Annotated in this window: 111 protein-coding genes, 3 tRNA genes and 1 riboswitch (2 of these 115 cut by a window edge); of the genes, 31 read left to right on the top strand and 83 right to left on the bottom strand. The window is 37.9% G+C overall.

Features of this window, described 5'->3' with window-relative positions; translation table 11 throughout:
* Positions 1 to 57 carry the start of an STAS domain-containing protein gene (locus tag MMB68_RS12370; protein WP_264409153.1) on the bottom strand. It extends 795 nt beyond the left edge of the window, so 57 of the gene's 852 nt are visible here — the first part of the coding sequence; the start codon lies at positions 55 to 57; the stop codon falls past the left edge of the window.
* A gap of 234 nt (positions 58 to 291) precedes the next feature.
* Here MMB68_RS12370 and MMB68_RS12365 point away from each other — a divergent pair, with 234 nt between their 5' ends.
* Positions 292 to 798, top strand: a complete 507-nt coding sequence (locus MMB68_RS12365) for a PCYCGC motif-containing (lipo)protein (protein ID WP_013083117.1) — start codon at positions 292 to 294, stop codon at positions 796 to 798.
* 149 nt (positions 799 to 947) lie between these two features.
* Here MMB68_RS12365 and MMB68_RS12360 read toward each other — a convergent pair whose 3' ends face one another.
* Complete coding sequence (locus tag MMB68_RS12360) at positions 948 to 1,925, bottom strand: ring-cleaving dioxygenase (protein WP_277548896.1); 978 nt, start codon at positions 1,923 to 1,925, stop codon at positions 948 to 950.
* Between the two features lie 246 nt (positions 1,926 to 2,171).
* On the bottom strand, positions 2,172 to 2,732 hold the full coding sequence (locus tag MMB68_RS12355) for a maltose acetyltransferase domain-containing protein (protein WP_277548895.1): 561 nt from the start codon (positions 2,730 to 2,732) through the stop codon (positions 2,172 to 2,174).
* Between the two features lie 599 nt (positions 2,733 to 3,331).
* Between MMB68_RS12355 and MMB68_RS12350 the strand changes: the two genes are divergently transcribed.
* Entirely contained in the window at positions 3,332 to 3,868 is a 537-nt protein-coding gene (locus tag MMB68_RS12350; RefSeq protein ID WP_221783117.1) for a PIN domain-containing protein, read from the top strand.
* 82 nt (positions 3,869 to 3,950) lie between these two features.
* Here MMB68_RS12350 and MMB68_RS12345 read toward each other — a convergent pair whose 3' ends face one another.
* A complete protein-coding gene (locus tag MMB68_RS12345) occupies positions 3,951 to 4,196 on the bottom strand; it encodes a hypothetical protein (RefSeq protein WP_221783116.1) in 246 nt (81 codons plus the stop codon).
* Positions 4,197 to 4,240: 44 nt separating this feature from the next.
* Positions 4,241 to 5,134, bottom strand: coding sequence for a helix-turn-helix domain-containing protein (locus tag MMB68_RS12340; RefSeq protein ID WP_221783115.1), 894 nt, complete (start codon positions 5,132 to 5,134; stop codon positions 4,241 to 4,243).
* A gap of 399 nt (positions 5,135 to 5,533) precedes the next feature.
* Here MMB68_RS12340 and MMB68_RS12335 point away from each other — a divergent pair, with 399 nt between their 5' ends.
* Positions 5,534 to 5,668: a hypothetical protein gene (locus tag MMB68_RS12335; protein ID WP_277548894.1), complete on the top strand. Its 135-nt coding sequence runs from the start codon at positions 5,534 to 5,536 to the stop codon at positions 5,666 to 5,668.
* A 30-nt stretch (positions 5,669 to 5,698) separates the two neighbouring features.
* Here the strand turns inward: MMB68_RS12335 and MMB68_RS12330 are convergent, their stop codons facing one another.
* The 3 genes from MMB68_RS12330 to MMB68_RS12320 form a co-directional block, all read right to left on the bottom strand.
* Positions 5,699 to 5,938: a hypothetical protein gene (locus tag MMB68_RS12330; protein WP_277548893.1), complete on the bottom strand. Its 240-nt coding sequence runs from the start codon at positions 5,936 to 5,938 to the stop codon at positions 5,699 to 5,701.
* A 601-nt stretch (positions 5,939 to 6,539) separates the two neighbouring features.
* Positions 6,540 to 7,424 (bottom strand): excalibur calcium-binding domain-containing protein, encoded by an 885-nt coding sequence (locus tag MMB68_RS12325; protein WP_269870637.1) that lies wholly within the window; start codon positions 7,422 to 7,424, stop codon positions 6,540 to 6,542.
* A gap of 470 nt (positions 7,425 to 7,894) precedes the next feature.
* The gene (locus MMB68_RS12320) at positions 7,895 to 8,827 is read right to left on the bottom strand and encodes an alpha/beta hydrolase (protein WP_269870636.1); all 933 of its coding nucleotides are present in this window, start codon (positions 8,825 to 8,827) and stop codon (positions 7,895 to 7,897) included.
* A 200-nt stretch (positions 8,828 to 9,027) separates the two neighbouring features.
* On the opposite strand from MMB68_RS12320, the gene MMB68_RS12315 reads away from it, so the two are divergent.
* Complete coding sequence (locus MMB68_RS12315; RefSeq protein ID WP_025752355.1) at positions 9,028 to 9,303, top strand: hypothetical protein; 276 nt, start codon at positions 9,028 to 9,030, stop codon at positions 9,301 to 9,303.
* Between the two features lie 33 nt (positions 9,304 to 9,336).
* Here MMB68_RS12315 and MMB68_RS12310 read toward each other — a convergent pair whose 3' ends face one another.
* The 3 genes from MMB68_RS12310 to MMB68_RS12300 all read right to left on the bottom strand — a co-directional run bounded on the left by MMB68_RS12310 (position 9,337) and on the right by MMB68_RS12300 (position 11,565).
* Positions 9,337 to 10,185 (bottom strand): YihY/virulence factor BrkB family protein, encoded by an 849-nt coding sequence (locus MMB68_RS12310; protein ID WP_043982400.1) that lies wholly within the window; start codon positions 10,183 to 10,185, stop codon positions 9,337 to 9,339.
* 189 nt (positions 10,186 to 10,374) lie between these two features.
* Positions 10,375 to 10,578 carry an alpha/beta-type small acid-soluble spore protein gene (locus MMB68_RS12305; protein ID WP_013056997.1) on the bottom strand — a complete coding sequence of 68 codons (204 nt, stop codon included), beginning with the start codon at positions 10,576 to 10,578 and terminating at the stop codon, positions 10,375 to 10,377.
* A 126-nt stretch (positions 10,579 to 10,704) separates the two neighbouring features.
* Positions 10,705 to 11,565, bottom strand: coding sequence for a dimethylarginine dimethylaminohydrolase family protein (locus MMB68_RS12300; protein ID WP_144645032.1), 861 nt, complete (start codon positions 11,563 to 11,565; stop codon positions 10,705 to 10,707).
* A 207-nt stretch (positions 11,566 to 11,772) separates the two neighbouring features.
* Here MMB68_RS12300 and MMB68_RS12295 point away from each other — a divergent pair, with 207 nt between their 5' ends.
* Positions 11,773 to 13,944, top strand: a complete 2,172-nt coding sequence (locus MMB68_RS12295; protein WP_277548888.1) for an MMPL family transporter — start codon at positions 11,773 to 11,775, stop codon at positions 13,942 to 13,944.
* A 44-nt stretch (positions 13,945 to 13,988) separates the two neighbouring features.
* On the opposite strand, the gene MMB68_RS12290 is transcribed toward MMB68_RS12295, so the two are convergent.
* Positions 13,989 to 14,288 (bottom strand): YxcD family protein, encoded by a 300-nt coding sequence (locus tag MMB68_RS12290; RefSeq protein WP_013056994.1) that lies wholly within the window; start codon positions 14,286 to 14,288, stop codon positions 13,989 to 13,991.
* Positions 14,276 to 14,731: a hypothetical protein gene (locus tag MMB68_RS12285; RefSeq protein ID WP_013056993.1), complete on the bottom strand. Its 456-nt coding sequence runs from the start codon at positions 14,729 to 14,731 to the stop codon at positions 14,276 to 14,278. The genes MMB68_RS12290 and MMB68_RS12285 overlap by 13 nt, the downstream gene beginning before the upstream one ends.
* A gap of 572 nt (positions 14,732 to 15,303) precedes the next feature.
* On the opposite strand from MMB68_RS12285, the gene MMB68_RS12280 reads away from it, so the two are divergent.
* Positions 15,304 to 15,909: an RraA family protein gene (locus MMB68_RS12280; RefSeq protein ID WP_221783101.1), complete on the top strand. Its 606-nt coding sequence runs from the start codon at positions 15,304 to 15,306 to the stop codon at positions 15,907 to 15,909.
* Positions 15,910 to 15,931: 22 nt separating this feature from the next.
* On the opposite strand, the gene MMB68_RS12275 is transcribed toward MMB68_RS12280, so the two are convergent.
* The 5 genes from MMB68_RS12275 to proC form a co-directional block, all read right to left on the bottom strand.
* Complete coding sequence (locus MMB68_RS12275) at positions 15,932 to 16,294, bottom strand: VOC family protein (protein ID WP_013056991.1); 363 nt, start codon at positions 16,292 to 16,294, stop codon at positions 15,932 to 15,934.
* 39 nt (positions 16,295 to 16,333) lie between these two features.
* Entirely contained in the window at positions 16,334 to 16,531 is a 198-nt protein-coding gene (locus tag MMB68_RS12270) for a cold-shock protein (protein WP_013056990.1), read from the bottom strand.
* Positions 16,532 to 16,884: 353 nt separating this feature from the next.
* Positions 16,885 to 18,147 (bottom strand): glutamate-5-semialdehyde dehydrogenase, encoded by a 1,263-nt coding sequence (locus MMB68_RS12265; protein ID WP_221783099.1) that lies wholly within the window; start codon positions 18,145 to 18,147, stop codon positions 16,885 to 16,887.
* A 114-nt stretch (positions 18,148 to 18,261) separates the two neighbouring features.
* A complete protein-coding gene (gene proB, locus MMB68_RS12260) occupies positions 18,262 to 19,368 on the bottom strand; it encodes a glutamate 5-kinase (protein WP_013056988.1) in 1,107 nt (368 codons plus the stop codon).
* Between the two features lie 87 nt (positions 19,369 to 19,455).
* Complete coding sequence (gene proC / locus MMB68_RS12255; RefSeq protein ID WP_013056987.1) at positions 19,456 to 20,298, bottom strand: pyrroline-5-carboxylate reductase; 843 nt, start codon at positions 20,296 to 20,298, stop codon at positions 19,456 to 19,458.
* A 449-nt stretch (positions 20,299 to 20,747) separates the two neighbouring features.
* Between proC and MMB68_RS12250 the strand changes: the two genes are divergently transcribed.
* Entirely contained in the window at positions 20,748 to 24,308 is a 3,561-nt protein-coding gene (locus MMB68_RS12250; RefSeq protein ID WP_221783095.1) for a CheR family methyltransferase, read from the top strand.
* Here MMB68_RS12250 and MMB68_RS12245 read toward each other — a convergent pair.
* Genes MMB68_RS12245 through MMB68_RS12235 form a run of 3 tightly spaced genes read right to left on the bottom strand, consistent with a single transcriptional unit; the run spans position 24,305 to position 28,157 of the window.
* Positions 24,305 to 24,925, bottom strand: a complete 621-nt coding sequence (locus tag MMB68_RS12245) for a hypothetical protein (RefSeq protein WP_221783093.1) — start codon at positions 24,923 to 24,925, stop codon at positions 24,305 to 24,307. The genes MMB68_RS12250 and MMB68_RS12245 overlap by 4 nt on opposite strands.
* Positions 24,922 to 25,599, bottom strand: coding sequence for a cobalamin B12-binding domain-containing protein (locus MMB68_RS12240; RefSeq protein WP_264409243.1), 678 nt, complete (start codon positions 25,597 to 25,599; stop codon positions 24,922 to 24,924). Before MMB68_RS12240 ends, MMB68_RS12245 begins: the two co-directional genes overlap by 4 nt.
* A gap of 23 nt (positions 25,600 to 25,622) precedes the next feature.
* Entirely contained in the window at positions 25,623 to 28,157 is a 2,535-nt protein-coding gene (locus MMB68_RS12235) for an AAA domain-containing protein (RefSeq protein ID WP_277447860.1), read from the bottom strand.
* Between the two features lie 291 nt (positions 28,158 to 28,448).
* Between MMB68_RS12235 and MMB68_RS12230 the strand changes: the two genes are divergently transcribed.
* Complete coding sequence (locus tag MMB68_RS12230) at positions 28,449 to 29,486, top strand: LysM peptidoglycan-binding and 3D domain-containing protein (RefSeq protein ID WP_153253668.1); 1,038 nt, start codon at positions 28,449 to 28,451, stop codon at positions 29,484 to 29,486.
* A 20-nt stretch (positions 29,487 to 29,506) separates the two neighbouring features.
* On the opposite strand, the gene MMB68_RS12225 is transcribed toward MMB68_RS12230, so the two are convergent.
* The 4 genes from MMB68_RS12225 to MMB68_RS12210 all read right to left on the bottom strand — a co-directional run bounded on the left by MMB68_RS12225 (position 29,507) and on the right by MMB68_RS12210 (position 31,680).
* Entirely contained in the window at positions 29,507 to 29,983 is a 477-nt protein-coding gene (locus MMB68_RS12225) for a GNAT family N-acetyltransferase (protein ID WP_221783086.1), read from the bottom strand.
* Between the two features lie 2 nt (positions 29,984 to 29,985).
* Positions 29,986 to 30,192 carry a zinc ribbon domain-containing protein gene (locus tag MMB68_RS12220; protein ID WP_221783084.1) on the bottom strand — a complete coding sequence of 69 codons (207 nt, stop codon included), beginning with the start codon at positions 30,190 to 30,192 and terminating at the stop codon, positions 29,986 to 29,988.
* 165 nt (positions 30,193 to 30,357) lie between these two features.
* Entirely contained in the window at positions 30,358 to 31,179 is an 822-nt protein-coding gene (locus tag MMB68_RS12215; protein ID WP_221783082.1) for an MBL fold metallo-hydrolase, read from the bottom strand.
* Positions 31,180 to 31,470: 291 nt separating this feature from the next.
* Positions 31,471 to 31,680 (bottom strand): cold-inducible protein YdjO-related protein, encoded by a 210-nt coding sequence (locus MMB68_RS12210; RefSeq protein ID WP_221783080.1) that lies wholly within the window; start codon positions 31,678 to 31,680, stop codon positions 31,471 to 31,473.
* Positions 31,681 to 31,824: 144 nt separating this feature from the next.
* On the opposite strand from MMB68_RS12210, the gene MMB68_RS12205 reads away from it, so the two are divergent.
* A complete protein-coding gene (locus MMB68_RS12205; protein WP_221783079.1) occupies positions 31,825 to 32,274 on the top strand; it encodes a MarR family winged helix-turn-helix transcriptional regulator in 450 nt (149 codons plus the stop codon).
* A gap of 61 nt (positions 32,275 to 32,335) precedes the next feature.
* On the opposite strand, the gene MMB68_RS12200 is transcribed toward MMB68_RS12205, so the two are convergent.
* Entirely contained in the window at positions 32,336 to 32,755 is a 420-nt protein-coding gene (locus tag MMB68_RS12200; RefSeq protein ID WP_060745685.1) for an organic hydroperoxide resistance protein, read from the bottom strand.
* 156 nt (positions 32,756 to 32,911) lie between these two features.
* Positions 32,912 to 34,120 carry a DNA polymerase IV gene (locus MMB68_RS12195; RefSeq protein ID WP_221783077.1) on the bottom strand — a complete coding sequence of 403 codons (1,209 nt, stop codon included), beginning with the start codon at positions 34,118 to 34,120 and terminating at the stop codon, positions 32,912 to 32,914.
* A 164-nt stretch (positions 34,121 to 34,284) separates the two neighbouring features.
* Between MMB68_RS12195 and MMB68_RS12190 the strand changes: the two genes are divergently transcribed.
* Positions 34,285 to 34,863, top strand: a complete 579-nt coding sequence (locus MMB68_RS12190) for a DedA family protein (protein ID WP_014460178.1) — start codon at positions 34,285 to 34,287, stop codon at positions 34,861 to 34,863.
* Between the two features lie 48 nt (positions 34,864 to 34,911).
* Here MMB68_RS12190 and MMB68_RS12185 read toward each other — a convergent pair whose 3' ends face one another.
* From MMB68_RS12185 to MMB68_RS12170, 4 genes are read right to left on the bottom strand one after another with little or no spacing between them, the layout of a single operon-like run.
* The gene (locus tag MMB68_RS12185; RefSeq protein ID WP_028413409.1) at positions 34,912 to 35,391 is read right to left on the bottom strand and encodes an RNA polymerase sigma factor; all 480 of its coding nucleotides are present in this window, start codon (positions 35,389 to 35,391) and stop codon (positions 34,912 to 34,914) included.
* A 16-nt stretch (positions 35,392 to 35,407) separates the two neighbouring features.
* Positions 35,408 to 37,417 (bottom strand): DUF6449 domain-containing protein, encoded by a 2,010-nt coding sequence (locus tag MMB68_RS12180; RefSeq protein WP_277548886.1) that lies wholly within the window; start codon positions 37,415 to 37,417, stop codon positions 35,408 to 35,410.
* Complete coding sequence (locus tag MMB68_RS12175) at positions 37,392 to 38,291, bottom strand: ABC transporter ATP-binding protein (protein ID WP_048020984.1); 900 nt, start codon at positions 38,289 to 38,291, stop codon at positions 37,392 to 37,394. Before MMB68_RS12175 ends, MMB68_RS12180 begins: the two co-directional genes overlap by 26 nt.
* Positions 38,284 to 38,673 carry a GntR family transcriptional regulator gene (locus MMB68_RS12170; protein WP_013083081.1) on the bottom strand — a complete coding sequence of 130 codons (390 nt, stop codon included), beginning with the start codon at positions 38,671 to 38,673 and terminating at the stop codon, positions 38,284 to 38,286. The genes MMB68_RS12175 and MMB68_RS12170 overlap by 8 nt, the downstream gene beginning before the upstream one ends.
* A gap of 344 nt (positions 38,674 to 39,017) precedes the next feature.
* Here MMB68_RS12170 and MMB68_RS12165 point away from each other — a divergent pair, with 344 nt between their 5' ends.
* Positions 39,018 to 39,890 (top strand): selenium metabolism-associated LysR family transcriptional regulator, encoded by an 873-nt coding sequence (locus tag MMB68_RS12165; RefSeq protein WP_014460182.1) that lies wholly within the window; start codon positions 39,018 to 39,020, stop codon positions 39,888 to 39,890.
* Positions 39,891 to 40,113: 223 nt separating this feature from the next.
* Here the strand turns inward: MMB68_RS12165 and MMB68_RS12160 are convergent, their stop codons facing one another.
* From MMB68_RS12160 to MMB68_RS12150, 3 genes are all read right to left on the bottom strand, one after another.
* On the bottom strand, positions 40,114 to 41,313 hold the full coding sequence (locus MMB68_RS12160; RefSeq protein WP_221783073.1) for an MFS transporter: 1,200 nt from the start codon (positions 41,311 to 41,313) through the stop codon (positions 40,114 to 40,116).
* A gap of 226 nt (positions 41,314 to 41,539) precedes the next feature.
* Entirely contained in the window at positions 41,540 to 41,917 is a 378-nt protein-coding gene (locus tag MMB68_RS12155) for a PH domain-containing protein (RefSeq protein ID WP_014460184.1), read from the bottom strand.
* Between the two features lie 64 nt (positions 41,918 to 41,981).
* The gene (locus MMB68_RS12150) at positions 41,982 to 44,129 is read right to left on the bottom strand and encodes a YhgE/Pip domain-containing protein (RefSeq protein WP_277548885.1); all 2,148 of its coding nucleotides are present in this window, start codon (positions 44,127 to 44,129) and stop codon (positions 41,982 to 41,984) included.
* A gap of 110 nt (positions 44,130 to 44,239) precedes the next feature.
* Between MMB68_RS12150 and MMB68_RS12145 the strand changes: the two genes are divergently transcribed.
* Entirely contained in the window at positions 44,240 to 45,415 is a 1,176-nt protein-coding gene (locus tag MMB68_RS12145) for an alanyl-tRNA editing protein (protein WP_221783067.1), read from the top strand.
* 41 nt (positions 45,416 to 45,456) lie between these two features.
* Here MMB68_RS12145 and MMB68_RS12140 read toward each other — a convergent pair whose 3' ends face one another.
* The 7 genes from MMB68_RS12140 to recQ form a co-directional block, all read right to left on the bottom strand.
* Positions 45,457 to 46,377, bottom strand: coding sequence for a 1,4-dihydroxy-2-naphthoate polyprenyltransferase (locus MMB68_RS12140; protein WP_029321653.1), 921 nt, complete (start codon positions 46,375 to 46,377; stop codon positions 45,457 to 45,459).
* A 545-nt stretch (positions 46,378 to 46,922) separates the two neighbouring features.
* Positions 46,923 to 49,538 (bottom strand): helicase-related protein, encoded by a 2,616-nt coding sequence (locus tag MMB68_RS12135; protein WP_277548884.1) that lies wholly within the window; start codon positions 49,536 to 49,538, stop codon positions 46,923 to 46,925.
* A gap of 219 nt (positions 49,539 to 49,757) precedes the next feature.
* Positions 49,758 to 51,119 (bottom strand): purine-cytosine permease family protein, encoded by a 1,362-nt coding sequence (locus MMB68_RS12130; protein ID WP_277548883.1) that lies wholly within the window; start codon positions 51,117 to 51,119, stop codon positions 49,758 to 49,760.
* Between the two features lie 20 nt (positions 51,120 to 51,139).
* The gene (locus tag MMB68_RS12125; RefSeq protein ID WP_277548882.1) at positions 51,140 to 52,588 is read right to left on the bottom strand and encodes an aldehyde dehydrogenase family protein; all 1,449 of its coding nucleotides are present in this window, start codon (positions 52,586 to 52,588) and stop codon (positions 51,140 to 51,142) included.
* 82 nt (positions 52,589 to 52,670) lie between these two features.
* Positions 52,671 to 53,654 carry an agmatinase gene (gene speB, locus MMB68_RS12120; protein WP_221783064.1) on the bottom strand — a complete coding sequence of 328 codons (984 nt, stop codon included), beginning with the start codon at positions 53,652 to 53,654 and terminating at the stop codon, positions 52,671 to 52,673.
* Between the two features lie 217 nt (positions 53,655 to 53,871).
* The gene (locus MMB68_RS12115) at positions 53,872 to 55,248 is read right to left on the bottom strand and encodes a sigma-54 interaction domain-containing protein (protein WP_221783062.1); all 1,377 of its coding nucleotides are present in this window, start codon (positions 55,246 to 55,248) and stop codon (positions 53,872 to 53,874) included.
* A gap of 115 nt (positions 55,249 to 55,363) precedes the next feature.
* Entirely contained in the window at positions 55,364 to 57,499 is a 2,136-nt protein-coding gene (recQ, locus tag MMB68_RS12110; RefSeq protein WP_277548880.1) for a DNA helicase RecQ, read from the bottom strand.
* A gap of 268 nt (positions 57,500 to 57,767) precedes the next feature.
* Here recQ and MMB68_RS12105 point away from each other — a divergent pair, with 268 nt between their 5' ends.
* From MMB68_RS12105 to MMB68_RS12085, 5 genes are all read left to right on the top strand, one after another.
* The gene (locus tag MMB68_RS12105; protein ID WP_221783058.1) at positions 57,768 to 58,187 is read left to right on the top strand and encodes a hypothetical protein; all 420 of its coding nucleotides are present in this window, start codon (positions 57,768 to 57,770) and stop codon (positions 58,185 to 58,187) included.
* Positions 58,188 to 58,523: 336 nt separating this feature from the next.
* A complete protein-coding gene (locus tag MMB68_RS12100; protein WP_013056955.1) occupies positions 58,524 to 58,850 on the top strand; it encodes a YflT domain-containing protein in 327 nt (108 codons plus the stop codon).
* 120 nt (positions 58,851 to 58,970) lie between these two features.
* A complete protein-coding gene (locus MMB68_RS12095; RefSeq protein ID WP_098432744.1) occupies positions 58,971 to 59,228 on the top strand; it encodes a hypothetical protein in 258 nt (85 codons plus the stop codon).
* A 275-nt stretch (positions 59,229 to 59,503) separates the two neighbouring features.
* Positions 59,504 to 60,052 carry a DUF3231 family protein gene (locus MMB68_RS12090; RefSeq protein WP_097812442.1) on the top strand — a complete coding sequence of 183 codons (549 nt, stop codon included), beginning with the start codon at positions 59,504 to 59,506 and terminating at the stop codon, positions 60,050 to 60,052.
* A gap of 67 nt (positions 60,053 to 60,119) precedes the next feature.
* On the top strand, positions 60,120 to 60,413 hold the full coding sequence (locus tag MMB68_RS12085; protein WP_025752303.1) for a hypothetical protein: 294 nt from the start codon (positions 60,120 to 60,122) through the stop codon (positions 60,411 to 60,413).
* A 26-nt stretch (positions 60,414 to 60,439) separates the two neighbouring features.
* On the opposite strand, the gene MMB68_RS12080 is transcribed toward MMB68_RS12085, so the two are convergent.
* The gene (locus MMB68_RS12080; RefSeq protein WP_221783057.1) at positions 60,440 to 62,617 is read right to left on the bottom strand and encodes an FUSC family protein; all 2,178 of its coding nucleotides are present in this window, start codon (positions 62,615 to 62,617) and stop codon (positions 60,440 to 60,442) included.
* 188 nt (positions 62,618 to 62,805) lie between these two features.
* Positions 62,806 to 63,621: a hypothetical protein gene (locus MMB68_RS12075; RefSeq protein ID WP_221783055.1), complete on the bottom strand. Its 816-nt coding sequence runs from the start codon at positions 63,619 to 63,621 to the stop codon at positions 62,806 to 62,808.
* A 178-nt stretch (positions 63,622 to 63,799) separates the two neighbouring features.
* Between MMB68_RS12075 and MMB68_RS12070 the strand changes: the two genes are divergently transcribed.
* Entirely contained in the window at positions 63,800 to 64,738 is a 939-nt protein-coding gene (locus MMB68_RS12070) for a VanW family protein (protein ID WP_221783053.1), read from the top strand.
* A 73-nt stretch (positions 64,739 to 64,811) separates the two neighbouring features.
* On the opposite strand, the gene MMB68_RS12065 is transcribed toward MMB68_RS12070, so the two are convergent.
* From MMB68_RS12065 to MMB68_RS12055, 3 genes are all read right to left on the bottom strand, one after another.
* Positions 64,812 to 64,934 carry a YjcZ family sporulation protein gene (locus MMB68_RS12065; RefSeq protein ID WP_013056948.1) on the bottom strand — a complete coding sequence of 41 codons (123 nt, stop codon included), beginning with the start codon at positions 64,932 to 64,934 and terminating at the stop codon, positions 64,812 to 64,814.
* Between the two features lie 188 nt (positions 64,935 to 65,122).
* Positions 65,123 to 65,635, bottom strand: coding sequence for a GNAT family N-acetyltransferase (locus tag MMB68_RS12060; protein ID WP_277548879.1), 513 nt, complete (start codon positions 65,633 to 65,635; stop codon positions 65,123 to 65,125).
* Positions 65,636 to 65,717: 82 nt separating this feature from the next.
* Positions 65,718 to 65,942, bottom strand: a complete 225-nt coding sequence (locus tag MMB68_RS12055; protein ID WP_221783049.1) for a YczF family membrane protein — start codon at positions 65,940 to 65,942, stop codon at positions 65,718 to 65,720.
* 146 nt (positions 65,943 to 66,088) lie between these two features.
* Here MMB68_RS12055 and MMB68_RS12050 point away from each other — a divergent pair, with 146 nt between their 5' ends.
* Genes MMB68_RS12050 through MMB68_RS12040 form a run of 3 tightly spaced genes read left to right on the top strand, consistent with a single transcriptional unit; the run spans position 66,089 to position 70,045 of the window.
* Positions 66,089 to 67,711, top strand: a complete 1,623-nt coding sequence (locus MMB68_RS12050) for a spore germination protein (RefSeq protein ID WP_221812854.1) — start codon at positions 66,089 to 66,091, stop codon at positions 67,709 to 67,711.
* Complete coding sequence (locus MMB68_RS12045; protein WP_221783429.1) at positions 67,701 to 68,924, top strand: Ger(x)C family spore germination protein; 1,224 nt, start codon at positions 67,701 to 67,703, stop codon at positions 68,922 to 68,924. The genes MMB68_RS12050 and MMB68_RS12045 overlap by 11 nt, the downstream gene beginning before the upstream one ends.
* A gap of 20 nt (positions 68,925 to 68,944) precedes the next feature.
* Complete coding sequence (locus tag MMB68_RS12040; protein ID WP_221783045.1) at positions 68,945 to 70,045, top strand: GerAB/ArcD/ProY family transporter; 1,101 nt, start codon at positions 68,945 to 68,947, stop codon at positions 70,043 to 70,045.
* A 198-nt stretch (positions 70,046 to 70,243) separates the two neighbouring features.
* Here the strand turns inward: MMB68_RS12040 and MMB68_RS12035 are convergent, their stop codons facing one another.
* The 6 genes from MMB68_RS12035 to MMB68_RS12010 all read right to left on the bottom strand — a co-directional run bounded on the left by MMB68_RS12035 (position 70,244) and on the right by MMB68_RS12010 (position 74,326).
* Positions 70,244 to 71,644, bottom strand: a complete 1,401-nt coding sequence (locus MMB68_RS12035; protein WP_277548878.1) for a Na+/H+ antiporter NhaC family protein — start codon at positions 71,642 to 71,644, stop codon at positions 70,244 to 70,246.
* Positions 71,645 to 71,858: 214 nt separating this feature from the next.
* A tRNA-Gly gene (locus MMB68_RS12030) sits at positions 71,859 to 71,930 on the bottom strand.
* A gap of 19 nt (positions 71,931 to 71,949) precedes the next feature.
* Positions 71,950 to 72,031 (bottom strand) — tRNA-Leu (locus tag MMB68_RS12025).
* A 26-nt stretch (positions 72,032 to 72,057) separates the two neighbouring features.
* Positions 72,058 to 72,131 (bottom strand) — tRNA-Trp (locus MMB68_RS12020).
* A 221-nt stretch (positions 72,132 to 72,352) separates the two neighbouring features.
* The gene (locus MMB68_RS12015) at positions 72,353 to 73,747 is read right to left on the bottom strand and encodes a phospholipase D-like domain-containing protein (protein WP_221783428.1); all 1,395 of its coding nucleotides are present in this window, start codon (positions 73,745 to 73,747) and stop codon (positions 72,353 to 72,355) included.
* Positions 73,748 to 74,056: 309 nt separating this feature from the next.
* A complete protein-coding gene (locus tag MMB68_RS12010) occupies positions 74,057 to 74,326 on the bottom strand; it encodes a hypothetical protein (RefSeq protein WP_014460213.1) in 270 nt (89 codons plus the stop codon).
* Positions 74,327 to 74,830: 504 nt separating this feature from the next.
* On the opposite strand from MMB68_RS12010, the gene MMB68_RS12005 reads away from it, so the two are divergent.
* From MMB68_RS12005 to MMB68_RS11995, 3 genes are all read left to right on the top strand, one after another.
* The gene (locus tag MMB68_RS12005) at positions 74,831 to 75,952 is read left to right on the top strand and encodes a GerAB/ArcD/ProY family transporter (protein ID WP_269871279.1); all 1,122 of its coding nucleotides are present in this window, start codon (positions 74,831 to 74,833) and stop codon (positions 75,950 to 75,952) included.
* Positions 75,953 to 76,048: 96 nt separating this feature from the next.
* A complete protein-coding gene (locus MMB68_RS12000; RefSeq protein ID WP_221783039.1) occupies positions 76,049 to 76,282 on the top strand; it encodes a hypothetical protein in 234 nt (77 codons plus the stop codon).
* Between the two features lie 25 nt (positions 76,283 to 76,307).
* Positions 76,308 to 77,441: a GerAB/ArcD/ProY family transporter gene (locus MMB68_RS11995; RefSeq protein ID WP_221783037.1), complete on the top strand. Its 1,134-nt coding sequence runs from the start codon at positions 76,308 to 76,310 to the stop codon at positions 77,439 to 77,441.
* 26 nt (positions 77,442 to 77,467) lie between these two features.
* On the opposite strand, the gene MMB68_RS11990 is transcribed toward MMB68_RS11995, so the two are convergent.
* The 9 genes from MMB68_RS11990 to MMB68_RS11950 form a co-directional block, all read right to left on the bottom strand.
* A complete protein-coding gene (locus tag MMB68_RS11990) occupies positions 77,468 to 78,802 on the bottom strand; it encodes an FAD-dependent oxidoreductase (RefSeq protein WP_277548877.1) in 1,335 nt (444 codons plus the stop codon).
* Positions 78,803 to 79,043: 241 nt separating this feature from the next.
* Positions 79,044 to 79,481 carry a YrvL family regulatory protein gene (locus MMB68_RS11985; RefSeq protein WP_277548876.1) on the bottom strand — a complete coding sequence of 146 codons (438 nt, stop codon included), beginning with the start codon at positions 79,479 to 79,481 and terminating at the stop codon, positions 79,044 to 79,046.
* Positions 79,482 to 79,564: 83 nt separating this feature from the next.
* The gene (locus MMB68_RS11980) at positions 79,565 to 81,646 is read right to left on the bottom strand and encodes a DNA topoisomerase III (protein WP_277548875.1); all 2,082 of its coding nucleotides are present in this window, start codon (positions 81,644 to 81,646) and stop codon (positions 79,565 to 79,567) included.
* A gap of 127 nt (positions 81,647 to 81,773) precedes the next feature.
* Positions 81,774 to 83,429 (bottom strand): DUF2339 domain-containing protein, encoded by a 1,656-nt coding sequence (locus MMB68_RS11975; RefSeq protein ID WP_277548874.1) that lies wholly within the window; start codon positions 83,427 to 83,429, stop codon positions 81,774 to 81,776.
* A gap of 174 nt (positions 83,430 to 83,603) precedes the next feature.
* Positions 83,604 to 83,840, bottom strand: a complete 237-nt coding sequence (locus MMB68_RS11970) for a hypothetical protein (RefSeq protein WP_013056931.1) — start codon at positions 83,838 to 83,840, stop codon at positions 83,604 to 83,606.
* A gap of 101 nt (positions 83,841 to 83,941) precedes the next feature.
* Positions 83,942 to 84,385, bottom strand: coding sequence for a hypothetical protein (locus MMB68_RS11965; protein WP_221783028.1), 444 nt, complete (start codon positions 84,383 to 84,385; stop codon positions 83,942 to 83,944).
* A gap of 153 nt (positions 84,386 to 84,538) precedes the next feature.
* Positions 84,539 to 85,567, bottom strand: a complete 1,029-nt coding sequence (gene splB / locus MMB68_RS11960; RefSeq protein WP_221783427.1) for a spore photoproduct lyase — start codon at positions 85,565 to 85,567, stop codon at positions 84,539 to 84,541.
* 251 nt (positions 85,568 to 85,818) lie between these two features.
* Positions 85,819 to 86,067 (bottom strand): transcriptional regulator SplA domain-containing protein, encoded by a 249-nt coding sequence (locus tag MMB68_RS11955; protein WP_016764006.1) that lies wholly within the window; start codon positions 86,065 to 86,067, stop codon positions 85,819 to 85,821.
* A gap of 85 nt (positions 86,068 to 86,152) precedes the next feature.
* Positions 86,153 to 87,112, bottom strand: a complete 960-nt coding sequence (locus tag MMB68_RS11950) for a LacI family DNA-binding transcriptional regulator (protein ID WP_221783026.1) — start codon at positions 87,110 to 87,112, stop codon at positions 86,153 to 86,155.
* A gap of 124 nt (positions 87,113 to 87,236) precedes the next feature.
* Here MMB68_RS11950 and MMB68_RS11945 point away from each other — a divergent pair, with 124 nt between their 5' ends.
* Entirely contained in the window at positions 87,237 to 87,365 is a 129-nt protein-coding gene (locus tag MMB68_RS11945) for a hypothetical protein (RefSeq protein ID WP_277548873.1), read from the top strand.
* A 36-nt stretch (positions 87,366 to 87,401) separates the two neighbouring features.
* On the opposite strand, the gene MMB68_RS11940 is transcribed toward MMB68_RS11945, so the two are convergent.
* The 4 genes from MMB68_RS11940 to MMB68_RS11925 form a co-directional block, all read right to left on the bottom strand.
* Positions 87,402 to 87,575: a hypothetical protein gene (locus MMB68_RS11940; protein WP_264409143.1), complete on the bottom strand. Its 174-nt coding sequence runs from the start codon at positions 87,573 to 87,575 to the stop codon at positions 87,402 to 87,404.
* A gap of 130 nt (positions 87,576 to 87,705) precedes the next feature.
* On the bottom strand, positions 87,706 to 89,016 hold the full coding sequence (locus MMB68_RS11935; RefSeq protein WP_128820727.1) for a Na+/H+ antiporter NhaC family protein: 1,311 nt from the start codon (positions 89,014 to 89,016) through the stop codon (positions 87,706 to 87,708).
* Between the two features lie 84 nt (positions 89,017 to 89,100).
* Positions 89,101 to 89,207, bottom strand: a riboswitch (SAM riboswitch).
* Positions 89,208 to 89,308: 101 nt separating this feature from the next.
* The gene (locus tag MMB68_RS11930; RefSeq protein WP_221812855.1) at positions 89,309 to 90,076 is read right to left on the bottom strand and encodes an ABC transporter permease; all 768 of its coding nucleotides are present in this window, start codon (positions 90,074 to 90,076) and stop codon (positions 89,309 to 89,311) included.
* On the bottom strand, positions 90,069 to 90,980 hold the full coding sequence (locus MMB68_RS11925; protein ID WP_221783426.1) for an ABC transporter ATP-binding protein: 912 nt from the start codon (positions 90,978 to 90,980) through the stop codon (positions 90,069 to 90,071). The genes MMB68_RS11930 and MMB68_RS11925 overlap by 8 nt, the downstream gene beginning before the upstream one ends.
* A 170-nt stretch (positions 90,981 to 91,150) precedes the next feature.
* Between MMB68_RS11925 and MMB68_RS11920 the strand changes: the two genes are divergently transcribed.
* Positions 91,151 to 91,591, top strand: a complete 441-nt coding sequence (locus tag MMB68_RS11920; RefSeq protein WP_221783020.1) for a YtoQ family protein — start codon at positions 91,151 to 91,153, stop codon at positions 91,589 to 91,591.
* 136 nt (positions 91,592 to 91,727) lie between these two features.
* Here MMB68_RS11920 and MMB68_RS11915 read toward each other — a convergent pair whose 3' ends face one another.
* The 3 genes from MMB68_RS11915 to MMB68_RS11905 are packed head-to-tail and all read right to left on the bottom strand — an operon-like array spanning position 91,728 to position 95,631.
* Positions 91,728 to 92,939 (bottom strand): Ger(x)C family spore germination protein, encoded by a 1,212-nt coding sequence (locus MMB68_RS11915; protein WP_221783018.1) that lies wholly within the window; start codon positions 92,937 to 92,939, stop codon positions 91,728 to 91,730.
* Positions 92,923 to 94,050, bottom strand: a complete 1,128-nt coding sequence (locus MMB68_RS11910; RefSeq protein ID WP_269871284.1) for a spore germination protein — start codon at positions 94,048 to 94,050, stop codon at positions 92,923 to 92,925. Before MMB68_RS11910 ends, MMB68_RS11915 begins: the two co-directional genes overlap by 17 nt.
* A gap of 3 nt (positions 94,051 to 94,053) precedes the next feature.
* The gene (locus MMB68_RS11905) at positions 94,054 to 95,631 is read right to left on the bottom strand and encodes a spore germination protein (RefSeq protein WP_277548872.1); all 1,578 of its coding nucleotides are present in this window, start codon (positions 95,629 to 95,631) and stop codon (positions 94,054 to 94,056) included.
* A gap of 504 nt (positions 95,632 to 96,135) precedes the next feature.
* Between MMB68_RS11905 and MMB68_RS11900 the strand changes: the two genes are divergently transcribed.
* Positions 96,136 to 97,755, top strand: coding sequence for an ABC-F family ATP-binding cassette domain-containing protein (locus MMB68_RS11900; RefSeq protein ID WP_013083037.1), 1,620 nt, complete (start codon positions 96,136 to 96,138; stop codon positions 97,753 to 97,755).
* A gap of 35 nt (positions 97,756 to 97,790) precedes the next feature.
* Here the strand turns inward: MMB68_RS11900 and MMB68_RS11895 are convergent, their stop codons facing one another.
* The 5 genes from MMB68_RS11895 to MMB68_RS11875 form a co-directional block, all read right to left on the bottom strand.
* Entirely contained in the window at positions 97,791 to 98,675 is an 885-nt protein-coding gene (locus tag MMB68_RS11895) for a DMT family transporter (protein WP_221783015.1), read from the bottom strand.
* Positions 98,676 to 98,739: 64 nt separating this feature from the next.
* On the bottom strand, positions 98,740 to 99,456 hold the full coding sequence (locus tag MMB68_RS11890) for a helix-turn-helix transcriptional regulator (RefSeq protein ID WP_221783014.1): 717 nt from the start codon (positions 99,454 to 99,456) through the stop codon (positions 98,740 to 98,742).
* Positions 99,457 to 99,483: 27 nt separating this feature from the next.
* Entirely contained in the window at positions 99,484 to 100,113 is a 630-nt protein-coding gene (locus MMB68_RS11885) for an alpha/beta family hydrolase (RefSeq protein ID WP_221783012.1), read from the bottom strand.
* Positions 100,114 to 100,172: 59 nt separating this feature from the next.
* The gene (locus tag MMB68_RS11880; protein ID WP_221783010.1) at positions 100,173 to 101,183 is read right to left on the bottom strand and encodes an LLM class flavin-dependent oxidoreductase; all 1,011 of its coding nucleotides are present in this window, start codon (positions 101,181 to 101,183) and stop codon (positions 100,173 to 100,175) included.
* A gap of 130 nt (positions 101,184 to 101,313) precedes the next feature.
* Positions 101,314 to 102,531, bottom strand: a complete 1,218-nt coding sequence (locus MMB68_RS11875; protein ID WP_013083032.1) for an MFS transporter — start codon at positions 102,529 to 102,531, stop codon at positions 101,314 to 101,316.
* A 141-nt stretch (positions 102,532 to 102,672) separates the two neighbouring features.
* On the opposite strand from MMB68_RS11875, the gene MMB68_RS11870 reads away from it, so the two are divergent.
* Positions 102,673 to 102,954, top strand: a complete 282-nt coding sequence (locus MMB68_RS11870) for an acylphosphatase (protein WP_153255291.1) — start codon at positions 102,673 to 102,675, stop codon at positions 102,952 to 102,954.
* Positions 102,955 to 103,037: 83 nt separating this feature from the next.
* The gene (locus MMB68_RS11865; protein ID WP_025752250.1) at positions 103,038 to 103,814 is read left to right on the top strand and encodes a 3-hydroxybutyrate dehydrogenase; all 777 of its coding nucleotides are present in this window, start codon (positions 103,038 to 103,040) and stop codon (positions 103,812 to 103,814) included.
* 37 nt (positions 103,815 to 103,851) lie between these two features.
* Here the strand turns inward: MMB68_RS11865 and MMB68_RS11860 are convergent, their stop codons facing one another.
* From MMB68_RS11860 to MMB68_RS11825, 8 genes are all read right to left on the bottom strand, one after another.
* Positions 103,852 to 106,263: a S8 family serine peptidase gene (locus MMB68_RS11860; protein ID WP_277548871.1), complete on the bottom strand. Its 2,412-nt coding sequence runs from the start codon at positions 106,261 to 106,263 to the stop codon at positions 103,852 to 103,854.
* Between the two features lie 739 nt (positions 106,264 to 107,002).
* The gene (locus tag MMB68_RS11855; RefSeq protein ID WP_013056909.1) at positions 107,003 to 107,440 is read right to left on the bottom strand and encodes a S1 domain-containing RNA-binding protein; all 438 of its coding nucleotides are present in this window, start codon (positions 107,438 to 107,440) and stop codon (positions 107,003 to 107,005) included.
* A 181-nt stretch (positions 107,441 to 107,621) separates the two neighbouring features.
* The gene (gene nadE / locus MMB68_RS11850) at positions 107,622 to 108,443 is read right to left on the bottom strand and encodes an ammonia-dependent NAD(+) synthetase (RefSeq protein ID WP_277548870.1); all 822 of its coding nucleotides are present in this window, start codon (positions 108,441 to 108,443) and stop codon (positions 107,622 to 107,624) included.
* Between the two features lie 34 nt (positions 108,444 to 108,477).
* Positions 108,478 to 109,158 carry a nicotinate (nicotinamide) nucleotide adenylyltransferase gene (gene nadD, locus MMB68_RS11845; protein WP_014460242.1) on the bottom strand — a complete coding sequence of 227 codons (681 nt, stop codon included), beginning with the start codon at positions 109,156 to 109,158 and terminating at the stop codon, positions 108,478 to 108,480.
* A 15-nt stretch (positions 109,159 to 109,173) separates the two neighbouring features.
* Positions 109,174 to 110,643, bottom strand: a complete 1,470-nt coding sequence (locus tag MMB68_RS11840; RefSeq protein ID WP_277548868.1) for a nicotinate phosphoribosyltransferase — start codon at positions 110,641 to 110,643, stop codon at positions 109,174 to 109,176.
* Positions 110,644 to 110,666: 23 nt separating this feature from the next.
* Positions 110,667 to 111,215, bottom strand: coding sequence for a cysteine hydrolase family protein (locus MMB68_RS11835; RefSeq protein ID WP_221783003.1), 549 nt, complete (start codon positions 111,213 to 111,215; stop codon positions 110,667 to 110,669).
* 72 nt (positions 111,216 to 111,287) lie between these two features.
* Entirely contained in the window at positions 111,288 to 112,064 is a 777-nt protein-coding gene (locus tag MMB68_RS11830) for an NUDIX domain-containing protein (RefSeq protein ID WP_277548866.1), read from the bottom strand.
* Positions 112,065 to 112,286: 222 nt separating this feature from the next.
* Positions 112,287 to 112,682, bottom strand: coding sequence for a CDI toxin immunity protein (locus MMB68_RS11825; RefSeq protein WP_221782999.1), 396 nt, complete (start codon positions 112,680 to 112,682; stop codon positions 112,287 to 112,289).
* A gap of 330 nt (positions 112,683 to 113,012) precedes the next feature.
* On the opposite strand from MMB68_RS11825, the gene MMB68_RS11820 reads away from it, so the two are divergent.
* Positions 113,013 to 114,101, top strand: a complete 1,089-nt coding sequence (locus tag MMB68_RS11820; RefSeq protein WP_221782997.1) for an FAD-dependent monooxygenase — start codon at positions 113,013 to 113,015, stop codon at positions 114,099 to 114,101.
* A gap of 104 nt (positions 114,102 to 114,205) precedes the next feature.
* On the opposite strand, the gene MMB68_RS11815 is transcribed toward MMB68_RS11820, so the two are convergent.
* Together MMB68_RS11815 and MMB68_RS11810 are read right to left on the bottom strand one after the other, a co-directional pair.
* Entirely contained in the window at positions 114,206 to 114,541 is a 336-nt protein-coding gene (locus MMB68_RS11815; RefSeq protein ID WP_013056901.1) for a helix-turn-helix domain-containing protein, read from the bottom strand.
* 203 nt (positions 114,542 to 114,744) lie between these two features.
* Positions 114,745 to 114,870: an anti-repressor SinI family protein gene (locus tag MMB68_RS11810; RefSeq protein WP_221782995.1), complete on the bottom strand. Its 126-nt coding sequence runs from the start codon at positions 114,868 to 114,870 to the stop codon at positions 114,745 to 114,747.
* Positions 114,871 to 115,102: 232 nt separating this feature from the next.
* Between MMB68_RS11810 and MMB68_RS11805 the strand changes: the two genes are divergently transcribed.
* Positions 115,103 to 115,343: the beginning of an alpha/beta hydrolase gene (locus MMB68_RS11805; RefSeq protein ID WP_264409130.1), read on the top strand. It continues 1,313 nt past the right edge of the window; the window shows 241 of its 1,554 coding nt (coding positions 1–241); the start codon lies at positions 115,103 to 115,105; its stop codon lies off the right edge, out of view.

The following is a 115,343-nucleotide window of genomic DNA, read 5'->3' as shown; positions in this document are numbered from 1 at the left end:
GATAGAGGCTGAATTATCTAAAATATATTCAAAAAGACGTTGATTTTGTTCACTCACTACTGTTTAACCTCCGTTCACTTTCTCCTTCTGTCCAATTACTTACAAAACGCACCTTATGATAAATTCATGCTTCATATTTTTTCCTCGTCCATCTCTATCATACACGATAACCGCTCTGCATACTTATAGAGAATTAGATATAAACAAGCAGGTATTTGATTATCTACATAGATAAACTGCCGTGTATGATGCAACTATCATTTATTTTTACATGAAAGGATGTTAATTATATTGAAAAAATCAATTATTTTGTTGGGGATTCTCGCTACAAGTATTGGATTATCCGCTTGTTCAAATAATACAACAACTTCTTCTGCTACAAACTCTTCTGCACATTCAGGTCATGAACATCATAAAGCTGCAGTTGCTGATATTCGCGAAGAGACTCCAGGAGCAGATGTTTTACCACAGTTTTTGAAGAACCAGCCTAAAGATATGAAACTAGTTTATCTATCCGTTGCTAAAAATCGTGAACTACTTGAAAAAATCCCTTGCTACTGCGGATGTGGCATGGAAGCGAATCACAAAAACAGCTATGACTGCTTTATTTTTAAAAACAAAAGAAATGGAGCAGTTGTCTGGGATGATCATGGAACAAAATGCGGATTGTGTATAGAAATTGCAGCTAAAGCTATGCTCGACTATAACCGAGGCAAATCAATAAAAGATATCCGCAAAGACATCGATGAAAAATATAAAGAAGGCTATGCACAACCCACTCCTACTCCTTCCTTGTAGAACATTGGCAGTTTCAAGTAAACATTCGCGACAGGTATATATATAAGTAGAAAATATCAAAAACACGTTCTTTTTTAGCGTTTTGAAAGCTGATTCATCTTTGAAACAGCAAAAAACACTCAAATAGCTATTTGAGTGTTTTTTGTGTACTATTCTTTCATAAACTCTTTTGTACTTCTTACTGTATCAATCGGACGCACGAGCTTCTCAATTTCTGCACGTTTCGGCTCTAAAAACGGAGGCAGTGATAATTTTTCTCCGAGCGTTTCGTAAGGTTCATCTCCCATAAATCCTGGTCCATCTGTCGCAAATTCAAATAAAATTTGCGGAGCCACTCTTGCATACAACGATTCAAAGAAGTGACGATTCACATAACCAGACGTATGGAAACCGAAGCTTGGCATTCGGTTAATCCACTCTTCAAGAGCCTGTCGATTTTCTACGCGAAAAGCAACGTGATGAATCGTTCCAAATCCTTGCTGAGCCTGCGGAAGTTTTTCATTATGTTCAACTACTACTTGCGCCCCGTTTCCTCCTTCTCCTACTTCGAATAGGTGAAGATCTCCTTCTTGAGCAATCTCTTTAAATAAAAGGACTTTTTCCATCATTTCTTTAAAGTAATTAAACTCGGCGATACGAATAAAGATAGGACCAAGTCCCGTAATAGCGTATTGAAGAGGTACAGGGCCTTTTTGCCAAGGAGTGCCTGATTCAACTCCTTGATTTCCTTCATCGGAAATTAACTGATACTGCTGATCATCAAAATCAACAAACGAAAGCGTCTTTTTCCCAAATAGCTCTTGAATCCCCGTATGCTTTACTTCTAAGCGATCAAAGCGCTTTATCCAATAGTCTAAAGCCGCATCATTTGGAACGCGGAAAGATGTTTTTGAAATTTCATTTGTTCCGTGAAAACCTTTCGGGATGCCTGGAAAATCAAAAAAAGTCATGTCCGTTCCGGCGCTTCCTTTATCATCTGCAAAAAACAAATGATACGTTTGAATATCATCTTGATTGACCGTTTTTTTGACTAAGCGCATGCCTAACACATAGGTGAAAAATTCATAATTCTTTTCTGCACTGCTTGTAATAGCGGTTACGTGGTGTATTCCTTTTAAGTGGTTCATTCTACATTCCTCCGGATAACTCGTCTAGTTTATCATTTATTATTTATCTTTAATTTAAATATCTTTAATTAAAGATAATATACCATGATTAATTTTCCTTTGTCAATAAAGTATGGATGATCCGGGAAGGAAATATGTAGATTTTTACATTTTATCGAAACATTATAAATGAGGACGAGCCAAATCAGCAATAAAACATTGTATAACCAAAGAGCTTTTACAATGCAAAAGCTCTTTGGTTATTCTTTAATTTTCAATATGCTTGATTATAACTGCTGGATTGCCTCCGACTACCACGTTATCAGGAACATCTTTTGTCACAACGGCACCCGAAGCAATTACCGCATTGTTGCCTATTTTCACTCCAGGATTAATAACGGCTCTTCCCCCAATCCAGACGTTATTTCCTATTTCTACGCGCTTTCCAAACTCAGCTCCTGAAATTCTTTCAAGGGCATGTAAAGGATGAGTTGCTGTATAGATATGTACACCTGGTGCAAGAAAACAATTATCTCCTATTCTTATTTCACATACATCTAAAAGTACGCAATCAAAGTTAGCATAAAAATTTTCTCCAACATGAATGTTAGAACCGTAGTCACAGCGGAAAGTAGGCTCAATGCAAAGAGAACTTCCCGTAGAACCAAACAGTTCTTTTAATAAATTTGTACGTATTTCTTCTTCCCTTTCTGTTGTTTGGTTATAAAGCCTTGTTAATCTTCGAGCGTTTTCACGTTCTTTTATTAATTGCGGATCAGCGGAAAAATATAATTCTCCATCCAGCATTTTTTGTTTTTCTGTTTTCATTTTGCATCCCCTTTTTTGTAGTTCCTTCTCTAACCTATACTGATTTATTTCTCTTACACGATATCATGTTTTTAAACCTTTGTCCGGTATTCGCTGAGATTATCACCCACGAGGCAAACATTAGTTAATTTTATAACTCCCGGAAGCTAATTTTTTGATCTTTTTATATAAAAGGAATAGTAAGAAAAAACTTCATCACATATACTATATAAATTTATATAAAAGGCAGGGATATCATGAAAGCACAGCGCTTGGTAGATGACAAAAAATCAACATACAGCAAGGAAGTTCAGAAGCACTTCAAAATAAAAATAAATGGAAAAATTCACACAAAACCCTCGCCGCAATCACCTTCCTCACCCCCTATGAATAAAAAAATCTTAAATACAAACCTCAAAATAAAGTTCTACGCACGTACGATAAAAAAGATAAAACATTAAATGGCACACAAGAAAAGCTCATAAAATCTGCAAAAACTAGATTAACTAAATATGAAAAGCTTCTATTAAGCAATCAGCTTTCAGAATCTGCGGCTCTTTACTCACCTTTTGGGTTAGAAGAGCTGGTACGAATGGCTAGTAGAGAGGAGTGAACGGTTTGTGTTGGATGAAAAAGTAATCATTGATACAAACATTTGGGCTTCACATGCGCTTAATTATCCAGAAGTTGTGGAATATATTAATGAACTTATTTCAAATAACGCGGAATTTTTAATGCCTACCGTTGTAGAAATAGAACTTCTGTCACATTGGGAAGTAGAAACAAATCCTCAAGTCCAAGCAGTAAAAAATCATTATATTTACGATATGACAGATAAGATTGTGGACGTTACAAGTGAAATTGCACAGCTAGCAGCTCAAATTCGCAGAAAAGCTAAAATAGAACCCAATAAAAAAATTAAAGGCCCAGATGCGATGATTGCCGCATCTGCTTTTATACATAATGCAAAACTGATTTCCAACAATAATAAAGATTTTGCTTGGATTACATTTAATTTCAGCTACCGGGGTCAACCATTATCTTATGTAAATCCTATTAAAGATACGATTGCTTACGCTTCTTTTATTAAAAGCTTCGAACTGCCTACTTTGACTCACACAGCAGATACCTTACAAAAAAATAAAAAGGAAACCTAATTTCTTTTTATTATTAAAATATTTCTTATCTCCCGTCGAATTTTTAAAGGGAAAATTTGATGGGTACATACTCCAATTCTTTCTATAATGAATACAGTAAAAAGCATAAAAACTTAGGCGGTGAAAAGAGTGAATTATCAATATTACCCGGAACAACCTTTAGAAGAGTATCCATATAGCTATGATTATTATTCGAATCCCCAAGAAGCTGACGAAAGATTCCCTTATGGTTATTATCCATATCCTCGCCCTCGGCCATTTTATCCTTACCCTTATCCTCGTCCCATTTATTACCATCCTCCTTACTTTTACCCTCGCCCTCGGCCATTTTACCCACACCCAGTGTATTGGAGATAAAAAAAAGAAGAGCGATCAGCTCTTCTTTTTTTTATCTTGATATTTAGACATCTCTTCTTTAATAATGGTCACAAACGCTTCATTTTGCTCAATTTCAAAAACAGTAATAGCTTTTTCGAGGTAGGCTATTCCTTCTTTAAGCTCACCAAGCTGACAGAGTGCTTCTCCAATTTGATAGTGCAGTTCTCCTAATAAATAAAGCGTCTCATGCTGAATACACAGCTCTAGTCCTGCTTGTGCATATTTAACCGACTTTTCATAACGTTCCATTTGCAAAAGCGCATGCGATAATCCATATAAAATTCGAATTTTGACAAGAGGATCTTTTAACTTAGGAAGCAAAGCAATATGCTGCAATCCTTCCATAAACGTACTGAACGCTTTTTTTAAATGACCTTCTTCTTCGTAAATAATGGCAATACTATTTAAAATAGCAATCTCTTTTTCTGAATAAAACTGTTCGCTCGTACGCGTGAACGCAATGGCTTTTTCCAATTTACGAAGCGCTTGTTCAAATTTATTTCCAATATAATAATCACATATGGCTTCGTGCCATAGGAAAAATTGTGCGTGAAAAGGATCTTGAAACATAGGATTATCTTTTTCTTTGTTCACCATATGTAACACGGTTTCATAATCGCGTTTTCGTATATAATGCCTAATGGTCGATTTAATTTCTTTTGAATAATCGTTGGGCGTTAGCTCTCCTGCTTCAAAGAAATAATTCATCGGAACCCCTAAGCGTTTCGATAAATGATAGAGAACTTCACTGCTTGCATGAATTTCACCTTGTTCAAATCGATGTAGCTCTTCTTCTGTACAAATTCCTTCTGATAACTCGACAGTTGTCATTTCCGCAATCTTTCGCAGATCTTGAATCAGCTGACCTACTTGTTTTTTATCATTCAAAAAATCACCTTACTTAAAACGTATAAACCCTGTTAAAACAACGTTCCGCTATAGTATTATAAGTCTATTGTACCATTTATATAGTTTTTTTATCAATAGTATCAAGAAAAATATTCCAAGAAAGATTCTTCTAGTTATAGGGTCATTTCAAACAATCTCCTGCTTCTTCTTTTGAAATGTATCCTTCTTGTACTCCATATAACACTTGATCACATCGCCATAGAGTAGAGCTATATCCATCGTTTTCTTCCATTTCTTGATTAATTTGTTGCTTTGTTTCGTCTGTGAAATTTTCTTCTTGTTGTTGACGAACCTCTTCTTCGTATTGATCTGGAGCAGAAATATCTTCATTTACTTCAGGTTCTTCATATTGGTCCGCATGAGATAGTTCTTCATCATTTGTTTGTTGCTGTTGACTTTGTACTACTTGAGCTTGTTGTTTCTTTTGTTCTTCTGCTTGTTGCGCTGCGATACGTTGTTGTTCAGCAATCTTTTGTTGTCTTTGTTGCTCAGCTACTTCCGCTTGACGTTTAGCTTCCGCTTCTTCTCTTGCTTTCTGCTCTGCTAATTCTTTAGCTTTTTTTCTTTTTCAGCTTTTACACTATACGTACGTAAATCTTTCTGTTCGTTTTGAATTTGCTGAGATTCAGACTTTTTATCTAAATCTTTGCCTTCAGACTTCCTCTTATGTGCTTCAGCTACACTTTTCTTCTCTAGTGAATCATTTTCCTTCTCATCACTGTCACAAGCACCCATAGTCAAACTCAAAGACAATAAAGCAGTACCAATTAGCAGCTTTTTCACAGAATTCTCCCCTTTTGTTTAATTGAAGCCACAACCAGAAGTACCTTAAATTTCTTTTTATATAGCGTTACTTTAAACTGATAAACTAAGTTGGCTGATTACTTTTTCTAAGTTCATAATTAATTGGTTGGGACTGCAACTATTGTTCATTACGTTATGGCATATTTGAGGAATCTCAAGCTTAACCCCTACAATTGCTCTATCACAGTACTCATCCCTTCAACGAGTAAATAATACCACAGAATAGGTTATTTTTGTTATTTTTTCAATTATATTTCTTTTTTATTCCCCAATAAATTTCCGTTAAAACCGCTAATATTCCCCATACCTTCTTCTCTATAATCGATTATCATACTTTCCATAACCTCAAGAATTTCTTTTCTTCTTTTTTAGTTTGTTCCAGCATGGATAAAACACTTAAGTTAGCTGGCGTTTTGAATGTTAAAGTGGATAAATTGTACGGGAAAATTGAGAAGCAAAAAAGCCCAATCCAATTAAGGAAAGGGCTTTTTAACTAATACTGGTTAGTCATATTTTCTACTAATATCATAAACCTTCCAGGTTGATTTGGAGTTTACTTTATACTTACTCTAATGAGTTATTATTGGTCACAGCCAACCCCATCACCATCACGGTCTAGATGTTTAGCGTAACCCGGTTGTCCTTGGTAAACAGGTGCTGCTCCTGCTGCCCTAGCCTCTGTACAATTTTTATAGAAAACTGTCTGAGTTTGTTGTTGCTGTTGAGCCTGTGCTGCTTGATCTGCCTCAACTTGTTCTTTTTGCTTCTGTTCAGCTACACGTTTTTCCTCAGCAATACGGGCTGCTTCTTCTTGTTTACGTTTCTCTTCTTCTGCCTTAGCTTGTGCTTCCTCTTTAGCTTTTTGTTCTTCTAATTGCTGAGCTTCCTCTTGTTTCTTTTGTTCATCAGCTTTTTTTTGAGCTTCTTCCTTTTTAGCTGTTTCTGCTGCTTTTTCTTTATTTACACTAGCAACTACTTTCTTCTCTAAGTTAGGACTCATTTCAACTTTCTTAACTAACTTGTCATTATCATCAAACGTTACTTGAACCCATTCTCCAGACTTTTCAGCTTCAGCGAATGTGTAAACATGTTTTTTCATCTTAGTGGCTAAATAACCCTTCATAACATTTTCTTTAATGAATTTAGATTTGTTAATTCCCTCATCCGGTTCTTCTACTCCAACCATTTTATAAACAATTGCTGCTGCTTCAGTAAATGCCAATGTAGGCTTTACACTTGTTGCTGTTGGAGTTGCTTTCTTTTCAACCTTACTCTCTTTTTTAACTACTTGTTGTTCCTCTTCTTTACTTCCGTCCACTGTTGCTAGAATTGCAAATAGAATAAAACTTACTAGTGCAATAATGAAATATTTCTTACTTTTCTTCTTTCTTGCCAATTGTATTAATCCCCATATTAAAAAAACTATAAAGATAAACACTGAAAGTAAACCAATAACTACTATCATTTTTTCACTTCTCTCCCTTTATTTCCAATAGTTACAATTTTACTATATTTTTATTATTTTTTTAATTAAATATTAGAAAAGCCATCGACAAAAACATGGTTATTCATTAATTTGTTTTACTCTATTCAGATTAAGGATATTAAGATGTTTTAATTTTTTTGAGTTACTTCCATTTAGAAACTCTGAACTTGCGTGTCTTTGTTACTTATTATAGTCATATGCTAGAAACTTAAGGACTTAGCTTCTTCTTAGTGGTAACCAAGGCATTTCCAACTTTATAATATAGACTCAGCTAATCCATCAAGTTCTTGTATATCGTCCCAACTTGGGTATGTATCATATAAATTTGATAAGCTCATTCCCATACTATTCCCTATATTCTTTTCTCTCTATCAATAAAGAAAAACAGCAAATCAATGTGCTGTTTTTCTCAAGTTCATATGATTTATGAGACTATATATCTTTTCAACTTAAATAGAATCAAATACTTGACGCAGTTGAGCTGCGCTTTTATTAATTGCCTGCTGAGCGAGTGGGACAAATTCATGAAATCCTAAAAACCCGTGAATCATTGTTTCATAATTTTCATAGGTGACGGGGACACCATGATTTTTTAATGCGGCCGCGTAGTCTTTTCCGCTATCTCTTAAAGGGTCATACTGTGCTGTAATAATGGTAGCGCTCGGTAGACTCGATAAATCTTCTAGTAATACCGGAGCGTTATAGGGATGCTGTTCTTCTTCTTTATTATTTAAGTACTGAAGGCGAAACCAATCCATGAGATCTTTTGAAAGAAGGTATCCTTCAGCATTTTCTTTCATAGAGGCAGGGTGCTGATTTTTAAATCCTACAGACGGATAAATAAGCAGCTGATGAACAATGGATGGACCTTGTCTTTGTTTTGCTAAAATGCTTACAACCGCAGCAAGGTTGCCACCGGCACTGTCGCCTCCGACGGCAATTTTGTTTGAATCGATATTTAATTGAGACGCGTGAGCTGAAATCCACTCCAAGGCGTCATAGGCATCGTTTACTGCAGCGGGAAATTTACTCTCAGGAGCAAGACGGTAATCAACAGACACTACAATACAGTTCGTTTCATTTGCATACGACCTGCATATGGAGTCATGAGTATCCAGGCTTCCTAATACCCAGCCTCCTCCGTGATAATAAACAAGAGCGGGAAATGGCCCTGTTCCTTCAGGTTCATACACTCGTATAGTGAGCGTACGTTCATTTAATTCAATGTCTTTATTATATACTTTTTTAACTGCTTCTTTGGAAGGAGTTAAAGACATCTTTTCCATTTCCCTCAGCTGTGGGGGTGTAACGTCCTCTAAAGAAGGACGGGGCATTTCATTATATTGATTTAGAAATATTTGAATATGCGGATCTAACGGCATTCTTCTTCTCTCTCCTTTCAGGGTAACTCTATATGTAATGATGAATGAAATTTCAGAAAAAATCCAATATATTGTCTTCTCGGCAGACTTTTGTTTGTTTTGATTAAAAATGGGTATAACAATTAAATAAAGAGGATGATATTCGTATATATTTTATTCTCACCTATATAAATATAAATACGTACAAAGGAGGCACACCGATGATTATTGTTTATATAAGCTTAGCTGTTGTTTTGGCATCACTCGCGTATCTTATTTACGCAGGCGTATCATTTAATAAAAAAATCAAGCCAACTGTGAACTCTGTAAATGCCACTTCTCAACATCTTCAAAATGAAACTGATCATATCAAAGAAAAAACAAATCATTTAAAAGTAACACAAGCAGCTATTAAAACCGATGTACAGTACAAAAAAGATTCGGTCAAATATACAGCCAACTCATTTAAACAGCTTGTTAATAGCTTTAAACGTTAAAAAAGGAAACCTCTATAAAGGTTTCCTTTTTTATTACATTGCCTGAGACGTATCTTTAGGAGGCGCAGCCGTTTTGTTTCGGTGATAAATAGCGTTAATCTCTCCTCCAATAACGAGAATTAACCCCGTTAAAAATAGCCAAAGCATCAGAACAATCACGCCTCCTAAGCTTCCATAAGTAGCAGAATAATTGCCAAAGTTGCTTACGTAAAATGAGAACCCTAAAGATGTCAGCTGCCATAACAGCGTAGCAGCGAGCGCTCCGGGCCATACATGGGCAAAAGGAAACGTTTTGTTTGGAGCTAATCTGTATAATACGGATAAAACAAGTACCATAATGCCGACACCGATAATCCAGCGCAGAATATTTAAAACCACTGTTGTACCTGAAGGAAGAGAAAACCATTCGCTTATCCAATTTAACAAAACCCCTCCGAACACTGGTAAAAGAAGCGATACAACAATTGTTACAATTAATCCAATTGTTAAAAGAATGGACAAGCCTCTTACTTTAATAAACGAGCGCTGTTCTTTCACGTCGTAGGCTTGGTTCATTGCACGGATAAAGGCGTTCATACCGTTTGAAGCAGACCAAATGGTTCCTAAAATCCCTACAGTCAGTAACCCGCCGTTTGGTTGGCTTACAAATTGAGCTACGTTATCTTTAAAGATTGCAGCCGTTTCTCCCGGCATAACGCTTTGAAGGACATCGATTGCCTCTTCCGGTTTAATAGATAGATACGGAACAATCGATATCAGTAAAATCAGCATAGGGAATAATGATAGCATATAATAATAGGCTTGCTCAGCCGCTAGTCCCGTTGCTTGGTCTTCTTGAATTTCTTTACCAAGACTTTTTCCAAATGATAATAGCTTTTTCATGGTAAACCTCTACTTTCTCTTTTTTTGTTCTTTTCCCATTTTATGCACTTTTCAACCTTGAAAGTGGAGAATTTCAAGCGAAATCTCAAATCAAACGACCAAGAGAAAGTAGAATGATGTTTTCTACACAAAAAAAGTTCCAGCTCAAAAGAGCCAGAACTTTTCATCAGAGTGTTTATGTAGAGCAGACTAGCGAATGTGTCCTTGTGCACCACTTAATTGCTGTTGCGCCATTGCAACAAGATGCTTCGTCATTTCTCCACCAACAGAACCATTTGCACGAGCCGTTTGTTCAGCACCAAGCTGAACGTTAAGTCTTCCCGCGATTTCCGTTTTTAACTGATCAAGAAGCTGTTCAGCACCTTGAACTAAAATAGGATTACGATTTGCCATGTTTATCACTCCTTTCCTTCAACAGCTTATATAGGTTAATGTTCCTTTCACTTGAAATTTTATACAACATCCCTCAAAAAAAAGATCCCTGGCTATCGCCAAGATCTTTTTTTCTTTTTAAGCTTTTTACACTCGTTCAAGAGGCATAGTGCAGCAGCGGAAAGAACCGCCGGACTTAATAATTTCAGATATATCAACTTCAATCACTTTATAGCCTCGTTTCCTTAACTCTTCATTCACTTCTGTATTCATTGGCAGGCTGATCACCCGTTGATTACCGATGGATAATACATTGGTTCCCATCGTAAACTGCTCTTCTTTTGTTACTTCAATTAAGTCATATTTCATGCGAAGTAAATTTAATTCTTTCTCATGTAAAGCAGGTGAAAATACAAGCGCTTCTGTAGGTGATAAAATATTTAACACACAATCAAGATGAAGATAAGACCGATCAATAGGAATCGGAACAACCTCATACGCTGGAAGCAGCTCTTGGATATGCTCCACGCCTTCTTTACTTGTACGGTCGCTGAGCGCAATAAAAATAGCTTGTCCATCAATCAGCACATCTCCACCTTCAATGGGATGATCCGGTACCTGATGGAAAGGAATACCTTGCTGCTGCAGCCAATCGGCTAGCACTTGTTCTTCTCCACTTCGAATTTCGCTGCCCATTTTCGTGACAATAACGGTATCTCCGAGCGTATAGCCAATATCCCGCGTAAATACTTGTTCTGGAAATGGCTCTTGTGCAGATAGCCCGATGACTTCAACCCCTTCTTTTTGAAGGCATTCGACAAATTGACGGTGCTGCTTTGAAGCCAAGCTCTCATCAATGTTTTCGTCCGCATAATGCTTTTGTGTTTCATTAATAATTTCTTCAATTTTCATATATGTAGGTGGGCAAACGACCACACGTTTTAATGTATCATACTCATTTTTACACCCATAACTATTCGTCATTTTAGCTGGCTGTTTCATTTGCATCTTTTTAAATCCCCCTTCGTGCATTTATGTACAGTGTTCCCTAAATCTCCTGAAACATAAACACGATTTTACTGAGGAAACACCCCTGCGCATCTATCTAAAAAGCTTTTTCAGGCAAGAAAAACAAAAAAACACAATACTTCTTCTAATTACAATAACTGTTAGTATAAAATAGTCTAGTAACTGTACAAAAAATTGGAGGTTAATATGAATAAAGTAGCGAACGCATTATATGCGGGCAGAAAAATTTTATTAATACTGTGGATCATCCTAATTGTCGGATTTGGCTTTTATGCGGCTAAGCTTCCTTCTGTGCTGGGAGGAAACGGATTTGAAATGAAAGGAATGTATAAAGATACCGAGCAGCTTTTAGTTAATAAATTTGATGTTAGCGAAGCTCAGATCATCGTTTTGTTTGAAAAAAAAGACGGAGTTTCTGACTCGAAATTCCAGCAAACGATCGCTCAGTATATGCAAAAAGCAAAGGACAAATCAGACGCGTCGAAAGTTGACATACCAACGGCTTCTAACAAGATGATAAAAGGAAGCACAGCGTATGGAATTATCCACTTTAATCACGATGATGGAACGATGGATAAACGAGTGGAAAAGATCAGAACTCTTTCAGCTGATGAAAAAGAAGTTAGTGTAAAATTAACCGGTGGTCCTATTATTGAAAAAGATATGAATACAGCAAGCCAAGCAGATTTAGCAAAAGCAGAAGCCATCGGTATTCCTGTTGCTTTAGTTGTGCTTCTTCTAGCTTTTGGCAGCGTGGTAGCCGCTGCAATTCCTCTCATGATAGGAATTGTAACCGTTGTCACCACCATGGGCGTTGTCTATTTCTTTCATCCGTACACAGAGCTGTCCATCTTTATTTTAAATGTGATTCCAATGATTGGATTAGCTCTTAGTATTGACTTTGCCCTTTTATTTATTAATCGCTTTAAAGAAGAAATTCAAACAAAATCGATAGAACAAGCAATCAAAATCACCATTCAAACAGCGGGACGCTCGGTCATCTTCTCAGGATTATGCGTATTTATTGGATTAGCGGGAATGCTGTTTATTCAAGTCGATATTTTTCAAAACGTCGCTCTTGGAGGAATGGCTGTTGTTTTTATTGCTGTGTTTTCAGCTCTTACGCTGCTTCCTTCCATACTTGCTATATTAGGTACACGCATTAATCGTTTACGCATCTTAAAAGTCAGTGAACAAGGCGGTCAGTCTAGATGGCGTTCATTCGCTACATTTGTCATGAAAAAGCCTGTAACTATGACGATTGTTTCTCTTATCATTCTGTTAGTAGCACTTATTCCCGTTCGAGACATGCATCTAGAAATACCGTCTTCAGAAGCGCTGCCAACAAAATACGAGTCTCGTCAAGCTTTTGACACGTATAACGATACGTTTATAAATAAAAACACGGCAGACGTTTATTTTGTGCTAGAAGCTAAGCAAGATATGCTGAATGAAAAGCCTTTAACAAATGCCTTTACTTTTATAAAACAATTAAAGGGAGATTCGTTAGTTAAGCAAGTCGATTCTATTTCTACCGCTTTAAATGTAAAATCGAGTGATCAGCTTCAAGCTATGCTGGAAAACCCGCAGATAAGTGCGCAGACAAAGCCATCTGTAGATTCGTTCATTAACGGACATTATATGCTTATAAAAGCTACGCTAGATACAGACCAAAATTCAGATCAAGCAAAAGATTTTGTTCGAAAATGGAAAGAGAAACATTCACCGCTCACCGTTCATATTGGCGGCTATCCAAAATTTGAACAAGAAATATTCGATGAAATTTATGAAAAAGCTCCATATGGTTTGGCTCTTGTTTTATTTTCAACGTATGTCATTTTAATGATTGCTTTTCGTTCTGTCCTCATTCCTTTAAAGGCTATCATTATGAATATTTTAAGCCTAACAGCTACGTTTGGTTTACTTGTATGGCTGTTTCAAAATGGACATTTAGGTCTTACCGAATCTAATATTGCTTTAGTGCTGCCGGTCTTTGTTTTCGGTCTTGTATTTGGGCTTAGCATGGACTACGAAGTCTTTTTGATTTCGCGCATTCACGAAGTGTATCATCAAACCCACGATAATAATGTGGCAACGGTAGAAGGCTTAGCTTCCACTAGTAAAATCATCACAAGCGCTGCTTTAATCATGATTGTCATTACAGGAGCCTTTGCTTTTACAGACGTAACGCCTGTTAAACAAATGGGTGTAGGAATTGCCTTAGCTATATTTATCGATGCAACGATTGTCAGAATGCTTCTTGTCCCTTCTCTTATGAAATTGCTTGGAGATGCCAACTGGTGGTTTTTCACTAAAAAACGCGATAAGTCCAGTTCCAACGAACAGTTAAAATCATAATAAAAAAAACCGCTCAAGTGAGCGGGTTTTTTATTATGATTTCTTTATCGACTTAATTTTGCAAAAGCGATAATGCCTTCTTCATCGTCTAATTCCAGTTCTAGTCCTGCTGCGTATGGATCTACGTTCATTTCCGTATCCAGCCAAAAGCGCAGCGCTTCAATAATGTTCAAAGTAATATGAACCTGCTTACGATCATGCACGTATGACTCTGCTGAAAAACCGTAGTCATCATCATACATTAGCTCAATCTCTACTTCTTGAGGCTGAACTTGTTTTTTTTCTGCAATATATAGGCACATCGCATTGATAATATCTTGTTCAGAAATTTTTATTGTCTCCAAGATTTCACTTCCTCATTTTTACGCTTGTTGCTACGTACGCTTTGGAATAACTTTACTACAAGAAGAATTAAAGCGACAATCACAAGCATGTTTACCATAAAGCCTAAAATTGGGCCTAATGGTCCTAAGCTAGATAGCAAGCTTCCAAATAATAAGCCCGCAATTCCTCCCATTAAAAGACCTTTCATTAAGCCGCCGCGCTTTGAGCTAGCCGCTGTACTTTTAGATGATGAGTTTTTAGACGTATTGTTTTGCTTAACTGAATTACTGTTATTGTTTTTAAATAAGCTTGATTGGTTATTGCTTCCGCTGTCAAAAGAGCGCTTTCCTGATTTATACCCTTTTGCGCTTGCTACGTTTGAACCGTCATGAATAAGCGATCCACCGACTGGTGAAAACACAACCGCTAATGCGATAAATGCGGCCAATAATTTTTTTACCATTGCTTTCCCTCCACTAAATGACTAACGTCACATATGTTTTTTCATATATGATTTCCATATATGTTCCTACGTTTCATCATACCAAAAGGTTTCACTTTTTTATATAAAAATGCATAAAGCTCCATCAAATGTTCACAGGATTAAACATTTGCACGTATTTCTTGTGTATATAAGACCATTCAAGTATAAAACAGAGACCTTCATAAAACTAACAAAGGTCCTTCATCTTCATTAAGTGCAGCTTATTTTACACTTTTCCAAAAATATTATCTAAAGTAACTTTTGTAGAGTTCTTTGGTTTTTCTACTTCTTTAATAATGTATTTATAGGCTATAGGCTACCTTCGCCTTTATTACTAATTAAAGGATATAGGTGCTTATATGACGAATACCATACGAGAAACAGCGCCTCAAAGGTATAGTACAATGTATTTAAAATTGGCTCTGAAAGCTTCTAATACTGCATGTTTGCAGTTGATGGTCAATATTTCACGGTATCTACTTGCCCTTTCATAAATAAGAGCTTTCTCTTATATGAATATAGATAGAATATAATTAAAAAGGAGAGATACGATGTTGAATGAACAGCTCCCATTATCAACAGCCAATTTATCAGATGCAATGGAAGGTGCAAACCACTTAGACTTTTCTATTAAGCCATTGCAGCGTCATTACAAACTATTTGGGCCGGCTCTTACTGTAGATACGCCTGCTGGCAATAATTACTCAGTGCTTGAAGCGATTCGACTAGCGGAGCCCGGAAGCGTGCTCGTCATTGATGGAAAAAGCTACTGTAACCGTGCCTTAGCGGGAGATTTCGTAGTGGCCATGGCAAAGCTTGTTGGAATAAGCGGTATTGTACTAGATGGTGTTATACGAGATCAGGAAGACATTGAAAAGCTCAATTTCCCTGTGTTTTGTAAGGGCTCTACGATCGCAGCAAGCAGCAAAAAAGAAAAAGGAAAGGTAAACAAGATCATTTCCTGCGGGGGCGTGAAGATCCGTCCTGGGGATTTTATTGCAGGTGACGACGGTGGAGTCATTGTCATTCCCAAGGAGGAAGTCGAAGAAGTATTAGCAAAAGCACGAGAAAAGTGGCAAAAAGATAAAGACAGAGAAAATGAAGTATTAGTTAGCAAAGAAACGGTATATACGTATTTAGATAACGCCCTAAAATAAAAGACCTCCGCTTGGAGGTCTTTTATTTGTCATATTGTAAAAATTCTAATCGATTTCCGAACGGGTCATGGACAAAAAAACGCTCTCTCCCTGCAATAGGCTCTTCTTCAGAAAGAACGCAGCCCGAATGTGCCAACTTACGTCTAAGCGTCTTGATATCTTCCACGACAAAAGCTGGATGCGCTTTTTTAGCAGGTATGTAGTCATCTTGAATACTGATATGCACTTCTTGAGTTCCACATTGAAACCATATGCCGCCTCTGTGCCTTAAATTTTCCGGCTTAAGAACAGTTTTCATTCCTAAAAGATTTTCATAAAAATTTCTTGCTTCTTGCTCGCATCCTTCTGGACCAAGAAGCTGAACATGATCAATTCCTAGAAACATCCACGAACCCCTTTCAAAAAACGTCTTCCTAAAAGTTTATTAATCAATGACTCTAGGATTATGAATAACCTGCAGTTCTTTTACAGCTTGCTTCATTTCGCTTTTGCAAATTGGACAAGTTGGCTGATCTCCGCTTTTAAAGTTATCTCGAACCCAACAATTACACGTATCTGATGTACATTCCCAAACTTTTGTTTCTTCAATAACAGCCGGCTCTAAATTTTTACGATTATACATACACATCGTCTCCTTTAAACAGTACTTTTTAAGTGGATAATAAATGAAGATTAACTTAGCGTGTAAATGTGGTAAATGGTGCAAGATAAAGTGATACTATACATCCGTAAATCAATCTTTGAGGAATACATACGGCGTCTTGAAAGACTAAAATAAAAATGAAGTTATAGCAAAGCAGATAGCAGTTGCTTTTCTTAAAACAACGGGATAGTCTGAAAAGAACAAAAATGAAGATCACAAAAATTATATATTTTACTATTATAACAGAGTTTATAATTTTTTACAAATCAGCTTCCATTTACTTGTCTTTTCAAAAAAAAAGCGAGCACATGATTAGGCTCGCTTTTCATTTCTTATCGAGTTTGTCCGTTTCCACTCATAATATATTTAATTGTCGTAAGCGCAGGAAGTCCCATTGGACCGCGTGCATGAAGCTTTTGAGTTGAAATCCCAATTTCAGCTCCAAATCCTAAAGCTCCTCCGTCAGTAAAACGCGTAGATGCATTATGATACAGTGCGGCTGCATCCACTAAAGACATAAAGCGTGAAACGGCTTGTTTATCTTCTGAAATGATGGCTTCAGAGTGTTTTGTTCCATATGTTTCGATATGGTCAATCGCTTCATCCACACTCTCTACTACTTTCATCGCGATCGCTAAGCGCAAATACTCTTCAGCCCAGTCTTTTTCAGCCGCTGGTTTTGCTCCAGGAATTTCACCTACTGTCGCTTTGTCACCATATACTTCAATATTATGATCATTGAATGCTTGAATCAATTCATCTTTATGAGAATCGAGCCAGTTCTTGTGTACAAGAACCGTTTCTGCTGCGTTACACACCGCTGGTCGATCTGTTTTTGCATTAATCAAAATCGGAATGGCCTTCTTAACGTCAGCTTGTTCATCGATATAAATATGGCAGTTTCCCACTCCCGTTTCTAACACAGGAACCGTTGCGTTATTGACGACCGCTTGAATCAACGAAGCCCCTCCGCGCGGAATTAGCACGTCAATATGCTCTTTCATTGTAAATAATTCTTGCGTAGCCGCACGATCTGTACTTGAAATAAACTGTACCGCTTCTTTAGGAATTGGCGTTTCATCAAGAGCTTTATGAATAATATCCACAATAGCTTGGTTAGATGAAATAGCTGAAGAGCCGCCTTTTAACACAATGGCATTTCCAGATTTCAACGCTAGCCCTGTTGCATCTACCGTTACGTTTGGACGTGCTTCATAAATCATTCCGATAACGCCAAGAGGCACGCGTACTTGCTTGACATCTAGACCGTTATCCAATGTCCAGCTTGATAAAATATCTCCTGTTGGATCATCTAACTCAGCAACTTCACGAAGGCCGTTTGCAAATTCTTTTACACGTTCCGCTGAAAGAGCAAGGCGATCCATCAGCGCTTCGTCAAACCCTTTTTCCTTACCGTTTTTTAAATCTACTTCATTTGCTTTTAAAATATACTCCGTGTTGTTTTCAAGTGTAGAGGCAATCGTTAACAGCGCATCGTTTTTTTGCTCTGTTGTTAGTAAACTTAATTGTTTAGCTGCTTTTTTTGCTGAAATAGCTTGTTCTTCTACTGAATACTTTTCATTTGTTTGTAACACCAAATCACTCCTGGATTCGTTTTAGTTTTGTTTGATTTTAAAGTGTGAGGCATAAGAGGTAAATGCAATCATGCAAAGAAAAGGAAGGGCTCCTTTTCTTTACAGCATGTTTGCTTACAAACCGACCGGTACTGGAATTTCTAAGTGACACACTAGACCTTCGCTGTCTACAATCGGTTGATCAATTGGCTCATTCAGTGCAAGTTCATCAGATGAATAATTTGTCACGCCAAGAGCCAGCTCATTTTCGTCTTTATCTAGAATACGTACAACTGCTCGTTCACTAAAGTGGCCTTTAATATATTTAACGTGCTCGCGAAGTAAAGGCTCTTTATCTTCAATAATTGCACGTTTCGCGGCATCTTCGACTACTATTTCCCCTTCAGGACCAGAGTTAAACGCAATCCACTGCTTTTTCTGATTAAGGTTCGCAGAATCATCTTCAGATTCAAAATACGTTCCTGTTGCATCTCCGTCAACCGCTTGTGTTAAGATGTTTGGCACGCCGGCTCTTCCTAAAAATGCTGGAATTCCTGATGCCATAGCGATTTTGAACGCGTCAATTTTCGAGCGCATACCGCCTGTTCCAACTGAACTTCCTGAATCTCCTGCAGATTCTTCGATTTCTTGCGTGATTTCCCCTACGTGAGGAACTAATTTTGCATTTGGATCCTGTCGAGGGTCCGCGCTGTATAAGCCATCGATATCCGATAAAATAATAAGCAGGTCGGAATCCACTAGTCCAGCAACTTTAGCTGAAAGTGTATCATTATCGCCAAATTTTAATCGATTGATGGTTACCGTGTCGTTTTCATTGACAATTGGCACAATGCCGCGTTCTAACAGCACGTTAATTGTATTTCGTGCATTGTTGTAACGATTTTCGTCTGAAAAATCGTCTCTTGTAATTAAGATTTGAGAAGCAACGTATCCATGTGATAGAAACAATTCTGAATAAGCCTCCATTAACAGTCCTTGACCGATTGAGGCAGCTGCTTGTTTTTCAGGTAAAGAGCTAGGTCGCTCTAAGCAGCCAAGCTTGCGGTATCCTGCAGCTACAGCTCCTGATGAAACCAACAGCACTTCATGACCGCTGTCTTTTAAGTCTACGACTTGATCCACAAGGCGCTCGAGCTTCCGTCTGCTGATTTCACCGTGTGAACTTGTTAATGAACTACTTCCAATTTTAATTACAACCCGCTTCTTATTGTCGGGACTCATCAAATCACTCCTAGTGTGTTCTGTATGTTTTCTTGTTTATGATTATTTTTTTGTTGTGAGGAATTCACGAAGAAGATAAGTGACGAATTAATTAGTACTTGCCACTTTTTGTAGTTGAGCACTCATTTCTTTTGAACGCTTTGATGCTCCTTTAACTGCTTGCATCATTGCTTCTCCGCCGCCGTGTTTAGCTAAGGCGTCTAAACCAGCTGCTGTTGTACCGTTTGGAGACGTCACATTTTCACGAAGCTCCGTCGGCGTTTCATCTCTTTCCATCATCATTCTTGCTGCACCGTAAATGGTTTGGGCGCCAATTTCACGTGCTAGCTCAGGATCAAGACCTTCTTCTTTAGCTGCTTTTTCGATATGCTCCATAAGGAAATAAAAATAAGCGGGTCCACTTCCGGCAATTCCTGTGAAAATGTCCATTTGAGGCTCATCAATCACGTACACTTTTCCAATTGCAGAAAGCAGCTCTTTTGCTGTTAGCACAGCATCCATTGCAGCATATTGACCTGGAGATATGGCCGTTGCTGATTGCTGAATCATACTTGATGTATTAGGCATCACTCGAATGACCTGCTGTTCATCATGCAATAACTCTTCCATGTAAGAAGACGAAATCCCTGCAAGAACAGATAGGACAAGCTGGTCTTTGTTGATTTGAGGCTTTAATTCGTTTAATGCCTCTTCAGCGCCTTTTGGCTTCATCGCTAGAATAAAAACGTCAATGTCATCTGTTTTCAGCTCGCTTCGCTTTACTGCTGTGATACCATATCTATTTTCAAGTTCGTGCAGTCGCGCATCATTGCTGCGATTTGTTACGATAATATTTTCAGCAGGTAATTTCTTTGCATTGACCATACCAGAAATCATCGCTTCTGCCATTGATCCAGCACCTAAAAAAGCAACTTTTTGTTTTTGATCCATCAAATCTCCCCTGTCATTTGTTCGTATTTTTGTTCTCGTTTCTTTCAACGGTTCCTATAGTAACATGCTGAAAAAGAGTGTCAAGTTGAATTTAACCGTTTTTTTCCTCCTTGAGCGTATAACCTTATGCGTATGTAAGCGTAAACAAAACTTTTTTAAATATTTTTTTCTGCAAAAAAAACCGATTTTTTTTATAAAAATACGTTTATATAAAGAAAATCCGGGCATACTATATAGTTTGGACTTTAAATTTTTTTGCGAAAAATAGAGGAATTTTGAAAACGTTATTTGAACAATATAATAGGTTTGCTAAAATGAACCTATGTACCAGCATCTTGGTTTTTTTGGAAAATTTACTTTTGATGTAAACCACGCTGTGCTGTCGACATTAAAATAAACAAAACGACATACAATCTAGGAAGTGTCGAAACATTATTGGAGGTTCTATTATGAAGAACAACTCGTTTTCTACGGTTCCATCGTCTTCAGAAGGAATAGAGAAACAGGATTTACACGTTGTGGGAATTGGCGCTTCTGCCGGAGGGTTAGAAGCTATTGAGCAGTTTTTCGCTAATATGCCTTCACCAAATGGAATGGCGTTTATTATTGTACAGCACCTTTCCTCTAAATATAAAAGTTTTATGCCAGAACTTTTAGCAAAAAAAACAGGAATGAATATCAAACTGACACAAGACGGGATGACTTTACAAGAAGACACAATTTATTTAAATCCTCCCCATCATTATGTGACCGTTGTGGATCATACTCTTCGCCTTCGTCCCTATGAAGAAAATGATCAGGTAAAGTATCCGATTGACGCCTTTTTTCATTCTCTTGCTGCTTCAAAAAAACACCGGTGCACAGCCATTATTTTATCGGGAAAAGGAAATGATGGAACAGGAGGAGCAAAAACAATACGAGAGTATGGCGGAACTGTACTTGTACAAGATGAAAGCACAGCAAAGTACAGAGATATGCCCCTAAGCGCTATTGATGCCCACCTTGCTGATTATATTCTTTCTCCTGCTGATATGCCTGACCTTGTGCAAACGCATGTCAGCCAAACTGAATTTACATATAATGAAGAAACGCTGCAATACATTTATTCATTAATAAAGAAGAAAACAGGCATCGACTTCTCTATGTACAAAAAAAACACGGTGCTGCGACGACTTGAAAAGAGAATGGCTTTACTCGATCCGCCATCTCAAACGATGGAAGAATACCGGGACTATTTATGTAAAGAAGCCGAAGAAATCGTCGAACTGCAGCGAGACTTGCTGATTGGAGTGACACAATTTCTTAGAGATAAAGAAGCATTCTCTATTATTGAAGAACAAGTTATTCCTCAATTAGTTGAAAGAAAGATTCATAGTCAAGAAGATGAAATCCGCATCTGGGTAGCAGGTTGTTCTACTGGTCAAGAAGCATATACATTAGCTATTTTGCTTCATGACTATTTATCAACAATCAACCGTTATTTCGATGTCCGAATCTTTGCTACAGACATTGATCGTCATGCAATTAAAAGAGCTAGTCAAGGTATTTATGAAGAAGCGGAAGTTCATTCCTTCTCAGCAGCTCAGATTAATGAATATTTTGAGCAAACAAAACACGGTGGTTATCAAGTTAAAAAAACAATCCGCAAAATGATTGTTTTTGCCCCGCATAATATAGGAAAAGACTCGCCTTTTGTAAACGTTGATCTCATTAGCTGTCGAAATATGATGATTTACTTCCAAGCTGAACTGCAGCAGCGCATTCTGTCTCTTTTTCATTTTTCTTTGACAGAAGAAGGCGTACTTTTTTTAGGCCCTAGTGAAACAACGGGAAATTTGTCTGATTTGTTCCGCCCTATCAACAGTAAGTGGAAAATATTTAAGCGTTCCGGACAGCCCAGCCGACAAATTACGGGAGCTTTTAATCTTTCGAAATCCAGCTTGCATGAAGGTGATTTTTCTAGCGTTCCGCTGCCAAGTCAACTTTATAAACCTCTTCCTTCGCTTAAATTAGATGAGATGTATCAGTCAATGATTGATCACTTTATGAGCCCTTGTCTCGTATTAAATGAATACAACGAAGTAATATTTTGTTCAAAAGAAGCGACTCAGCTTATTAACGTTCCTGTAGGGAAAATTAATTATACAATTTTCAAAATGGTGCCAGTTCACGTCTCTTTAGCCATTGGGGCAGCTATTAAACGCGTAAAAGAGCAAGGTATGAGCGTATGCTGTCAGCACATTGAGTTTGTCATAAACAACGTGCAGCGCCGTTTTAATATTACAATATCTGCCCTTCCAACAAATCACTCTCTTTACTTACTTATGTTTGATGAACAGACAGATACTGCCATTATTGATAAGGAAGAGCCCATGTTCCTTAATCAAACAAGCTCTATTAGTGAGCTTGTAGTAGATTTAGAGCAAGAGCTTCATTACACGCAGCAGCATTTGCAAACGACGATTGAAGAGCTAGAAACAGCAAATGAGGAGCTAAAGTCCACAAACGAAGAACTGATTGCTTCTAACGAAGAGCTGCAGTCCACAAATGAGGAACTGCAGTCTGTTAATGAAGAGTTAATTAGTGTTAACAATCAGTACGAGCGAAAGATTGAAGAATTAACGGACTTAAATAACGATATTGATAATTTATTAATCAGTACAACTATTGCTACTATCTTTTTAGACGAGCAGCTGAATATTAAATTATTTACGCCGGAAACGAAAACAGTGATCAACGTTCTTCATCAAGATATTGGAAGACCTTTCTTTCATATTTCGCATAACTTTAGATATGACCATCTAATCGAGGATGCAATGCACGTTTTAAGAACAAATAACACCCTTCAAAAAGAAATTCAAAGCTACGATAACCAATGGTACAGCATGAAAATGATGCCTTATCGTACAAATGAGAATTTAATTAACGGTGTAGTTATTACGTTTATTAATATTACAGAAATTAAACGATCAAATGAAGAATTGGCTATTACATCATTTGCAGTCGCTCACAGTCCTACGGGCATTTTCATTACCGACCACCAAGGTAAAATTAAGTACATTAATCAAAAATTCATGGAGCAAAAGCATGCCCCGCAAGAAGTATTTGGGCTGCACCTCTATGACTTATATACAAAAAAGCTGGGGGTTAAAAGATTCCCTAAGATTTGGAATGAAGTATACAGAGGAGAAAAATGGAACGGAGAAATTTCCTACGTTCAAGAAGACGGAGAAACCGTTTGGGAACAGTTAGCCTTAATGCCTGTTAAAAATGATCAGGATGAAATCATCCATTACATTGGATTAAGCGAAGACATTTCACAGCGCAAACAGTCGGAAATGATGCTCAAAAATTCAGAGATGCTGTCAGCACTTGGACAGCTGGCTGCTGGCATTGCCCATGAAATACGAAACCCTCTTACATCATTAAAGGGCTTTTTACAGCTTATGATGCAAGAAGAAACGTATAAAAAAGAATATATGGATGTCATGATGTCCGAGTTTAACCGCTTAGAACTAATTATTAGCGAACTGCTCATTCTAGCCAAACCGGAAGTCGTAAAATATGAAAATAAACAGATAAATTTAATTCTTCAAGACGTATGTACGCTGCTGCATACACAGGCCATTCTTAAAAACATTACTATTTCAACAGATTTTGAAGAAAAATTACCTGTTGTTCATTGTATTGAAAAAGATATGAAACAAGTATTTATCAACATGGTGAAAAATTCTATTGAAGCGATGGATGACCCTGGGTCTATTCTAGTGGTATCTAAATTTGATCCAGATACAAATCAAGTAGTCGTCCAAGTGATAGATGAAGGAAAAGGCATGCCGAAAGATCGATTAACACGAATTAGCGAGCCTTTCTATACAACAAAAGAAAAAGGAACAGGATTAGGATTGATGGTGAGTCACAAAATCATTAGTAATCATAAAGGAAGCATTTCGTATGATAGTGAAGAAGGAAAAGGAACAACAGTAGAAATCCGATTACCGCTTTCTTAATGTACTTTGTTCTTCTGCCTTAAACATTCAAGTTCCTGATTAATTACATCTTGAATGTCAAACAAATGTGTAGAGACCAATTCCATATATTCTCCTTTTCCTGCTTCAATTACGTCGGAGCGGATAATACTTAGGAGGTCTTGAATGGTTAGCACATTTGTTTTCATTTCTCGAAAATGACGCTGAAGATCAACTAGCTGCATTTTTTTCGCCGTTTCTACATCTGTTTCCCTGACTGAAAAACCTTGGTTCACTTGTGGTGAGTCTTGCATAAGCATAGAGCGAAACTGTTGAAGGGTTGATTGAACACTCATCATATGCTCATGAATAGGATAGCAGAAAACAGCGTGCAGCGAATGATAGGCTTCAGGTTTAAAATGAAAATCAAAAAGAGCAACCGGGTTAGAAAACGTGCGCATATTTACTTCGATTTGCACTTCTTCCTCTCCCTGGAGTGCTCTTTTTACTTTTTCTTGGCTGTCTTCATCAACTAGATCTAAAAAGTTCTGAACAGGCGGGAAACTTTTCGTGACGCTTGGTGTAAATTCAATTATTTCGTTGTCTTTATTGAGTAAAAACATTGGAACCGGAATCTGTTGAATCGGCAAACTGATCATATTTCTTCCCCCATTGCTAACATTTTATCTTGCGTCGAACTTTCTTTATTGTTGATTAGAAGCCAGTCTTTAAAAGCTTGAATATGATTAATGAATATGGTTTTTGAAGATCCTGAAGCCGATAAATCATGCGTGTTGAGAAGCTGGCTGCCTACTAATACAAGAGGACTTTGCGCCATGCTTTCAATCTCAGCAATGTATTTTTGTAAATCAGGCAGCAAATGCACTTGCGAGACAGACAAGCACACTACATCAGGGTCCCATCTTTCAATGCTTTTTAGAGCAAACGGCAGCGGCAAGTTTGCTCCTAAGTTTTTAACTTCCCATCCTTGTTCTCTCATAAGGCCTGCAATCATTTTAATACCTAAATAATGCTCTTCTCCTTCAATGCAAAAAAGAAGTGCCCGATGGCGCTGAAGCAATTGATGCTGTGATAGCTGAAAGCGAGTTAACACATAGTCACAGGTTGCAGTAGCCAAATGCTCCTCCGCGACTGAAATTTTATTTTCTTGCCACCTTTTCCCTATCTCATACATCGCTTCTGTCAGAAACGTGTATACGTCAGTTGAAGAATGGCTTTCTTCTATATATATAGCAATGAGCAGCCAGCTTTTTTGAACGTCTCCTTCTAGCAAACAATCAGCTAAAGCCGCTACATTACGAGAGTAAACGATAAGATCACGCCCTTTTCTTAAAGTTACAATAAATCTCTAGGCAAAACTTCCTTTTTGCACGATGGACAACATGCGTAGACGCCTTTATTCTCATCATAATCTACGTTCATCGGCTGCTTGCATGCTGTACATACAGCATGTACGTAGTTTAAATATTTTTCCACTAATAAACGTGTTGCCCCACTTGTTTTCCCGCAATAATAGCAAATAAACCTTACTTTTCCTTTTTTTGTTATCTCTACTTCTCGCATATGCTGACAAGATTCACAGCGATCCCAGCTGCGAAGGTAATTGCTCAAAGAATATTGTGGTTTATTTGTTTCTATATACATTTTTGTTTCTTGATTTCTTGTTTTATCTTCGGTAAAGTCAATTGACCGAATAAGCTGTTTAGCGCCTAGCTTTGACTCAATTCTAGCTGCCATAAACGCTTCATTTTTTCCGCCGTAAGGCATATTGATCCATATAGTGGATTCATCGATGATAAGCAGTGACATCGGAACAGCAGATGAAATAACGTGAGCGCCGTCAATTCGAACTTCTGTTGGTTCACGAGTAAGAACGGTCACTTCACCTTTAAATGAGTGTAACATCTCCCGTATTTCTTGAGGAATAAGCGAAGCATAAGGAATACACAATAAAATCTGCTGCCGAGCTTGATATAAGTCTTTTTTTAACTGACTGCTGTTCGCTGGATGGTACCAAATCAATTTAGGATGCTGAATGACTTCTTTTAAAAATTGCTGAGGTTGGTATACTTTTTGGTTTTCGTTAAAGTGGTTGACCAACTTCCATAACGCTCGCTCCTTTGGTACACGCTGCTGGGCAAACGACTCGTCTGAAAGCATCATAAATTTTCCTTTTGAACGCGTCACCGCTACATTTACCAATCGGTCGCTATTTTCATTTGTTAGAAGTAAACCTGGTTTTGACTGAGGCTTTGTATCGACCGTATCAAAAATTATGATATCTCGTTCTGCGCCTTGAAATTTGTGTACGGTTGCTGCGATTATATCGCTGGCTGGTTCAATATCTTGAAGAAATGCATTGATCAATTTAGCTTGAGACTTATAAGGAGTCACATAGCCAATAGTAGCGGAAGAAGCTTTGCGTGCCCGCAGCATCAAACTTACCGCCAAAACAGCTGTTATCACATTGTAGCGTGAGCCGGAAACAACATCTCGCATAGCGGAAGAATGCAAATGACCAATGTTAAGCATAAGCGCTGCTTCATGAGCAAACGGCCGACTGCTTGCTACTACTTCTCGACTTGTTGTGACAGAGGGATGATCTGCTACTCGGTTGCTGTAAATATAGCGATTTGTAAAAGCCGAGATATCTTTATGCATTCTTCTTTGCTTTGTCAACATAAAAAGATGAGGGTGTATCTCACCGCTTTCTACTTGCTCTACAAGGCCCGTCTGCTCAAATAAATCTCGCTGCAGCCACTTCTTCACTTCAGCATGAGAAGATTGAGATACCGGGGGAAGCTGTTTAAAATCGCCGCATACGACAATTCGTTTTCCTAACGTAGCTGCAAAAGCAATTTGCGGTGCATATGCCATGCTAATTTCGTCTACCACAACCATATCAAATTCACTTTGATAAAGTAATCGATCAATAGCCGCTTTTGATAAGGTAGTGCCTACAATATACGCTTGGTCAAACACATTTTTCTCCGCTTCAATCCACTTGTTACGAAGGACGTTTAGCTTTTTGTTAACTTGCTGAAGCTGGTGAGCTTTATTGGGATACCTGCTTAAGTAAACTCGTTCTTCTTGTAAATCACGCATCTCCTGAGCTAAATCCGGATCATCTTCTCCAATGACTTCTTCTACTTTTATATTTTCTAAGCCACTGCTTTTTGTTGCTCCGTATCGAATGAGTTTTCCTTTTTTCCAAGCTTCTTTCTTTTTTAACTGACGTGCAGTTTCTTGCAGCAAACCGTCCACCGCTGCATTACTGTGAGATAATAAAAGGATCCGCTTTGATTTCCGGTAATAGCTTGCCACGATTTTTGACAGCGTATATGTTTTTCCAGTTCCAGGAGGACCCCAAATATACGTAGTACGGTTATAACGCGCTCGCAGCAACACTTCATGAAGAGCGTTCTTAGACGTATACTCTTTATGACGAACAGGACTATCGCCTCTCATAAGACGTTTGATTCTTACTATTTTTTGCTTGTAATCTTTTGCTTCCGTGAGTCTATCAATGAGAGCCTGCAATAATTCCCATGGTTCGTTATATATATCGAGTTCGTCTACTTCTTGTCCAATAAACGCATCTATTTTAAGGTACAAATCAAATCCTTCCGTTCCAATAACTTCTCCTTTACTTTCTTTATGCTGGTGGACAAGGCGTACCTGAGCTCCATCAAAAAGGTATAAATCGGCTGTGCGTTCAAACCGGTAAAGATACGCATCTCCCTGCTGCCCTAAGTACTCTCCTTTTCCTACCGTATACTTTTCTCCGCCGTGTTTCTTCATATAATTAATCTCAATTGAAAGTGCGCGCACCCATGCTTTTAAATATGAAGAGATAGAGCGTTTTTCCATAGATGTCTAACTCCCTTTTTATCCGTTCATTTCTAACTTATCTATTCTATCATGTCATTTGAATATAGCATAGCTTCTTTCTTCTTCATTTTTATAAAAGCAGAACACCTTTTTTACTTACAGACAAATTAAGACTTTTTTCATCATAATCATAAAAAAACCGCGTTTTTTCTATCACTTTAGACGTATTGTTACAAACTTGTAATATAAAACCTACCATTTTGTCATGAGTTTGTTACATATTGCTGATAGAATAAGAGACAACTATTGGAAATAAAGGAGAAATATTAGATGAAAAAACACATTTTTACATTAGGGGCTACAGCTTTAGTATCAATTGGAATTGCAGACGCAGCATCAGCTGACACAGACACGCATAAAGTAAAAGCTGGAGAAACGTTATTCAGCATCTCACAGCAGCATAATGTAACAGTTGAAGACTTAAAAAAGTGGAATGGTCTTTCTTCCACATTAATTTATGCAAACCAAACATTACAAATTGGATCTACATCTACTGACTCTTCATCTAGTTCAACTCCAACTACAACATCTTCAAATCATACATATACAGTAAAATCAGGTGACACGCTTTACCGTATCGCTAAAAACAACGGTACTTCTGTACAGCAGCTAAAAGAGTGGAATAACTTATCTAGTCATTTAATTTATGTGAATCAAGTATTAAAAATAAGCGGAACAGGAACAGTTTCATCATCACCTTCAGCACCTGTACAAGAAAAAACAAACGAAACGCAAGCATCCCCGGCTCCTAGCAACAGTAAAAGTTATAAAGTTCAGCCTGGAGATACAATGTGGAGCGTAGCACAGCGACACGGCATTTCAATTTCTCAATTAAAACAGTGGAATAACTTATCGTCTAATACGATTTACATTAATCAAGTGCTACAAGTAGGCGGACAAGCAGCAGCTCAGGCGAAACCATCAACGCCATCACCTGCTGCTCCTTCAACACCGTCAACTTCAGCACCGTCGACTTCAACGCCGGCACCTGCTCCAGCGCAAGAAAGTAAGTCGGTTTCGAAAGAGATTACGGTTGAAGCAACAGCTTATACTGCTTACTGTGCGGGCTGCAGCGGAATCACTGCTACAGGCATCGACCTAAGGTCAAATCCTAATCGAAAAGTAATTGCAGTTGATCCTCGCGTGATTCCATTAGGTTCTCGCGTATACGTAGAAGGTTACGGAGAAGCAATTGCTGGAGATACTGGCGGTGCCATTAAAGGTACTCGCGTTGATTTATTTATGGCATCTCAAAGCTCAGCTTTAAATTGGGGACGCAAAACGGTAAAACTTCAAATTTTAGATTAATCACTAAAAGCAGAAGCGTGTTAGTCGCTTCTGCTTTTTAATTTCTTTTCAAACATAATCATATCGATAGCTTGCAGGCCATTCTCGTAAATTGGTGGAACGTACTGCAAAAAGAAATTCTTTTTGACACCACTTTGATAAAAGCCTGCCTTTTTATAAAATGCTATGTTTTCAAGACTGGAGTCCGCTGTTCCTACAATCATTTTAGAATATTGGTTACACTCATACAATGCTTCTAGCTTTTTAATGACTTTGCTGCCGATTCCTTTTCCTCTGTATGCTTCTTCTAAACCAATATTTTTCACTTCTACTGCCGATTCCTCTTCATCGATGAGGCACTGCACAACTCCTATCTCCTTCTTTTCATACACAATGGTAAATAAGGAACCTTCATTTATATACGACTTTACTACTTTTTCGTCTTCATCCCCTATCAATAGCAGGTTCAAATAGGAAGCGCGCCTGTCTTTATCAATTTCAACAAGGTCGATACTCATCTTTACCCTCCAAAAAATAAGTCAATAATATTGCTGCCTCTTGAAGATGATTTATTATATAGCTCTGAATACCCGCAGCTCGTGCAATATACCACTGTAAAGTGATTGTGCTGAACGTCTAAGTATCTAGACAGCCCCGTTCCCGTTGTAGCAATTTCTTTTGTTTGTGCTTCTGTATGTCCGCATTTTACACAACCGTTTTTCCCCATTGTTATACTCCTTTATAAATAAAATAATTTCTTATTTATATAAACGGATAGAAAAGGAAAAAGTTTCATTTAATTGATAAATAAAAGAAAGTAAGAAACCGCATCTCCAACAGAAGATGCGGTTTCTTACTTTTAATATCGATGGGATGACTGTACACTCGATTTCTATAACAGCAATTCTCTTTTCATAATTTCAACGTTTTTTTGATGACATTGTGCGGTGAAATCAGAGGGAAACGCCAGTTTATCATTTAGCTTATCGAGCGCTTCTTTACTGTTTTCTTTCACTGCCGCTTGCAGTTCATCTAAATAAGAGCTGGCCATCTCCACTCGCCTTTGAATTTCAGCTCGGTGATGTGTCGTTTTCCCGTGCCCGGGAACTAGCGTTAGATTTTGGTGCTTAGCTAAAATATGTCGCGCAGCAGCAAGCGTGTCGCGATAATCGTTTACACTTTCATATATGTACGGATATTCAAAATCCGATAAATAATCCCCTGCAATCCATATCGAATCATCGACAATCATAAATAGGCCATCGTTTGTATGACCTTTTGCAAAATAACAGGTAATGGATGTTTCACCTAAAGTAATATGCTGTTCATTTTCGGTTACCACAATATCCAGCTCCGGGAATATAATATCATGAGATCTTTTTATATAATAGTCATGATCAAACTGCTTAATCATTTGAACTTTTTCTTCTTTGTCCGGATGATGTACTAAAAATTTGCTGCCGATAAAGGTGGCATTTAATTCTAAGAAAGCGCCATATCCAATGACGTGATCAAAATCTCCGTGAGTAAAAAACACATACAGGTTGCGATGATTTAAGATGTCTTGAACATGCTGTTTAATTTCATTAATTTCGTGAGGAAGCCATGTTGGATCAACAACAATAACACAGTCTTTTGTTTCAATCACTGCAGATGTTGTTTGAAATAGCGCGCTTTCAAAAACCGTCATTTGCTCCGTTTTATATTGAATCATGAAAACAGCTCCTTATTTTTTCTATCACCTTTATTATAGCGGAAATAGAAAGATAAGGGCGCGTATGACGGTTCATAAAACGAAACTATGCAAGATGTGATAAAATGCGGAACCAGCCAAACAATGAAACCCAAATAGGAATACTAAACAAGGTTCCCCAAAATAAACCTTTCAAAAAGTTCCCTTGATTCATTCTGATATTCCTCACCTTCATCGTATGTTGGTTCTTAGTCTAGCGCAGCTTAATGAAATTTTAGTGAAAAATAAAAAAAGAAGCAGTTGCTTCTTTTTTTATTTATTATAAAATTGGTGATCGTACTTAATTTTCGGCAGCTCGCGTACTTCCTGCGACATTTCTGTTCCGCACATCGGACAGTTATAATCAACTGTAACAAAATCTTCTCTCATCCACCCATTACACGATTCAGATTGACACGCGTATACAGTCGTATCCATCATTTGATCTACTTCTTCTTCTACGGCTTTTCTTGCAAAATACATGTGCACAGCTCCCTTTTTTTCTTAGTATATGTAAAATTCCCATTTTTTATTTACAGCTTGATTACTTTTTCATCCGGCGTTATTGGACACCACTATTTAATTGTGTATAATTAAATAAAAAGCAATAGAATGGAGGCAACACGAATGGAACAACTTTATAAGCAGCTGCAGCTAGAAAATCAGCTTTGTTTCTCAATTTACGCCACGTCTCGAGAAATTACAAAGGTGTACAAGCCGCTGCTCGATAAATTAGGAGTAACCTATCCGCAGTATTTAGCCCTTCTTGTTTTATGGGAACATGAAACGCTCAGCGTGAAAAAAATGGGCGAACTTCTGTATTTGGATTCAGGCACCCTTACTCCTATGCTAAAAAGAATGCAGGATCAAGAATTAGTCATTCGTCAGCGTTCTCATGAAGATGAACGCGTTGTTTTTATTAGTTTAACCGAAAAAGGAAAAAACTTACGTGATAAAGCTTGTCATATTCCAGAAGAAGTTTTTAGTATGGCGAATAAGTCGCAAGGAGAATTAGAAAAGCTGAAAGAAACGCTGCAGGAGTTATTGCAATCACTGCATACGTACAATCAAAAATAGACCATATAAAATTGCACATAAAAAAACGCCTGGATTCAAGAAAAATCCAAGCGTTTTTTATTTACTCAGCCGTTGTATTTAACGTTACGTTAACATTTCCACGCGTTGCTTTAGAATACGGGCAGAATTGATGTGCATCTTCTACTAGCTTCTCAGCTACTTCTTGTGAAACGCCTTTAATATGAGCGTTTAACACCACGCCAATTTTAAAGCCATCATCAGTGTGGTCTTTTAGTAGACTTACCTCTGCAGTAATAGACGAATCAATGTCTTTTTTTTGCTTCTTAGCGATTAAATTTAAAGCACCGTCAAAACAAGCAGAATATCCTGCTGCAAACAGCTGCTCGGGATTTGTTCCTTCTTTTTTGTTATTTGGAGAAGGATTTACAAGGGTTAAATCAATAATACCATCATCTGATTTAACTCGACCATCTCGGCCTCCAACCGCTGTTGCTTTAGATGTAAATAGTGCGTCTGACATAAGATCACCTCATAGATTATTTTATGTAATTTCATTGCAGACAATTAAAAAAGTCGCAATCAAATTCATTTTGTAATCACTTTGATTACCGTGATAGTAATGTACTTCCCCTTCTATAATGAGTGTAAACCTATTATTTTATACAAAAAAAGAGAGTTACCTCTCTTCTTTTCCTCTTTGTTTTTTTAAACCGCTTTGAATAATGTTATCTCCATATTTTTCACGCAAACTTTCGACCGCTTTGTATAAAGGCTCTTTTTTTGCTTGTTCTCCGTATGTAAACAAATCCAACTGTTCTTCTTCTTGGAGCTGGTGACTCACTTGAAGAGCAGCTACGCCCAATAAACGAATCGGTTCTCCGTTCCAATGCTTTTGAAATAATACCGCACTGTAATGAAAAAGATCATTTGGCTCGCTAATTGCTTTTGAAATAGTTTGGCTTCGAGTAATGGTTTTAAAATCACTGTATCGTATCGTTAACTGAATCGTTTTGCTTACAACTTTTTTCGCTTTCATACGAGAGCTTACAGAATGCGATAGTTTATTTAAAATAGGGAGAACTTCATGTTCATCTACTGCATTTTGAGATAGCGTCGTAGAGTTTCCAATAGATTTAAACTGTGATTGGCGGTCAGGGTTCACCTGTCGGTCATCTTGGCCCCATGCTCGTTCTTTCATAACTTCTCCTTTTATTCCGAGAGTTTGTTTAAGAAGACCGGGAGCGGCTTTTGCTAGATCACCGATAGTCACGATCTTAATCGCATTTAGCTTCTCAGCTGTTTTTTTACCGATTCCGTGCATTTCCTCTACGGCTTTTGGCCAAAGAACGGTTTGGACATCTCTTTTTCGAAGGACGGTAATTCCTAAAGGTTTTTGCATATCACTTGCCGTTTTGGCTAAAAATTTATTCGGCGCGATTCCAATTGACACAGGAATTTGCAGCGTCTGTATTAAATGCTGCTGAATTGACTTTGCTATGTCAAGAGGAGAGCCTAATTCAGCACAGTCTGTAATATCCAAATAGCCTTCATCAATTGAAGCGGGCTCTAAAAGAGGTGAAATGGTTACTAAATATTCAAACATGTTTTTGGACACTTGGCGATATAATGGAAAATTAGGTTTTATAACAACCAGCTCAGGGCATTTTCTTTTCGCTTCCCAAAGAGGCATTGGCGCATACACTCCGCGTTTACGAGCAATATAGTTACAGGTTACAACAATTCCTCTTCGTTCTTTTGGATTGCCAGCAATAGCAAGAGGCTTATCTTTGAGCGTATGATCATGTGCGGTTTCAACAGATGCATAAAAAGCATTGGCATCAATATGAAGAATAACTTTGCCGTTTTTAGGGTACATCATTTTCATACTATCACCTCTTTCTGTATAATTAAACCCCGAAAGAAGAACGTACATTCTTATTTATTATAACTCTTTTTTCCTAAGTTGTGCGCACCTATACTTTATTTTTATTTTGAGCGAACACTGTGTGTCACTCTCTCGTATTCTAATGAAGAAAGGAGGAAGAAAACGTGATTGATCAGCTTATCGGAGCCATTAACCAATTAGGCTACGGATATTTCTTTTTTATCATTTTAGTCGGAGCCAACCTTACTCCCATTCCTGACCCAGTATATATTATGCTTGCAGGGAGTCAGGCTACGTCTCCATCCGTTCAGTATATTCCAGCTTTTATACTTACCTACAGCGGCATGATGCTTAGCTTATACCTCAAATTTTTGATAGCCAGTCTTTTTTCAGCTCAGGCGCTTGCGCTATTAAAACGCCCGCGATGGGAAAAGAATGTCATGAAAGTTGAGCGAACGATTCAAGAATATGGATCTCACGCCATCATCGCAAGCTACTTTTTACCAGGAATGCGACATGTGATGCCTTTTTTTCTCGGGGCAAGCGGAATGAAGCATCGTCATTACATTAAAGTCTCATTTTCTTTTGGTTTCATTTGGACGCTGGCTTTATTTATTTTCGGTTCCTTTTTTAATACGACATCTTCTTATACTGATGTGATTGAGATCACTTTAGCTTTTTGTGCGATCAGTTTGATTATCTATGCCGTCCAAAGAAGAAAAATACGAAAAAAACAGCAGTAGTTTGTGTAAAAAAGTTCTTTTTCACAAACTACTGCTGTTTCATTTATATTAAATGACTTCATTATATCCCTTTACAAAGTATTTGCGCGCGCGGTAAAGAGCTGATTTTAACGTAGTCATCTGCATATTTAATAACTCGGCAATTTCTTCATATTTAAACCCTAATCCGTATTTTAATAGAAGCAAGTTGCGATACTTAGGATTCAATTGATTTAAAATCGCCTGACATTCAGCCGCTTCTTCATTTCTGAGCACCTGCTGAATGGGCGTATACATAACGGGTTCTTCTTTGTAAGAAGACGTATAGCGGTCTTTCACTATTTTACGCCTTCCTAAATCACACCGTTTATTTAATGCGACGCGAAACATCCAAGCTTTTATTTTTTCAGGATCGACCATTTCTTGTTTTTCTAAATATTTTAATGCTACTTCTTGCGTAATATCTTCAGCGTCTTGTCTATTCACGCCATTTTTTAATAAATAAGCCAGCACCTGATTTAAATAATCTTGCAATTCCTCGCCGCACATAATAAGTTCTCCCTTGTTATTTTAGTTTTTCTTTTAGTTCGATTGGCAGTTCATTTTCATTCAACATGTAAATCTGAGGAGTATCTACTTGATCTTTGTAATAAAAAGCAACAAGATAATCTCCCGTGTCTCGTAAGTTCGCATGTTGAAGAAGTGTTTCTACCTGCTGATTGTTTTTTACTTTAATTGCTTTCTCATCCTTCGTTAAAGATGTAAACTCTTCTTGAAGACGATAATCGATTTTAAGATGAGAAGAATTTTTAAACACTTCGGTTTTTTCTACATCCTTTGGCATCAGGCGAGCACGTTCATATAAATGCTCTTTCTTCAGCCATGCTTCTACTTCGCTATAAGACTTATCCCAAGAAGCAGTTTGTACGTACTGTCCTTTTCCATCCATAAACTCAATTGAAGCCCAGCTTTCTTTTGTGCTGTACATTTCATCAAACGTTTCGTTCATCATCGACTGTTTGACTACGTGTATAAGTTCTTGTACTTTATCTGGATTTGTAATATTGATTGAATTTGACTTTCCTGGAACAGAAAAACTCACGCTTTTAATCTTATCCGTGTTTTTTGTTCGTAAAAGCGGATGGGAATTTTCTTTGTATTCTTTTGTTTCTGCAATTTCTTTATAAAAAGCTTTATAGTCTGAAAATGGAATAAAGTATTCTCGGACCATTTGTTTTCCATTTTTTAATTTATAAGCAAATACAGCTATTTTCCCGTTTCTGCTTTCTATTTCACTTTGTTTATCAGGATCCAGCTTCTTATCTTTAGATGCTGTAATTTGTTTTTGCAGCTGACGAACACTCTGAATCGTTTCTTTACTTGTATAATAATATGGAGCTTCATAATAGCCATTCATTCCATTTGCATAGTTTTCAGGTTTATCAGTCAATGGATATATATCTTCATCGAAATATACACTTTCAATCTCTGAAGCTGCTGGCACTTTAGTAGAATAGCCGAACACATCTAGATGAATGATAAAGCCAACGATAGCTGCAGCTATAACAAAGCCTAGATACCCTTTCCATTTCGTAAAGATACGCCACGTTTTATTTAAAATGATTTGAGCAACTGTATAGCCTATTAATGAACCAATAATATAGCCCACGATCATCCATGAAAATTCACCTTTCATGCTAATAAAGTAAAATCCGCCTAACATGAGTGAACAAGCGGTTACTCCGTATACGAATACCGGTTTTAACCAGCTAACTGAAATGGTTTGCGTAGCAGCTTCTACTTTTCTTTTTTGGTAGGTGATTAAAGCAATGATGTAAAATAAGACAATGAGTCCAATATAAACAAATGCACTAGTAGAAAAGCTTTTATGAGCTACCATTTGCGCTACGTGTGAAAACGGAACAAGGCTGTCAACATTTTTGTTCACGTAATAGTCATACGCATAGCCGTACCAGTAAAACTTTACATTGGATATAGCTAAATAAGAGATTCCGCCGGGTAGAAGAAATAGAACATATAAAAAGATTCCTTGGAGGACAGACATTCCGGTGAACATTCCCGCTAAAACAGTTCCAGTCAGCACAAATAAATTAATTAAAATACTGTAACCGACCCAGCTTAGAACATCTCCTGTTGTATAAACATCCTCAACGGTTAAAACTCCTTTAACGGCAAAAGTAACGACTCCCGTAATTAAAATAGGAACAACTAAAACCAACGCGCCCAGAAGCATATTTTGATGAAACAGCGTAGAACGCTTAATTGGTAAACTATGAATATAGTCAGCCGCAATCTTCGTTTGTATATATCTAAATAGGAAAATACCAAGTAACACTGGTACAACAAACATAAACACAAATTCCAGCCCATCCAATACGTTAAATAGCGTATCTGGTTTTTCTATATAAGGCTCTACCTTTCCTGTGAAAGTAAAAATCAGTTGTAAAGGTAAAGCGAACAGCAGTACTAGCAAGTATACAAGCCCAATCCATCCCACGTTTCTCATGGATTGAATCCACATGCCGCGGTTAAACGATGATGTTTTCGATTGCATAACCCACATCCCCCATTTCATAAATAAAGATTTCTTCCAGCGTAAGTGGCAAGATGTCAAAAATTAAAGGCTTATACGATCGGACTTTGTTTACTAAGTGATTTTCTTTCCCTCGAACAATACAAAGCAAGACACTTCCTCGTTTTTCTTGATATAAAATGTCTAGCGTGTCATAAAGCGCTAGCGGCACATCCCCTTCAAATGCAACTTGAATTTTGTGCACATCAGACTTTAAATCATCCAGCTCTTTTTCAATTAATAATTGACCGTGATGCAAGATGCCTACATGATCACACAGATCTTCCACTTCTCGCAGGTTATGTGACGAAATTAAAATCGTCATTTCCCGTTCTGCCACGTCTTGAACAAGAAGGTTTTTGATTTTTTGACGCATTACCGCATCTAAACCGTCGAGCGGCTCATCTAAGATAAGTACATCAGGCATAGCAGACAGCGCTAACCAAAATCCTACTTGACGCTGCATTCCCTTGGACATTCTATGTACCTTTTTATGTAATTGAATTGGGAAAGCTTCTTTTAATTTTTGGAACCGTTCTTCGTTCCAAGTCGGATAGACGCTTCTATAAAAAGACGCTAATTGCTTAATCGTTGTTTGAGGGAAAAAATAAAGAGAATCTGGCATAAAAATAAGACGTTCTTTTAAGCCAACGTTTTCGAATACTTCCTCGCCGTCTATGGCAATCTTTCCGTGATCCTGCTTGTAAATACCTGCAATGATTTTTAATAGCGTTGTTTTTCCTGCTCCGTTGGAGCCAAGCAGTCCGTAAATAGATCCTTTTTTTATAGAAAGCGTGACGTCTCTTAGAGCTTCCATTTCTTCAAACTCTTTTTTTATCGCCTTCAGTTCAATCACTATCGCTTCCTCCTTTTACTGCTTTTTCAGCCTGTGAAATAAGTGATAGAATTTCATCTTTATCCATCCCTAAATACATAGCTTCTGCCAACAGCTTTACTAATTCTTCTTTCATCTTTTTCACCTTCTCGTTATTTAGTGTATCAACTTGAGGCGTTACAAAACTTCCTTTGCCTGGAACTGAATAAATATAGTTTTGATGTTCTAGTTCACGATACGCTTTTTGAATTGTATTTGGATTAATCGTTAATTCTTTTGCTAGCAGCCGAACAGATGGAAGCTTTTGATCGGCCTTAAAGACTTCATGGATAATAAGCTCTTTCAATTTATCTACTAATTGCTCGTATATCGGCTTACGACTACGAATATCTAAATCGAACATAGTCTGCCTCCCTTCATCTACCCAAAATCATGATGTGTGTACTAGGTGTATTAACTGTATTACTTATCGTATTACAGTTAATATTATAGTATGTTTTTTGGAAAAAACAAGTACTTTTTTTACTTTTGTTACAAATAGATGACAAAAAAGTGTTTAATAGCTTTATAGATGAAATAAAAATAACTGTAAACAAATTGCGCAGGCTTCCTTCGTTATAAGCAAACATACTCCTTTAAGTCAGCACCTTGTTTTACTTTTCTTAACCAAGTGCCTCTAGTTATTACCATAATAATGTTTTATAATGTTTATAATTAATTTTTTTAATATAAAAGGAGCCATACTCTATGTACTATGATGCGTTAAAGACGTTTGTTTCTGTTGTAGAAGAGCAAAGCTTTACAAAAGCTGCGGAAAAATTAATGATTTCACAGCCAAGCGTAAGCGTACACATCAAAAATCTCGAAAAAGAATTTCAAACTTCCCTGTTCCTGCGTTCACCTAAAATGTTAAAAATCACACCCAGCGGCGAAATTTTATACGATCGTGCTAAACAAATGATTCAAATATATGAGCATACGAAACGAGATATTTACGAACACCATCACCGTGTCAAAGGAATGCTAACGATTGGCGCCAGTTTTACGATTGGTGAATATATCCTTCCTTCTTTTTTAGCAAAGCTTCGTGAACAATATCCTGATATTGATGTAGAAGTGACTATCGGTAATACAAAGGAAATTGCTCAGCTTGTTCGTCATTTCAAAGTGGACGTAGGGCTTATTGAAGGTCACACGGAAGAGTCCGACTTACATATTCAGTCCTTTATGGACGATGAACTTGCCATCGTTGCGTCAGTGGATCACCCCTTAGCTCAGCTTAAAAAAGTAGAAATTGATGATTTACAAAATCAGCGGTGGGTAGCGCGTGAAAAAGGTTCTGGAACAAGAGAATATTTAGATCACGTTCTAATGTCCAACGGTTTAAAAATGAAAAGCATGCTAACGATCAGCAGCAATCAAGGAATTAAAGAAGCGATTGTTCACAATTTAGGAATGTCTGTACTGTCGCTTTGTGCTATTAAAGAAGATGTAGAACAAAGGCACCTGTCGATTCTCAACGTGAACACCGCTCCTTTTAAGCGTCGTTTTTCTTATATTTATCCCGCTAACAGCGCTCATAAAAAAGTAGCGGAGCTTTTTATTCAGCTTTTAAACTAAGAAAAGAGATTATGACATAACGAAATCAATCCAATCTAAAGACGAACAAACTGGCTAAAGGAGCTAGTACATAAAACTAGCGCTCACCATCAAAATAAAAAAATCCGAACGCGTTTGATTCTTAATCAAGAATCAAACGCGTTCGGATTTTCCTTCAGCTAAGATGCTCTTGCTCCAGCCTATTTTTTAAGATAATAGCCATACATGTCTTTACATTCTTTTTTTAGTGAACATGCGTCTGCTGAGCCGGCATTTTTGATAAACGAACAGCTAAGAAAAAGGCTGTTGTAAGAAACACACCAATTAGAGCAATCACACCTTTCCAGCCGTACGCGCTCCAGCATAAGCCAGCCACAGTCCCTCCAATGCTTGATCCTGCATAGTAAAAAAATAAATATAAAGACGAAGCCTGCGCTTTGTCATGCGTTGCTCTTCTTCCTACCCAGCTACTTGCGATGGAGTGACTTCCGAAAAAGCCAAAAGTCAGCAGCAAAAGCCCGGTAATTTTTATCCATAAAACCGGATGCAGCGTAACGATTGAACCTATAAGCGTAACAGCAATCGTACATAACAGTACCTTTTTCCGACCGTATCGATCCGCCAGCGTCCCCATCCAGACTGAGCTGAATACTCCTACAAAGAAAATAACAAAAATAAAACTTACAAGCGTATGATTCCAAGAATACGGAGGAGCGGATAAAGCGTATCCAATATAATTGTATAAAGCTACGTTACTTCCAAGCAGTGCAAAACCAATAGCAAAAAGACAAAGCATCCCTTTATCTTGAAGATGACTGCGAAGAGAGCCAGTAAGCTGCCTAAGTTCAAATGACCGAGAAGTAAAGTTCTGTGAATCAGGCAAGTTCATAAAAAAAACAAATGTGGCCAATAAGCTGATTGCGCTTACAACATCAAGAGCTACCGACCAGTTAAAATACTCCGTGAGCACTCCTGTCATAAGTCTTCCCGCTACGCCTCCAAAGGCGTTTCCGCTTATATAAATCCCCATCGCTTTTCCTAAACTCCCGGGTTCAATTTCTTCTCCTAAGTAAGCCATGGCCACAGAAGGCAGCCCTGCTAACACGATTCCTTGAATAACGCGAAAAACTAACAGCGTTTCAAAGGTAGAGCTAAATGCTGTCATGATGCATAGCAATGACGCAAAAATTAACGATAGTCCCATCAGTTTCTTTCGTCCCCACACTTCCGATAAAGAACCTAAAAAAAGCATACTAACAGCAAGCGTGATGGTTGTTAACGAAAGAGATAAACTCGCAAAAGCCGGGGATATTCCAAATTCTTTAGAAAACTCGGGTAAAATGGCCTGTGTACAATATAAAATCGAAAATGTGTTGAAGCCTGCTGCAAAAAGCGCAACATTTGTTTTGCGAAAAGCCGATGTCCCAATTACGGTATAGCTCACAGTTGGTCACTTCCTTTTTTCTCTAAAAAAAGCATATCACGGTTTTTTTATTCTGTATAATTCATTATGTAAATCGTTTTCATGCATTTCAGTAATGAGTGAAGTAAACAAATACAGAAGGACAACAGCCTGATTACTTTCAAACAGCTGTATGCAAGAATGTTATGCTTTCTGGTTTTACACAAGCATAAAAAAAGTCGAGCCAATTTTTCATGGCTCAACTTTTTTAATCCAATACATAAGATGCTAATACTTTTTGCACGTCGTAAATGCTTTTATCTTTACGAAATTCTTTTGAGATGGGCGCACTAGAACCAGATACCCAAATATTTAATTCGGCATCTAAATCGAACGTTCCAGCCGTTTCTACGCTAAAATGTGTAATCGTTTTATAAGGAATGGAATGATAATCTGTTTTCTTTCCCGTCACTCCTTGCTTATCAACAATAATTAAGCGCTTCGTCGTAAACACCATCAAATCGCGAATGACTTTATATGCTTGTTCCACTCGCTCGTTGGCAATTAAGATATTTTGCAAGTCTTTTTCAGTTCCTCTTATATCTGCTTCTGATGCATTTCCTAATAGTCCATCCAATATACCCATGCTTATCACTCCTTTCTATCTACACTACCGCATTTTGTTCTGTCTGGAAACCCAAAACGTTTTTTTAATGAATTAATTTACTTTCACGCGCTTTTTTTGTTAATTTTGCACTCGTTTTACTAAGAGGCTTGTGAAGGAAAATGCCAACGAGCAGCACGCCAAGCCAAATGCAAAGTAGAACGGTAACATCTTTTCTTACTATATCCGCTAACATGCCTCCCACAACTTCTCTCATCATGCTTATTGCATACGTAAATGGTAAAAACGGATTGAGTGCTTGGAAAAAAGCAGGCATGACTTGAATCGGAAATGTACCGCCTGCAGCGGAAAGCTGAAGTACAAGCAAAACAATCGCCATTGCTTTTCCTGCATTGCCAAATATCGCAACAAGCGTATAGACAATCGTCATAAATACGAAGCTGCACAGCAAGCCTAAAAAGATAAAAGGCACTTTATCTACGACGTACGTTTTGATTAAAAATAAATCGCCTAGCGTCACAATAAAAGCTTGCACAAGAGCAATAGACAAAAACGTTAAAAGTCTTCCAAGATAGACTTCATAGCTTTTAAACCGCTCTTCATCCGCTACTTCTACGCTTAAAATTGAAACTAACAGCAAAGCCCCGACCCACAAGCAAAGCGTTGTATAAAACGGTGACATAGCCGATCCGTAGTTCGGAATAGGATAAAGTCTTTCTTCTTTTAAAAGAACCGGTTCAGCAAAAAAATCACTTTCTTTTTGCACATCGTTTTTTAACAAATTAATAATATCTTCAATGTTTTCTTTTCGCTGAAATTCGCGTATCTTATCCGCTATATTGTGCACGTTTTGTTCAATTCGCGGAAAGTCTTTTGTTATTTTCGCAAGCTCCTGCTGTCCGAGCAAAATGCCACTCGCTGTTTTAGACAGCACATTAGAAACATCCGGCATGCTTTTATTGGCTTCCTCAAGCAGTGAGTTTGCGCTTGCTGTTTTATCTTTCGCTTCTTTGATTGCTTGTTCAACAGCCGGCACAATCGTAGAAGAATACGAATTCGTTAACGTATTTAATTTAGAAACAGCTTGGTCGGTGCGAGAACTGAATTTCTCAAGCACACTTGGATCTGGTGCATCTCCATTTTTTGTTTGTTGCTGCATACTGTTTACATCCGACAGCTGCTGCTGTAAAAGCGTATGTACACTTTTTATTTGATTAATAACCGGTGAAAGAACGTTCCCTTGAGACACCTCATTTAAATCCGTAAGAAGCGTAAGGATCTCTCCTGTGTCAGCAACTTGTTTTGTTAACTGCACTTTTAGCTGTTCCGCTGCTGCGCTGAGTTCAGCCGGCGCTATATCTTTTTCCATCAGCTGATTCTTCAATTCTTGAACTCCGAGAGCTCGTTGTTGAACACGGTGCAGCGTTTCGCTGATAGTTGGCTCAGCGTTTTTTAACACTTCATCGCTTTTAGTTAAAAAAGTGTTTAGCTGCTGAGTCATCTGTGCGCCGTAAGCTGTTAGTCTCTCTACTTCAGGAAGAGCAGCCTGGGCTTTTGATACAATAGCTCCAGCTTTTTGAGTGGTGTCATTCGCTTCATTAATTACTTTTTTAATTTCAGGAAGACGATTTTCAAGCTCAAAAATCCGTTGTTCAACTTGTTGAATGGTCGGCAAATCCTGCTGCAGGGTAATACCTAGTTCGTTAAAAACAGAAAAAATGGCTCCATTCGCTGTTTTGACGAATTTTTCACCAATCTGTTGTGTTAAGCTGCTGGCTCCTTTACTTGTAATTTTAGGCGCCACGGCGTTTATTTTTTCGTTTACTTTGTAAATAATGACCGGCTTTTCCAAACGATCTTGAAGAACCGTACCAAGCTTTTGTGAAAAATCTTTTGGAATAACAATACTTGCATAATAGTCACCGTGCTTTACTCCGTGATCAGCTTTTTCTTTGGAGACGAACGTCCATCCAAGCGTTTTATTTTTCTTTAACGTTGCAATAATATCTTTTCCCACGTTTACGTGCTGCCCTCTTATCGTAGAACCTTCGTCTTCGCTCGTTACTGCAATGGCAATACCTTCAGTCCGCCCGTATGGATCCCAAGATGCTTTTATATTAAACCATGCGTAAAAAGACGGCAGAATCATAAGCGTCAGCACAATGATAATCATCGCCCAATTGGTAAAAATTCTTTTTAAATCCCGCGTATAAATATAAACAGTATTTTTCATATGTCCCACCCAGTTTTATTGTTACAAGTTAGCTTATCCATGTTCGAAGAAACATATTTCTGATACTATAGAAAAAGTTAGATATGGTTTTACTAGAAAGGATGAGGAACATGACAGAAAGACTTTATTATAGCAATCCCTACACAAAAACGTGGGAAACAGAAGTGACAGAGACGCGCGCTCTTTCAAATGGCTACGCTTTAACGTTAAAACAAACTGCTTTTTATCCAGAAGGCGGCGGACAGCCTTCTGATTACGGTACTATTGCCGGAATTGAGGTAAAAGACGTTTATGAAGAAGATGGAGAGGTATACCATCTCGTTGATACGCTCCCTGCACAAGCGAACGTCACGTGTGAAATTGACTGGTATCGCCGCTTTGATCATATGCAGCAGCATAGCGGACAGCATTTACTTTCGGCTCTATTAATCGATACATATGATATTCACACCGTTAGCTTTCATTTAGGAAGCGACGCTGTCTCTATTGATTTGAATGTACCTCAGTTATCTCATGAGCAGCTATTACACATTGAAAAAGTTGTAAATGAAGCTATTTACAGCAACCGTCATATTAAAACGTACGAAGTGAAAAAGGAAGACTTACATACTCTTGCGCTTCGCAAAGTGCCCGAGCTAGAAGACGAAGTGGTACGCATTGTGGAAATTGACGGCATTGATGTTTCTGCCTGCTGCGGTACTCATGTGAACCAAATTGGAGAGCTTGGCCTTATTAAACTTACGAAAACAGAAAAGCAGCGCGGCAATACACGCCTCTTTTTTAAATGCGGTATGCGTGCATTAGCTGATTATCAGCAGTCTCAAGAAATCGTAGCAGAACTTAGCAATAAATTCAGCACAAGCCGTGAATTAGTTGTAGAACGCATTAAAAAATTGGAGACTGAACAAAAAGAGCTGCAAAAACAGCTAGAAGAATTAAAAAATGAAAATGCAGCTTATTTAGCAAGTGAATTAGAAGCAAAAAAAGAAGGATCATTTCTGTACCATCACTTTGAAAACCGTACATTAAAAGATGTGCAAGCTTTGACAAAGCAGCTGCTTCAAACGTCTGATACGACACTTCTGTTTGCTTTTTCAAGTGATCAAAAAGTCTTGCTGGCTCACAGCGGCAATGAAGTAAAATGCGGAGAGCTTTATAAAGAGCTGCTTCCACTTTACGATGGAAAAGGCGGCGGCGGACCAAAACAAGCTCAAGCCAGCTTTTCATCTTCTGAAAATATGAACGCATTTATTAGCGCAGTAAAAGAAAAAATAACTGGAGCATAACAAAAAGCCTGTCTTTAAAAAGACAGGCTTTTTCCACTCAATCAGCTTACTAAATAGCCAATTAATAATCCAATTGATAAAGTAAATCCAAAAAACGTATTGGTTTGAGCAGTTGCTTTCATCGCAATAAGCTCTCCGCGTACAAATGCTTGTACAGCTTGAATGGGCTTAGGTGCACTAAGGAACACTAAGAAAATCCAAGGGCTAATATCGAAGAATACCACTAATGCAACGGTCCAAATATACGCAATGCCAAACAAAGCAGCTAAAAATCTAATCGCATTTTTAGAGCCTAATAAAATAGCTAGCGTACGTCGTCCGCCTTTCGTATCTTCTTCTATGTCACGAATATTGTTAGACAAATTAATCGCGCCTACTAAAATCGCAATGGGAAGTGATACAAAGATGCTTTCAGACGTTACGGTATTTGTTTGAATAAAAAATGAAATCAACACAAACATCGCACCCATGCAAAGACCTGAAAATAATTCTCCAAACGGCGTATACGCAATTGGAAGCGGTCCGCCTGTATACAAATAACCAATCGCCATACCTACTAAACCAACTAAAGCAAGCCACCAGCTGCTGTTTGCACATATATATACGCCTAAAATAAGAGCAATTCCATAAGAAATCAGTGCTAAATTTAATACCGTTTTCGGTTTCATTCCGTGTCGGACGATGGCTCCTCCGATTCCTACGGAGTCTTCTGTGTCTAACCCGCGTTTAAAATCATAGTACTCGTTAAATAAGTTCGTCGCAATTTGAATCCACAAACATGAAAAAAGCATCGCAAGAAACATCCAAACGTTCACATGGCCATAAAACATGGCTAGAACTGTTCCAATCAAAACGGGTACAAACGATGCTGTTAACGTATGAGGACGGGTTAATTGCCACAAAATTTTCCCTTTACTGTACTGCTCGGCGGCAGCTTTGTTTTCTTTGTTATGACTTGTCATCATCCTCTTCCCTTCTATTACGAACCGTATCTCTATTTAAAAGTGCTGCTTTTAACATAATGAATGATAGCAAACTTACTCTAAGACAATACACGTCCGCCCAACAAAAAAATCACGGAACTCTTTAAAATATCAGTTCCACTCTATATCATAATAATTTATTGCTCTTTTTACAAGATGACCGCTTATACATTTCCGCCTTTTTTCTACAAAAATCTGCTTTGACGCAGAAATTTATAACAAAAAGATGAAAAGCTTATACGAAAAATGAGGTTGAGACTTAACTAAATCAATCTCATCTAAAGATGAACAAATGGGATAAATGATTTGGTATGGAGTGCTTGTTACACCGCAGTTGATTTTCGTGCAAGACTTCGCTTTCCGCGGGCGGCCGCTGAGCCTTGTTCTCCAATCAACTGCTAGAAGCCTCTACATACATGAAACCTATGTTCACTATCACAATGAAAAGATCCGAACACTTTATCGTTCGGATCTTTCTTCAACTAACATAATTTTGTACAAGCCTCTTTTTTTATCACTACATCTTAGTAATTAAAATCGTAGGTGTCCCCGTGTCTTCTGCGGAATCTTTTATGAAAACACGAATCGCATATCGCATGATCATGATTCCAAGGAAGGTCTTTAGAACACGCACTGCATGTTCTTTTAAATTTTTTCATATCTTTTCTTAATACGTTATGGATTTTATCTGTAAGCTCTTCTCGGACACGTTCCCAGTAAATAGCTTCCGGTCTTCTATCCATTCGATATAAAAATAAAAGATGCAGGCCAATCGCCTTATAAGACAGCTCTAATTTTTCCAGTGAACCTTCTATTATCCTTGGTTCAGGTAATTCTTCTCTGTTAACAATTGCATTCATGCTAGCCACCCACTGCTTTTTCAAAGAGCTTTCTTTTGCTGAAAACGGCAGCTGCAAGTAACCATATAAATCAACAATTGGCATTTTCGCCTCAATTAGCGTGTCTTTCACTTCATCATAAAGCTCACGTTCTTGTGCCAGATTTGATTTTTGTGTCCCTTTTGGATTTTTAAATTTAGCCCACATCTCAAAAAACGTCCCGAGATCATGATGATATTCTTTAAATCTTCTGAGCATATCTGAAGTAGGCGCAATTGAAAATTTACTGATTTGCTCGTCTGTCGAAAATAACAGTTCTCTCATTTGCTTTGCATCTTTAGCGAATGCAACTTCTCCAACATTATAGAGACCCTTTCTTCCAGCACGACCTGCAATCTGCTTTAACTCTTGAGAAGTCAACAATCTCCTTTTTTGCCCGTCAAATTTCATGTTTTCTAAAAGAACAATTCGTCTAATCGGCAGGTTTAATCCCATTCCAATCGCATCTGTAGACACAATGACATTTGTTTCTCTATTAATGAACTGCTCAATTTGTTTTCTTCTCGTTTCAGGCGGCATACTTCCATAAATCACGCTAACTTTATGACCATCTTTTTCTAGCTTAGCCGCTGTCTGAAGAACTTTTTTACGCGAGAAAACAATTAAAGCATCTGCGGGTTTCACTTGTTCAATTTTGAACTTTCGAAGATCTACTTTTAAAGGTATATCTCTTTCATACTCATAAATTTCTGAGATCACACCGTCTAACATCTCTTCTAACATACTTCGAATGCTTAAACTCCCAATAACATGAACTTGTTTGGCATTGGCTCGGGTGATGGCTTTATACCATGAAAACCCTCGGTCTCTGTCTTGAATCATCTGCGCTTCATCAATTACGGTTACATCGCCATGCTCTAATTCACTAAACATTTCTACCGTACCGGCCATGTGCTGAGCATCTTCAACAATCTTTTCTTCTTCACCTGTTTTTAACGAACAAGGGACTCCGTCTTTGTTCAGCTTTTCAAAAACTTCTAAAGCTAACAGGCGAAGCGGCGCTAAGTAACTACCCGAAGCAGCTTTTTTTAATGACTTTAATGCCGTATACGTTTTTCCTGTGTTTGTATCACCGAGATGAAGAATGTATTCCGTTTCTTTTCTTGGGTCCATTTCGTATTCTGCACCAAAAATATAATTTAACTGTCGCTGTTCTTCTTCAATCAGCTTTTTCTTTTCTTCAAGTTCACGTTCTTGTTGTAATCGTCTTTCTTCCAGCTGCTGTTGATATCTCTCTTGATGCTCTTCAATCGTTAAGTTGTGATCTGAAACTTCTAGTACATCGGAAAGCTTTTCTTCTACGAGCATTCTTTTATATTCATAGACCAAATCCGATAAATCACTTCTAAGTGCTTTTATGATATCCATTCTTGTTACTGAAGCATTTGTATAAGTTTTATATTCTTCTTTAAATGCAGCAGGAAGATCATCCATAATCATAGTTGGAATGATTTCATAAATCTTATCGGTGATAAATACTTCGTATACATCTTCATACGTTTCAAACAAGATAATCGTTGAATATCTGTCTAATTCTGAGCTTACGTTCCCGGTGAGCTCTTGAAAAAAGTCATGAACCGTTTCATAATCATGACGTGTTAAATCACCGTTTTCTATTAATTCATCTTCAAGCTCAGTATGCGGCGCATAGTTTTCAATATACTTTGAGTTTGTTTTAATGTCTTTTGATAGCTGATGTGAAAGCTTTTCTCTTATATGTAGGTAATACAGCTCTTTGTTTACTTCCAAAATAGGAGCCGCTTCTAAATTTAACTGTAATTGATATCTAGCTTTTCGATCATTAATACTTTGCTGTCTTTCTTTCTCTTTTTTTTCTTCTTCTCTTTTGGCAAATTCAACTCTTGCTTCTCCGTATAGTGATAGCCACTCTGCTCTATTGCCATTTCCGTACTGCTTTTCTAACCAAGAAAAAGCATCAAATTCTATACCTTTTCTCGTTTCTTTAGCAAATAACTTATCGATAGCTTGAGGTTTATATCCTTTTATCTCAAAGCCTCTTTCTGTTAAATACGATCTTCTGTTTTTCTTAGATACAGAAGAAACAGCTATTTTTCTCCACGCAGTCCCCCAGGCTTTTTTAATAAAAGAGTGCCTGTCTGTTAAATACGTCTCTAAATCGGGACATTCGTCTTGTTCACCTAATACGCTTTTTATATCCTGTAGTAATGTATGCTTAGTTTTTTCAATGGCCCTGCTTTGAATAGCCTCTAATTCGAGCATAAAATTCTCCTTTGGAAAGTTTTCCTACATTTATTATAGAAAAGACCCCTTATAGAATCAAATACATTGTTACCACTTTATTTGAGGCTAGATTAAGAACTTCTCGTTCCTATGCTTTTGCTTCTTTCTCACCTATCTTCAAGACAAAAAGCTCCTTTAAACAGGAGCTTTTGATACATTTCACATATTTCATATATTTCAGTCTATTTTAAATATCTATCAAGCATTTCTGTCAATTCCCTTTGAGTAAGTGATGGAGAGCTGTGAAAGCTTGGTTAACGATACGTGTAAAACACCTGTAAATAAAAAAGCTAAGATTGTTGCGCCTGTGTCTAGCGGGTGAACGTACGTAAAATAATAGGCAAATACAGCCCCCACTATGTATGATACATACACATGAAGGTTAAACCCTTTTGTATACCAGTATATTTTATTTTCCTTATCTAAAATAGCTGAAATGTCATAGTGTTTTCGGCGAATGATATAATAATCAACAAGAACAATCGCAATAATAGGAATAAATAAGACGCCGATCATAAGCAAAAAGCTTTGAAAATTTGTCATTAACCACTCTTTTAATAAAGAACCTAGGACTGTGACAACTCCCATCGTTAGTGACGGTATCCAAAAGCATTGCTTTGGAAAAATAGATAAATAAGACATTGTTGCGCTATACAGTACCATTACGTTGGTTGACAGCACCGATAAAAAAATGACGATGGCCGCTACTAGTCCCAACAGCGGGCTATATGCGCCAATTAAATTTACCGGGTCATACGTTTGCGTCACATTTCCGAGAATTGAAAAACCAGAAACCGTTGCGCCTAAACCCATCGCAATTAATGTCGCAACGTTATACCCTAAATACGTTCCCGCAATTCCCGTTTTTTCAGATTTACAGTTTCGGTTATAATCGCAAACAATAGGAATCCACGTAAAAGCTGTAGCTACTACAATATCAAAAGCTAACATCCCTGTAATGCCAGGATTTTCGCTTGCTTTCATTTGAATTAATTTGGCTGCATCAAATTCGATAAACAAATAGCTAAACACAACGGTTGCTAAAATCACCATAAGCGTAGCTACTAATTTTTCCGTTGCTTCAATGCCTTTGTGTCCGTATATAGAAATAGCTACTACTAGTACTTGAGTAAGAATTGTAAATAGATTGATATTGCTGTAACCGGTCAAAAAGGTGACGGCATGATTTAAACTTAGCCCTGCCATGTAGGCTTGAATCCATGCCCATCCTATTAGTGTAATAAGATTAACAGCAGCAGGAAGCATGGCTCCTCTTTGTCCAAAAGCAGGTCTCATTAAAACCATGGTTGGAAGACCGGTTCGAGTTCCGATATTCCCCATCAGCACGAGCGGTATGGCACCGACTAAAGAGCCAAGCACGATAATAAATAATGCCTTTAAAAAGGTCATATCGGGTACAAACAGCATTCCCGTAAAAACGGTCGTTACTACCACATTGGCTCCTATCCACATGGAAAATGTAGAGAAGAAGCCCATACTTCTTCTATTCATTGCAATCGGCTGCACATTATCATGGGCGAGACCACCTTTTGTTGTCATCCCTTTTCCACCTTTCACTTTTATTGATACCAATTAGCTCGAGCTAGCTTGGAATTTGTATTCACATGTTTTATTTCAGTAAAAGCAGCTAATCCTGATGGACCTAGCTCCCGGCCAATGCCGCTTTCTTTAAAACCGCCCCACGCCGTTTCAATATGAGGCGTATGGTAGCCATTGATCCAAACCGTTCCCGCTTGAAGCTGTTCAGCAACTCGCTCTGCTTTCTCTACATCATTCGTTAAGATTCCTGCAGCTAAACCAAATCTCGTACCGTTGGCAAGTGCTATGGCTTCTTCTTCACTTGAAAAAGATTGAACGGTAATGACGGGACCAAATATTTCTTCTTGAACGACTTTCATATGCTGCTCCACGTCAACGAGCACCGCTGGCGTTATATAGTTTCCACCTTCGCAGTCAATTAACGTTCCTCCTGTTAATAAATTCGCTCCTTCTTCTTGACCTAGCTTAATAAAACTCTGTATTTTATTCAGATGCTCCTTGCTAATAACCGGGCCCATCTCCGTTTCTTCCTTTAAGGGATCCCCAATTTTTATAGCCGCAACAGCCTCTGTAAGCGCAGAAAGAAACGAGTTATAAATAGATTCATGTACGAGTATACGCGAAGAAGCTACACACACTTGTCCTTGATTAAAAAACGAGCCAAACATTGTCCAGTCTACTGCAATATCAATTTCGCTGTCTTCAAAAATCAGAAGCGGAGATTTCCCTCCCAGTTCAAGCGAAACTCTTTTCATCTCTTTTGCACACTGCTGATAAATACGTTTGCCTGTTTCTGATCCTCCTGTAAAAGAGACTTTGGCTACGTCATTGTGTTCAACTAGCGTACTTCCCACTTCACCGTCTCCCGTAAGTAAATTAAACACGCCTTCTGGTATACCAGCTTTTTTACATAGTGAAGCTAACTTTAAAAAAGAAAGCGGCGTTAATTCTGACGGCTTAAACACCACCGTATTTCCAGCTGCTAATGCAGGAGCCAGCTTCCACATGCCAAGCAACAAAGGAAAATTCCAAGGAACGATTAGCGCGCATACGCCAATCGGTTCTTGAATGATTTTACTGTTTGTGTCGTCGAACATGTCCTTTGTCCACGGCTGATTTTCTTCTATTAAATTTGCGTAATATCTTAAACAATTAATCGTATCTTCAATATCTAACTGTGCTTCTTTTATCGGTTTTCCAGCATTTAATGTTTCTGTTTCAGCGAATATACTCGCTTCATTTTCTAATAAATTTGCTAGTTTCGTAAGCACCTCTACACGCAGTGACTTATTTTTCTTCCATTCACTCTGCTCAAAAGCCTGCTTTGCTTTACCTACCGCTTCTTCTACTTGTTGAAGCGATGAATCAAACACTTCCGCTATGATCTTATTGGTCGCTGGGTTGATTATTTCTCTTTTACATGGTTTTGCTTGCTTCTTATCTATTTTTACATTTACTTGCCCGTTCATAGTCAAACACTCCTCATAGAGAACTCTTATATAAAAGTGGGAAGATAATAGTACCTTCCCACTTTTACCATCTTGTTTTTATTCAGTCGCGTGCTTTCACTAGCAGCGCTTCTTCTTCTTTTTCTTTTTTTCTTAACGCAATAAGCGTGATAAATTCATAGACAATGTTAGCGGCCGCTGCTGCTGTAATTTGCCCATGGTCATAAGCTGGCAGTACTTCTACTAAATCAAAACCGACAAAATCAATATTTGTTAAGCCTCGAACAAATTGAAGCGCATCGTCAATACTTGCACCTGAGACTTCAGGTGTTCCCGTTCCCGGCGCGTAAACTGGATCTAAAAAGTCGATGTCAAACGAAAGAAACACGGGTCCTTCCCCTACACGCTCATGAATAATGTCTAGCATTCTTTCAACGCCAAATTTTTTATATTCATTTGTCGTATACAGAGCTAAACCTAAGTTCTTTGCATCCTCTAAATCTTCAATACCGTATAGACCGCCTCGCATACCGATTTGAATCGAGCGCGACACATCGATTAACCCTTCTTCAATTGCTCGTCTGAATACGGTACCGTGATTGTATTTTTGTTCAAAATAACTATCCCACGTATCAGAATGAGCATCAAACTGCAAAAGCGCTACGGGTCCGTGCTTTTTCGCGATGGCACGAAGCTCACCAAGCGTCATCGAATGATCACCGCCTAGTGAAATAGGAATAATACCTTCATTCACAACCGGTGCTAGCCCTTCTTCAATTTTTTTATATGTTTCTAAAATATATCCGGGAACCACTGATAAATCGCCGTAGTCCACGCCTGAAATGTAATCAAAAATATTAATCTTTTGTTCTGGGTTGTACGGGCGAAGCAAAATGGAGAAATCTCGAATAGCTTCCGGTCCAAAGCGTGCTCCTGTTCTAAAAGATTGCCCTGAATCGAATGGAATACCCGTCACAATAAAATCCATCTCTGAATTTACTTGTTCTACGTACGGAAGTCTCATAAACGTCCGAGGTCCGCAAAAACGCGGAGATTCAAATGAATTTTTCGGCTGATATTTTGGCATGATTTGTTCCTCCTAATGAGTTTCATTCATTAGCGCCATATCATCATTTTAGATACTGACGCTTTTTATTTAGATACTTTTTATTAATGCAAAATGTATGCCAATTTTTATCGCCTTATTTCATGCAATTATGTACGATTTTTAATTCATAATAGAATCAAAACAAAAAAACCGATTCATTATTGAATCAGTTAATTCATTTTGAATTAAATTTTTCTTATTTAATATTGTACTTTCGTAAACGTCTTACAACCGTAGGCTGACTGATTCCTAATGCATCTGCCATTTCATACGTCGTTTGACACTGGCGATAAGCACGAATCAGCCAATTTTTCTCCACTTCTGCAAGTGCTTGCTGAAGCGTCATTCCCTGAGAGGTTAACGTATCAAGGGCCTCCCATTCTTCTTTTTCACTTCGGGTATTTTCTGAATAAAACGGGAGGTCTTGAGGCGATATGATGTTTTCATCCGTTGTTAATACAAGACGTTCAATTGTATTTTCAAGCTCGCGCACATTTCCAGGCCACTGATGTTCAACTAATTGATTTAATGCTTCTGCATGAAAAAATTTCTTCATGTTATATTTTTCATTTTGTTTATGTAACACGTGATAAAGCAGAGCCGTGACGTCTTCTTTTCGCTCGCGAAGCGGAGGAATGGTGATTGGAATAACGTGTAAACGATAAAATAAATCTTCTCGAAACGTTCCTTTTCTGACCATTTCTTCAAGCGGCTGATTTGTGGCTACAATAAGCCTGAAGTTTACGTGTTTGACGCGTTCACTGCCAATTTTGGTGATTGTTTTTTCTTGCAGCACCTTTAATAGCTTCACTTGCATATCAAGGGGAAGTTCCCCTATTTCATCTAAAAAAAGCGTGCCGTTATGTGCTAATTCAAACTTTCCTATTTTCCCTTTTGTACTTGCACCTGTAAAAGAGCCTGCTTCGTATCCAAATATTTCAGATTCAAACAAACTAGACGGAATGGCTCCGCAGTTGATTTCAATAAACGGCTCTTTTTTTCGTTCACTTCCATAGTGTAAAGCACGGGCAAAAGCCGTTTTACCAACACCCGATTCACCTAGCAGCACAACCGTTGCATCGCTGTCTGCCACGCGATTAATAATAGACCATACTTTTTTCATCGATTCACTTCGTATGACCATATCATTTGACTGCTGTTCCCGAAGCTCTTCCACTTCTAGCTGATATGTTTTCATTTTCACTTCGAGCTGCTGATAATCTTCTTTTAAGCGCTGAAGCTCTGTTAAATCATGTGAAAAGCTGATTACTCTTTTCATACACCGATATTCATCATACACGGGAATACCGGTTGCCATTACAACTTTACCCGTTTCTGTTTTTTGCATCAGCTGTACTTCTTTCTTTTTCTTTAACACTTCAATCGTAACAGAAGGTGAAAATATCCCGCGGTCTTGCAATTCGTATACGGTTTGTCCCACTAACTCTGACACGTCATACCCGTATATATCACGGCAGTTTTGACTCGCTCGTAAAATACACCCTTTTTCATCAGTGATGACGATATTGTCGTTAGAAGCATGCAAAATAGCTTCAAGCTCTCGTTCAATCATTCTTATTCATTCCTCCTTTTTACTTAATCTGATTTTTCTAACATTTATATCTTTTATTTTATCAGTAAACTCGCTTATTCAACATAAAAAAGCTCCTTAAATAGGAGCTTTTTGTTCAAGATAGCTGCTTCATTTTTTGTTTAAACAGAGCTACTTTTATCATAAAATAAGTGATATTTTCAGGTAATTCTTCTTTGATTGGCTTTAACTTTTCATCGCCCACTGAGGAAGCAGCTTCTAAAATAAGCTGTTCGTCTTCATCCGAAAGAAAAGGTGACCAGTCAATTTCTTTTTCTTCTTCGGCGCATTTAAACAAATGATTTTCAATGGTAATGCGGCTCAATTCACGTTCTGCAGCAATTTCATCTAACGATTTTCCTTGCTGAAATAGCTCATATGTTACTAAATGAGACCCTTCTTTTGATGAAGCTCTTGCTTTTTTCGGAGCAGGCGCTGACACTTCTCGCTTTCGGTCTGGATGTTCTTCACAAAACTGTTTGATTTCAGCTGTGAATCGTTCTCCGTATCGCTCTTGTTTTTGTTCTCCCACTCCTTTTACAGTGGCGAACTGTTCAAGAGTTACCGGAAGTTTTGTACACATATCATGAAGAGTATCGTCTGAGAAAATAACAAAAGGAGGCACGCCGGCTTCGTCTGCCAGCTGCTTTCGAACGGAGCGCAAATAAGCAAACAGCTCGTCGTCTTGGACAATTTGCTTCACTTCCATTTGTTCTTTTCTCATTACTTTTTCCGTACCAAGAAGCACGCCTTTTCCTTTGGCCGCTACGGATAAGGTAGGAAATGACCCTTGTCCTACTAAAATAAACTGCTCTGAAATCAAATACTCAATAAAATCGCTTACTTCTTTAGCCGATCGGTCGCTCATGACGCCGTACGTTTTCAGCTTGTCAAAACCAAAATCAACTACTTTTTTATTTCGAGAGCCCGTTAATACTTGAGCAATCATCATTTTACCAAAGCGTTCGCCCATACGAATCATACAAGATAATACTTTTTGCGTATCAACCGTTACGTCTATTTCCACACGATCATCCGTACAGTTGCTGCAGCGGCCGCACTCATGCACTTCACTTTCTCCAAAATAATGAAGAATATACGCCTGCAAACATCCTTCTGTATGACAGTAGTTCACCATACTTTGCAGCTTTTCAAGATCTTGAATTTGCTTTTTAGGATTCGACGTTGACTGTTCAATTAAAAAGCGCTGCACGCGAATATCCTGAGGTGAATAAAGCACGATACACTCACTTGGCAGTCCGTCACGACCAGCACGGCCCGCTTCTTGATAATAGCTTTCCATATTTTTCGGAAGCTGATAGTGAAGAACAAAGCGAATATTTGATTTGTCAATCCCCATTCCGAAGGCAGAGGTAGCCACCATCACCTGCACATCATCTTGCAGAAAGCGGTTCTGCTCTTCATCACGGCTGTTCCCATTCATACCAGCATGGTATTTTGATACGTTAACTCCTGACTTTTGCAATCTAGCATGAAGCTCTTCAACATCTTTACGCGTAGCGGCATAGATGATTCCTGCTTCTTGGTCATTTTTACGGATATACTGCTCGATATAGCTGATTCGATCCTGACCTTTTACCACAGCGAACGATAAATTTTCACGTTCAAACCCCGTCATCACCGTGTACTCTTCGTTAATATGAAGAGCTCGGCAAATATCTTCACGCACTTGAGGCGTCGCCGTCGCCGTCAGCCCCATCACAATCGGAGCGTTAGACAGCTTGCTGATCAGTTCATTGATGCGTAAGTAACTCGGTCTGAAATCATGGCCCCACTGTGAAATACAGTGCGCTTCATCTACCGCTACAAGCGGAATAGGAAGCATTTGAAGCTGTTCTAAAAATTGCGGAGACTCCAGTCGTTCCGGCGCTACATAAAGCAGCTTATATTCCCCAAGCGCGACTTCTTCTAAGCGCTGCTGCACCTCCGTGTGTGTCAGCGAGCTGTTAATATACGTAGCCGGAATACCAGCTGCATTCAGCGTATCCACTTGGTCTTTCATCAAAGAAATCAACGGAGAAATCACCAGTGTTGTACCTTCTAGTAATAATGAAGGAATTTGATAACAAAGCGATTTCCCTCCTCCTGTTGGCATAATACAAGCGGTATTGTGCCCTTCTAAAACATAACGAATCGACTCTTCCTGTCCTTTTCGAAATGAATCATAGCCAAAATAGGACTGTAAATGTGTTAAAGCTTGTTCAAATTGCAAAATAGCGTCCTCCTTTAATAAGTAGAAATAGTCGTTGAGGGATCCATTGGAAAGAATTGAGACGTAGAGTTTTATTTTATCAAATCTTATAGGAAGTTGCACAGAATTCGTTGATTTAAGGTTATAGCAAAAATGATAAGCGAAAAGCCCTCAATTTATAACTCTCTTTCCTATTACAAACAGTCTTTTTATGTATGTCAGGACTCCTTTCCTAAAAATCTTTCCCCATTCCATTCTTTTTTCCTGTATACTTAAGAATAGGAAAGAGGTGCTTATCACGAGACATCCTGTAGAAACGATTTATTATTTAGAAAATCCACAGCGTAATATTTCAACATATGCTTCGACAACACAGTTAACGGTTGAGTCTGTTGTGAAAGATGTGTTTGGTGTTGCTTGCGTAGCAGATATTAAAATTATGCTCCAATATAATAAAGAATTCCGCAAAAGTATTAGTCAATTACACAATGCAATAGACGATGATCTTACGTTAGAAATGGTTTTTCGAGTTGCTTCAAAAGAAGATTTGCTTCGATTTAAAAAAAGTTTACTTGAAAGTAGCTTAGATGACGCAGAAACGTCAATAGACTGTCCATTCAGTGCAACCATTCAATTACAAGATGGTCGATATACATGGAACGAGTCTACTTCTGTTTATGAAAAACAAAAAGAACGTCTTTCATCTTAAATTTCTCTATTTTTATGTATGCAAAAAGCCTGGATCTTAGCTGTTTAAGATCTAGGCTTTTTGCAGTTTGCACTGTATCTTAAAAGGTCAAAAAAACGATGCAGGAAAAAGGCTAACTAAAGGTTCTTCCTGCTTATCCTTCACCAGATTTCCCTTAAAAATAAAAGCACTTTTCCCTCTTTTTCTATGTTAGACTTTTTAACTCAATTTCATGAAATAGGTTTTATCTCTTCCAATAACGTGTATACACAAAACAAGGAGATAAGTTACTTAAACTTCTCTTCATTACTCAACGGATTCGAGAAAGTTGTCTATCATACAAGGAGGTTTTTTGAAATGGTAAATGTAAAAGTAGTTGAAAATGGCGTACAGGCAAAAGATACAATCGAACAATTTTTGCGTGAAGGATTTACAAAAGACGAAGTTTATTTACTTGCACACCATCAAGATCGCTCCGAGGATTTAACAGCTGCAACAAATACAAACAATATCGGTCTTTCTGAACAAGGTGTTTTTGATGCGATTGCGAATGTGTTTCGTTCTCGAGGAGACGAGCTTCGTGCCAAAATGCGTTCATTAGGATTATCACAGCCGGAAGCTGAACGCTATGAAGAAGAATTAGATCACGGTAAAGTAATCGTCGTTGCATCAAAAGTTGCTTAATCTAAAAGCCCTACAGCAGGGCTTTTTTATTTTTGTCTTCCTCCCTCCTTACCCTTTCATTAAAGAAGTCATCCCTACATATGATTATGAAGATAAGAGTTACTGTGAGGAGTGATATATTTGATTATAGGAATTGAGTACACAAAACGTGTAAAAAATGGATTAGTCGTTAAAAATATTCCTTACAAGATACACGATAAACCTTGTGATGAAGGCTGCTGTAAAAATGATAAAACGATAGGCGTCAGAGACAAATTAAGGGTTAATTGGCTGTTGAATGTTTTTATGCCTAGCAAAAATATAACGGTATTTAATTATAAATATTGGTCAGAGGAATTAACTTCTTTATGGAGAGAGCATCGGAGAAAAACGATATAACACACCCGATAAAAAATCTCCTTGATGAGCAAGGAGATTTTTTTCTATTTACTTCATTTTCTGGCCCCGACGTATTTATTACGCATTGCCACAATTTTTATACCTTTAGATGTGGTGACAGTAAATGTACTATCATCATTATAAATGGCTGCGTGAGATGCTTTTCCTTCCACTCATCATAATCAATTTTATATGTAACATTTCTTAGCTGTGTTTATCCTTTTCTGCTGAAGGCAATAATGAAGAAGCATAAACTATATAAAGGGTGAAAAGTTATGATTAACGTCATTGAGACACTACTTGATTATATAAAGAACTCTTCTACAGATGATTCGCCCCCTCCCCCACATATTGGTGAGGCTATGGGATGCTGGTTATATTTCACTGCTTTAGCGGAAGAAGTACCCGCCTTAGAAACCTGTCTTAATACAACAACCAACAGTGAACTGCTTAAGCTTATTCAAGACTCAAAAAACCTGGCTGAATCTCAGATTGATACCCTGAAAAAATTAATGGTTAAAGAAGGAATTCTACTTCCTGAAATACCGGCTACCAAGCCGAAATCCGACCCTAACAGCATTCCATTAGGAGCAAAAGCAACGGATTCTGAAATCGCTAACTTAATATCTGTAAAGGTTGCCTCTAATATCGTCATGTGCAGCACGAATATGGGACAGTCTATTAGAACCGATATTGGATTAATGTGGCTAAAATTCCACACTGAAAAGGTCATATTAGGATCAAAAGTGAAAAGTCTGATGCAGCAAAAAGGCTGGCTTAAAATTCCACCTTATTATTATTCACCTGGAGCACCTCATAACTAATTGAAGTGTTTTAAGGTAAGCAGCATAGATAACCTTATATCTAACACATTTAACGAGGTGCTTGAATATGGATTTCCCTACAATTCATACAAATTTTTGGGACGCAGTCATTGGTGTTCCTGTCGTATTAATCGTGACGCAGCTGATCAAATGGCTTTTCCATCCTAAAAAGCAATATGTTCCGACTATTGCTTTAGCTGTTGGCGTGCTTTTTTCAGTATTTATCAGTCACCCTCATCATATTATTGCCGGATTGTTTATGGGATATTTTTATGGATACGCTGCAATTGGCAGCTATGCCGGTCTTAAAACAACGTGGAGAACGATTAGAAAAGATACGTCTCCTTATTCATCAGACTAAAAACCAGCGAAATATTTCGCTGGTTTTTAGTCTTCACTACTTATTTCTTCTGCTCCTAGCTCTTTAGCTAAGTGAACAACCGATTGATTGATTTTCCATACGTAATAAATGTTATGCAGCAGCTGAAGATGCTGTAAATTTCTTGATTGGACGGACGTATCAAAATAATCTAAAGATTGTTCAATTTTTTGTCTGACATCTTCAACCGTGTATACATACGTTCCTCTTTCTCCTCGTAGGGCTTTTTCAAGCTGAGTGAAGTTGTTTGTCACTTTCTCTTCCACTTCCTTTACTACGCCATGAAATTCTGCTTCCTTATAAAAAGCCTCGTTTCTAGTAGAAGAAGCTACCAAATGCTTGGCGTAATAATTAATGGCGGTAAAAACGGTCAAAAATTGCTGAAGACGTGAACGGCCAACGAAACCTTTGATAATAGGATCTGAATCAACATGAAGTTGTTTTAGCTTTTTTTCTAATTCCATTCCTTTATCAGCTAAATTGGCAAACGCATACTGCTTCGTAAAGCGATGCAAATAAGTGTGAACAAATTCTTTTAAAGCCGCTACGTATTCTACTGAGGTGTCGGTTATTTTATCTCTTGTTCTTTTAGGGAACACAAGAGCAGATACGGCTAAACCAATTCCAACTCCTACAACTGTATCTAATACGCGAGCTAGTAATAAACTCTCTGAAATCCCCCCAAGAAGCATGTCATACATAAAGGCCAGCATCATCGTAATCCAAAAGCTCATAAACGAATACGTAATAGGAAAGAAATAAAAAGCCATAAACACACAGATAAAAAGCAGCGTTATTTCAAGTATCCCGGGTGAGACAAAGCTTGCGACAACAAAGCCAACAGCTGCTCCTAAAAGCGTCCCTACGCTTCGCTGCACAGCTTTTACAAACGTACTTCCTATCGTTTCTGTACCAAGAAGCACTAAATAGCCTGCTAACAGCGCCCAATATTGATGCGATGGAGATAAAAAAGAGCCAAATATTAATGTCGCAACAGCAGTGATGACCGCTTGAATAGACTTTTTCGTAGATGGTTTTAATCCCTTTTCTTCATCATTGTCCTCTTCGTCTTCTTTTTCTTCCGCTTCTTTTTGAGGCTGTTTTTCTTGCTTCACAATTGCTTGCTGCAGCTCATAGGCTTCATCAATCACGTGATTTGATATCGTTTCGATACGGCGGATTAAGTAAAGCCAGTCTTTATACCTTTTGTCTTGAGGTTCGAGTTCACTTAATTTTTGGCGCAGCTCTTGCAGATGCTGAGCTGCATCTGTTAAAGAATGAGTAGGATTTTCATTTAATACTTCTGCTTCACGAATCGATTCCACTAGCTTTAACAGCAGCTGCTGAATATCAAAATGATTAAATGCCTTTAATTCACTGAGTTTTCGAATTGCCGGGGAATATGTCTGAAGCAGCATAACTGTATCAAATACATAAAGGCGCATTTGTTCAGCTGTTACGCCAGGCCATATGTCGTGAGGATCAGTATTTCCAAGCTCTTCTGATGCTACACGTGCATACTCCGCTAGTTTTTTAATATTGCGGTTGTATTGTTTGATTTGAGATGGTTCAATTCGTTTCTTTTGAATTAACTCAATAATTAAATCAAGCACCAAATTCACTTGAATATGAAATGATTTCATTGAAGACCTCAGCACGTTGGCAGGTCGGTCTTTAAAGATAACAAAATTATAGATAAATGCACAGCAGGCTCCTACTACAACGCCAGCTAACAGCCACGGCAGCTGAGAAAATGTGACGTGTAAAATAGAAGCAAAATAAAACGACATAAATGCTACCATCGACAGAGAAAAATAGCGAATACCAAATTTTTGTAAATAAAAAGACAAAAACACCAACAGAACGAGAAAAATATTTTCTGCTTGTCCATATCGTGATAAAAACGAGCCAATTCCGAGAGAAACGCCGCTGGAAAGCGCTACTAAGCCTGTTGTCACTTTTTTTGCTTTTGTTGTTTCATCATTCACAACCAATATACCCATCAGGCCGATTACACCTGCTAAAATAGAAGCGGTAATTTGTGAGCTTCCCGCTGCTTTTAATACAATCAGCATAATAACAACCGCTGTAATGACGCTGATCGTAGCTTTAGAAGCCGTTTTGAGCCTTTTTCGTCCAGGGTCTGCAGCGACTAAGCGGCTAAACCAATATGAAAAAATAAACACCCTCTCCTTTCGTGCTGTAGAGTTCTTTGTAGAAAGAGTAATATTATTACTTATACCCTTTTTTATTCTTTTCTATCGAATGTAAGCACGTTTTCACACTATAACATTGCGAAGGACTAAAGAGCTAAACAAATGCTTAAAAACACATCTGTTTTCGGTCAGATGTGTTTTTAAGCATTAATCAGTACTTACAGTGTAAGAGAAGAAATTTCCCACCCGTTTGTTAATGGATTTCTCTTTAAAGTAAAGACCACCATTGTCTTTTGAGCCCCTTTATCTTCGTAATAAATAAGGCAATCTACGGCGATTTTCTCTTTTGTTTTATACTTTTTTGCATGAAATAAGTCCGTTTTATAATAAATAGTGGAGATACTATGCAGTTTTGCCCATAGCTTATGCTCTTGCTTCACGCGCAAAACCGGCTGCATCAAAGCATCATCATCTTGCTTTAATCCTGTTAAAAACATATTTACGACTTCTGCCGGCTCAGCTTTTAATGCGTATTCATCAAGCTTTCCTCCTGCTTTTAATACCATTAACTGATGACCTGGATCCACATTTTGAGACTTGTGAGTCGTACTTCCTGCAAAATGAATGCAAAAATGACCGGGGAACCCATTGTCAAGCGCACCGGCTCCGTGAGGCATTCCGTTCATGGAAGCTGCAAGCATTTGACCTTTAAACGGAATGAGAACAGCTCTTCGGTTCCAGCTCCATTTCCCATTATATAAGTGCTTCATTACTTTCGTATCTTGACGTGTAAGCGGCTGAACATCTGCATGGTGTGAGCCTGCTCTTCGCTGCACATAAAAGTAAAAACCGGTTTCTACATCGATAACTTTAAATTTTTTCCCCTTTGGCAGCAAGCTTTCTACACGTTTCCACTTTAATACTTTTCCTGTGTCACTTACCGGAAAGTACGTAAGGTTTTCTTCTGCTTTCATCTTTTGGGGCTGCACAAAAAAACTAATAAGCATAAAGACTAAAATCATTAATTTTGTCATTGTCTACCCTCATTACCTTGTAGTTTCTCTATGTAATATGCGAAAGTACACATACAATTATAAATAGAAATTTTTACACGCTCGCCTCATGGAAAATAATACAAAAAAGAGCTTGTGAATCCTATACATTAAACGGTTCATTTTATTCATACTAACAGGTGAAAGCGAGGTATATGATATGAATTTCACTTGGATGGTTGGACTTTTAATGCTTATTCAACCTCTTTCTGCACAAGACCACCTATCTATTACTCATGACGGTAAACCAATTGAACAGATTGAACGAGACAAAGTGGCCGTGCCTCTTCTTCCTGTCCCTATGGTTGATTATGATCGATACAATCTTCTTCTAAAAGAATTGGATAAAAAAACATATAGAGAGCCCATAAATGCCCGCATTGATAAAAGCGGACAAATTGTTCCTGAGCAAGCGGGTGTCAAACTATATCATAAAGATTTTGCGGAGAAATTTTATACTTATTTTTTTAACGGCGGTACGTCAACATTAGAAATCCCGACGCTTCCTGTTCCGCCTCGCGTAGATAAAGAGCTGCTTGCAACGATTCGAATTAAGCAAATCGGTCATTATCATACGGTATTTAACCCTCATAATAAAAATCGTTCTCACAATATTTCTCTTGCGGCTGAATCATTAGACAGCAGCGTCATATTTCCTGGGGAAGTTTTCTCTTTTAATCAAACCGTCGGAAAAAGAACGGCAGCAAAAGGGTATATGCGTGCCCCAATCATTGTAAAAGGAGAGTATTCTGAAGGAGTTGGAGGAGGAATTTGCCAAGTTTCTTCTACCTTATTTAACGCCGTCGATAACGCTGGCGTAACGATTACGCAGCGTTACTCACACAGCCGCAGTGTTTCCTACGTACCTCCTGGGCGAGATGCTACCGTCAGCTGGTATGGACCTGACTTTCATTTTAAAAATACGTATAGTGATCCTTTGTTGATTCGAGCGCAGGTGCACGGGGGAGTCGTAAGCGTGGCCGTTTACTCTACTGATGCGATTGAATATAAGCCTCGCCGCGTGCCTTGGGCTTCTATTGATCAATTGCCGAAAGAGAAAAAAATTGAATCGCATGTTGATGCTGAACCTGCCGATTAATCATCTCTTCCAGCATTTTATAATGAACATAAAAAAGCCTAAAGGGTATCCTTTAGGCTTTTCAGTGATATAATTAGCAGCCGTAGCCGCCACCATAACCACCGCTATAACAACTACATCCGATAATTACTAATAGAATAAATAATACAACTAATAAAGCGAAACCAGAACCAAATCCACATCCAGCATTAGACATACAAGCACTCCCTTTCAACGTGATTTTCTGTTGCTAAAACAAAGAAGGTTCAAACATGGGGTGTTTCTCATGGATAGCTTATTGTATGTCTGCCTAGACGTTTTGGTTTGCTGTTCTGCTCATTTTTTAAAAATTGGGCTTGTTTTCGTCTTTACAACTCGAAAAATGTAATTCCGTAAAAGTAAAGCTCATTTCCACTCTTCCTTTAAAATCGCGTAATAATATTCATCCCACCATCCTTTTTCAATTGGAATACATTTTTTAAAATACCCTTCTCTTCTCATCCCGATCTTCTCCATAACACGATAAGAAGACGTATTCTCAGGTTGACAAGTAGCAATAATCCGATGCAGTTTCATTGTGTTAAAGCCATAGTCCACTATTGCTTTTGCCGCTTCTGAAGCATATCCTTTCTGATGATAAAGAGAATTAAATACCCAGCCAATTTCATAAGTATGGTCCCCAAAATAGTTAAAAAAGACGATATGACCAATTAGGATTTTTTCGTTTTTTAATACAACTGGAAAATTTTTAACACTTTCTTTCATATTTTCATTTACAAATTTCTTCGCATCATCCTTACTAAAAACACCTTCTGGTATGTACTTCATGACATTAGCATCAGATGTATATGTGTAGACATCTTGCCAATCTTCATATTTAAATTTGCGTATTAGTAGTCTGTCAGTCTCAATGTTCATGTGGTTCTCCCCTATCTCAAAGCTATCTTTCTATACGCTTGTTTCGATAGTGAAGATATAAAAACCTCTTTGCACCAAGTTACTATTGCTTTTGCTGACGCTTTTTTAAAACAAGATAAAGTGACTCTACGAAAAAGAAAAACAAAAGAGAAAAAAGGACAAATAATTCGGCCACTTCCATTACACGAAACGGGCTTAAAGCATTGTATAGTGCCTGCAGTACGTTCGTTCCTTGAAAAAGATCAATTCCTACAGAAAGAGCGATCACAGATCCAAATAGCAACAGGCTAACTCCAATAATCTTCATTATTTTCTCTCCTCACCTAATCATTACTTACCTCATAGGGTCGTCATTTTCATTTGCCGTCATGCAAAAGATATTTTGTTAAAAATTACATAATTATACGATTTTTGGTCAAATTAATAAAAACTATAGTAAGGGTGTTTTCATTTATGCCTTCGTTCTTTAAAAATCAAAAGTCTAAAAATAAACTTCAACCTCAGGCAGATCAAACGAACAACGAACAAACAGCTTCTTCTCTTAAGAATCTGCTGTCTGAGAACCTTACCCTCATTAAAGAGAAAACTGGAAACAGCTCAGATATTGTGATTCGCCATTTTAAACTAGGCGTCAATAACAGCTTGGCTGCTGCTATCGTCTACATAGAAGGGATTGTAGATAATCAAGCTATTCAAGATTACTTACTGCAGTCTCTTATGAAAGATAATCAAAAAAATGACCTAAACGATCAAAATGCATTAGAGTTAATTTCCGAAGACATCGTAACAATTGGCAACGTATCGTTTGCAGACAACTGGAATGATTTACTTTCTTCTTTGATGTCAGGAGACAGCCTTCTTATTGTCGATGGCATAAACCGCGTACTAAGCGTGAGTACACAAGGCGGTGAAAAGCGTGCCATTGCAGAATCTACTACACAAATGGTAGTTCGAGGACCAAAAGGTGCCTTTACTGAGTCTATCGGCACAAACTTAGCCATGGTGCGCCGAATTATTAAAACACCTGACTTATGGCTAGAGTCGATGAAGATTGGCCGGGTAACTAAAACGGATGTCACTATTATGTATATTCATGGCATCGCAAACGATAAAGTCGTAAAAGAAATTCGAAAGCGATTAAAAAACATTGATATTGATAGTATTTTGGAATCAGGTTATGTTGAGCAGCTAATTGAAGATCAAACGGTCACTCCTTTTCCAACTATTTATAATACAGAAAGACCCGATGTGGTGGCGGGTAACCTTTTGGAAGGAAGAATTGCTATTTTTGTGGACGGAACTCCTTTTGTACTTATTGCTCCAGCATTGTTCATTCAATTTTTCCAATCGGCTGAAGATTACTACGCACGCTTTGATATTGCCACATCCATTCGTCTTTTACGGGTGTTTATGTTTATGATTTCACTTATCGCTCCTGCTACGTATGTGGCGGTTACGACATTTCATCAAGAGATGGTACCTACAACGCTTATCGTAGCTCTTGCGGCACAGCGAGAATCCGTTCCATTTCCCGCGTTCGTGGAAGCTTTTTTTATGGAAGTCACCTTTGAAATTTTGCGTGAAGCAGGGATTCGTTTACCAAAAGCTATCGGCTCTGCTGTATCGATCGTCGGAGCTCTTGTTATTGGGCAAGCAGCGGTTCAAGCAGGGATCGTCTCACCAGCTATGGTTATTATTGTATCGATTACAGCGATTGCTAGCTTTGCCACACCGTCTTTCGATATGGCTATTTCAGCGCGTTTAATTCGTTTTTTATTTATTCTAGGCGCGGCTACGTTCGGTTTCTATGGCATTATCCTTATTCTTTTAATGGGAGTTGGACATCTGTGCAGCTTACGTTCATTTGGTGTTCCTTATATGACGCCATTAGCACCGTTTATTCTTGCTAATAATGAAGATACATTGCTGCGGTTACCTTGGTGGACGATGAGAAGAAGACCTAAATTAATTAGTGATAACAAAGTTCGTCAAAGCAAACATCAAAAGCCTGAGCCTCCTTCTTCAAGAGGCATGATTAACCAGGAAATGGAAGAAGATGATCAAAATGAAACGTAAAAGTTTATTTTTACTGTTAATGACCATAATGATGGTATTGCTTACTAGCTGCTGGAGTAAAAAAGAGTTAACGGATCTTGCACTTGTATCGGCAATGGGCATTGATAAAACGAAAGATGGGCGGTATGAGCTTACCTTTCAAATTATTAACCCGGGAAATGTAGCTGGTTTACAAGGGGGCGGCGGTACCCAAAGTCCGCCTGTTACGATCTATTCTGCTTCCGGTGATAATTTAGTTGAAGCAAGCAGACGCGCTTCAGCTAGAATTTCCCGAAGACTTTATTATGCCCATACCAACTTAGTCGTGATCGGAGAAAAACTAGCGCGTGAAGAAGGAATTAACATTCTTATTGATTCTATTGACCGCGATCCTGAGTTTCGAATTACGACTTCCTTAGTAATAGCAAACCAGTCAAGTGCTGCTGATTTGGTAAAAGCACTAACGCCTGTCGATAAAATTCCAGCAAACAAAATTATGAAAACACTGGAGTTCACTCAAAGAAAATGGGGAGAAAATCTAAAGGTTTCCTTTCAAGAAGTGATGAGATCTCTCGAATCTCCCGGAGGAGAAGCACTAGTCTCGGGTTTTCGTTTAATTGGAAATCCTCAACAAGCAGAAAAATTAGATAACCTCCAGCAAAGCGCACCAGAAGCTACCCTTCGTGCTTCTGGCATTGCTGTTTTTAAAAATGGAAAGTTGATCGACTGGCTGTACAATAGTCCAGCCAGAGGCAGCGTTTGGATTCTTGATAAAATACAAGGAACCGATATTAATGTAGACTGGAAAGGAAAAAAAGAAGCGCTTGCCTATCAAACAGTTCGTCAAAAAACGGATGTATCTGTAAAAATGATCGAAGGAAAACCTTATGCGTCCGTTCACACTCGCGTAGAAGGTGATCTTGGAGAAGTGGAGGTCCCTGTTGATACACGTCAACCTGCTCTAATTAAAAAAATGGAAAAAGCTGCAGGTAAAGAAATAAAAAAAGAATTACAAATAGCTATTAAACAAGCTCAGACAGACAAAGTTGACATTTTTGGGTTTGGAGAAGCGCTGGAACGCACGCGCCCCAATCAGTGGGAGAAACTCAAAGCAGAATGGGATGATGTTTACTTTCCAAAATTGAATGTAGACGTTACAGTAGAAGCTTACATTCGCCGAACAGGTCTGCGCAATAAATCATTTCTTTCTAGCGTAAAAGAAAAACAACACTAAGATAAGGAGGTTCTGGCTATATGGAAAAAGCAAAAATTAGCGCCACTCAATTATTTATTCTCATGGTTTTATTTGAACTGGGAAGCGCCCTATTAGTCCCTCTTGCAATGGGAGCGAAACAAGATGCGTGGCTAGCTATTTTAATTGGAATGCTGTGCAGCTTTTTTTTCTTCTTAATCTATCATAAGCTCTATTCCTACTATCCGGACCTCCTGCCTACAGAGTATATGCAGAAAATTTTAGGTAAAGTACTGGGAACACTTCTTGCCTTCATATATATTGTGTATTTTTTATACGATGCATCGCGAGTTCTAAGAGATTTCGGAGAGATGCTTCTTACTTTTGCCTATCCCGATACCCCTTTATTTATTGCCAATGCTTTATTGATGCTGGTCATTATCTATATAACCCGAAAAGGAATTGAAGCAATAGCGAGGTCAGGAGAACTTCTGTTTATTTTTATGTATTTTCTGGCTATTGCAGGCTTCATCTTAATTATTAGCTCAGGATTAATTGATTTTAAGAACTTACAGCCGGTATTAAAAGAAGGAATACTCCCTGTTGCCAAAGTTGCTTTAACCGAAACGCTGTATTTTCCTTTCACAGAAGCTATTGTATTTACCATGCTTCTACCTTATTTAAGCAACCCCAAAAAAGCAAATGTCACCATGCTATGTGCAACGGGATTAAGCGGAATTAATCTAATTATTACGATGATCATTAACATTAGCGTACTTGGAGTTGATTTGACAACAAGATCTCAGTTCCCTCTTCTTAGTACTGTTCAAACGATCCAAGTAGCTGATTTTTTAGAGCGTCTAGATGTATTTTTTATGTTTGCTATGGTTATTGGGATTTATTTTAAAGTTAGCATCTTGTTTTATGCTTCTATAATAGGTACAGCTACTTTATTTAAAATTAAATCTCCTTCACGTCTAGCTTATCCTTTAGGCATCATTGTGTTATTTTTGTCGATTACAATCGCTAGTAATTTTCAAGAGCATCTTTATGAAGGATTACACGTAGCGAGATTTCTTTTACATATGCCTCTTTTTGCTATCGTACCTATGCTGCTTTTGATTATCGCCTTTTTGAAAAATAGGAAGAAGCAGCACAGATAGTATATCTCTAATAAATAGAAAAAATAGCTTTAAAATTATCGAGGTGATGTTCGTGTATATATGGTTTTATGATCATTTTGTTAATACCATCTTATTTCCGCTTACTTGTATCATGCTAGTGTGCGTATCATTAGGACTGTATGCATATTTTAAGCTGAAAAAAATAAAAAATTGATACTAGATGGCTATTTCTCTCATTCAAAACATGAAAGATACAATGAGATAAAAAGCAACTGTTATTCCTGCTGCAATTAAAGCTGGCTTTAATTTATATTTGGCATATTCAATAACAGATAAATCTAATATTTTGGCGATGGTATTCGTATCGTCGCTTAAAGGTGAAGAAAATGCTCCAAATGAACCGCTTGCAAATACTGCACCGATAATCAACGGCAAAGAAAGATCTGCAGAACTTGCAAGCGATACACCAAGCGGCATTAAAATCCCCCACGTCCCCCAAGCAGACCCGATAAAGTAAGAAATAGCAGCTCCAAACACAAACATAAAAGGAGTGACAAACATTTGGGGAATCCACTTAGAATGTACCGTCACGAAATTCGAAAAACCCAAGTCTTCTGTAACAGCGGATAATCCCCATACTACCGATAACAGCAGAATAACGGACATTAAATCATTGCCTCCTGTGATAAAACCATTAAGCAAATTCTGTAATGTAAAGCGCTGAAACAAGAAAAAAATGAAGGTAATTAACGTAGTCATAATTAAAGCTACTACCATCGCTTCTAGCACGTCTGCTTTAATAAATGCTTCAAAAAAGGTGTGACTCTTGTGATGTCCACTCCACCATGTTAAAAGTAAGGTAAGTGAAATCACAATAAGTAAAGGTAGTAACAGATTCCAAGGCTTAGAAGGCAAATCCTTCGATACGCAAGGATGACAATCATGCCAATCTTTTTCGTCTTCTTCCTCGAGCTTCATAGGAGCCGTAGATGTTGAATGATGAAAAAAGCTGAAATAAATCCCTACTAAAATAATCACAATCGAAAAGAAGTTATAAGGAATGCTTTGAATAAACAAAGAATAAGCGTCTTGTTTTATGCCTTGATGATCAATCGCCATTTGAATGATTGAGACCATATATCCTACAAATGCCGTTGCCACAGGAATTAAGACGATAACAGGAGTAGCAGTTGTTTCAATAACAAATCCTAGCTCTGCTGTCGTCATTTTCACTTTTTTCAGCAGTGCTCTCATGATGGGCGCGATCGTAACAAAACGAAATGTGGGAGCACTGAATGTTCCAATGGTTGAAACATAGGTTAAAATGAGGGCCTTTTTTCTTGTATCAATTCTTTCAGCAGCTGTTTCCACAAAACCTTTAACTCCTCCAGCCATCTTAATCATTCCGATAAGCCCTGAAAACGCGTATAAAAAGACGACGATTTCTATATTACTTTTATTTCTAAGAGCTTGTACAACGTAGTAAAGTAGCTTTTCAACACCTCCGATAATCGAATGATCAATCAAATAAGCGCCTACTAATAATCCTAAAAACAATCCTGGCAGCACTTGTTTCGTGAAAATAGCTATGGGAATAACAATTAAAAACGGTATAATTGAAAACCAACTAGATTCCATAGGACTCTCCCCTATCTTAAAAACCATATTAGATGTCTTCACGTATCGTTCATTAGCTTTTAATGTAACCCCAATATTGTGTGTATATTCACGAAAACAACACGTATAAGCAGTACTGTTTTAATAAAATATTTCTGATTACAAACAGCCCACTAAAACTCTTTATTTCTACAACAAAAAAGCAGTTTGCACATGCAAACTGCTTTTGAAAAGAAGCGGAAGACGAGGTTCGAACTCGCGACCCCCACCTTGGCAAGGTGGTGTTCTACCACTGAACTACTTCCGCGCATATATGAAAGTAAAGATGCGGGTGAAGGGACTTGAACCCCCACGTCATAAGACACTAGATCCTAAGTCTAGCGCGTCTGCCAATTCCGCCACACCCGCGTGTGAATTAAAAGATAACTCCAAAATGGCAGGGGCAGTAGGAATCGAACCCACACTGACGGTTTTGGAGACCGTAGTTCTACCTTTAAACTATGCCCCTAGAAATGATTTCTTCAAAAGAACCTCGTTTATTAACGACGCTATATTATAGTAAAACATATATGTAATTTCGTCAATAGGTCTTTTGATGAATCATAACTAGTACTAGCGGCTTCAAAAAAACTGTGAGGCATATCACAGCTTTTTACACATTCCCTTCCCCAGCTGCAGTCTTTTTTAATCTCCGCTATTTGTTTTTAGAGACTCTGCTGTAACACAGTACTATACAAAATGTCTCCAAAATCTTGTAAGAACCGAAAGAATATGTAGAATTGCAGATTTTACAGGAGGCACGTTTTTTTGAGAATCCGTATTAAAATCCACAGGTTCTCCCTCATTTCCTACAAGCATACTGTGAGAAATTTTGGTTTCAATAGCTCCTGTTAACTCGGCTGCAAATTCTTCACTATCTATCATAACCATGGATTCAGTGTTTAAAAATGCAGAACGTGAATCTAAGTTAAAAGAACCAACTGCACTTAAACGCTGATCATAAACAATAGATTTCCCGTGAATTGAATAAGGCTTTTGATATTCATAAAGCTTCGAACCAGCTTTTATAACGCGATTCTTTACTCCCAAGTATGCAGAAAAAGCCATAGCATTTGGAGTCGATGTAATAGAATTAGTTAAAATAATTCTTTGTACTTTGGGTTTTACCCGCTTATCTATATACTGTTCCATCTCTTTTGTTGGTACGATATAAGGACTTTGAACGACAATGGATTTTTCAGCTTGTTGGGAAAGCTTAATAAATGTTTTCCATATAAAAGGGCTTTTATTAATTCTTTGAATAGGATTTGTAATAAAAGAAACCTTTCTTGTAGGCATCGTTGATTCTCTCCATATAATATAAGGATGGACAAAAGGTTCGTTTGCTTTTTTGGCCTCTTCGTATTGATCTATCAACAATTTTTTTCCTGAAAGACCGCGAAATTGTTTAGTTTTCTTGAGCTTTGGAAAAGCTTTGCGTGTATACGGATGATTCCATAATTTCTTTATATACTTCTCCATTGAGAGAATAACACTATGACTTTCTTGCTTTGTGTTATAAATCAGCACATCACGGTCATAGACAAAATTTTTATCTGGTTGACTGGCCAAGTATTTATCTCCAATGTTTCGTCCTCCAATAATACCTAATTGGCCATCGACTACTATTATTTTATCGTGAAGACGATTATGCCATGTCCAAGGTTTAAAAATAGTAAAGGGCTCATAGTACTTTAATTCAATATTATTGTGGAAAGCTAGAGCATAAAGAACATTTTTTCTCTTACCTTTTAACCCATGAGAGATCCCATCTAACAGCACGCGAATACGTATACCTCGATCCGCAGCTTCGAATAAAGCGCCCATAAGTAAATCCGAAGAACGACCTTTACCGATGGAAAAATACGCAATATCGATTGTATGCCTCGCTTCTTGAATCATCTGCATCCGAACAAGCCCTGAAAAATAACCATTTTCCAAAAGCATAACTCGGTCTGTGGATTCTTTCTTCCCGTAAAAATTCTCAGTATTCATTACTTTTAAGTCTTTTCCCTTGTGCAAAGGGACATAAAACAGTACCACTGCAGTTACGAATACATATATGAAGTACAATACGACAATCATTATTAGTATGTTTATTAGCATGTTTCCTGTCACAATCCCTTTCCATTCTTATCGTTCTGTTTTTATTAGGATTCTTACTTTTTTAACTTCTATACCTTTTAAAATAAGAATGGAATGATGGATTATTTGTTACACTACTGTTGATTTCCGTGCAAGTCTTCGCCTTTCCTTCCATACAACAGCTAGAAGCAATTATATACACGAAACCTACGTTCACACTACCAGTAAAAAAAGCAGAAGTTCATTATCTTCTGCTTTTACAATTTATACTCACTATTGTGAACCTGCCTAAGTAAAACAGCGGCTCTTTTATTGATTAAGGTCGTTCTCCATATCTTTTATATCTTGCTGAAACTCTGTTAAACGCTGACGCTGTGTTTCAGAAGCATTTTCAAGCGCGTTTTCAATTTGCTGAGAGGCTTCATTCACTTCACCTATCGCTTGCTTCGCTTCATGTCCATACGATGCATCATTTTTAGCTTCATTTGCCTGTTCATATGCATCTACTGCTTCTTTATGCCCCTGCTGTGCTGCTTGAAACGATTGTTGTTTATCTTTGTTATATGGGAATTTTTTCATCATAGTGCTCCTTTCCATTTGTTTACTCTATAGTGTGGCATTTTTCCACTTATTCATACGACGTTTCAATAGGTTGAAGCTGCGTAAATATTCCGCGTAACGAATTCCTTTATTATTTAAGAGCGTCCAATGATATCTTTTATCCCTTGAAATACTTTCTATATTTTACATAAATGTATAATCACTTTCTTTAGCGGACATCATACGAGTAGCTTATTTGAACGTCAAAATATATTGGGGTTGACTGCATGCACTTGTTTCTTTCCTTTTTGATCATTTGTGCAGGGATTATATGGATGGAAATAAAAAGATTACCTCAACACTCTCATAAAAAGGAACGGAAAATTTTTATTGTATTCATGACAATCAGTATCATGATCGCTCTTGCAAAAATCTTTCGGCTGCCTCTACCGAACCCTTCTGATTGGGTAGAAGCAATGTTTCAACCTTTAAGTCACTTATTATTCCGTTGGATCACTTAATTAGTGTATATGGCAAAAGGATGTGCTCATTTTGCTTAATGAAATCAATATTTCGGCTACGCAATTTCGCAAGCTAGTAACTTTATATAGCATCGGAAGCACAATTATTGTTGTGCCTGCCGCTATTACGGCTGATGCTCATCAAGATGCCTGGATTGCAGCACTTTTCGGTGTAGCATCAGGAATTGGCTTAGTTTTGCTTTTTACCTCGCTAGGAAAAATGTTTCCAACGCTTACGCTGATGGAAATGAACGAAAAAATTTTAGGCAAACTGCTTGGAAAGATTGTTTCTGCTGTTTTTGTATTATCCAATTTATTTATCAGCAGTCAAGTTCTTTACTATGTAGGAAATTTTCTCACTACACAAATTCTTCCCTACACGCCGCTTACAGCCATCCACATTGCATTTATGGGTGTGGTCATCGTAGGAGTACGCCTAGGAATAGAGGTTATTGCACGAAGTGCCGAGATTTTATTCCCTTGGTTTGTCGGATTATTCGGACTTCTCATTTTATCTATGATCCCTCAAATTAAAATAGAGCATATTCAGCCTGTGTTCGAAATCCATCCAAAAGCTTTTATTCGGGCTGTTTTAACGTTTTTAAGCATGAGTTCTTTGACTTATACGATTTTGCTTATGATTTTTCCTTCCCATACACCAGACATAAAAAAGGCCACTCAATCTTTTTATATAGGGAATATAGCCGGTGGACTAGTGATGGTTACGTTAATCTTACTCGGAATTTTAGTGCTTGGTCCTTATTACTCCCAAATCACCATGTTTCCAAGCTATGAATTAGGAAGAAGAATCGATGTAGGAAACTTTCTTCAAGGAATTGAAGTAGTCATTGCTATTTTGTGGTTTATTACTCTCTTTTTTAAGCTTTGCATTTACTTTTACGCTACTCTTTTGGGGTTTGCCAATGTATTTCACATAAAGGACTACAAGCTATTTTCTTTTCCAGTCGCACTCATCATGATTACACTTTCCCTTATTGTGTATCCAAGCGTTTCTTATCAAAAAGATTGGGATACAAAAACGTGGATTCCCTACAGCTTACTTGTAGGCATCTTATATCCGCTTTTCCTTTTAATTGCAGGATTTATTCAAAACAAAAAGCAGCATTCTTCTAACAGCGACTAAAAAATCAAAAACCTTTAATAGAGAATGCACATTCAGTATAAGGAGTTATTTTTCTGGAAAATATAACATTAATTATTCATGTATAGGAGCTAGTCTATGCTAGGGGTATTGGGGTTACTTATTGTTTGCACGCTCGTCATTTGGTTTGAAGCACCTAACTTACGGCAAAAAAAAGCGAAGAAAGAATTATGGCTATTCTACACAGTTCTTGCAATTGGAATGTCCGTAAGCATCTGTAAAGCACTGGGTTTATATGTTCCAAATCCTTCTGATTTATCAGCTGCTATCTTCAGGCCAATCAGCATATTTTTACTTCATTTATTATCTTAATACGTAAGACGAGGAAGTGAATACCTTGAAACCTGTAGTTAAAATTTCAACGATTCAATTTCGCATGCTCGTTATGCTTTATACAATTGGAAGCACAATTGTTATTGCTCCAGCGGCTATGACTGTTGATTCTAAGCAAACTGCTTGGATTCCGGCTATCCTCGGAGTAGCATGCGGATTTGTATTAGTGAAAGTATATATAGCTCTCGGACTTTTATTTAAAGATAAAAATCTAGTAGAAATCAATGATGTAGTATTTGGAAAATATCTAGGAAAAGGTGTATCTTGTTTATTTGTCATATCTACTGTCATAACGTGCAGCCGTATTGTATACTACGTCGGGAGTTTTTTAAATACCCATATTATGATGGAAACGCCGCTGCTTGCTATTCACATTATTTTTATGCTTGTGGTTGTGTTCGGGGCAAGACTCGGTCTAGAAACAATTGCACGCTGCTGTGAAATCTTTTTCCCGTGGTTTGTTGGCCTTCTCGGGATTTTTATTTTTTCACTAACTCCTCAAATGAAACTTGAAAATCTTATGCCTTTAATGGACATTCACTTAAAGCCGCTGACTCATTCGGTTCTTATCTTTCTTAGCATTACTTATTTTACTTTTGCTCCTTTGATGATGATTTTCCCCCTTCATTTAAGAAAACCTGAAAAAGGAGCTAAAGCTTTAATGAGCGGAAGTCTGTTAGGTGGATTTATTATGGTAATTGTTATTCTCTCTTGTATAATCGTTATTGGTTCTTATCATTCTTCAACTACCATGTTTCCTGTATATGAAATGGCTAAGCGAATTGAGGTGGGAAATTTTTTGCAAGGAATCGAGGTAATTATTGCTATTATATGGTTTCTCACTCTTTTCTTTAAGGTTTCTCTTTATTTTCATGCTTCCATCGCTGGACTTTGTCATATTTTTAACATCAATGAAACTCGATTTCTAACGTTACCGATGGGATTAATTGTTACGACTTTTTCCATTATTGTGTACCCAACCATTACTTATCAAAAAACATGGTTAGCCGAAACGTGGATTCCCTATAGTTTTTTGATAGGAGCTTTATATCCTTTTATTCTTCTTATCATAGGATGGATCCGCTTTAAACCTGCTAAAATAAAAATAAAAATAAAAAAGATAATAAAATCCACATAAAAAAAGCAGGTAGTCACCTGCTTTTTTTATGCTTGAAGCGCTTGAAGCCCTGCTTGGTTTAAGAAATGCCAAGGCTTATTAAAGTGGGGCTGAAAGAAAAAGTCCATAAAGCCAAGCTCATCGATCGTCATTTCTTGCTGTACGCATACGGACAATGTATTGATTGCTTGAGTAGCATCAATTTTAGAAATAACCTGTGCGCCTACAATTCGTCTTGTTTCTTCTTCATATACTACTTTCAACGTAATATTTTCGTACGTTGGCATGAATTCAGGTCGGTTATTCTCTGATATTGTGATTCTTTTCACATTCATATCAAAAAGAGAAGCTGCTGCTTCAGTTATGCCGGTAGATGCAACATTGTAATCATAAATATGCAAGCCTGATGTTCCTTGTGTTCCCATATACTTAATCGTCGGCTTAACAAGGTTTTGAGCTACTAATGTTCCCATTCTAACCGCATTGGTAGCAAGTGGAATATAGGCATGTTTCTTAATCGGATTGTAATAAATGGCACAGCTATCTCCGGCAGCAAATATATCTTTTTTGCTTGTTTGCATATATTCATCAACCACAATTGCGCCGTTTGGAAGCATGTCTACTTGTCCTTTTACTAAGTCTGTATTTGGACGGAAGCCAACACACAGAATCACAAGATCCGCTTCGTATTCACCTTCAGTTGTCACTACTTTTTCAACAGATCCATCGCTGCCTACAAATTTAGTAACCGCTTGGTTTAATGCTAATGTAACTCCGCGATTTTTAAATTCCGTTTCCATCAAGCTTGTAAACTCTGGATCAAGATATTTATTTAAAATACGATCAGCACTATCAATAAATGTGACTTCTTTTCCATATACTTCAAATGCTTCTACTAATTCTGCACCGATATAGCCAGCACCAATTACGGCGATTTTTTTTGCTTGTTTTGCTTTTTCAATAATGTGATTAGCATGCTGATAATTTTTACAAAGCACAACATTATTTAAATCGATGCCTTCAAGGTTTGGAATAATCGGCCATGATCCAGTTGTCATCACTAATTTATCAAATGTATCTTCAAATTCTTCGTTGGTTTCTAAATTTCGCACTGCTATTTTTTTGTATTCTGTATCAATATTCGTAACTTCATGTTTCATTTTCATATTTACACCCATCTCTTGCAATTCAGACGGTGAAGAGTAAAATAAACCATTTGCATCTTTTACGACCCCGCCTACATAGAGCGCAATTCCACAAGACAAAAATGAAACATTATCATTTCGCTCATAAACTGTAATTTTAGCTTCTGGATAAAGTTCTGCCATATTTTTTACTGCTGCTGTTCCTGCATGTGTACACCCTACTACTGCAATTTTCATAGATGATATCCCCCTTAGGATTATAGAAAATATGATATTGTGAAGTTATTCACATATATTGTGAAATGTTTCACATATCTTTTACAATTCTTATTATACAAACATGTTTATCCTTTTTCAAGAGATATGTGAAAAAAATCACATACTTTTTTTAAAAAAATATGTTAAAGGGTTCTTTAAATAGCGTTGAAGCTTGATATGATGCGTTTTTTTGCTGATGCGCTGCTGATGAAAAACTTCATCAGCTTGTTTTTTTACGTAGAAACTCACTATCCAATGCACTCTCCATCCAAAAAAATAAGACGGATAAAAGAGTCACCGCTAAAATAGATACAGTGATTCCGCTCACAAGCAAGTCTGCTATATAAACTGATAGAAAAGTAAAAAATATATCCACAAAAGCTGCAGATGTTATAAATAGTACTCTGTTCATCCTAGCATTCTTCATTAAAAAAATAAGTGCCTTTGAAAAAAGCTCTGTGATAGAGCCAAACACAAAAATAAAAAATAGAAATAAACATATGGCCCAGTAAGAGTCATATTCCACTCCCATCACTCTAAGGAAGCCTATAAAACCAAAAAAGTAGCTTCCCATTAAGATAGCTAAAATGATTAGTACCATCGCTCCTGCTATAAAGAACGCAATTAAACGATCCATTCCCTTGTTTTTTCTTTTCATTGTTCCACGCCACCTTGCTTACTCATCACTTAATCCATATTATACTAAAAAAGTGCGATACCATGGTATCGCACTTTTCGACGTTAGTTATCTTTTTTATCTTGAAGAGCTTGTTTTAAAGCATCCCCCAAGCTTGAACCAAATGCTCCGTCATCGTTGTATTTGTTAAGAAGCTTTCGTTCTTCTCGTTTTGAAATCTTTTTCTTTTTGTCCTCAGCTTTTTCCACTACTTGACATGAACGGCATTGGAAGTACGTACCCGCTTTTCCTGAATGAATTTCCATTCGTTTATGACACTGCGGACAGCGTCGATTCGATAATTTAGGGTCTTTTGCGCGTCTATAGCTGCACTCAAGACTTGAACAAACGAGCACTCTTCCTTGCTTTGTTTTCTTTTCTTTCAAGAACGAACCGCATTCCGGACATTTAGAGCCCGTTAAATTATGAGGTTTGTACGTTTGGTTACTTGTTTTTACTTGCTTAACCAGCTTTTCTGTTTGTTCGCGAATATTTGTTAAGAACTCTTTTGCATTTCCTTTTCCTTTAGCAATTGCTTCTAAATCACGTTCCCACTTAGCCGTGAGTTCAGGCGACTTTAACTCATCCGCTACTAGGTCAATCAGCTGCTTTCCTTTTTTGGTTGCATGCAGACGATTGTTTTGGCGATCAATGGATTCGTTTTGCAGAAGCTTTTCAATAATATCTGCACGTGTTGCCGGCGTGCCTAAATTATGTTTTTCCATTTGTCCAAGAAGATCTGCTTCTGTATAGCGCTGCGGCGGCTCTGTAAATGCACTTTTCATCGTTACCTCTTGAATGCTCAGCTTGCTGCCTTCTTGCATATCAGGCAGCTTCACCGTTGCTTCTGATTCTCCACCAGAAACTTTTTTAAAGCCTGCATTTACGACTTGCTTTCCGCTTGCTACTAACTGTTCCCCATTGACTTCAAGCTCGGCTTTGACCACTTCATACTCATATGCAGGATAAAATAACGAAATAAATCGCTTTGCAATTAAGTCATACAGCTTTCTTTCATCAGCTGATAAGTCCTGTAAAAACACAGACTGATCCGTTACGATGATAGCATGGTGATCACTTACTTTCTCGTTATTCACCACTCGTTTTGGCAACTGTGCATTTCTTAAAATTGGACGAACTTCTTCTTTATATACAGCAGAGATACTTTCCAAGCGCTCCTTCATAGTGGAAACCATATCTGTTGTTAAATAACGAGAATCTGTACGTGGATACGTGACTAACTTATGCTGTTCATATAACTTTTGAAGTACATTTAATGTCTTCTTAGCAGAGAAGTTAAAGCGTTTATTAGCATCTCGCTGCAGTTCGTTTAAGTCATAAGGAAGCGGCTGCGCTTCTTTATGCATTTTGCGCTTAATTGTTTTTACAACTGCCTCACCTGATAATTTTGAGTGCAGCTCTTTTGCGCGTTTTTCATCAAAAATGCGCTTTTCATTGCCTTTTTGCCAAGCTGCTTCAAAAGATGAAAACTGAGCTGTAAGCGTCCAATATTCACTAGGCTTAAATGTGTTAATTACTTGTTCACGCTCAATTATCATCGCAAGCGTCGGTGTTTGTACCCTCCCTGCCGATAACGGTTCTTCGTATTTAGTCGTTAACGCTCTCGTTACGTTTAAACCGATAAGCCAATCGGCTTCTGAACGGCAAACCGCTGAATCATACAAGCGATTAAACTCTTTTCCTGGCTTTAACTGTTTAAACCCGTCACGAATTGCTTTATCCGTTTGAGATGAAATCCAAAGGCGTTTAAACGGCTTGTTCCAGCGTACCTTTTCCATAATCCAACGTGCTACAAGCTCTCCTTCACGCCCTGCATCAGTCGCAATAATTAACTCTCCAATATCCTTTCTTTTTGCTAAATCAGATACTGTGCGAAACTGAGAGCTTACTTTACGAATTACTTTTAGTTTCATTTTCTCAGGCATGATTGGCAGATCTTCTAATCGCCATGTTTTATATTGGTTATCATAATCCTCTGGTGTTTGTAATTCAACTAAATGACCGAGTGCCCATGTTACGACGTACTTTGGCCCTTCAATATACCCTTTTTTTGTTTGTGTGCTGCCAAGTACACGTGCAAGATCACGTGCTACACTTGGCTTTTCTGCTAATACAAGTGATTTCATTTTATGTATACCTCCAATTCACTTGTTCCATTATACATGATTGGATACCTTTTGTACGACTTCAAGATTAAGTTTACATAATTATATTATAATAAAGAAAGCTGAAGAATTTCTCTTCAGCTTTTAGCTACTTCTTTTTATAAAATAGGCGCGAAATAATTAAACCGATGGCTCCTAAGACGATAAATAGTAAGGCACGTATAGCCATTGGAATAAAAGGTAAATCATATAAAACAAGTTTGAAAAGTGTTAAAAATAACAGGCCGACACCGATATACGTGGCTGTTTTAAAGGTTCGAAGTGATCCTATTACGAATGCAGCAATGGCCAAACATAGCCAAACAGCCGTCATAATAAGCGTTTGCGTATTAGCGGAAAGATCATTGGCGCCAGCGGCCGTCACTTCCGTTGCAAAAATTAAAGAAAGAATAGAAAAAACAATACTTCCTCCAATTTTGAACGTATCGTGCTCATCTTTTTCTGTTTTTTGAATACTGATCCATACAAATACTAGAATAGAAGCTAACACAACAACCCAATTTAATGTCGGAAGAGACAGCACTTGTTCGATTGGTGTAACTAAGATATACGTGGCACTCAGTATATAAATCGTATAAGAAAATAGTTGATGAAGTAGATTTTTATACGTCATGGCGATATAGTAAACAGCAAGTCCTTGAATCACATATAAAATGACTCCTTCTCTTAAATCGACGAGCTGATGAATAAAAAACGCTACTGCAACAATTAAATAGGTAATAAAAAATTCAAATTTCTCTTTAGAACTTCTTACTGTGTAAACACCTAGTGCGTAAATAATAACTAGCGCAAGCAGCACCATTGTGGTCGTACCATCGTCAAAAACGGCAAGCAGCCAGCCGTACGTAACTGCTAAACTCGATAGAAGGGTAAACGCATATACTTGGAGTACGGATTGTGATAGAAAAAAACTAGAAATTAAGCATAAATGCTGAATCAGAATCGCCATACCTAATAACTCTTTTACACCATTATCACCAACAAACGAGTAATAAATGAGTAGCGTAAGATTTAATAGTACCGCGGAAAGAACATATAAAATTGAATATTTTTGTTTGATTGCCACATACAAAAAGGCAATATACAGAAGCGTTTCATAGCCAATGAAAACGAGCGCATTAGGCGAATTACTTTCAATAAGAAAAGGAACTAGTACGCCTCCAACCGCGCTAATAACCCCTAATGCCTGTGAACGATAAAAGACTGTCGCGATAATCCCTAAGATAATCCAGCTCGTATTTAGTATAAAAGCAAGCGTTGGTCCCGCTAAATGATATAGGCTATGCATCGCAAACGTCGTTAACATAAGAATAGGAATAGCTCCTCCTACAAGTACTTGCCCGAGCACCAACCTACCCTTTTTAATTTGGAAATGACCTGTCACAGCAAAACCTATTGAAACAACGAAACCGAGAACAACTTTTACTTTTTCATTCATTAATCCATAGTCAGAGGCTGCTTTAAATCCCCATAGCACGCCAATAATAAATACAAAAATAAAGATTCTCGGCAGCCATATTTGAAAAAGGACTTTTTCCCAATCAACAGGTTCTTCTATTACCTGTGAACTTTTAGCTGTTGTTTGAGCAGGACGTTTAGCGGTCTCCTGGTGCTGCTTGGGAGGAGCGTGAACTGCTTTTGGTCTTGGAGAATTTGTTTTATATACGAGCGACTTTAGCCTGGCTACGTCTTCTTCTAAACTGCTTATTTTTCGTTCAAGTTCTTCTATTCTTTCTTTTTCCATATTTCCTCACCCTTTCTCTTTAAAGTATTTGTGATTTTTATATGTATATCTTACAGCACTTAACTATTATACCATTAAAAGGAATATCACTTAGAAACATTCTATTTTTAGCAAAAAAAAAATACAGCGTCCTTTTCAAAAGAAAAGTTCGTTGTATAGGATGTGCTGCATTTTTTATGTCACTTTCTCGCTGTATGTACTATGAAATCCCGCTTCGATGTGGGCTACTTGAAAACTATGGTGACCAATTAAATATTTAACAATATCCACACGGTCAATTTTACCTGGCTTATTGTTCATTGCTTCTCGCACCATAGATTGAAATGTTTCTTTGCAAAACTTCTTTTCATGAAGCAGAATCGTTTCACAATACTCTTCATGGTCTCCCTCTGAAATACGATAATAATGCATTTCTTTCACCCCTTTTTAATGTTATACCTATTACATACCCCAAATATTGCTATTTTAACAAATTAATTTTATTATTCTTTATTTTCCCATTTATATATGGTTTACAGCGCAACGTTTCGAAACTCTTCGTTATAAATGCTAATTTGAAGACGCTGAGAAAAACGTTCTTCTTCAATGTAGGTCTCATGCATTAATCCAACAGGATATACCTTCGGGTTTTCGCCACTTCCTAATATGTATACATACATCTTTCCTTCGTTTGTATATCGAACCTTCGTCGAAATACCTCCTTGCTCTTGAAGAGGCGCATAAACAGCTCTTACATTATCTCTTATTTCTTGTACAAATCCATGTAGTTCAATATCAGAATCATAGTAATGGTTTGCTTCATACAAGCCGTAAATACGAGACTTATCGATATCGCATAATATGTTCCAAAATTCAGATAAATCTTCTTGGAACAACACTTGAATAAAATTCTGTGCAGCTTCTTGCTGTTCTTTTGTTAATTCTTTTGTTAGCGCAAACTCTTCATTCTTTAACATCTCAGTCACCTCCCTTTTGTATGTAATACGACAAGAGATAAAAATAACCTCTTTTTTTCAGCTTATTAGCAAGCAATTTATTTTTTTACATTAAAAATTGAAAAGTTATTTTGACTAAGGCGTCAGAATAACTTTTCAATTACTGTAGAATAATTACGTAAAATATTCGATTTTTGCATTTGGAAAATACTGATCAATGTAATATTCTAATGTTTCTCTTAATTCTTGTTCTTCATCTTTTGCGTATACATACTTTCCAATTCCGTAACGCCCCCATTTGTAGCGGCGCTCCTCTTCATTCATCTCAAGCTTCGTTTTTGGATAATTTTTCTCAATTACCCGCTTGGCCGGCTTGGTAAAGCGATGCTGAATCATTTCAAACGTAATATCATCTCTTGACTCCTCAGGTATAGAGGCGTCAAGCTTTTCAAACAGCTGACGGTACCCCTCTTGCCAACCTTCATGAATGTAAATAGGGGCCACAATAAAACCAAGTGGATATCCGGCTTTTGCGACTTTATTAGCAGCTTCAATCCGGTAATCGAGAGGAGATGTACCAGGTTCAAAGTTTTTTATAACATAATCTGCATTTATGCTAAAGCGAAAGCGCGTGCGACCATTATGTTTAGCATCCAATAAATGATCCACGTGATGAAACTTAGTCACAAAGCGCAGTTGACCTAGTTCACTTTCCCCAAAATATTCAATCGCGCGCTTCAATGAATGTGTTAAATGGTCAATTCCTACGATATCAGATGTACAAGCCGCTTCAAATCGCGTTATTTGAGGGGCTCTTTCCTGCATATATTGTTGTGCTTGACCTAATATTTCTTCAACATTCACGTACGTGCGAATATATGGTTTGCTTCCCATTGTTGTCTGCAAATAACAATAGTGACAGTGCCCCATACAACCTGTTGCAAACGGTATTGCATATTCAGCTGACGGTTTAGATGTATCAAATTTCAATGTTTTACGCACGCCAACTACTAAAGTCGACTTGGCATTGCGGTATTTTTGCAAATCATTTTTTCCCGGTATATTACGCACTTGATTATGAGAAGTTGTTTGACGAATCTCAATTCCCATCTTCTCAAATTTTTCTTTTAATTGAACACCAAGCGGGTACTCCATTGCCCCTGGCTCAATATATACTAATTGAGGTACAAAAGGTTTTATCATCATGTACACTTCCTTTTTTCTAATACTAATAGCGTTTGAAAAATAAAAAGACTCTATCCTTGGTAATTAATTATTTTTCACACAAAAAGAGATGGGAACATAATGAAATGAACCCAATCAACCACTAGAAACACCTACATACATGAAACTTGCGTTCACCATGATCATAAAAAAACACGAACTATTCATCCATTTTTGATAGATAGTTCGTGTTTACCTTTAACTACACTACTTTTGTCTTAGCCTCTGCATCAGTCATATTGTTCATAATCAAATATCTTATTATACATTTTTTCAGCTTCTTCATACGTTGAATACACGGCATCATCTTCAGCTAACAAATGATAAGACTCATGTAAAAACAGCGCCTTTTCACCTTTGTTTTCAGGATGTTCAACAATTTCAGCCTGATTAATATTCGCAACGTTTGCCGTATGAGGATTTCGGTAAATAACAAATACTTGATCTCCCACTTGATATTCTTTTTTCTCCACGATCATCATCCTTTTCTTCTTTCTTTACTCGTATGATGTCCGCTTTTGCTCATTTTATCCGGTAAAAACACCTCATGGCATCATCAAGAATTCATACGCTTTTACGCTCAATAAACCGAAAAGGGAGCTCAATTTTCTGAGGAGCCTTGCTTCCCACTAATGTAAAAAGCGTTTCTCCCATTTCCTTAAGAGGAAGTTCAATCGTTGTTATTTGTAAATAAGAAGAAAGGGGATGATTATCAAAACCAATGATAGCTAACTCACCAGGAACTGAAATACCCGCTTGTTCGCACTGAGCTTTTATTCCGATAGCGACTTGATCGTTTGTTACTAAAAGCGCCTGAGGCCGATTTTTCATCTGCACTAGTTTTTCCACCACTTTTTCACCATCTGTCACGTTCAAACAGCCTTGAAAAACCCATTCCGGATGATAAGGCTGATTTATTCTTTCTACATATTCTTTGTATGCTTGCTGCCGCTGCAGGCTATTTGTACCCGTCATTCTTCCGATACAGTAGCCAATATCCGTATATCCTTTTTCTTTTAAATACATAAGCGCCTGCTTAAAAGCTGCATAATGATCAACGTATACGGAGCGAATAGAACGATTCTGTACGTTTTCGCACACGGCTATCGGCCCGTACTGCTGATAATATTCAATCGTGCTCCAGCTGCTTGCTCTAGAACAAATAATCACTCCATCAACTTGCTTTGTTTTCAGCATATGAAGCGCTTCTTCTTCTTTTTTTACATCATAGTTCGTCTGACAAATAACAAGCTGATACTGCTTTTCTAACGCTTGAGATGCCACTCCTTCTAAAAGCAGACTGAAATACGGATGATTAATAAAAGGCAAGACGACGGCAATCATATTTGTTTTCCCTTTTGATAAGTGAACGGCATTAATGTTTTGTTCATAATTAAGTTCGTGAATAACCTGCTCTACCAGCCGGCGTTTTTCTTCTTTTACATACGGATGATGATTTAGCACCCGGGATACAGTCGAAACAGATACACCAGCTTTTTTTGCGATATCTCGGATATTTGTCATGTTTTCACCTTTTTCTCTTGCGCTGAAACGCGTTTCATACTTTATTCTCATTATAAAGTGAAATTGCAATAAGCTAAACCCGTTACCATCGTGTTTTTATTCATTTACGTAAGGAGGTCATTTCATGGGTATTTTATTATTCATTTTATTATGCGGAATTGAAATTGGAGGAGCGGCTTATGCACTTAAACAAAATGAGAAACTTTGGAAGGAATTGGATGAGGAAAAACCGACTGATTTTTTCAAACAGTAAAAAAAGAGGTTGAGACATAACGAACTGAATCCAATCTTAAGACGAACAACTAGTATACATGAGCTGAACCGCTTGTGACACCGCAGTTGATTTCCGTGCAAGACTTCGCTTTCCGCGGGCGGCCGCTGAGCCTCCTCGTCGCTTACGCTCCTGTGGGGTCTCACCTGTTCCGCTTTTTCCGCAGGAGTCTTCGCCTTGCCCTCTAATCAACTGCTAGAAGGACCTACACACATGAAACCTGCGTTTAACACAACAAAAAAAACGAACCACTAATCAAACATCATGATCAATGGTTCGTTTTTCACTTCATCTAAAATACTTTCGTTCCAGCCTCTTTAGATTAAGCAGCCTCTTTAGATGATTTTGATTTTTTATTTAAACGTGGAAAGCCAATTACAATCGCAATGATACCGCAAACCGCTGTTAACATTGGATAGAATGTAAATGGAATAATCTCAATCGGTGAAACTTTAGCAAATCCTGCTGCAAGAAGCATTTGTGCGCCGTAAGGGATAAGCCCTTGAACGCTGCATGAAAACAAGTCAAGCAGACTGGCTGATTTACGATTATCAATTGAATACTTATCAGAGATTTCTTTTGCTAACGGACCTGCTGTAATAATTGAAATCGTGTTATTAGCCGTTGCTAAATTTGTTAAACTTACCAACCCAGCGATGCTGAATTCTCCACCTTTTTTCGTTTGGATGCGTCGTGTTAATAAATTCAATAAGAACTGAATACCGCCGTTATAGCGGATGAGCTCAACCATTCCGCCAATTAATAGAGATAAAATAATTAACTCTGACATTCCGCCAATACCTTCTGTCACAGTTTTAGCAAGAGAAGAAAGCGTGTAGCTTCCGTCAGCTAATCCAATTACGCCGGCTAGCACGATTCCTCCGGTTAAAATGCTTAATACGTTTGCACCAAATACTGCAGCAACGAGTACGCCGATATAAGGCAAGATTTTAAACCAGCTGAAATCTTTAATTTCTACTGATGACGTGTTGCCTAGCGTCATTACAAGCAATAAAATTACCGTAACAATCGCTGCAGGAAGTACGATAAAAAAGTTCACTTTCAATTTATCCGTCATATTTGTTTTTTGCGTACGAACTGCCGCAATCGTTGTATCAGAAACAACAGATAAATTATCACCAAACATTGCACCGCCAATTACACCTGCTATTGCCAATGTAACAGAAACATGCGCTTGCTCACTGATTCCTACAGCGATAGGTCCTAGCGCAGCAATTGTTCCCATTGATGTTCCCATCGAAATTGAAATGAATGCGCCAATAACAAAGATTCCTGCTACGACTAAACTTTGCGGAAGCACGGAAAGCGCTAAGTTTACTGTTGAGTCAACAGCTCCCATACCTTTAGCGACTTCAGAAAAAGCACCTGCTAAAATAAAAATAAGCACCATAATAATGATATCAGGATGCCCTGCTCCTTTAGCAAAACGCTCCACTTTTACATTAAGTGAATCTTTGCGGTTCATAGCCAGCGCTACAATAGCTGCAATAATAATGGCTACTAATACAGGCAGCTTATAAAAATCTCCCGTTATAATTCCTGATCCGACAAACAGGACTAAAAAGACGCCCAGCGGTAACAGCGCCCAGCCGTTTCCTTTTTGTTGTTCCATTCTTAACACCTCTTGTTTACGTAATAAAAAAGACCTCTTCTTATTGACAAGAAGAGGTCTCTTATTTGTATCATAAGATTACCCTTCTCATCTTCCAAACGAAACATCGTCTGCTGGATTTGGCACCGCACTGCGTACAGCCAGTTGCCGAGACATCATAGGGCCAGTCCCTCCGTCTCTCTTGATAAGAAGTTTATAGTTGTTTTAAAAATAGTCTTTCACTACTGTAATCTCTTTTTATTTAATTGTCAAATGCTATTTCAGAAAAATGTATAGTGCGAAAATTCTCACATCAATTAGCTACGTCACGTTTTAAAAACGCTGCCCAAGCCACGCCCATAAAGAAGACAAAGTGTGCAACTAAGATGAAGATTGAAAATGGAATCGTCATGCCGTCAAACATCGTCTTCATTCCGTTCATATACTGCACAAAGTTTGTGTTGGCGAACAGTAAAAATTTCCCCCACCATAAACCAAACTCTGACACTATTCCAGTTACTGCTTTCGCTCCGATACTTACGACAATAGCTAGACTTGAAGCAAGCGCGCTGTTTCTAAATAAAGACGACAGCATGAATGCGAACGTCATCATCATAAACGTTTCCATATACGCACTGTCATACGTAAGCGTAATGTTTTTAAGCAGCTGCGCATCTCCTTCTAGACTGGCAAAGCCAAAGAACAATGCTCCCCATACAAACGAAAAAAGCAAATAGCTCAGTAAATAATACAAGCTAATTAAAATGAGCGTTATGTACTTGGATGCTAAAATCGTTGAACGTCTAGCAGGGCGAATTAAAAGAAGCTTAATGGTACCTGCTTCAAACTCTTTTGCAACCATTGACCCTCCAACAGCAAGCGCGAAAAATTGAACGAGAATCAGCATACCTGAACTAAATGACAGGAAGTTCAAAATATTGTCTTCTGTTCCTGCACTGTTTGCTACTTTCTTCATTAAAAGAGCCATACAAAGAGTTAAAATGCCGATTGTAATAAACGTGATTTTTGTACTTCTTTTGTGAAACCATTTCATATGTTCATTTTGAATTAGCTTAAGCATGGTGCTCTCCTTCCGTAACGGACATAAACGAATCTTCAAGCGTCTCATACACAGGGGTAATTCGGTAGACTGAAATATCGCTGTCCACTAATTTTTTATTCACAGCTGGAATCTGCTCTTTTACAATCGCCACGTCGATACTATGTGATCTCACCGTTACTTCAAATTCTTGTGATAAAAGATTCGCTGCTTTTTGTGCATCAGACACTTCAAATTCTACGTACATTCCTTGATCTTGACGATTTGGAGATAGATCTTGAATAGCTTTTAACTCGCCGTTTTGAATAATGCCAACGCGGTCACATAATGCTTCTACTTCTTTTAATAAGTGGCTCGCGATTAAGATTGAAATTCCTTCTTCCCTGCAAAGCGTTTGTAAATATGTACGAAACTCTCTCATTCCCGCTGGGTCTAGACCATTTGTTGGTTCGTCTAGTAAAAGCAATGCAGGCTTATGTAAAATAGCTTGAGCTACTCCTAAACGCTGTCTCATCCCAAGAGAATACGTCTTCACTTTTGCATGAATGCTGTTTTCAAGCTTTACTAAAGCAATCACTTCATCCAAGCGTTCTGATGTGATCCCTTCATGCATATTCGCAAAGTGTTTTAAATTTTGATAGCCCGTCAGATAATCATAAAACTCAGGGTTTTCGATAATCGCTCCAATTGATTTCATAGCTGATGTAAACTGTTCTTTTAAAGGAAACCCATTAACGGTAATCGTTCCCTCTGTTTCTTTAATTAGCCCTACGACGGTACGAATTAGCGTTGTCTTTCCAGAGCCATTTGGACCAAGCAATCCGAAAATCTCACCGCGCTCAACCGATAAGGATACATCATGCAAAATGGTTTTCTTCCCAATTACTTTACTGACATGATCTACTTGTAGCACTGTTTCTGTCATCATGTACATCCTTTCTTTAATTAGCAATACGCCTTCTATTGTTTCTCTTTTTTAACTATTTGTCTACTATAACCTTATTTTTGGAAAAGTAGCCCATTCAAATCATTCGTATTATCCGCTTACATTTGATAAAATAAAACAAACTTTAGTTAGAGGAGGACTTCTACACAATGAACTTAAACGTATACCTCGCCGGGCAAATTCACGATAACTGGCGAGACGAAATTAAAAACCAAGCAGAACAATTAAACCTTCCCCTTACCTTTGTCGGTCCCATGACAGATCATGACCGCTCCGACAACATTGGAGAAGAAATTTTAGGAAAACAGCCTAACGCTGTCTTAAAAGATGAAGCTGCTTCTCAAATTAATAATTTACGCACGCAGGTGCTCCTTAAAAAATCTGATGTGGTTATTGCTTTATTTGGCGAAAAATACAAGCAGTGGAACAGCGCAATGGATGCGGCAACAGCCATTGCATTAGATAAACCGTTAATTTTGGTTCGTCCTGAAAAACTGCACCATCCGCTTAAAGAACTGTCAAACAAAGCCCAAGTTGTAGTCGAAACGCCAGAACAGGCTCTTCAAGCATTAGCTTATATTTTTGAATAATAAATAAGAGCTGCCACTTTTGGACAGCTCTTATTTATTATTTATTGAGGGCTCCGTACGAAGCATGTGATGAGTATTTCTTTGGGGGGATTTTTTCATTTTTGACATAAAGATAAACAAAGTTATAGTCGGGTGCTTACTTTTTTGACCCGGATGCTCCATAATCTTTAATCGTTAACTTCACATCATAGTTAATTGGCACTTCACTAAATGTTTGATCCCAATTGTCTTTAACCCTCATCCATACTCCGGGCCTCTTAATTCTCAATTGATTTCCGAAACCTGCAACATCAACTTTATATTTTGTTTGCATTTTTTCTAATACGTTTCTTACCAGGTGCTTTACTTTTTTTTCTGAAGTTTTTTGCGCGTTCTGTAAAAATTGATTGTTAAAAGAGCTCCCTGAGGTCATCCAACTTTCAGATAGCCTTCCCACTGATTCAATGTGTACATCAAAAGAGATATTATTTCCTTTAACATGAGGTTGAATGCGACTTTTCATAGACTCTATTTCATATACAATCAGCTGACCGGTCTTTTTATCAAAGCTTTTTACTAGGCCACCTTTTCCTTTACCTGTGATCCAAGTCAGACCATCTAGTTCTTCTTCATTCAAAAAACCAATCATTTTGTTTGTTTTTCCTTTAATTATACCTGCACCCGCAAATTTGATTTCTCCATTTGCTGATACTACATTTTGCAACAGAAAACTAGACCGTGATTGGATTTTGCTCTCTAGTTTAATAAGCGGCATAGGAGGTAAAATTCTCGTTGTTCGATAGGCATTTTCTACCATTGTAGACAAACGAAATGCTGGGATCTCTCCTGCTGTTTTTGATTCGAGTGTGTCGCTTGCTCTCCCTTTACTAATAAACATCAGACAACTTGGTCTAAAATCATTGTCACGAAGACTTTGATCCACTAATTGTTCCAAACTATACGATCGTGCAAGGGCCTCACCGATAACCATCACTTTCATATGGGGACTAGTTAAAGGAGTATCACTTCTTAAAGATAATTCACGAAGCATTTGAAAAGCAGAATCTCCTGTTTCAGACACATTCACATAAGATTTCTGTTGAGGACCTCCTTGTTTAGTGGTTGAACTTGCCACTTGTGGGGTGATAAGTTGATAGGTTGACGTAATCAGGTTCTTTCTCGCATATCCCCCTCCTTGTTCATCAAATTCTTTTTCAATCATGGACTCCTTCCCCTTATCGAGCGCCACACCTACCCCTAAACTTCTTTCTTCAATTTCATGACTACTCCAGCAGCCCGTCAGAGGAACGAGCAAAAAAACAGAGAGAAAAACCAATAAGAACTGTACGTGATTAAAGGTTTGTTTCATACTTTCTCCCCTTTACTTTTGAAATAATGAGAAGAAGCAACGGCAAAAAGCCAAATAAAACTAAGGCAGCGTTGCCAACCATATCCCCTACTTTAAATACATCATTGATGTTTTTGGGAATCATGGAAATAAGATAAATAACGGGAAGCACGCCATACATAAATGGATGAATGTTCTTTTGGAAAAGTTGAGATAGTCCTAATGAAGCAGCGTAATGGTTAACAGTAAAAGAAGTAAACATTTGCATAATCCATACCACCAGCAACAGAGAATCAAATCGTTCAAAAATCAAACCGGTCAGCTCAAAACTTCGTATCAAATCAAGCGTGGGCCATGTTCTTGTAACTACTCCATCAACCGATAACGCTCCGATCACCATTACAACAGTAATCACATAAATGAATAAAGGAATAGTAATTCCAACTAATACAGCTTTTCCTGCTTTGTGTGGTTCTTTCATAAAAGCTAAAATGATTAACATAATTTCAGGACCCGTGAATGCAAGAGCAGTTGTTTTTATGCCTTTTAGCACCGGTGTGATACCTGAACCTAGTACCGGGCGCAGATTGTCTATTTCAAATATTTTGATACTCATAAAGGCAACAAGTAAAAAAAGAATAACCGTAATAGGTAATATAATCTCAAATAGACGAGCGATTGGATTTATTCCCCCTCTGATTAGGTAGAGACTTGCCCACATAAAGGGCATAATAATAGCCCATTTAGGGGTTCCTTCCAACAATAGATATCCTGTTACTTCTGCCAATGAACGGGCATGAAACCCACCAAGTACTAAAAAATAACCTATTATGAAGAAACTAAATAACTTGCCCATCCATTTCCCTACAATTTCTTGGCTGTATTGATAAAAGGTTTTTTCAGGGAAGCGTTGACTTAATTTCACCATAATTACTCCTGCTATCATGGCAATTATTCCGCCTAAAATAACACTTAACCAAACATCTGGTGTTTTTACTTGTTCCGCAACTGTCCGGGGCAAGGTAAGAATTCCTGTTCCAAGTATAAAATTGATAACAACCACAGTTGCTTGAGGTGTCGTAATACGATCGTTTGAATTGATCATTACCCACAGCTCACTTCCTTTCGTCATAAGCTACCCTTTTCGCAGAGGATCTTTGGTGTGCATCATCTTTGGACGTCGTTTCATCATCATCAGAGGCATACGGACTACCAAGTCTTTCCATTCACTTAAACGATAAGGAACAGCTGGACTCATATAAGGTACGCCGAAACTTTTTAGTTTCACTAAATGGCTCATCATAAAAAGGAAAAATAAGATGACGCCATATAATCCAAGTATGGCAGCACAAAGCATGGCTACAAACCGAAGAATACGCAATGTGATTCCTACACTATATTGCGGAATAGAAAACGATGAAATGGCAGTTAACGCCACTACAATCACCAAAATAGGGCTAACGATTCCTGCCTGCACCGCAGCTTCTCCAATGATTAACCCACCGACAATGCCCATTGCTGGACCAATTGGTTTCGGCAACCGGAGTCCGGCTTCTCTCAAAATTTCGATGGATAATTCCATAAATAAGGCTTCGATAAGGGCGGGAAACGGAACACCAGATCTTGATCCTATAATAGAAATAGCTAACTTAGTCGGAATTAATCCTGGATGAAATGAAATAAACGCAATATACAAAGCCGGTGTAAAAAGGGAAAGAACCACTGCAATATAACGAAGAAAACGAATGAATGTACCGGGAATCCACCTTTCATAATAATCTTCCGGCGACTGTAACATCATGCTAAACGTAACAGGGGCAATCAAAGCAAAAGGCGTCCCGTCTAATAAAATGGCTACTCTCCCTTCCATCAAAGCAGCAATTACACGATCGGGACGCTCCGTATTCTGCACCTGAGGAAAGGGACTAAGGTAATTATCTTCAATGAGTTGTTCAACATATCCTGACTCCGGTACATTATCAAGATCAATTTTTTTAATTCGTTTTTCTACTTCTTCAATTAGTTCTGTATTAACAATCTCCTTTATGTAAGCAACAACTAAGTCTTTTTTGGAACGCTTTCCTACTTGCAATTTCACCAGCGACAAATTTTCAATGTCTCCGCTTCCTCTTAGTAAAGAAGTATTATCACTTAAAGATTCAGTGAAGCCTACTCTTGGCCCTCTCACTAATGCTTCTGATACGGGCTCTTCAATCGTCCTTGTTTTCACTTTGCTTGTACCAAGAATTAAAGCAGGTGATATTCCGTCAATTAAAAGAGCCGTAGATCCTGTTAAGACTTTTGATGTTACTTCTTTAATGGAATGAACCTCTTCTACATCACCAATTGATAATACTTGGCTTTTAATACACTGTTTTGAAAGGCTTCCCTTTACGTAAAGCTGATCCTGTTGGTATTCTTTTGAAAAATCAGCCATCAATGATGACAAAATATGTTTTTCAATAAGATCTTTATCTGATAGCCCCTCTACAAAAATAATAGCTGCCTGAATGCCGGTGCGTCCTATAATAAACTCCCGAAAATGAACGTCGGAGTTATGACCAATTTCATTTTTAACTACTTTTAGAGTTAAAGCTAAATGATCCGTAACATGATTAGATGAATTTTGAGGTGTAAATTCCTGTTTGTTTTCCTTCTCGTTCGCATGGTTTCCTATTTTTTTTATTTTTGATCTCCATTTTTTCACTTTCATCACTCTTCCTCTGAATTACGAATCCCGCTTAATAATTTGTAGATTATATACGGGATGAAAAAAACCAGAACTGCTTGTATAAAAACTGGCCCTTCTGGAACATATGAAACAACTAATTTCCACATGATAATCACCCTATTTATGTCTATATCAAACCAATTTTAGAAATAAGCACCCTTAAAATATCAGTATTTACTTCATAGAAATTCTTTTATTTACCAGGTAGTATTATTCTTCTTTTTGTTTCTTATACAAGGAATACAACATCCATCTTAAAAATGAAAAAAAGCTGATTACTGAAGGATTAGACATGCTGGTTTGCTGTTCAAAGTTTTGGTGAATGCTAGAATAATCAAGTTTCACCGCTCAAAAAACCCCTTAAATGGTTGACGAGTGCTTAAAGTGTCGGTTACACTTTATGTTTGAAATATTGTATTCATATCGCTCTTATCTCAAAAGAATGGTATAATTTTATAGATATTGAATTTGGAGGACTGCTCATACATGATTACAGTTAGTAATGTAAGTTTACGATTTGGCGACCGAAAGTTATTTGAAGATGTGAATATTAAATTCACGCCTGGTAACTGTTATGGATTAATCGGCGCAAACGGTGCTGGAAAATCAACGTTTTTAAAAATTTTATCTGGTGAAATTGAATCTCAAACTGGTGATGTACATATGGGCCCTGGCGAACGCCTTGCTGTCTTAAAACAGAACCACTTCGAATATGAAGATCAAGAAGTTATGAAAACCGTTATTATGGGGCACGCTCGCCTTTATGAAGTAATGCAAGAAAAAGATGCTATTTATATGAAAGCAGACTTCACAGATGAAGACGGAATGAAAGCAGCTGAGCTTGAAGGTGAATTTGCTGAATTAAACGGTTGGGAAGCAGAATCAGAAGCAGCTATTCTTTTAAAAGGATTAGGTATTTCTGAAGATCTTCACGCCAAAAAAATGGCTGAACTAACGGGTAGTGAAAAAGTAAAAGTGCTTCTTGCACAAGCTTTATTCGGAAAACCTGATGTATTACTTTTAGATGAGCCTACGAATAACTTGGATATTCAAGCAATTCAATGGTTAGAAGAGTTCTTAATTAACTTTGAAAACACAGTCATCGTTGTATCTCATGACCGTCACTTCTTAAACAAAGTATGTACGCACATTGCTGACCTTGACTTCAGTAAAATCCAAGTCTACGTTGGTAACTATGATTTCTGGTATGAATCAAGTCAATTAGCACAAAAAATGGCGTCAGATGCGAACAAGAAAAAAGAAGAAAAAATTAAAGAGCTTCAAGCCTTTATCGCTCGCTTTAGCGCAAATGCATCGAAATCAAAACAAGCAACGTCTCGTAAAAAATTGCTTGATAAAATTTCATTAGATGACATCCGTCCTTCTTCTCGTCGCTATCCGTACGTGAACTTCACGCCGGAACGTGAGATTGGAAATGACGTACTTCGCGTTGAAGGTCTAACAAAAACAATTGACGGCGTAAAAGTACTTGATAACGTAAGCTTTATTATGAATAAAGATGATAAAATTGCTCTTGTAGGCCGCAACGAACTTGCAAATTCAACATTAATGAAGATTTTAATGGGTGAAATGGAAGCGGACAGCGGTACGTACAAATGGGGTGTCACAACGTCTCAAGCCTTTTTCCCTAAAGATAACTCCGAGTACTTTGAAAACGGAGACTTAAACTTAGTAGACTGGCTGCGTCAGTATTCACCTAATGACCAAAGCGAAAGCTTCTTACGCGGTTTCTTAGGCAGAATGCTATTCTCTGGTGAGGAAGTGTTGAAAAAAGCCAACGTTCTTTCCGGAGGAGAAAAAGTTCGCTGTATGCTTTCTAAAATGATGCTAAGCGGTTCAAACGTTCTTTTACTAGACGATCCTACGAATCACCTTGACTTAGAATCAATCACAGCACTAAATAATGGACTTATCAGCTACAAAGGTTCAATGATTTTCACATCTCATGACCATCAGTTCGTTGAAACGATTGCAAATCGTGTAATTGAAATTACGCCAAACGGAGTAATTGACAAGCAAATGACGTACGATGAGTATTTAGAAGACAGCAACCTGCAAAAACAAGTAGCTAGCATGTACGCTTAATAAAAAATCCCCTTTCTATAGAGAAAGGGGATTTTCTATATACGCACCTCTTGATTTAGCGATGACTTCGGAGAATACGTTAAAAACGCTAAGCTAGCAAATACTAGTGCTGCTCCGCATATGTTTACCAAAGTTAGAGATTCTCCTAAAAAAAAGACGCCAAGTAAAAAAGCGGTAACAGGCTCTGCTAGCGATAACGTCACGGCGGTAGACGCTTGCACCGACTTAAGCGCTGTAGAAAATAATACATAAGCAAGCGCCGTCGTAAGTATTCCTAAGTGAAGAGCGATGCCTATTCCATTTAAAGAGGCTAGCCAGCTCATATCATACATAAACCAGCATGGAATCAGTAAAACAGCGGCGGCTGTAAACACAAGCGAAGCTCCTACTTGCGGATCAACATGCTGAACAATTTTTTTATTAACAGTCGTATAGCAAGCAAAAGACGTCCCTGCTCCTATAGCCATACCCAAACCTATCACGTCGATTTGAGTATCTTTTTTTAACAACAAGCAGCTGCACCCTATAATACCAGTAACCGTAGCAAGCAACCATTTTTTTGTAGGTTTCTTGCGGTACACTATGTAATCTAATACTCCTGATAAAACAGGCGCACTGCCGATTGCCACCATTGTTCCTACTGCAACACCCGTTTCAATGACAGCTGAAAAAAATAAAGGCTGATAAGCGGCCATACTTGCTGCAGCAACCGTAAGAGGCAGAATAGGAAGGCGTCTTAGGTCCACTTTCTTTCTTTGAATAAGACAAGCTGAAAAAAGTGACAGCCCCCCTACAGCTAAACGCACGGCTCCAATCGCCACAGAATGCGCTTCAGCAGATGCTAAAGCTTGGGCAGTCCCTGTTGTTCCCCATAGTACAGCTGCACATAATATAAGTATTTTTGATAATGAAGTATTCATATTTCCATCTCCTTTCTTTTATCATAACTAAAAGAAAGAAAAAAGTTTTTCCGCTTTTATGATCTTATTTGTCTGTTTTTAAGATACTTCGATATTGCGTGGGTGAGACTCCTTCTTGCTTTGCAAACCATTTAGTGAATGAAGACAAGCTGTGATAGCCGACTTCATGCGCAATATACGTTACCGAGTAGCTGCTCTCTTTTAACAGTTCTTTTGCTTTATTTAAACGTATACGCGTTACATAGCTTTGAGGCGAATAGCCCGTTTTTTGTTTAAACCAAGCAGAAAAATAGGCAGGATGATAATTTTCCAGCTTAGCAAGACTTTCTATGTTTAGCTCTTGATTAAAGTTAGCATGAAGATAATCAATGGATTTAAACGTTTGTTTCTTTGGTAAATAATGCTGAACGTAACGGACTAAATCTTCAAGCGCCCCTCTGTCAGTGCTTTTTTGAAGCTCATCAAGTAAAAGGTAGCGAATTGCTTTCCACGTTGAATCCCATTGAATAAACGCTGCTTGTTGAGAAAGATGCGCACTTTCTGTAAATTTCAACGGAATATCAACGACCAGACATTCATTCGTATTTTTAGCTTGATACGTATGAAGCTGACGAGGCGGAATGTAAAAGCATCCTTCTTGCAGCGTTAAGTGCTGCTCACTTGCTTGAATATCAAGAGCACCTGCTAGCGGAAACAAAAGCTGACTGTAGTTATGATCATGAGTATGAGGTGAATAGCTGTAGGCTCTTTTTTCGCAAATAATTTCACGTAGCGTATCCATTTTGTACTCCTTTCCTTACTCTCTACCTCACAGAATCTTTTCTACACCATTCAAAACCGTTTCAAGTGCCTTTAACGATTCCGCGGGAGTATACAAAACGTCCAATGAATGGTCGGCATTTTCAATCACTTCAATATTCATTGTGTTTGTTTTTAATTGATAAACTTCTTCAGTATAATAGTGATCACGAGTTCCTATTGCAATAAGACCTTTATGAGTGCTTTCTAGTAAACTTTCAAACAGTTCCGGTCTGGTTAAAAGCGGCGTCAGTAAAAGCATCACTGCATCTTTGTAGACTTCATCTTTCATAACTCGCTGAATCAGCGGAATGGTACCCAGCGATTTTCCTGCAAATATGATATTTTTATAGTCATTATGAGATAAAACGTCCTGCAGCACTAAGTCAATGTCTTTCATCATAACGTCTGCAATCTCATCTGTAGACTTTGTCATCAGCTCTTTTGAATATGTATAGTGAATCTGAACCACGTCAATTCCGTGTTTTAACATCAGCATCGTTACATAATACAACAGCGGCTTTTCGTACGTATAGCCCAGACCGGAAAACATAAAGCAAATGCGAGGCCCTCCTGTTTTAATATGTGTATAGGTTACCTTATTAGTTTGGCTGCTTACACTTTTTTGATCTACGTGCATGTCACTCCTCCTTTTTAAATATTCTAACATTTAATTTCATAAAAAAACCCCATCTTTTCTTAAAAAGATGAGGGTTGAGGAAATAGCTCTGCAAGCAGTTCATAAGACTTCTTTTTTGCTTCATAATCATGGATATTTGTAATCACTAAAAATTCGTCGTTATCGTATTTTTGCTGCAGCCCGATTAATCCTTGTTTTACTTCAGCTGGATTTCCTACGATCATACGAGGACGATTGTTGCTTATTTTTTTGAGCTCTTCTTCTGAATAAGAACGATTGCGCACTTCTTCTATGGATGACACCGTTGTATCTCCGCCTTTAGCTACTTTCAACAACCAATCATCTAACGTTTTGGCATGCTGCTCGGCTTCTTCTGTTGTTTCTGCACATACAACAAATACGCATACGTTGGTGTTAGGCTGTGATTGATACGAAGAAGCGATAAATTCTTGTTTATAATGACGAATGGCTTCTTGTCCACCAACTGAGTAAATGAAATGTCCAAACGTAAAAGAGATGCCCAGCTCAGCAGCCGACCTTGCTCCTCTTTTATTAATGCCAAGATGCCACAGTTCCGGCTTTGTTTCACTTAACGGATAAGCCGTCACGCCGTAATACGGATGATCAGACGGCAAATTGTGCTCAAGATGTCCTTTTAACGCTTGAATTTGCCGCGGGAATTCATTGAGGCTTTTACGGACTCCATCTGTCAGCGCTAGCCGAGTCAGCGCATCTCCTCCCGGTGACCGTCCAAGACCTAAGTCAATTCGATTCGGAAACAGATTTTCAAGCAGCTGAGCGTCTTCTGCTACTTTATACGGACTGTATTGAGGAAGAAGGACTCCTCCAGACCCAATTCTGATTCGGCTCGTGTGAGAAGCTAAGTGCGTCATTAAAAGTGTCGGAGATGAGCCTGCAAGACCGTTCGTATTATGATGTTCCGCTACCCAAAAGCGATGGTAGCCCAACTCTTCCGTTAATTTAGCCAGCTCTACCGTGCGTTTTAACGCTTCCTTTGGTGTTGATCCGCTTGAAACAGGAGACTGATCCAATACGCTTAGCTTAATCATAGGTGATTCTTCCTTTCGATTTTCAATTTCTATTGTCTCTATTGTAGGAGAAAAATATGAATCCGTCTTGAAATTTGCTTCACTCTCATAAAAAAAGCAAACGCTAAGGCGCGTTTGCTTTTTCTTTTTCTTATTTTGCTTCGTGCATTTCTTTCACACGCTTATCGCTCGGTAACAGCCATGTTAGCAGTCCTAAAATTGGAAGATAGCTGCAAAACAGCATAATAAACTGAAGGCTGAAGACATCAGCTAATTTACCGAATACAACAGCTCCTAAAGCTCCCATTCCAAAAGCAAGACCTACAATTAAGCCGGAAACCAAGCCGATTTTCCCTGGCATCAGCTCCTGAGCGTAGACGACCGTAACGCTGAAACTTGACTGAAGAATAAAGCCGATTAGTACTAAAAGAGGTGCTGCCACTCCTAGAGAAACATGGGGGAGTAATAAAGTAAACGGTACTGACCCTAACATAGAAAATAATAAAATATTTCGTTTTCCGAAACGATCGGCAAGCGGACCTCCAAAGAATGTTCCAAATACCCCTGCAATCATAAATAAAAAAACGTAAAGCTGAGCACTTTTGATAGGCAAATTAAATTTTTCAATGATATAAAACTGAAAGAAATTAAGGATGCCTGCCCCGTACCATGAACGTGCAAAAACAAGAAAAATTAAAAGTCCAACCGCAAAAATAATTTGCTTGTTCATCGTAAATGAAGCATCTGACTGCTTTTTCTTCAGGCGTTGACGAGTAGCTAACTCCGATTTGTACCATTTAGACACGCTGTACAAAACCACTACGCCGATACCTGCAATTAGCGTAAACCAAATCGTTCCAAACTGACCAAGTCCGATAAAGATAAATGCCGTAAATAGCGGAGCCATCGACTGTCCTGTATTTCCGCCAACTTGATAAATAGACTGCGCCAGCCCCCGTTTTCCTCCTGCTGCCATATATGCTACGCGAGAACCTTCCGGATGAAAAATAGCGGAGCCAAATCCTACAAATAAGACAGATATAATCACAAAATAAAAATTTGGCGCTAAAGCGAGCCCAACCATACCAATCATGCTTAAACACATTGCAATTGGCAATAAAAATGGCGAGGGACGCTTATCGGCAAATACGCCGAATACCGGCTGCATGATCGATGACGTCATGTTTAAAGCAAAGGCAATCCAGCCGATTTGCGTGTAGTTTAAATTCATCGATTTTTCAAGGACAGGAAAAAGTGCCGGTATAACGGACTGCATACAATCATTTAGGAAATGTCCTAAACTAATAGCAAATAAAATACGATAAATCGTTGCCGGCTGCGCTTGCTGCGTTCGTGCTGCTGCTTGCATTCATAACCCTTCTTTCTTAATTTAATCTACATTATAATTGTTAAAGTCTTACAATGTCTTTTTCTATTATACAGTGAAAGTTAAGATTGTAGTTGTTTTCTTTTTTATAAAAAAGGGAAAATTACCTGCGAGGTGAGAACAGTGAAAAAACATGTGCATATGATTGTAGACGGACGCGTTCAAGGGGTTGGGTTCCGTCACTATACGCAGCTAAAGGCAATGGAATGCTCCATTAACGGATGGGTACGAAATCGAGACGATCAAAAAGTCGAAATTGATGCTGAAGGTGAAGAAAGTAACATCCAAAAATTTATTGAAGAAGTTAAAAAAGGTCCCTCACCGTTCGCTTCTGTTAGCAATGTGGAAGTAAAGGTAGTAAACACACCTTCCCACACCCATTCTTTTCGCGTAAAGTACAGTTAAAAAACTCGCTAAATCAAGATAATTTTTGATAAAATGGAAAAGTAAGCGATTTTATATCATCTACATATAAGGGGGAAAAAACGATGGTTGAAAACAAAATTGTGTTAATTACAGGTGCAGCTCAAGGTATTGGTTATCAAATTGGTGAGCGCTTCGCTGAAGACGGAGCGACTGTTGTCTTAACTGACTTAAATGAAGATGGAGTTAAGAAAGCAGCAGACAAATTGAAGACAAAAGGCTACGAAGCATTAGGCATTAAAGCAGATGTGACAAAGGAAAGTGATATTGAACAAATGATTGCTCAAACGGTTGAAACATATGGCCGCCTTGACGTGTTGATTAACAATGCCGGCATGCAATTTGTTTCCCCGCTCGAAGAATTTCCTACTGAAAAATTTGAACTTTTAACGAAAATTATGCTTGTTGCACCTTTTGTTGCGACTAAGCATGCGTTTCCTATTATGAAAAAGCAAAAATTCGGCCGCATTTTGAACATGTCCTCCATTAACGGATTGATTGGTTTCTCAGGAAAAGCGGCATACAACAGCGCTAAGCACGGCGTGATTGGCTTAACGAAAGTTGCTGCTCTTGAAGGTGCAGAGCACGGTATTACGGTAAATGCGATTTGCCCTGGTTATGTTGATACGCCGCTTGTACAAAATCAATTAAAAGATTTGGCACGTACGCGAAATGTAGCGCTTGAAAAAGTACTTGAAGAAGTCATTTATCCTCTTGTTCCTCAAAAACGCTTGCTTGCAGTTGATGAAATTGCAGATTATGCAATGTTTTTAGCAAGTGATTTAGCAAAAGGCGTAACCGGCCAAGCTGCTGTGATTGATGGTGGATATACGGCTCAATAAAAAAAGAGTGTCAGTTAGACTGGCACTCTTTTTTTATTTATTTAATTTCGAATTCTCCTAAAGAACCTGTCGTCCGACCTGCTTTCACTGCTTCTGCGTATAAATAATACGTTCCCGCTGGAAGAGCTTCACCATTAATCTTTCCGTCCCACGTTGCGCTAGAGAATCCTTTTCCTACATTCGTATACGAACTTAACAATTCCCCTTTTTCTAGGGCTGCATCGTAAATGTAATAGCTAAGCTTCTCTGCTCCTCCTGGTAAATAACTGCCGTATTCAAATGAGCCATTTCCAAGTACATCTACATAAGCAGAAGTAACGCGAGGATAGTCCGGCTCTTTTACAAATAAGATCGTTGGAACATCATACGTTTCTTTATTGTTACTTACGGTAATTGTCCCTTCGTAATAGCCAGGAGACAATTTCCCTGCATCTACTTTTACATTTAGGTTTACTTTTTGTGTCTTCCCTGCATTAATCATTAAATCATTTGTTGATTTAACGTCAATTGCTTGATGGCTTTTCTTAAATTTTACTTTGACCGAGTATTTTTGACTGTGATTTGATAGATTTTTAATCTTAAAGCTTTGTTTTTCTACTTGTTTCCCTTTATCTTTATAAAAGACACCGTACGAGTGACTTCCTGGGGTAATAAGCGTCTTCGCTTTAATTGCATCTACTACGCGCATGCTTCCTGCACCTTGCGTATTATGAGGGTAAATGAGCCCATTGCGGTCACGAAGAAGTTCTGTTGTGTTCATTAAAGATGCTTTTACGTCTTCTACTTTATAATTTGGATGTGCCTGTAAAATTAACGCTGCTGCTCCTGCTACGTGCGGTGCCGCCATACTTGTTCCTTGTTTTGATCCATATCCATGAGGGTTGCTTGGATCATTGGTTGGCACCGTACTGATGATATCGACTCCCGGTGCCGAAATGTCCGGCTTAATCATCCACGTATCTACAACCGGTCCGCGAGATGAAAAATCAGCCATTGTTTCATCGACCGTCTGATTAAAGGTTGCAGTAAAAGAGCCCGTGACGGATCCTTTCGCTAAAGAAGCTACCAAAGCTTGGCCGTCTGCTTTTGATAAACGAATACTTGGCAGAGATGTACCTGGAATATCAGGGATTGTTCCTTCTACGTTGTTGTAAATGACCGTTGCAGCAGCACCGGCTTTTTTCGCATTGTCAACTTTATCTACAAACGCGATGTCGCCGCGAGAAATAACCGCTACTTTTCCTTTTACATCCTTTCCTTCAAAGTCTTCTGGTTTTCCTAGTCCGACAGGTACAAATTCATAATTTTTACCGCTTGCATCCAGTAATGCCTTGTCATTTGGAAAGCCCATTACTTCAGCAGAAGCATAGCTTGCGTTATCTACAGTTAATGTCGTTTTATACAAATTGTAAGGAAGCTGAGTCGCACCAACTGAAATAGCTTCACGTGACGTTCCCGGAGAGCCTACTGTCCAGTTAGCTGGTCCACTGTTTCCATTTGATGTAACAGCTACTACCCCTTCTTCCATTGCCCAATCTAACGCAATACTCGTTGCCAAGTCCGGATTATTAATCGTATCTCCAAGCGACAGGTTCATTACATCCGCCCCGTCTTCTACCGCACGTTCAATACCGGCGATCACGTCTTCCGTTGTACCCGTTCCTCCTGGACCTAGTACACGATAAGCAAGTAAATGAGCATCAGGAGCCACCCCTTTAATTTTCCCGTCCGCTGCAATTGTACCCGCTACGTGCGTACCGTGCGTTGTCGCTTCGCCTTTTGGATCTCCAGCCGGCGTTTCTTGAGGGTCTTTGTCATCGTCGACAAAATCCCATCCTTTATATTTCTCAAACGCTGATTTTAAATCCGGGTGGTCGTAATCAACGCCTGTATCGATAACGGCTACGGTCATATTTTTACCTGTATATCCTGATTTCCACGCTTGATCTGCTCCTACATAGTAAATGCTTTTATCCATTTCAGAACCGTATTCTTCGGCGCTCACTTCTTTCGATTTCACTTCTGTTGTATGATATTCAACGCTTGGATAAATAGCTTTTACTCCCGGTAAACTTGCTACTTTTTCAAGGTCACTAGCGGGAAGTTCCGCTGAAAATCCGGAAAACACCTGGTCATATTCACGCTTTACTTTTGAAGTTTTAGAAGCTTTTGAAAGCTCTTTTTTCACTTCGTCACGCGCTTTTTTAATCTTTCCTTTACTTTGCGCTACTCCTTTTTTCTTTGCTTCCGCTACAGACTCTTCATTTAACTCCACAATAACTTTTACTTTTTTAGCCGACTTTAAATTATAGTCTCCTTGAATTTTAACTAGTGATGGTTCAAGAGCCGGCTTTGAATTCCCGTTAGCAGATGCTCCCATTGCAAAAGAAGATAAAGCAACCGAAAATGCTACTGTACTCAATACAGCCCGAATTGATACTTTTTTCATCGTTTTGTCCTCTCCATTTCTCTCTATAATTCACGCAACTATGTATGTCTTCATCCCCAGAACATACGCATCTTTTACTTAGCTTGTGAGCTAAAAATTAGAATAGTATGGAAGTTCTATATATTACTATAAAATCCTTGAGTCTATTGAATCATTTTGTATATTCCTGCAAACTGAGTACTAATGCTCAAAAAATGAAGAATTTTGTCTGTTTATCGTCTTTTCATAACTTTTTTATTCCTAAAATTATGAATGGATTAGATGAATATACAAGAATACTGACGAATTTCTGTTAATTTAGCTATTTCTATCAGGGACTCATTCCTACTTTCTCTTCGATTACCTATAAGGTTTTTTATTATTTTAAGAAAATTGTTCTTATGAGCGTTTTTTTATCTTATAACTTATTATTTAGAACATAGTTTAATTTAATATGAAATATCGCACTTAATTAAATGAAATTTTTAAAAATTACGAATAATAAAAGTAGTTCGTGCAGATACTAACGTCAACGCTCGCAAAAAGGGAGGCATGATTATGATAGATTTAAATTTCATCCTACTCATCCTTGATCTTCTCTCATCTCTTGTCACTATTGGCATCTACTTTACAACCAAGTAAGTAACTAACCTTCTCTTTACTCTTCTATCGTATGTACTTAAGCTATTAAAAAAAGAAGCAAGCCAATTTTTACTGGCTTGCTTCAGCTATATAATAAAGTAGTTAAAGTGGAAGGGATTTATCCGCGTCTTCCGCCTCTGCCACCTCGTTTTGACTCAGTGCTGCGTTTTAGTGTAGATAAATTATCTTCACTATCTTTTAAGAAACGCGCCATTTTTTGTTCGAAGTTTTCCTTAGGTTGGAAGTTGCTTTTAGAACGATTATCATTATTTCTTGCCTGACGTGGCGGACGTTGTGAATAAGAAGATGAGGGTCTTTCAGGTTTATCTATTGCTTTTTTAATCGATAATCCAATTTTTCCGTCTTTCTCATTAACGACTTTCACTTCAATTTCTTGACCAACTTTAAGATGGTCATTAATGTCTTTTACATAGCTGTCAGCTACCTCACTAATATGTACAAGCCCAGTTTGACCTCCAGGTAATTCTACAAATGCTCCAAAATTAGTAATACCTGTTACTTTACCTTGTACCTTGCTACCTACTTCAACTGCCATAAAAAATGTTCCTCCTCAATAATATTAAAAGCACTTCATTATACCAAAGTGCGTAAGAATAACAAAGTGTGTATGAGAAAACAATTCGTTAAATTACACTTTTCCCCCCAATTTTTTGTTTTATGAAAGAAATCATTCACAATAATGCCCATATTAGATATCCCTAATATGGGCATTTCTCTCATTTCCACCATTCATCAAACATACTAGCCGGTAACTGACGTTTATGTTCCGTAATACGATAGCGCTGTTCAATTTTTCCAGCGGCTTCTTGTGATACTTCTTTTCCTTCCAAATAATCGTCTAGTTCATCATAAGAAATTCCCAGTTCCGTTTCATCAGATTGACCAGGACTATTATCTAACAAGTCAGCTGTTGGTACTTTTTCGTACAATCGCTTATCTGCACCTAATTCTTTTAACAATGCTTTTCCTTGACGTTTTGTTAATCCCGTTAGAGGCAGCACGTCTGCTCCGCCATCTCCGTATTTTGTAAAAAAGCCTGTTACTGCTTCTGCTGCATGATCGGTTCCGATAACTAAAAGGCCGTTTTCTCCTCCGATTGCATACTGTACAATCATACGCGTACGTGCTTTGACATTTCCTTTATGAAAATCAGACAGCGCTATATCTGTCGCACCTGTAAACGAACTTTCAAATGCTTCCACCGTGTTTTTAATATTAAATGTATATGTTTCATTAGGTTTAATAAATTCTAGTGACGCCTTCGCATCTGCTTCGTCATGCTGCGTGCCATGAGGCAAGCGAACGGCTACAAATTTTGCTTCGTATTCTTCTTTTCGCAATTCTTCTACAGCAATCTGCGCTAATCGTCCAGCTAAGCTAGAGTCCTGCCCTCCGCTTATACCTAATACAAAGCCTTTTGCATTTGCTGACTTTAGGTAGGTTTTTAGAAAATCAACGCGGGCACGGATTTCTTGTGCTGGATCAATTTCAGATTTCACATGTAGCTCTTTTCTTATTTTTTCTTGCATGTCTGACATGATACATGCTCTCCTTCCATTATATGTAGATTTCTTACTGATACAATCCATGTTTTTTACTATAAAAATAACAGAGATCAGGCATTAAATATCTTGGCTCTCCGCCTCGGGCAAATTCTTGACGAATATAAGTAGAGCTGATTTCCATCGCTAGCCCCTTATCAAGAAGCTGAAACCGCCCGTCGTCATAATTTCGAAGCAAAGGAGAATGACTAATAGCTTTCAACATGTCTATTCCCTCTCTTGCCATGATGATAAACTGGTTTTCACTTATAAGTTCATCTGCTTTCTTCCACTTGCCCTCACCAATATCTTGCAGTAAATCGGCTCCCATAATAAAAAATAAGTCAGCGTGTGGGAGCAATTTTTTAAAGTGCTCCATAGTGTAGTATGTGTAATGATAGCCGGGCAATACGTCTAGCTCATACGTATCGAGCAAAAATTTCGGGTTGTCTTTAATCGCTAAGCTAACCATATTTACACGATGTTCATCGGACGTTTGGAGCTTTTTATCTGTCCGTTTGTGCGATGAAGGCAAGAAGATAATAGCATCTAACTTCTTTCGATGCGCAACCGTTGATGCCGTCCAAAGATGAACATTGGTAACCGGATCAAAAGAAGAACCATAAATTCCAATTTTCGCTCCTTTTTCTAAAAGCTTATCTATTTTCTTATCAGGGTTTAGCTGTTGAAAATAAGCAAGCGTATCTGACATGTCCCCAGCTCCCTACTATTTTTTATTTAGGGCTTCCGCTACTTTTTGTTTTACGTACGCAATTTGACGCGTTTTATTTCCCCAACATTTTTCGCTTAAATCTACTGGATATTCTTCAGGATTGCGCGTGCGCTTATATTCATCCCAAAGCAGCTCTAAATTATCTTTTACGTACTGCTGAATTTCCTGAAGTTCTTCTGTTTCATACACAAGCTTTCCGTTTACAAAGATATCATGATGGAGTTCTTTTGCCTCAAAATTTGTGACAAATTTACTGATAAACGTATGAACAGGATGGAACATTTTTAAACGTTCTTCGCTTTGAGGATCTTCGTCTTCCATCGTGATATAATCCCCTTCAGATTTTCCATTCAAATTATTAATAATACGATATACGCGCTTTAACCCTGGAGTACTCACTTTCTCAGGATTTGCGCTAATTTTAATCGTATCCATCATCTCGCCATTTTCTCCTTCAATAGAGACAAGTTTATACACTGCACCAAGCGCCGGCTGATCATATGCAGTAATGAGCTTCGTGCCAATTCCCCACATGTCTATTTGTGCTCCTTGCGACTTTAAATGCATAATCGTATCTTCATCTAAATCGTTGGAAGCAACAATTTTTGTCTCTGTAAACCCTGCTTCATCTAACATTTGACGAGCTTTTTTAGATAAATATGTTAAATCGCCGCTGTCTAAACGAATCGCTGTAAAATTAATTTTATCGCCTAATTCTTTTGCTACTTTAATGGCGTTGGGAACTCCTGATTTTAACGTATCGTACGTATCAACTAGAAACACGCAGTTTTTGTGGCGACGAGCGTATTTATGAAATGCAATATATTCGTCCTTATAAGCTTGCACCATGGCATGGGCATGCGTTCCTGCAACTGGAATTCCAAATTTCTTTCCTGCTCGCACGTTAGAAGTAGCACCAAATCCGCCAATATAGGCTGCTCTTGTTCCCCAAATAGCAGCATCCATTTCTTGAGCGCGTCGTGTTCCAAACTCCATTGCTACTTGATCGCCTACTACATGTTTGATTCGAGCTGCTTTCGTCGCAATCAGCGTTTGGTAATTCACAATATTTAAAATCGCTGTTTCTACGAGCTGAGCTTCAATTAATGGTGCCTCTACACGTAAAATTGGTTCATTGTGAAACACAAGCTCACCTTCACGCATACATCGAATTGTTCCCGTAAATGTAAGGTCTTTTAAGTAAGCTAAATAATCTTCTTTAAAACCTAATTCTTCGTGCAAGTAGGTTAAATCTGATTCGCTAAATTTAAATGCTTTAATATATTCAATAATTCTTTCTAATCCAGCAAAAACAGCATACCCATTCCCAAAAGGAAGTTTGCGGAAGAAAACTTCAAAAACAGCCTTTTTTTGATGAATGTTATCTTCCCAGTACGTTTCTCCCATATTAATTTGATATAAATCCGTGTGTAGCATTACGCTGTCATCTGTAAACATATTCATTGATTTCCTCCACTTTTATGTCCTTAAATAATTTTTGCCCCGAGGCAAGATTTAAAATGTTCAAGCGCCCACTCATGACCTTTTTGATTAAAACTTGCTACGGCTTTTTCATAGATATAAATAGCAAATCCTTTATTATAGGCATCTACTGCCGTATGAAGTACACAGATGTCCGTACATACACCTGCTAAGTAGACATCGGTAATTTGTCTTTCTCGCAGTTTAATCTCCAGATCTGTTCCAGCAAATGCGCTGTATCTCGTTTTATTCATCCATTCTACATTTGCCTTTGATTGATACAGGTTATATAAATCATTTAACTTTCCGTATAGCTTTCTTCCTGCAGAACCTTCAATATTATGAGGCGGAAACAGCGTTGATTCTGGATGCAAGGAATCATTTTCTTTATGAAAATCAATGGCAAACACGACATACTCGTCTTGCTCAATAAATTGACGCGTGATATCGTTTATGGATGTTTCAATGTGTCGCCCTGGTTCTCCGCATGTCAAAGCTCCGTTTTTAGCTACAAAATCATTTGTATAATCGATGTTAATCAGTGCTTTTTTCATTATGTTTCCCCCTCATAAGTAAAAATTAACAGTTAACATATTGTTAATTATTTGAATTGAAAGTTTTTTCTTTTAATAGCGTGCTGTATAGATTGGCTTCATCACATTCATCTCAACAAACCGGTAGAGCTTTGTTGGCTTTTTAGACGTTCTCGTCGTTGTTTTTCCGTCTACTTCTTCAATAAATGGCAGCATTCTTATTTTTCGTGCAAACGCCTGATCACTTTTAATCGCCGCATCATCCGTTACGGTAAGCAGCACAGTCTGCAGTTCAGAGTATGTAAACTGAGAAGGCAGAAACTTCTGAGCAATGGTCGTTTGCAATAAATCTTTCTTAATTTCCTTGATTGCATCTCGAATGATGATTTCATGATCAAAAGCTAAAGGCAATGAAAAGATTTCATCTATTTTAAATAATTCAACTCGAGCAGCATCATCATTCGCTTTTCGTTTTATTAGACTATCTTCTGGCACAATTGCATAATGTGCGTTTGTGATGACCCATCCCCTATCATCTCTGCCGGGCTCATCATAGATACCATAGTGCTTTAAATGAATATCTTTTACGCCCGTTTCTTCTTCTAGCTCTCTTTTAGCTGCTTCAAAAGCTGATTCATCAGGATGGACAAATCCGCCGGGAAGCGCCCACTTTCCTGCTTCGCTGTTCTTTTCTCCCTCTGCGTTTAGCATTGCTCGCTGGATAAGCATTAATTTCAAATTCATTTTAGGTGGTTTGTATGGTTCTTTTTCTTCCGTCACAATCGTAAATACAGCAATATCTGACGTATAGCCATAGGGTTTAGGGTATTCTTTTTTCGTTTGATTCGTCATTTCTTTTTTGTTCGACATTCAGCATTTCTCCTGATCACTCTTTTTACAATTAACAATATGATTAATGTTAATTGTATTTGTTTTATGGAAAATGTCAATACTTTTCCCACTAATTATAAAGAGAAGGTAATTTATGTTGTAAATAACGTTATGTTTCGTATTTTTTAGAGTTTATATGCATAAAAAGCCGAGTGAAGAAGTTCTCATTCCCCTCTTCCCTCAGCTTTTTTTCCCTTTTAATTAGCGTGCTGCTAAACCAATCATCATTTTACCGTCTTTAAAATATTCAATGACATAGTCAACAGACGGACAGTAAATAAACGCTTCTTCTGTAAGATCAGCTGTTTGTTGAAAAAACGTTAAAGCCTGAGCTAAATCGACGCTTACAGCTTTAGTCGCTCGTTTCCAGAATAAAACAACCTGATGCTCTTTTATATTCATCTCTTGAAGCCATTTTTTGATTTCTTCAATACGCCGGGCGGACTTTTTAATTAATACTTTTCTCCAATTAATTTGCATGATTGTTAAAAAAGGAAAGGTGTTTGAAAGTTTTTCGAAGTAAATGCTTGTCTGCTTTTTTGTTAGCAAATCTGCACTGTTACCCAACGTTTGAATATAATGTTCTACTTTTGTCATAATCATCCTCCAGTCGAAATTGGAGTTTGCTAGAATTTTCAGAGCCACTCTCTACTCTTCTTGCTAAAAATCCTGCAGCTTTCCAACCGTGCTTTTTCTCAACAATTTTGAAATTTTACTTTTTATACAAATTATTCAAAATAATTTGTGTATTTTAGTTTATCATAAAACTTAATCTTTGACTTTGATTATGTAAAACCTTATTTGTGTTTTGACCAAAGAGCGAATTCCATAGAAGAAAAGCTATAAAAAAGTTGACATTAACATTTATAAAAGTTAATATACTTACTAAAAGTAACTTAATTGCATATAACAAACAAGGTGAAGAAAATGAACTATCAAACAGATGTGTGTATAATAGGAGCCGGGCCAGGCGGTGCTCTACTAGCCTATCTACTGGCTAAACAAAATATATCAACTATACTGATAGAGAGCTCTGATACGCTTGGAAAAGAATTTCGAGGCGAACATTTAAATGAAGATGGAGAAATGATTCTTAAGAAACATCATATATTTGAAGAAATTGAAAGCTTAGGCCTCCTTCGAATGTCTAGGGTTGAATACTGGAAGGATGGACATGTATTCAAAACGATAGAATCTGAACTTGGACATGCAGGAATTCATGTTCCACAGCAGCATCTCCTTCAGTCTATAAATAGCCAAGCAAGCATCCATCCCTCCTACAAGCTTATGCTGGGCACAAAAGTAACGGAGCTAATGCAGAATGAAAAAGGACAATATACTGGAATAAAAGCTCAGCAAAAAGGCCGGGGTGAAATAATAGTTGAAAGTAAAATCATTATTGGAGCAGATGGTCGATATTCAACTGTTCGCAAACTCGCGCACATAAAAAACAATATCCACAATCATGGATACGATTTGCTTTGGGCAAAAATTCCTGCACCAGCCAATTGGGAGCCTTCTATTAAATTTGCACTTGTAAAACAGCAGCAGGTGGCGCTTTTTTCTCAAGCAAAAGGCTTTGTTCAAATCGGATGGAATATTGAAAAAGGCAGCTATCCTGCTCTTCGAAAACAATCGTTTAGACCGTTTATTCAGCGTTTAATAGACGCTTTCCCTAGCTTAAACCTTTCAATAGAAAGGTTTATTACGTCGTGGTCAGACTTTACGCTTCTTTCTGTGCAAAGCAGCATAAGCGAAGTATGGTCAAAGCATCACCTGTTATTATTAGGGGATGCTGCGCATACGATGACTCCTACTGGCGCTTTTGGATTAAACGAGTCATTAAAAGATGCTGACTTACTGTCTGACTTACTGCATCAAGTTTTTTATCAAAACAAAGAGATTTCAGAAACATTGAGACAGTTTGAACAGAAAAGAAAGCCTAAATTAATAACTCTTGAACGTATTCAGTTTCAGCGAGAAAAAGAATTCTCGTCCCATTTTATTTCTTCTTAAGCCTAAAAAAAGAGATTCCATAGATAAATGGAATCTCTTTTTTACAATCATGATTTTTCAGCAGTTGTTCTATGTAAGTTCTCTTTTATGTATATTCCGCGAAGTTAATCTTGCTTTGCCCGCTGCCATTTTTGAAATTCAAGAAATTGTTTAAACTGCTCTTTGCTTATTCCTGACTCCGCTGCTTCTTTTGCTAACTCAAGCCACTCATCATCAATATCCAACGATTCAGATTTATCCATAGGCTCATGAATCAATCTATCAATACTCACGTTCAATGAGGTAGAAATTTTGTTTAGAAATTGAATAGATGGGTTGAGCTGAATTCCTCTTTCTACTGAAGATATGTACGATTTAGCAACACCCGCTCGGTTTGCAAGTTCTGTTAGCGATATTCCCTGTTTCGTTCTGAGATCTCGAATACGTTGGCCAATTGTCATTATAATCACCCTTACTAATGCTTACTTATCGATAATAATACCATAATTTCACTTTACCGTGCATTATAAATAAACGTTCTTACCATAAAGAGGTGATTATACATCTAAAAAAGGGTGATTATGCATCTAGTGAAAATAGCTTGAGGCTGGTTATAAAGGTTATCTATACTTGGGAACGATTTATTCCCTTATCATTGTATCGGCTAAACATTTGAACTAATGCTTTGTAAAAATTGTCTAACTTCCTCGATGCTTATACCTGTTTCTTTTGCTTCCATTATGAGCATAACCCATTCTAAGTCTAACGTATTTTCATCTTTAAAATTCATAATTCTCCTCCTTTCTTCTTTTTTCGAAATTGATAACGTTCTCTTTTTTCTGTTTTTGGGCATTCTCCCTTATTTCTCACTATGGTTTTACAGTATAATGGATATTACTAGAACATTAGACATTTTTTAATTACTAAAAAGCACCCATTTTTTTGAAATTTTTGTCTATTCTTATCATAATAATTTTACCGTTACACAAACGCTACAGTTAGACACTAGGAGGATTGTTTTTATGCCTTTTCTGCATACGGCGACAGAAAAAATTTACTATGAAGTTCATTCGCCCGTATTCACTGATAAGACAAAAACCATTGTGATGGTTCATTCTGTTATCACTGATCATACGCTTTTTGATTCCATTACTGCGGAATTAAACCAACATCATCGTGTTATTCAATACGATTTGAGAGAAACAGGCAATAGTACCTCTACTGCAGGGAATTTGTCGTTTGAGGCTCATATTGAAGATCTTT

This window comes from Priestia sp. Y58, from assembly GCF_029522095.1.
Taxonomy (GTDB): domain Bacteria; phylum Bacillota; class Bacilli; order Bacillales; family Bacillaceae_H; genus Priestia; species Priestia megaterium_E.
This window is presented reverse-complemented; position numbering and strand designations above follow the sequence as displayed.

Coding starts and splice junctions, on each gene's coding strand:
- MMB68_RS12170 (WP_013083081.1), bottom strand. CDS start 38,673: ATGTTCGATTTAGATATTCGTAGTCGTAAGCCGATATACGAGCAATTA.
- MMB68_RS12135 (WP_277548884.1), bottom strand. CDS start 49,538: ATGCTCGAATTAGAGGCTATTCAAAGCAGGGCCATTGAAAAAACTAAG.
- MMB68_RS11920 (WP_221783020.1), top strand. CDS start 91,151: ATGAACTTAAACGTATACCTCGCCGGGCAAATTCACGATAACTGGCGA.
- MMB68_RS12345 (WP_221783116.1), bottom strand. CDS start 4,196: ATGGCCGAGGGCGAGGGTAAAAGTAAGGAGGATGGTAATAAATGGGAC.
- MMB68_RS12210 (WP_221783080.1), bottom strand. CDS start 31,680: ATGTATTTTGCAAGAAAAGCCGTAGAAGAAGAAGTAGATCAAATGATG.
- MMB68_RS12035 (WP_277548878.1), bottom strand. CDS start 71,644: ATGGAATCTAGTTGGTTTTCAATTATACCGTTTTTAATTGTTATTCCC.
- MMB68_RS11950 (WP_221783026.1), bottom strand. CDS start 87,112: ATGACAAATATCCGAGATATCGCAAAAAAAGCTGGTGTATCTGTTTCG.
- MMB68_RS12225 (WP_221783086.1), bottom strand. CDS start 29,983: ATGAGTATCGACCTTGTTGAAATTGATAAAGACAGGCGCGCTTCCTAT.
- proC (WP_013056987.1), bottom strand. CDS start 20,298: ATGGATCAAAAACAAAAAGTTGCTTTTTTAGGTGCTGGATCAATGGCA.
- MMB68_RS12305 (WP_013056997.1), bottom strand. CDS start 10,578: ATGGCAAATCGTAATCCTATTTTAGTTCAAGGTGCTGAACAGCTTCTT.
- MMB68_RS11825 (WP_221782999.1), bottom strand. CDS start 112,682: ATGACAAAAGTAGAACATTATATTCAAACGTTGGGTAACAGTGCAGAT.
- MMB68_RS12230 (WP_153253668.1), top strand. CDS start 28,449: ATGAAAAAACACATTTTTACATTAGGGGCTACAGCTTTAGTATCAATT.
- MMB68_RS11855 (WP_013056909.1), bottom strand. CDS start 107,440: ATGGCAGTTGAAGTAGGTAGCAAGGTACAAGGTAAAGTAACAGGTATT.
- MMB68_RS12050 (WP_221812854.1), top strand. CDS start 66,089: ATGCCTTCGTTCTTTAAAAATCAAAAGTCTAAAAATAAACTTCAACCT.
- MMB68_RS11880 (WP_221783010.1), bottom strand. CDS start 101,183: ATGATTAAGCTAAGCGTATTGGATCAGTCTCCTGTTTCAAGCGGATCA.
- MMB68_RS12015 (WP_221783428.1), bottom strand. CDS start 73,747: ATGATTGTCGTATTGTACTTCATATATGTATTCGTAACTGCAGTGGTA.
- MMB68_RS12180 (WP_277548886.1), bottom strand. CDS start 37,417: ATGCAATCGAAAACATCATCGTTTAACCGCGGCATGTGGATTCAATCC.
- MMB68_RS11975 (WP_277548874.1), bottom strand. CDS start 83,429: ATGGAAAAAGAAAGAATAGAAGAACTTGAACGAAAAATAAGCAGTTTA.
- MMB68_RS12165 (WP_014460182.1), top strand. CDS start 39,018: ATGTACTATGATGCGTTAAAGACGTTTGTTTCTGTTGTAGAAGAGCAA.
- MMB68_RS12010 (WP_014460213.1), bottom strand. CDS start 74,326: ATGAAAAAATTCCCATATAACAAAGATAAACAACAATCGTTTCAAGCA.
- MMB68_RS12130 (WP_277548883.1), bottom strand. CDS start 51,119: ATGACAACAAAAGGTGGTCTCGCCCATGATAATGTGCAGCCGATTGCA.
- MMB68_RS12055 (WP_221783049.1), bottom strand. CDS start 65,942: ATGAAGATTATTGGAGTTAGCCTGTTGCTATTTGGATCTGTGATCGCT.
- MMB68_RS12065 (WP_013056948.1), bottom strand. CDS start 64,934: ATGTCTAATGCTGGATGTGGATTTGGTTCTGGTTTCGCTTTATTAGTT.
- MMB68_RS11860 (WP_277548871.1), bottom strand. CDS start 106,263: ATGAAAAAAGTATCAATTCGGGCTGTATTGAGTACAGTAGCATTTTCG.
- MMB68_RS12125 (WP_277548882.1), bottom strand. CDS start 52,588: ATGAACGGGCAAGTAAATGTAAAAATAGATAAGAAGCAAGCAAAACCA.
- MMB68_RS12045 (WP_221783429.1), top strand. CDS start 67,701: ATGAAACGTAAAAGTTTATTTTTACTGTTAATGACCATAATGATGGTA.
- nadD (WP_014460242.1), bottom strand. CDS start 109,158: ATGTCAGATACGCTTGCTTATTTTCAACAGCTAAACCCTGATAAGAAA.
- MMB68_RS11955 (WP_016764006.1), bottom strand. CDS start 86,067: ATGATCGTGGAGAAAAAAGAATATCAAGTGGGAGATCAAGTATTTGTT.
- MMB68_RS12090 (WP_097812442.1), top strand. CDS start 59,504: ATGATTAACGTCATTGAGACACTACTTGATTATATAAAGAACTCTTCT.
- MMB68_RS12355 (WP_277548895.1), bottom strand. CDS start 2,732: ATGAAAACAGAAAAACAAAAAATGCTGGATGGAGAATTATATTTTTCC.
- MMB68_RS11895 (WP_221783015.1), bottom strand. CDS start 98,675: ATGAATACTTCATTATCAAAAATACTTATATTATGTGCAGCTGTACTA.
- MMB68_RS11980 (WP_277548875.1), bottom strand. CDS start 81,646: ATGAAATCACTTGTATTAGCAGAAAAGCCAAGTGTAGCACGTGATCTT.
- MMB68_RS11965 (WP_221783028.1), bottom strand. CDS start 84,385: ATGTTAAAGAATGAAGAGTTTGCGCTAACAAAAGAATTAACAAAAGAA.
- MMB68_RS12310 (WP_043982400.1), bottom strand. CDS start 10,185: ATGAAAAAGCTATTATCATTTGGAAAAAGTCTTGGTAAAGAAATTCAA.
- MMB68_RS12100 (WP_013056955.1), top strand. CDS start 58,524: ATGGTAAATGTAAAAGTAGTTGAAAATGGCGTACAGGCAAAAGATACA.
- MMB68_RS12155 (WP_014460184.1), bottom strand. CDS start 41,917: ATGGGTATATTGGATGGACTATTAGGAAATGCATCAGAAGCAGATATA.
- MMB68_RS12325 (WP_269870637.1), bottom strand. CDS start 7,424: ATGATAGTAGTTATTGGTTTACTTTCAGTGTTTATCTTTATAGTTTTT.
- MMB68_RS12145 (WP_221783067.1), top strand. CDS start 44,240: ATGACAGAAAGACTTTATTATAGCAATCCCTACACAAAAACGTGGGAA.
- MMB68_RS11990 (WP_277548877.1), bottom strand. CDS start 78,802: ATGAAAATTGCAGTAGTAGGGTGTACACATGCAGGAACAGCAGCAGTA.
- MMB68_RS11835 (WP_221783003.1), bottom strand. CDS start 111,215: ATGAAAAAAGCACTGATTAACATCGATTATACAAATGATTTTGTAGCT.
- MMB68_RS12235 (WP_277447860.1), bottom strand. CDS start 28,157: ATGGAAAAACGCTCTATCTCTTCATATTTAAAAGCATGGGTGCGCGCA.
- MMB68_RS11810 (WP_221782995.1), bottom strand. CDS start 114,870: ATGAATTTTAAAGATGAAAATACGTTAGACTTAGAATGGGTTATGCTC.
- MMB68_RS11985 (WP_277548876.1), bottom strand. CDS start 79,481: ATGAAAAGAAAAAACAAGGGAATGGATCGTTTAATTGCGTTCTTTATA.
- MMB68_RS12040 (WP_221783045.1), top strand. CDS start 68,945: ATGGAAAAAGCAAAAATTAGCGCCACTCAATTATTTATTCTCATGGTT.
- MMB68_RS11830 (WP_277548866.1), bottom strand. CDS start 112,064: ATGTCGAACAAAAAAGAAATGACGAATCAAACGAAAAAAGAATACCCT.
- MMB68_RS11915 (WP_221783018.1), bottom strand. CDS start 92,939: ATGAAACAAACCTTTAATCACGTACAGTTCTTATTGGTTTTTCTCTCT.
- MMB68_RS12315 (WP_025752355.1), top strand. CDS start 9,028: ATGATTATTGTTTATATAAGCTTAGCTGTTGTTTTGGCATCACTCGCG.
- MMB68_RS12250 (WP_221783095.1), top strand. CDS start 20,748: ATGAAGAACAACTCGTTTTCTACGGTTCCATCGTCTTCAGAAGGAATA.
- MMB68_RS11930 (WP_221812855.1), bottom strand. CDS start 90,076: ATGCTTAAGCTAATTCAAAATGAACATATGAAATGGTTTCACAAAAGA.
- MMB68_RS11840 (WP_277548868.1), bottom strand. CDS start 110,643: ATGAATATGTTTACAGATGACAGCGTAATGCTACACACGGATTTATAT.
- proB (WP_013056988.1), bottom strand. CDS start 19,368: ATGAGTCCCGACAATAAGAAGCGGGTTGTAATTAAAATTGGAAGTAGT.
- MMB68_RS12070 (WP_221783053.1), top strand. CDS start 63,800: ATGAATTTCACTTGGATGGTTGGACTTTTAATGCTTATTCAACCTCTT.
- MMB68_RS12115 (WP_221783062.1), bottom strand. CDS start 55,248: ATGATTGAACGAGAGCTTGAAGCTATTTTGCATGCTTCTAACGACAAT.
- MMB68_RS12205 (WP_221783079.1), top strand. CDS start 31,825: ATGGAACAACTTTATAAGCAGCTGCAGCTAGAAAATCAGCTTTGTTTC.
- speB (WP_221783064.1), bottom strand. CDS start 53,654: ATGCCAAAATATCAGCCGAAAAATTCATTTGAATCTCCGCGTTTTTGC.
- MMB68_RS12150 (WP_277548885.1), bottom strand. CDS start 44,129: ATGAAAAATACTGTTTATATTTATACGCGGGATTTAAAAAGAATTTTT.
- MMB68_RS11875 (WP_013083032.1), bottom strand. CDS start 102,531: ATGCAAGCAGCAGCACGAACGCAGCAAGCGCAGCCGGCAACGATTTAT.
- MMB68_RS12140 (WP_029321653.1), bottom strand. CDS start 46,377: ATGACAAGTCATAACAAAGAAAACAAAGCTGCCGCCGAGCAGTACAGT.
- MMB68_RS11890 (WP_221783014.1), bottom strand. CDS start 99,456: ATGGATACGCTACGTGAAATTATTTGCGAAAAAAGAGCCTACAGCTAT.
- MMB68_RS12185 (WP_028413409.1), bottom strand. CDS start 35,391: ATGTGCGGCGAGGAATTGCAAGATTATTTAAATCAGGTGCTGGCTTAT.
- MMB68_RS12195 (WP_221783077.1), bottom strand. CDS start 34,120: ATGAAAATGATGTACCCTAAAAACGGCAAAGTTATTCTTCATATTGAT.
- MMB68_RS11820 (WP_221782997.1), top strand. CDS start 113,013: ATGAACTATCAAACAGATGTGTGTATAATAGGAGCCGGGCCAGGCGGT.
- MMB68_RS11910 (WP_269871284.1), bottom strand. CDS start 94,050: ATGACGAAAGGAAGTGAGCTGTGGGTAATGATCAATTCAAACGATCGT.
- MMB68_RS12270 (WP_013056990.1), bottom strand. CDS start 16,531: ATGTATAATCGTAAAAATTTAGAGCCGGCTGTTATTGAAGAAACAAAA.
- MMB68_RS11970 (WP_013056931.1), bottom strand. CDS start 83,840: ATGCATTATTATCGTATTTCAGAGGGAGACCATGAAGAGTATTGTGAA.
- MMB68_RS12085 (WP_025752303.1), top strand. CDS start 60,120: ATGGATTTCCCTACAATTCATACAAATTTTTGGGACGCAGTCATTGGT.
- MMB68_RS11925 (WP_221783426.1), bottom strand. CDS start 90,980: ATGACAGAAACAGTGCTACAAGTAGATCATGTCAGTAAAGTAATTGGG.
- MMB68_RS12300 (WP_144645032.1), bottom strand. CDS start 11,565: ATGCAAATGAAACAGCCAGCTAAAATGACGAATAGTTATGGGTGTAAA.
- MMB68_RS12215 (WP_221783082.1), bottom strand. CDS start 31,179: ATGATTCAATATAAAACGGAGCAAATGACGGTTTTTGAAAGCGCGCTA.
- MMB68_RS12285 (WP_013056993.1), bottom strand. CDS start 14,731: ATGGTAAAAAAATTATTGGCCGCATTTATCGCATTAGCGGTTGTGTTT.
- MMB68_RS12200 (WP_060745685.1), bottom strand. CDS start 32,755: ATGTCAGACGCACTATTTACATCTAAAGCAACAGCGGTTGGAGGCCGA.
- splB (WP_221783427.1), bottom strand. CDS start 85,567: ATGATAAAACCTTTTGTACCTCAATTAGTATATATTGAGCCAGGGGCA.
- MMB68_RS11935 (WP_128820727.1), bottom strand. CDS start 89,016: ATGGAACAACAAAAAGGAAACGGCTGGGCGCTGTTACCGCTGGGCGTC.
- MMB68_RS11905 (WP_277548872.1), bottom strand. CDS start 95,631: ATGAAAGTGAAAAAATGGAGATCAAAAATAAAAAAAATAGGAAACCAT.
- MMB68_RS11945 (WP_277548873.1), top strand. CDS start 87,237: ATGGGTATTTTATTATTCATTTTATTATGCGGAATTGAAATTGGAGGA.
- nadE (WP_277548870.1), bottom strand. CDS start 108,443: ATGTCAGACATGCAAGAAAAAATAAGAAAAGAGCTACATGTGAAATCT.
- MMB68_RS12060 (WP_277548879.1), bottom strand. CDS start 65,635: ATGAACATTGAGACTGACAGACTACTAATACGCAAATTTAAATATGAA.
- MMB68_RS11900 (WP_013083037.1), top strand. CDS start 96,136: ATGATTACAGTTAGTAATGTAAGTTTACGATTTGGCGACCGAAAGTTA.
- MMB68_RS11815 (WP_013056901.1), bottom strand. CDS start 114,541: ATGACAATTGGCCAACGTATTCGAGATCTCAGAACGAAACAGGGAATA.
- MMB68_RS12320 (WP_269870636.1), bottom strand. CDS start 8,827: ATGCCGTTAGATCCGCATATTCAAATATTTCTAAATCAATATAATGAA.
- MMB68_RS11885 (WP_221783012.1), bottom strand. CDS start 100,113: ATGCACGTAGATCAAAAAAGTGTAAGCAGCCAAACTAATAAGGTAACC.
- MMB68_RS12220 (WP_221783084.1), bottom strand. CDS start 30,192: ATGGGGAAAAACGGTTGTGTAAAATGCGGACATACAGAAGCACAAACA.
- MMB68_RS12275 (WP_013056991.1), bottom strand. CDS start 16,294: ATGTTTCTAGGAATTGATCATGTTCAGCTTCTTGGTCCAGAAGGATGC.
- MMB68_RS12000 (WP_221783039.1), top strand. CDS start 76,049: ATGCTAGGGGTATTGGGGTTACTTATTGTTTGCACGCTCGTCATTTGG.
- MMB68_RS12075 (WP_221783055.1), bottom strand. CDS start 63,621: ATGACAAAATTAATGATTTTAGTCTTTATGCTTATTAGTTTTTTTGTG.
- MMB68_RS12280 (WP_221783101.1), top strand. CDS start 15,304: ATGTTGAATGAACAGCTCCCATTATCAACAGCCAATTTATCAGATGCA.
- MMB68_RS11865 (WP_025752250.1), top strand. CDS start 103,038: ATGGTTGAAAACAAAATTGTGTTAATTACAGGTGCAGCTCAAGGTATT.
- MMB68_RS12245 (WP_221783093.1), bottom strand. CDS start 24,925: ATGATCAGTTTGCCGATTCAACAGATTCCGGTTCCAATGTTTTTACTC.
- MMB68_RS12295 (WP_277548888.1), top strand. CDS start 11,773: ATGAATAAAGTAGCGAACGCATTATATGCGGGCAGAAAAATTTTATTA.
- MMB68_RS12360 (WP_277548896.1), bottom strand. CDS start 1,925: ATGAACCACTTAAAAGGAATACACCACGTAACCGCTATTACAAGCAGT.